Source organism: Spirochaetota bacterium, from assembly GCA_017999915.1.
Taxonomy (GTDB): Bacteria; Spirochaetota; UBA4802; order UBA4802; family UBA5550; genus RBG-16-49-21.
In genome coordinates this window covers 173,015-288,357 of record JAGNKX010000002.1, presented here as the reverse complement: position 1 = coordinate 288,357, position 115,343 = coordinate 173,015, and the positions used below count along the sequence as shown (strand labels likewise).

Here is a 115,343-nt window from a genome sequence, read left to right as displayed (position 1 = left end):
AATATCGTTGCGGCCTGCAAGGAGTGCAACAACAAGAAGAAATATCTGCTTCCCACCGAGTGGGATGAATACATGAAGACGTTGAAATCGTAATAGGATGATGATATGGCTGATAGCGCTCTAACATTTAAGGCCGGGGACGTGATCTTCGTCCAGGGTGAAAACCCGTCCGGACTGTTCATGCTGCAGAACGGCACCCTGGAGATACTCTCCGCTTCCGATGAATATGACGGCCTTGACCGGAGCATTATCATTTCCAAGAGCGTGCGTGTCGGCCTTATATCGGGCAAGGCCCTTCTTTCCGGCTTTTCGGACCATCTGAGCGGAGCCTATCGGAAAAGCCTGCGGGCCGTGACTGACGCCACGGTTGCCCGGTACCCGATCCCGCGCGGCGGGATCCAGGGCTTCGCCGATTCAGATCCGGGCCAGGCGCTCAATATCCTCAAGCACGTGAACAACAACATCAAAACGGTCGGCGTCATCGTCGCCAAATACACGAAGCTGTATCAGACCGTGTGCATGATGTCCGACAACATGGCCCTCATGTACCGCGAGATGTCGGAAACCAACGCCTCCGAGCGCCTTCACCGCAATGCCGAGGAGATACACAAGAAGTTCAAGTCGAAGGGCGGCTCCTTCCCGGCGGAATTTGACGCGCGATTCCTCATCGTCGACAACAGTCCCTCCCTGGATAAAAAATACCTCCTTCCCGAAGCGGTGCAGGAACATCCCGGCACCAAGTACGATGACTTCATACTGAGGACACTGCAGCTCGACCAGAACGTCGTCATCTCCATGTTCAGGTCTGACCCGACCATGGCGTCAAGCATGTATGACGGCCTCTCGGAGAGCTTGATATCATCCCTCGACCGCGTCCAGGAGATTTGTCATTTCGTGGACAATGAGCTGGCAATCCTCTTTGGCGATGACGACAGCTGGGCTTCGTACCTGGTCGACCGGGGAGGCTTGAGCGAATGGGAACGGAGCGGCAAGTGCTCCGCCGACTTCGTCAAGAACCTGCTCAGCCTGGTGGTCAAGCTGAACGCCCTGTACGAGGAGCTGTGCGGCAGAAAGATGACGGCCCTGTTCCCCGGGATCCGGAAGATCCATGGCTATTATTCCTCGGCGAGAACGGGCGGGGAGACCGCGACAAAGCGGGAAGCGCCGGCGGTCATTTCGACGGGGGCCCTCAACAAGTCGATCCACCAGATCTTCGAATTCGCCCTGATGCCGAAGGATTTCAGGACGAAGCTGCTGAAGAGCCTCAATGAATTCAAGAGCGCCAAGAATCCTTTCAATACCGAGCCGGAGGGAAGAAAGCTCAGGAGACAGATTACCGCCCTCTACTGGGACCTTTACAAGCAGGCGTACATCCGCAGCCGCAGCGAGAGCGCCGTGCCGCGGCCGGTGCAGATGATGCTGAGCTTCGGCTTCCTCGACGAGGGTCTCCTTGAAGAAAGCCAGGTGACGGAGCTGTCGGACCTTTCCCGGTCGCGGGAAAAGAGCAGGGACATACCCGTGCTCATGGAAACCGAGTTCCTGAACATGATATACGAAGGCAAGGTGGAGCCGAGCATCACCGAGATGGGCCTCACCTACCAGGGGCACCTCGAGGAGATGGAAAAGCATAAATCCAGGAAAGAGCGCGAGGAGGAGCAGAAGGTCGACGAGAATATCGGCAAAGTGATGTACGAAATAGGGCAGCGCCTGGCCACCACATCCGCCATCTGTTCCGGTTCCACGGCAACCGCCTTCCCGATCCTGACGGCGCTGATGGTACGGGGAAGCCTGAAGCAGATATACAACAACAAGCAGAAGATCGAGACCATCACCAAGGAGGTCCGTAACATTGATTTTTCAGTGTTCTACCGCGAAACGGTGCTCAAGATCGGCGAGGCCCGCGAGATCATACAGGAAGAGGTGGTCCCGTATTTTATTCTCCTTCCGATCTTCGGCTCGAGGACCCTTCTCTGGCAGGATATGACCGGCACCAACAAGAGGAGCCGCGGGCGGATCGTGGTCCCCATATTCTTCATGGGCGACCTGATGAAGAGCCTCGTCCACACATTCGCCAGCTTCCGGTGGGAGCTGAACCGGGACATCAAGGGCGCCATGTGGGCCGACCCGATAGAGGGAGGGGTGACGGGCGAGTATTTCGATTACGCCAACACGTTTAAAAAGATGTCGAAGCTTTCCCAGGAGGCGAAAGAGAAGATCGAGGAGAAGTTTCGCAGCATCCGCAACAACCGGGACCGCTTCGCCGACGACTATATACAGTGGGTCATGTACGAAAAGGACGGGATCATGAAGCTCAACAACGTGGTGCGCGAGATGTTCTTCCGCCACATCCCCTTCCGCAAGGAGCTCAGGGGAAGGCTCGAATCGATGCCCGCCTTCACCCAGCCGGCGACGCGCTACAAGAACATCCACAAGAAGGAAGTGGAGGCCTATGAGCGCCGTTTCAAGAAATACCAGGACGATAGCGGCCAGCTCCCGGAAGAATTGAAGAAATTTTTTGAATTTTTGGATCTGTAAGATGGTATGCCTTCTGCTAGCCCGGGGTTTAAACCCCAGGCTAAAGAATCAATACCAGAACGTCCACGCGGTCTTCCCGGTTCTTTTCGACACGGCCAGGAGACGGTATTCGGTCCATAACAGGTACAGATCGTTTGCGGGAGACTCGTAGAGTATCTCCGGTATGTGCTCCCGCATGGCCCCTTCAGTCCGGTCAAGCTGCCATATCATCCTGCCGTTGACCCTTCTCGTCACCCGGTAAGTTTCCCGGTCCGTGTCCAGGTATTTGAGCTCCACATCGCTTTTTACGGCGCCCCGCATGGCAGAGAGGGGCAACGGTACGCGGGATTCCGAAAAATCCTTGAAGGATAGCACCAGCGCCCCGTTGTGAAAAGCGAATCTGTGTACTTTCTTTTTGCCGTACATTCCGTTCTTAACAAGACGTGTCCTGGTCCGCAGCCTGTCATCGGCCAGGTAACATTCATCTTCCTCCCCGATAAGCAGAGAATCTTCATTGGCCCCCAGGATGGGGTCTTCGCTTTCGACGCTTTTCCTGGTTATCAATTTCCCCGTTTTTCGGTCCAATACCCATGCCCGCAGGAGCGGGGGCGTATCGGCCAGTTCCGATCCCCCCATTGCGTAGATATCGGTGAAAACAATGGCCTTGTTGAGTATCACGGCCTGGCGGATGGCTCCGGCGCGGCCGACGTTGAAGGGATTAACGGTCGCCTGAGCGATCAGAAAGACGCAGACACCGGCGGCCCCTCCGATGAGAATGCGGTAATATATTTTTTTTGTCGCGGGAAGATTTTTTGAATTATTAAAGGGATACACCTCTGTAATGAAGAAGATGATGCCCAGGATAAGAATCATTGTCGTGGCCAGTCCGACAATCTGGTTCGCGTAGAGATAATCGATTATGATCCGCATGGTTTACCTGCGATGGCGTGAATTGTGCGGCATACTGCTTTGTAACGACAGGCCCTTGACAGGTTACACGGTTTTTTCGTTTCCATGGCGCCGGCTTATCGGTTATGTAATTGACAGATTCGATAAAGGTGTTACCGTTCAATGTCAATTATTTTTCACATATCCGGTTAATATACGGTAAATGCGTGAGGGCGGGCCATGAATAAAAATATAGTGAAACGAATGATCCAGGTTCTTCTGACATTCATTCTTATCGGGGTGGTGCTTTTTTTATCCGCCTGGACCGTGCGATGGCAATGGGCGTGGATTTTCATAGGCGTGAGCATCGCGATCCTTATAGTCAACCTCTTCGTCCTTCCAGCGGAGGTGATCGAGGAGCGCGGCAGGAAAAAAGAGAACGTGAAAAAATGGGACAGGGCGCTGAGCGCCGCAGGCATCGTACCCTATTTCGGGCTCTATGTCATTGCCGGTCTTGATTACAGGCTCTGTTGGAGCGTTGAGATCAATGCCGGTATCCGTGTCATGGCCGTGCTGGCGTATTTCCTCGCTTCCATGGTGTCGACATGGGCCATGGTTTCGAACAGGTTCTTTTCGACCATGGTCCGGCTCCAGACAGAGCGCGGCCATCAGGTCGCGACGGGGGGGCCGTACCGATTCGTGAGGCACCCCGGCTATGTCGGCTTCATCCTCTCGAACCTTATGATCCCGATCATACTCGGATCCCTGTACGGGCTGATGGCGTCGGCGGTTTCGGTTGCCCTGCTGGTCATACGCACCGGTTTGGAGGATAAGACATTGCAGGCTGAACTGGAAGGGTATGCGAATTATTCGCAAAAAGTAAAGTATCGCCTACTGCCTTATATCTGGTGATTGCGGGGAGATATCATGAAATACTTCAATTATGATTCATACTGCGGGATCTATTGCGGGGCCTGCGATATAATGCATGCCTACCAGACCGGTCATAATACAGCTTTTGCCTCCTTCTGGAATGAATCCGCCGTGAAGGCGATCCACAAGGCCGTCGGCATCCCCTATGATGATTCAAAGCCCTTTGAGCTGGCCTGCCACGGCTGTAAATCCGATTCCCTATTTGTCAACTGCAGAGTCTGTAAAATACGCACCTGCGCCATCGAAAAGAAGATGGATCACTGCATTGACTGCGGCGATTATCCCTGTAAGCTGTTCTCTGATTGGCAGAAGATGAAAGCCCTGCTCCCCCATCTGGAGCAGGTGCCTGTTAATCTGGAGAGTATTAAAAAGAATGGCGTTAACCGGTGGTTGTCGGAACAGGACCAATACTGGAAATGCCCTGAATGTCATACCGGTTTTGCATGGTATTCATCAACATGCGCCAATTGCGGCCATGATTTGAAAAAGTCCGCGTGGCGCTTTAATTTCATCCGGTCAGGATTGATGAAACTCGGCCTGCGTCTTTCCTCGCTTATGCCCGGAAAAAAATAGAACATTTATCGCACCAATCATAGGGCGGCGATGGCAGCGGACTCAGTGTCTTTTCTACAGCCTGGATACCATGGCGCCCATCAGCGCGCCGAGGAGAATGCTTCCATAGGGGTTTGACGTGATGGGGCACGTTCCGGTGCTGCAGCCGATAAAGTAATAAAAGAGAAAACCGGCGATTCCGCCGATGCCGATGCCCAGCACAAGGCCCCAGGGGATCCTTCTCGGTTTATTCTTGCTTAATGTACTTTCATTTTCACGCATCATTCTTCAATCGCTCCCATCGGGCAGAAGGTTACGCAGGCGCTGCAATGCTGGCACTTGCTTTCGTTTATGGCAGGCAGTCCATGCCCTTTTTGTTCAATTGCCCCATGGGGGCAATACCGCACAGCCGGGCATGTATGGTTCTGTGGGCATCGTTTGGGGTTCACTGTCATGGTGTCATATCCTCAACTATTTGATTGTTAAGAATATAATAAAATACTTAAATAATGTCAAGTTTTTCTTTCAAGAAGTGCCATTGATTGATTATCATTCTTTTTCGAGCTCTTTCTTCACCATCCTGTCAACCATGGATGCGGGCAGGACCTTGACGATCCTGTATTTCAGCGTCGATGGCGCCACCAGGTACCGCAGGCGCGGCTGTTTTTTCGTCAGGGCCCTATGCACCATCCGGGCAATGGCTTCCGGCGGAAGGCCGGTGGTTCTGCCCTTCCTGACGGCCTGCTCTCCGATTTTCCGGGCCGTTTCAATGAAGGGGGAGGTGCCTTTCATGTTCAGGATTTCCTCGGTCTTGTCCCAGACGGGCGTGGCCACTCGGCCCGGCTCTATGATGACGACCTTCACGCCGCACAGGAGAAGCTCGCGGCGCAGGGAGTCTGAGTAGCCTTCTAGAGCGAACTTGCTCGCGCAGTAGGGTCCGGTGAAGGGAGTGGCGAAAAAGCCGGAATCGCTGGACATCATCACGATCCTTCCGGCTGATTCGATGAGAAGGGGCAGGAAGGTCCGCGTCACCCGGTGGACGCCTAAAATATTCGCGTCCAGCTGCCGCTCCATGTCGGCATCGGATATGTCTATCAGCGGTCCCGCAACGGCAATGCCGGCGTTGTTGATCAGGCCATAGAGGCCGGTCTTCCTTTTCATGACAAAGGCGAGGGCGGCAGATGTATCCTTCGGGCTTGTCACATCGAGCTTTACCGGCACGACACCGGCGATCTTCTCCAGGTCGTCGAGGTCCTTCTTTTTGCGCGCGCAGGCATACACGCCGAACCCCCGGGACGCGAGCTGTTCCGCGCAGGCCCTGCCGATTCCGGTACTCGCACCGGTGATAAGTACCCATTGTTTATCCATAATTGTATCCTGCATTTTTTGTTTCTCGCGGAGACGCAGGGGCGCAGAGATAAATTTGATAATCAATCTGCGTCTCTGTGACTCTGCGAGAGATTTAATTTCAGTAGAGCGTATATTTCCTTCTTTTTTTCCTGTATTCTTTGATCCCCGGCGCAGTTGCCTTAATGAATTCCTTCCAGGGCTTCCCGGCCTGAATGTACACCCTGAACTTGTCGGTGCCGGCCAGTCCATCGATGTCATAAAAAGGCCCGAACCGCACCCATTGGGCGAGGTAGGGATAGTTCTTCATGACGGCCCCGATGATGCGATAGGCCGTTTCAGTGGGACTGAATTTGCCGCCGGTGTAAAAGATCTGGGCGCCGCCGCAGCGCATGTTGGCGTACTTGCTGAAGGTAGGCTTGAAGTAGACCGGTTTGAACCTGAAGCTCTTCAGTTTGAGCTCTTCCAACTTTTTGCAGAAGGATACCGGCTCGATCCATGGCGCGCCGATATACTCGAAGGGCTTGGTGGTTCCCCGGCCGAGGGAAAGGTTTATCCCTTCCATGAGAACAATGGCGGTGTACACGATGGCCGATTCGTAGGTCGGCAGGTTCGGCGAGGGCGGTATCCAGGGGAGCCCCGTTTTGTTGAAGAGCCCGCGCCGGGAATACCCGCCCATGTTGATCACCCTGAGCTTAACCTTCGGCCTGAACTGGCCCCGGTAGTACCGGGCCGATTCGCCTATGGTCATGTCGTACAGGAACGGCGCGGGGAAGGCGCTCACGTACTTCGTGGCATAGCGCTTTTCCAGGAAGGAGCCGTCGATGCCCAGGAAGCCAACGGGGTTGGGGCGGTCGAGGACGATGAGCTCCCGGTCAAGGCCGTCCATGGCGTCCATGATATCCTTCAGGTTCGTGATATAGGTGTAGCAGCGCATGCCCATGTCCTGTATGTCGAAGATCACGATGTCCACCTGTTGTATCAGGTACCTGAGTGTGTTCCGGTTAATGCCGTAGAGGTTGTAGATATGGCAGTTGATGATCCGGTCGAACGACACGGGATGGAAGTCGAGGTCGTTTTTATATCCGTAAATGCCATGCTCCGGCGCCAGGACCATGGACACCGTGACGCCGCTGTCCCGCAGGAGCTGGATATTCTGCCTCAGGTCGAAGTCATAGCCGGAGTGGTTGGTCACCAGGGCTGCCTTGCGTCCCCTGTATTTCTTTACCGGGCCGCCGATGAAGCGTTCTATGCCGGTGCGGACGTGGCGGCCGCCGGGGTTGAGATTATAGCTGACACTGCTTCCGCAGCCCGAGAAAAGGATTAAGAGGATACAGGCTGCGGATATCCGTAGTGTGATTCTGTTCATGTGTCCGGTTCCAGAGAAATTAGTAAATATGCCGATAGTTATCGGTACAGAGCCCGATAGTTATCGGTACAGAGCCCGATAGTTATCGGTACAGAGCCCGATAGTTATCGGTACAGAGCCCGATAGTTATCGGTACAGAGCCCGATAGTTATCGGTACAGAGCCCGATAGTTATCGGTGCAGAGCCCGATAGTTATCGGTGCAGAGCCCGATAGTTATCGGTGCAGAGCCCGATAGTTATCGGTACAGAGCCCGATAGTTATCGGTACAGAGCCCGATAGTTATCGGTACAGAGCCGATAGTTATCGGTGCAGAGCCGATAGTTATCGGTGCAGAGCCGATAGTTATCGGTACAGAGCCGATAGTTATCGGTATAAATCCTTGCCCCACGGTCAACAATTATTCCTAAACCTGCTTGACATTGCATGCACCGGGAGGGTAAGGTGAAGCACATAACTGATATAATTGTCGTTAATCGGCGCCATAAAAGTTACATAAAACCGTGACGCCGGTGCGGCGTACTGACCCGTGGTTCCCACGGCAGACACAATCATAATAAGGAAGATGATATGAACAACGGAAAAAAATATATCGTTTTTTTAATGCTCCTGACGGTGCTATTCTTCGCGACCTGCGCCCTCACCACCGAGCGGGAGCAGAAGATACTGGACTACTATAACGACCAGAACAAGGAGAAGTACGCCGATCTCCTGGTGGATGTCCAGCGGTATACCACGTCGGCAACGGAGTATCATAACAAGTTCATCCGCTACCTCATCGGCATCGCCGGCGATATCGTTGAGAAGAAGAAGCTTGCCGTCGACAAGGGAAGCATCGGCTTTTACTTCGACAAGAAATCGGGGGACCGCAATAAGCTTTACCTGGGCGTTGATATCGACACCAAGGGAAATTACGACCAGCCCTTTGAGAATGTCGCCGTGACCCTGGTGCGGCGGAACCTCCGTGACGTGGTCCAGACCATCAACTCCTGCCGGAGCATCTTCAGCGAAGACCATATCGCCGGCATGGTTATCGGATGGAAATGGACCTCCAGGGGTGGCAGCGAGCACGTGAGCGTGTGGATCCTGAAGGAGGATTTCATCAAGTTCGAGGACAACATGATCACCTTTGATGAGCTGGTCCAGCGCAGCTTCGTTACCAACACCGCCGGGCGGGTCATAAAGCTCTCATTATAATAAAAAAGCTCCTCACCGTTTGTCTTTTTTTCCATCATCGTTATCGGCCTGAATGGTTGACGGTTGTCTTCCGCTTATGTCTTTTTCCCCAAATTGGGCGAGTTATTTAAGACTGTTCCATTTTTCTTGGTAATATTTATGTAAAAAATTGGTTGCATTGTGCAATAATTTGCTTGATTAATTTATGCTATATCTGTATATTGTATACTATATACAGATACTATTCACATAGGTTTTGGGATATACTTTTAGGTTAGATTGGGGATTAAGCATGGAATTAGCATCCAAGACGTTGTTACTTGTGGAAGATGATGTCATTAGCGGAATGTTGGAAGCGGATAGACTGGAGCATGAAGGCTACAATGTCGTTCATGTAATGACCGGTGAAGAAGCTATCGATCTGTGTAGAGTGGGTAAGCACGGGATCGATCTCATCCTGATGGATATTGACCTGGGTAGAGGGATTGACGGAACGCAGGCAGCCAGGGAGATATTGAGAGACCATGATATACCCGTGGTCTTCCTCACATCATATATGGAAAAGGAGATCGTTGAGCTGACCGATACGATAGCATCATACGGCTATGTCATTAAAAACAGCGGCGGCCCGGTTCTCGATGCATCGATCAAGATGGCCTTCAAGCTCTATGAGGCGAACAGGCTTCTCCGCCTCAACAGGGATAACTTCTCTACCATGTTTCACGCCAATCCTGATTCGACATCCATTACGCACATGGTCACCGGTCTTATCATGGAAATCAACAAGACCTTTACAAATTTCACCGGGTATGCTCGGGAGGAAGCCCTCGGCCGCTCCGCCGTAAGCGATCTTCGCCTGTGGTTTGATCCGGATGACCGGATACGAATGCTGGCGGAACTGGAGTCGAAGGGTCGCGTCGATGGCCTGGAAGTTCCCATACGCATCAAAAACGGCACCATCAAGACGCTTCAGATGTCGGCGAGCAGGATCACTTATAATGGCGAGCCCTGCGTCATTATTGTCACGCGCGATCTAACCGAACGCAAACTGGCCGAGGCGAAATTGAACACCGCCTTCCAGCAGATGCATGATATCATCGAATTCCTGCCGGATCCGACATTTGTCGTCGATCGTGATCGGAGGGTAATATTCTGGAATAAAGCCATGGAGGATTTGACCTCTATCAAGAAGGAGGATATAATCGGGCAGGGTGATTATGCCTACGCTCTTCCCTTTTACCGGGAGCGGCGGCCTATTCTAGTCGATCTCGTCGATCAGCCGTCTCAGGAACTGGAGTCGAGATATAATTACGTATTGCGAGTCGGGAATAGCGTATATGCGGAAACTCATGTGGCTCATCTGAATCAGGACGCAGGTGCGTATATATGGGGAGTGGCATCACCGCTCTTTGATTCCAGCGGCAGCAAGATCGGGGCTATCGAGGTCCTCCATGACATCACCGAGAGACTGAAGATCAAGCAAGCCCTCAGGGAAAGTGAATCATTGTACCGGCTCCTGGCCGAAAACACTGACGATGTTATCTGGCTCCTCAATTCTGATCTATGCTTTACATATATAAGCCCGTCTATCAGAAAATTACGCGGCTTTGAGCCGGACGAAGTCATAGGTCGAACACTGGAGGATATGTTCACCCCGGAATCACTGAAAGTGATTTATGAACTGTACGAACATAAGATGCCCGATGTCGAGCGGGGGTTGAACCCCAACACCCGCATCATTCTCGAGGAATACCACAAGAACGGCTCCACGGTATGGGTTGATAATACCGTCAACGTATTACGGGACCCGGAAGGACGGCTCATCGGGTTCATGGGCGTATCCAAGGACATATCGGAACTCAAAAGGATCGAAAATGAACTGGAAAAATCCCTCAGGCAAAAAGAAGTCCTGATGAAGGAGCTCCAGCACCGGGTGAAGAACAATATGAATGTCATCGCCAGTCTGCTCAATCTCGAGGTTGATAGATTACCCGATGAGGACAGCCGGCGGATTTTTCATGACGCGCGTTCCCGCATCGACGCGATGTCGGCCATATACGATAAGCTGGTCCAGTCGGATGACCTTGATAGAATTGATCTGTCCGACTACATCAGGGACCTGGTGAACATGATTGCCGAATCCTATGCCATGAATAAAGGGACTATTCGGCTTTCAATGAATCTCGATGAAGTCAAACTCGATATTAAGCGTGCGGTGCCCCTCGGGCTTATCCTGAATGAGCTCATTACCAATGCGGTCAAATATGCCTTTCCCGGCGGTATGAGCGGAGAAATAGGTATCAGGCTCAGGATGGAGGATGGCCGGATCAATCTCGGCGTATCCGACAATGGCGTCGGCTTGCCGGAGGGCGCCGCGCTGGATCAGGCAAAAAGCATGGGATTCAGGTTGATCAATGTGCTGGCCAAACAGATAAAAGGTACACTTCTTATCGAACAGAATCTGGGAACGAGCGTATTGTTGAAATTCAATCTCTGATCATTTGGGTTTGTTTGTTGAGATTGATTACTTTGTCATACCGGTAAGCGCGGATTTGATGTGAAGAGACGGTTTGTCAACCGGCCTATTGACCTGTTATAACCGAAAGCTCCTTTATCACCGCCTTGTTCTCCATCATGGTGCCCACACTGATGCGGATGTACTCTGACTGCACCGGGCCGGTGTAGTGCCTGACGAGGATCTTTTTGTCCTTCAGCTTCTGGTACAGGTCCGATGACTTGATCTTCGGGTGCCTGACAAAGATGAAGTTGGCCCGGGAGGGGATTATCTCGAAGCCCAACGCCGTCAGGCTCTCCTCTAGGTACTCCTTGTTGCTCACCACCATCTCGATGTTGTAGTTGAAGCCGCGCTTGTCCTTCAGGGCGGCCACTGCCCCGGCTGTGGCCAGCAGGTCCACGTTGTAGGAGTCCTTGATCTTCATGAGGCCCCGGATGATGTCCAGGGACGCCACCGCGAAGCCGATGCGGAGCCCCGCCAAAGAGTAGGATTTGGACATTGATTGCGTCACGATGAGGTTGTCGAATTCGTCCGTGAGGCCCGCGGCTGAGCCGCCGTAGAAGTCGACATAGGCCTCGTCCACCACCAGGAGCCCCTTGAATTTCTGGAGGAACGACGCGATCTCCTCCACCTCCACGTAGGTGCCGGTGGGGTTGTTCGGGTTGGCGATGATGACGAGATTGTATTTTTTCTTTAAAAAAGCCCCGAGGTTGTAGGAGAAGTCCTTGTTCAGCGGGACCGTTTCATACTTGATTCCGTTCATCTGCGCCAGGGTGGAATAGAGGGCGTAGGACGGATAGGCGAAGGCCGCCAGGCCCTCGGGGTCGATGAATCCCCGGAAGAGGAGGGTGAAGATCTCGTCGGAGCCGTTGCCCACGAAGACGTTTTCCGCGTCCACGCCCTTTGCCGACGCGAAGGCCTCGCGGATCGCCCGGGCCGTCGGGTCCGGGTAGCGCTTGAGGGAGTCGTTCGCAGCGGACCTGATCGCCTCCAGCACGGTCTTGGAGGGCGGGAAGGGGTTCTCGTTGGTGTTCAGCTTGATGAATTCGTCGAGGCCCTGGGGCTGCTCCCCCGGTATGTATTCCGCGGCGTTCTTCAGCCGGGTGTTCCAGTATCTCATTTCGTTTCCTTTGGCCATATGATCCTCGGTTTGATTCGTAAAGGCGCGGTTCAAGAACCGCGCTTATCATGAACAGCCAGGCGATTCACCGGTAGCATGGTGCGCCACGCCTATGATATCATGTATATCGGCAATTTTTTCTTTTTTCATGTATCCTTCCAGCTCGCCGATAAGGGAGACGGAAAGGGCCGGGTCCACCATGTTCATGGTGCCGACGGATACGGCCGCGGCGCCGGCCATGAGGAACTCCAGCATGTCCTCGAAACAGGCGATGCCGCCGAGGCCGATGACCGGGATCTTCACCTTTTCGAAGATCTGGTACACTACCCGCACCGCCAGGGGCCGTATGGCCGGACCGGACAGGCCCGCGACCCTGTTCTGGAAGTGGGGCCTCTTTTTTTTCGTGTCGATCTTCATACCCAGGAACGTGTTTACCGCGGACAGGGCGTCGGCCCCGATCCGCTCTGCCCGCACCGCGAACTCGGTTATGTCCGTGACGTTGGGCGAAAGCTTCACGATGAGGGGGCACGTCGTCGCCTTCCGCGCCTTCTCCACGAGGTCCGTGAAGCGCTTCAGGTCCGTGCCGAAGGCCATGCCGCCCTCCTTCACGTTGGGGCACGATACGTTAAGCTCCAGGGCCCCGACGCCCTCCGCCGCGGAAAGGGCGGCGCAGAGCTCCACGTTTTCCTCTACCGAATGGCCCGCCACGTTGGGGATCACCGCGGCCCCGGCCTTTATCAGGAAGGGGAGCTTTTCGCTCAAGAACCGCTCAAGTCCCACGTTTTCCAGGCCGATGGAGTTGAGGACCCCGGCCGGGGTCTCGATGATGCGGTTCCCCCTGTTTCCCGGCCGCGGCTTCACCGAGAGGCCCTTGGTGAAGATTGCCCCCAACTTCGAGATGTCGATGAACCCGGACAGCTCCTCGCCGTACCCGGCCGTGCCGGACGCCACGGTCACGGGATTTTTCAGGACCAGGTCCCTGATGTGGATCGCTGTATTCATTGATTTCCGGCGTATAATGCCTTCACCAGATAGAATCATCCCCCGGCCGAGTCAAGAAATAAAATATTCTGGAAACCGTTGGCCATCCACGGGTGCCCGAATTAAATTTCATGGCGGCGCCCTTCGGGAAATTATCTGTTTGACATTTCCCCTCGATACCTGTAGTATAATACCATAACCCGCAGACCAATTATCATGGTTGGCCCGCCGGGAGGCTTCAGAAATTATTATTCAAGAAGGACAGGTATGAGCAAACAGGATAGCTTCAACGAGTTCAAGGAAGGAAAAAGGGACCTGTTCTTCATCGTCACCCAGGATTTCAGCGAGGAGCTGCGGGAGCGCAACATGGTGTTCCGCAAGGTCGATGACACCTCGACCTCCATCATCGGCTTTGTCACGGAGGAGGAGGCCCGGGATTTCCTTGTCAGGGTGATGCCGGACAAGAATAACTGGAAAGTGGCCAGCATCAACGTCATGGTCTTCGATGATTTCCTGGACAGCCTTGACGAGAAATTTCGCGAGAACCTGCTTTTCGAAATGATTTAACCCGCCTCACCGGTCCCCGGTCGTCACTCGATAAGCGCCAGGGCCGCGTCAACATATTCATATGAGTCCGCGGGTATATGCCTGATCTTTTTATCGATCCGCTTGCTGCCCAGGCGCACCACCACTGCGTTCTTTTGTGGGATGATCAGTATATACTGGCCCTTGATGCCCCGGAAATGCGGGATCACCAGCCCCCGGTGGCGCATGATCCATATCTGGTAGCCGTAAAAATCGACAGGCTTTCCTTCCTCGTCCTTAAGCCACGAGGCCGCGGTCGTGGCCGCGTCGAGGTATTGTTTCGATATGATGCGGCGCCCGTTCCATGTGCCGCCGTTGAGGATCAACTGGCCGATCCGGGCGTAGTCCCTGGCGCCGGCGTAGAAGCAGCAGAAGGCCTTTTCCATCCCTCCCTCCCGGTCAAGGCTCCAGAGGGCGTCCTTCCCCGCGCCCAGGGGTTTCCAGAGCTTTTCCGACGCATACAGGGATATTCTCTCCCCGGCGGCCTTCTCGACGATCAGACCCAGTATCTGGGTGTTGCCGCTCAGGTACTTGAAGCTTTTCCCGGCCGGCTCCGCAGCGTCAAGGCCCCGGGTTAGCGAATCCAGGTCGTCGCCGAAATACGCCTTTGCCGTTATCGAGAAGGGATTTACGTAGCTCTCGTTCCAGTCAATGCCCGAGCTCATGGTGAGCACGTCTTTCACCGTTATGGCTCCCTTCATACCGGCCTTGAATTCAGGAATGAAGTCGCCCACCGGCTGATTGAGGCTTTTTATCTTCCCTTCGTCCAGCGCTATGCCGACGAGAAGGCCCACGATGCTTTTCGCGGCCGAGAACGAGTTCGTGACCGATTGGTCGGAGTAGCCGTCCCAGTATTTTTCGGTGAGGATGCGGTTATTTCTGACCACCAGGAAGGCGGCCGTTTTCAGGTCGCGCATCATGGACGCGTACTTCGCCGGTATCTCCTTTTTGTTATAGTCCGGATCCAGGGCCCAGGGCTGGCCGGCCCCCGCCGTTACGGTCCGGTTCGCGAACAGGCGATGATCGTCGATGGTGACCCCCAGGTATTTGAATGCCGTTTTAACGTGGGCGGGCGTAAGGGCGTAGGCGGCCGCGAGAACGGCGAGAACAACGGCTGTTATGATCAGGATTTTTTTCTTTATCATGGCCTTATTCCTCCAGGGGATTTTATTTATTTCCGCCCCGCCGGTCCGGACGCCGGAGAGGACGCTTCGCCGCCATGTGTTGTAATCGAGCGGCATAAAAATAATAGACCGTTAATGCGGTCCTGTCAATGAATTTACAGGACCGGGAGAGGCGAAGGATTAAAATGATCAGGAAACAGGATCAGGAATTTTTGACGTAATAGAGGGCTCCGTTTTTCAGGCGCGATGTTACGAGACCGTCCCTTTCGAGGACCTGGAGGTGGGTGTACACCTCTGAAACGGCTAGAAAAACCTCCAGGGGAAGCCGCTTTCCCCTGATATCGGGAAAGAGTTTGCGTCCTATCCGGTACACCGTGTTCTCGCCGGCCGCCAGTATGGAGAGTATGTTGTCCCGCCGGACGGAGAACTGCTCGCGGAACATGGCGATGATCTTCCCCGCGTCTTCGATGGGGTCGCCGTGGGCCGGGTACACGACGCGGGGTCCGATCTCCTCGATCCTCCGGAGGGAATCGTAAAACTCGACCTGGCTCATCCTCCGGGGAAGGACGAAATCGGCCTCCAGCATCACGAAGGCGTTCGGCGTGATATGGCCGAGGATGTGATCGCCGGGGAAGAGTATCCCTTCATTTTCTATATACAGGCTGATGGAGCCCCGTGTGTGCCCCGGCGTTTCGATGACGGTCGCCTCGTAGTCTCCCATCAGGATGGTATCGCCGTGGGATACGTACCGGTCTATGGAACAGGGCTCGGCCATGGAGGAAAAAAACATCCTCAGCAGCAGCAGGGAAAGCTGGAAGATGACGGGCACGCCCATGAGTTGGTAGTACCGGATGAACTGCATCTTCGCCACCTCGAGGCCGCGCTCTATGAGAATGCTGTCCTCCTCGTGGCCTATGATGGAGATGTCGCCGTCCGATCTCTCGATGATCCTCCGCGCGGCCCCGTAATGGTCGATATGGCCGTGGGAGAGGACGATCTGGTCGATATCACTGACCGACATGGAAAGCTCCGCCAGGGCCCGCTCCAGGACCGGAAAGGCCTTGACGGTCCCGGTGTCGAGGAGGGTCACGGCGGTCCCGGTGAAGAGATAGGCGTTAACCGGCCCCGGTTTTTTCCCGGGGAGGGGGAGCGTGATCATGTATATGCCGGGATGAATGAGCCGGCAAAGTTTCGTCGTAGGACCCTTCATGGCTTGATCCATCCCTTCTTCCGAAATGATTGTTCTTTTGCGGTGATTCATAGTCGGGCATTATCTGTTTTTGATCAAGCGTTTTATGTTAGACTCAATATGATTTTCCGAGGCGGCCTTTTTTTAAGCGGCCATTTCGGGGAATCACGGCTTTCCTGAATGACCGCCGTTCAAGTTCGTTCTTAAAAAATCGCCCATGACCTTCACTATTTTCCTGAACGGCTCTCCGACATAGGGATCGAAGTGGTTCATGGGCAGGCTTATGTACGCGGCTTTCTTCATCCGGTCTGCCATTTTCTTCGGCCCCGTGGGAGGGAACAGCGTATCGGTTTCAGCGCCGATGATCAGGACGGGGCAGGCGACCTTTTCCGCGTCGCCGATGGGCCGGTAAAGGCCCAGCGTGAAGACTATGTTTCCGGGACAGTAATTGTCCTTTTCAAAATCCTGTATGCCGGTTCCCACCAGCTTCTTCAATCCGTCCCAGGTGTCCGGCTGGTTCATCATGGCGAATCCCTCGCCCGGTTTTCCGGCAATGGGCACAACGTGGCGGTCTTTAGTGAAGAGAGAAGCGAACAGATCGGCCAGTCCGTGATAGGTGCCTTTAAGCGCGAAGATCGGGTCCGATGTGATGTAATACCACATTGTCGACATGCCGTCCGTGAAGGGAACCTGTGATACGACGGCCCGCACCTCCGGGTGCTTTGCCGCCTCAACGATGACATGGCCGCCGCTGAATGACGTGCCCCACAGGGCCATCCGTTTCGCGTCGACGGTGTCCAGCTTTTTCACGCAGGCGATGGCCGCGTCCCAGTCCTCCAGGTGGCGGGAGGGATTGATGTAGTTGCGGGGCTGGCCCTCGCTGTCGTTGAAGCCGCGGTAATCAAAAAGAAAGACCGCCATGCCCATGGCGGCGAAGTGTTCCGCATAGGCCGGCAGGCGCATCCATCGCTGGCCGCCGAAGCCGTGAGCCATGACCACCACGGGCGGCTTCGCTACGCCGGCGGGCAGATAAAGCCAGGCCCTTAGTTTGTCTCCCTTGCTGATAAAAGTCTTATCTATCCTTGTGAATTGTGAATTCGTGACTGATTGTTTGTCTGATATAAAATAAGTTCCCTTCGCCCATGAAATTGAAGCAGGGAGAAGGATCAGCAATAAAACGATCATATAACGATTTAAAAACATGTGCTATCCTCCTTAAATAAATCATCATCTATCAATATTACATTAAAATATGAAAAAAATTTCACATTGTCAAGTATAATATGAAAAATATTTCATATTTTGCTTGCTTTACCAGGCTTTTTATCTGAACCTGATTGTTGGAGGAATATGGTGTCAGAGCAAAAGCACAAAGCCAGGACCCCGGTTCAGAAACGGGCCATGGAAACAAAACAGAAGATCATTGAAGCGGCAGAGGCTCTCTTTGCCGAAAAAGGGTACCATAAAACCAATGCCCTGGAGATTGCGGCGCGGGCAGGAGTCGCAACCGGGAGTTTTTACGGATATTTTAACAACAAAAAGGAAGTTCTTGTTGAGGTTATCAGAAATTTTTATGCCCATGCCTCGGAGAAGGTGCTTAACGCCTACCGGGCGCACGTATACGATAACAATACCGATAACTATCGGGAAGGCAAAGCCCTGGTCCATTTCATGATCCAGGCGCTCCATGCTGCCCATGATATCAATCCGGCGCTCCACAGGGAGCTCATAGCCATGGTCCTGCTCGACAGGGAAATCGAGGAGATCAACCGGGAAGAAGAGCGGAAGGTTATCGCTTCCATGACGTCGCTGCTGGATAATTACCGGGACCATGTGAGGGTGAAGGACATCGAAGCCGCGGCGCTCCTCCTCTATCGGGTCAGCGAGGAGATCATTCACCGCATCAGGTTCATGGGATCGGAAATCGACGGCGCCAGGATCCTCGCGGAGCTGGAAGAGATGGTCTGCCGCTACCTGCTGATTAACGATGCCTGATCACGGCCGCGGGGCGAGGCCGTAAATAACAAAGACTGCTCCACTTATGGGCGCCCCGCGCTTCAATTTTGCTGGTATCCGTAATGCCCGAACATGACCGTCAGCTCTTCCGGCGACAGGGGATTTCCCGCCAGGCCGGATATCTCGTTCAGCAAGTTGGACATGTCGCGCCACACGACGGCGTTACTCCCGTACACGATCTCACTGTGTGAAAAATCGTGAAGATCCTTGAATACCTGCTCGCTCGAGTATCGGGTATTCATGTTGTCCACGATATAATAGAGAAGGCTGGATTCGTTCTGAAGAAGCCATAGTACGTTATCGATCAAGTTCAGATAATTCTTCCCGCTGCCGGCGTCCTGAAGATCGGCATGAAGATACGGGAGATAGGTGCATAATTTATACAGTGCGTCAAAATCGTCGGTTTGGCCGTGATAGATCCAGGTGTTGTCGGCGTATTTGCCGAACAATTTTCCCGCCACATAGACGAGCGATTCCGTCTCTGGATCTGTCAACTGGTTTGTCAGCACCGCGTTCATGATGTTGATGATGTTTCCGGTTATGTCTTTTTCCCCATCCATGAATTTTTTAAGAAGGTCAAAGGCGGAGTCGAAGTCATCCCAGCGCAGGTCGTCGGGCAGGACCGGTCCGTCGTAGGTCAGGAGGTCGTCAAGAAGGATATCCTCTTCGCGGGCCGTGAACATCCATTTGTAGGACGTGTTGTCGCTCAGGGAGATGCCCCTGGTCATGGTTTCGCTCTGGCCGGCCTTGACCGAGGAAGTAATCTGCTCGAGGCCTTTGAACAGCGTCTGTCTCTCTGCGGCCTTGCCGGCTCCTCCCAGGTTCTGCAGCAGGGCCAGCACCCGGGAAACGAGCCTGGTGTTGTCGGCGATGAGCGGTATCAATCCGTCGGATGTTTTAGGTCCATTTCCGGCAAGAATGCTTATCAGGGTGCGCAGCTCCTTTTTCGGGGCAAAATAATCGGTATCCGTTTCATTTTTTATATTGGGTGTAAAGCAGCTGAACGTGCCGTTGCTCTCGTTTTCCACCCTCTGGAGCCAGCGCGTGCCCCAGTAGGCGGTACTGCCGGATGAATGTGCGGTGTCCGTCAAATAGCGCATGTGCGGCTTTGCGAGGGGAAAGAGGACGCCTTCCAGCAGCTCGGCTATGGGGAGCTTGTGCTTTCCGGTGTAATTGTAGTTATGGCCGGTGGTTGACGCGTTATACCGGGTGACGTCCCTCAGGCTTCCGGTCAGCGCGACTATGAGGGGCAGCAGCTTGTTCCGGTTTTGCCACACGGCGCTCGACTCGTTGGCGATGTCTGTGGAATCGGCCGTGACCATGGCTTCCTGGAGAAATCCGAGGCGAAGCACCGTGGGAATGCTGCAGGCTATGGCGCCCGGAAAGGCATATCCTTTCCCTATAATTGCGCTGAAAAAGAGGCCGGGAGTGTCGAGGCCGGGCAATAGATTGCAAAAATTGTCACTGAGGAGCAGGGTCAATCTTCCGTCCCCCGGTATGTGCGATTCCATGTAGTCGGGGCTGTTTCCCGTGGTTTTGTCCCCTATGCCTATGCCTGAATTCGCGTACTCCGGGATGGGGAAGTCCGTCTCGTTCGAGAGCCAGTATCCGTTCTGGGGTCCCTTCCGTGAATTGACCAGGCCGAGGAATCCGTTCCCTTCGGCGAAGAGGTAACCGCCGAACTCGACGTTTGTCATAAGACCGACATGCAGGGGAATGACGAAGGCGAGCTTCTTGTCAAAGCAGAGCCACTGGTAGTTGCGGTAGATCGCCTCTTCCTGGCTCTTGCATTCCCTGCGCGGGTCGGTCTGCTTGTACTTTTCTTCAAGGTAGAATTTCTGCGAGGCCGGGTTGTCGGATGCCTTTATCAGCTTCATCCTGAATTTACTGTTCGGCGAGGCATAGCTTCCCCCGTCAGGATTGACCGGCGGCACTGCCACGTAATCCGTCGGCGTGAGATATTCATTTACAAATTTAAATTTTACCAGATAGTAATCGGATTCGATTTTTTCCAGGTACCTGTTCGACCTCTGTCCCGTTTCGTCTGCCAGATCGTTTCCCGATACCGGATAGTAATATTCCCACGCCGACGAGCTGGAAGAGGGCTTGTACACGTAGGCGTAGATCTCGCCGTTCGGTTTATAATAGACATGGACGGTGCGCGTTCCCTTGCCGGGCCAGCTGAAGCTTTTTGTTTCGGCGCCGGAAGGGGCGTAATAGAAGGGTCCGGCGCCGTCCCAGCAGGCCCTGGGGATCAGTGAAAGAAGGAATTCCGCCGTGTTCGTGGCTCCGAGGCCGTCGGCCACCTTCGGGTAATAGGTGCGGAAATCGTTTTGAGAGACGCTTGTCTTTGTGGACATGGTGGTCGTGTTGGATGTCGGGGTAACGGCGTTTTCACCGCCGTTGGGGAGCCCGGCGTCTCCGGCGCACGCGGACGGGACAAGGCTTGCTATCGGATAATCGCCCCCCATGTAGAATTTATGCAACCCCATCTGGGAGGTTGTAAAGCTGCCGGAGCTTCGTGATATGTATTCCGCCTGCTCGACCCTGTGGTCAAGGGCCATGTCGTACAGGTTCATGTTTTCAATGGCATTAACAATATCATCTCTTAGATAGAAACATAAATAATTCGGTATTGAATTCAATGTCGTTGTTAAGTCTCCAATGGTTCCGGAGGACATGTCAAGGGCGTAGATGACGTCGGTGACCGTAAGAACGCCGTTCGTGGAAAGGCCATGGCCGCGGCCGGAATTGGCCGAAGGCTCCCCGTCGCTGCCCTGGCGGGTAAGGAAGCCGAACTTGGCGGCCGACACTATGGCATACAGAAAGTGATCCAGGTACGATACGTTGGTGGTGCCCGAATCGGTCCTCCTTTTGCCGAAGGCGTTGTAGTCCATCATCCTGCGCAGTGAGGGCTCCAGGTCGACCGCGGTATAGTCGATGCCGCCCTCCTTTAATGTGCCCAGAGCGCAGGTGAAGGCTTCCAGGGGAGATTGTCCCCTGGTGTCATAGGCGATGGAATAATCCGGGTACTTTGTGCCCGTGGAATCGTTGCGAATGAAGAGCTTTACCAGCCCGGGGAATATCTCGCGGATTGTCTCTTTAAGCTCGGAGTTGACGTATATGCCGTTGCTGTCACTGTGATAGTCGCTCGTGTTATAGCCTGCCCCATCGGCTGAGTTGTAATATGCCAGATTGTTGACGGCATCCTTGATGACGCCCCTGGTGGCGTTGGTCTTGACGAGGGTACGGATGTCTTCCCTTAAGATGTCGTACACGATATCCCTTGAGGCGCTATCGTTCGAAAACAGCTTGTTAAAGGCATTGAGGACCTGTATGACGCCCTTGACCGAGTTCCCCATGTCGGTATTTGTATGAATGCCCGGGTCGATGGATTTTCGTCGGGTTACCACATTGCCGCTGCCGTCGACCCATATAGGGTAGTCGTTGACGATCAGGAGTTTCGCCAGCTTTGTGCTAAGGTCTATGGTGTCGTTTTTAAAATCAGGGTCGCTGAATGTGCCGATGTTGTCGCTGATGGTTTCTTCGATCTCGGATGGATCCTTTTCTTTGATGTGCTCCAGCGCGTATTTTGCAATGGTAATGACATCATAGCTTATATCGCTGTTGGCGCATATTTCATCCATGGCATTATAGAAATTCTTTTCATGGTCGGTCTTCGCGTTGGCGTAGAAGCCCTGGTCTGACGGATGGTTGTAATAGCGGGTGTCGGTATCCGTAACGATATCCATGAGCTCCGCTATCTCCTCCATAAAAGACGTTGATTTGTTTCCGATCAATGCGCTGGCATTTATGCAGAGGAGGTCCAGCTCGATGCCATTGAGTATAAAGTCGGCCAATTTTGTATTTATCGTTTGCGTATCCAGACGGTCCACGACATCATTCAATGAAGGATAGTAATCAAAAATATGGAAGAGGTTATAGGAAGATCGCTGCTCATTGGTTTGAAAATCTTTCAAATCTGTTTTTGAGCATGACATGATGATCAAACATGAACAAAGAATCGAGAACAATGGAACAGTATAATTGGAAATCTTCATATACCCTCCCACATCTGCGTGAGAAAAATTTTAGTCGCATTGATTGCGATCCAAAAAAACAAACCGTCCAGCTGGTAAAATTTAATATTCTCGTTTGTATTTCTTTGTTTATTTTAATTTTACTAAAAACTCTATGCATAAAGTAAAATTATTGCCTGAGAGAAAGTCTTGAGATGCAATGATTCAGGAAAAGAAACTGAGAAAATGAACGAAACTAGATAATGAAACAAGGGGAACTTAGAAAATTATTAGACATGATGTCATTATTCAAAGTACCATATTTATAGACAAAGTCAAGGAAATTAATAATAAATATTCAAAAACTTATAAAAAAATTCAAATAAACTGGACAATAATCAATAAATTAATATATACTAAAAGGGCAAAATTATTGATTCATTAAACAGTTCGTCATTTTTTAGTCGAGTTATATTACGGGCAGGCTTTAAAAAATATCTTTTTATTTTTGTAATACAATATAACAATCTTTTTTTTAACAGTCAAGAAAGTTTATAACTTGATCAGCAGATATATATAATGGAAAGTTCAACAGGAGCCATTGTCCTCTGTCGATGGGGTGCATGGAGGCAAAAGTGGCTGCTCAAGGGGCCTGACGCATATGGTGGGGCAGTGGAAAAGGAATTAATACAACAAATACCATCGGCGCAAAAAAAGGACATTCTGCTGGATGCGGCCATTGTTGAATTCAATCAAAATGGCTATTTCAACACGAGCGTTGATTCCATTACAAAAAGGGCCGGCGTCAGCCATGGGACCTTTTACCTGTATTATAAAAACAAGCAGAGCATTCTTTCAATTCTCATCGGCCAGATAGAAGAGAAGATTTCAGCGATCGTCAACGATAAAAACAATCACGCGTTCCTGAGCCCGAAAAATTATGAGTATTTTGACAGGGACCTGCGGCTCATCGTATCGGTCATCCTGGAATCTGCCGGCCTGTTCAAAGCCTTTGTGCAGGGAATGGTTCACAACAAGGATCTTTTCAATCTATTCGCCAGGATATCCTATACTATCAGGGACGTTTTTTCAGAGCGGATCAAGGAGAAGCGGGTTCATGGGATCGTTTCCCGCATGGATCCGATGATACTGGCGCAGATCCTGTCGATCCTGTTTTTCCTTTCAATATTCATATACTCCATAGGGATCATACATTGCGCACCGGATGCCCTTTCCAGGCATATATCGCTGATACTTTTCTCGGTATTGAATTTTGACGAAAAGGCCCTGCATGTGCGGAGAAGGAAATCGGAAATCAGGAAAGCGGCGCTGTTAAAGACAAAGCGGGATCTCATCAACATGGCGAAAGAGGAATTCTCACGGTACGGATACTTCGATACGAAAATAGCCGATATCGCCCAGAAGGCGGGATACAGCAGGGGCACCTTTTACCAGTATTTCACCGATAAGGACGATATCATCGAGGCCATCATGTTCGATATGTTTTACCAGAACCGCGACCAGACCAGTATCGTCGATTTTATCGCGGCAAACCTGGACGTGACCTCAATGGACGAGCTGATCCGCATCAGCTCGATCATCGTCAATATTTTCGACAAATACTCCTCCTTCAGCTGGACCCTGCTGCAGGGCGTTTTTTACAGCGAAAAGCTGAGCAAGTTCTATGAACAGATGTTTGTCCAGTTCAGCAAGCCCATACAGGAAAAGATAACGGAGCAGCAGCAGGATGACGCCTGCCAGGGCTTCGATCCCCTGATAACGGCGGAGATAATTCTCACCACGGTCAGTTATTCGATATTCATGCTCTTCGGCGGATTCATCAACTGTTCCAAGGATGTCTTCTCCGAGAATATGGGAATTTTCCTCCACAGCATGCTCAATTATATAAATGTGCAGGATTGACGGACTCCCCCTTCTTTTCGGCGGCTTTATGGGCCGGCGCGCCGTGGATTGCCGGATGGATCACTGGCCGACGCACAAGTACCATGAAAAAGTTCTTCAAAAAAAACCCGCAAACCCTGTGAACCGGATCTGCGGGACAGAAGCACGCTGCATCAGACCTTGATAAAAAATATTTATACTTTTATCATATCCTCCCGGGCATATTCATGGTTTCTTTTAATGCCGCCTCAATTCTTTCTGTACTTGAACTTGAGGTTCGATAAATTTTCATATGGACCGTCCACGCTACCCAGGTTGCATATCCAGGCGGGCAGCTTTCCCGAGGGATCCCCCTTGCTTGAATATACCACATGGGTCTTGCTTTTATCGGACCCGACGCCTGTCAGGGTCCAGGTGATCGTTACCCTCTTCATGCGTATGCATTCGGATTGAGGATATCCGTCCACTCCGACGCTGCTGCTTTCGAAAAATCCTTTTTTCTCGTCCAGGGTTTCCGTGGTCCGCACATACATGTCCCTGTCCCTGGCCGGCCATGGCAGGTCGAGCTTCATATAGACGACTTTCGACTGCGGCGATGTTTCGCTTACTGTTTTGGAGACCAGTAATTTATACATCCACTGCGTGTAATTCGGCACGTCTCTCAGGATCTCGACCGCCTTGTCAAAGGGCATGTCAAGTGTGGCGGATGCCTTGAACTCATCGACGTCATACCCATCCGCTTTCCTTGTCTCGACGGTTATGCCATTCCTGTTTTTTTTCACCTTCCACGGGCCGTCGGAAAATAGCGGAAGCGGCCCGAGGAATGCCAGAGCCATGGCTATGGCGATATAGTGTTTATTGTTCATTTAATATCCTCCATATGTTATACTCGATGAATTTTTTGGATGGGACAGCTCTATCCGTACTTGATGACGATGCCGGTGCCCCCCTTGGGGTACTTGAATCCGATCGCGTCCTGCTCGCACACGGCATAGCACGCGGCGCATTCGTAGCAGAGCTCCCGATACTTCGGCGAAAGCTTGGTCTTCTTGTCTTTCGGCACGGCCCATATGTTCGCAGCGCAGATCAGGTTGCACTGGCCGCAGCCGTTGCATTTGGACTCGTCGTATGTTATGAAATCCCCCGTGTCTGCGTTGGCGACCCGTGACACGTATTTCTGGGCGACAAAATTGGATACATCAAAATTGTTGGTACCGCTCATGGTAGTTCCTCCCTCATTAATTAGCGAGCCGATCGACGCCGGAGACCCGGTTCTTGCACAGTTTTTTTACAAGCATGTTCCGGATCATTTTCTCCGGCAGTATCTTTATCTTGCTGGCGATGGCCGGGGCGAGCATGCTCGCGATTTTTTCCATGTTCTCCCTGGTGATGCCCCTTCCCATGGGCGTCAGGTAATTACGCCCGAAGGCCCTGACCTGCGGGTCCGCGAGGGCGTCCAGGAAGTATCCCAGGTGCTCGTTGATCGTGGTCATGTGGTCGTCGCTCCAGTCGAACACGATGCTCGGCCCGTTGAGGGTCTGCAATTCGCCGAGAAGAACGACGATTTTTTTCATGAATTCCGGGTCGAAGGCGCTGTTCCGCCAGAAATTCACGAATTCATGGCCGTATTCGAATTCCCGGCCCACCGGGGAATCCTTCCATCTGCGCTCGTAATCGCCGAGGCCCTTTGCGGAAACGTCTCCCTTGCTGAGTGCGGTTGCGATCGTCTCGACCGCTATCTTGCCGGTCCAGCAGGCATGCCACACGCCTTCGCCTTCCAGGGGGCAGGGGAACCCGCCGGCATCGCCTATCAGGATTACGCCGTTCCCGTATGTCTTGGTGCCCGGCTGCGGCATCCAGGGAAGTAGGTGCACCTGGAACTCGCGCAGCTCGGCGTCGACGGAGCGGCACATCTTCTGGAACTGCGGTATCTTCAGGACTTTTTTAAGAAGCTCGACCGGCTTTTCATTGTATATGTCAAGCCATTGCCCCGCGCCGAGGTGGAAGCCGTCCCTGAAATTGACCTGGTAAGCCCCGCAGTAGGGCCCGAACCAGACCCACTCGGCGGCGCCGATGATATCGTCCATCTTCGATTCATTGCAGGAAAAATCGACCTGGGGCACCAGGGTCACCTCGTTCTTTTTCCACCGCTTGCGTATCCCGGATTTGATCGCCACCATCGAGTGGGCGCCGTCCGCCCCGATGACGACATCCGCCGTGATCTTCTCGCCCTTATCCGTGATCACTCCCTTGACCTGTCCGTTTTCCATGATCAGGTCCGTGACCAGAGTCGACGTTCGGAGCTCCGCCCCGGCGGCGCAGGCGGTATCGGCGAGAAACTTGTCCAGGTCCGACCGGTATATGCTCGCTCCGGTCCAGGCTCGCCCCTTGCCCTTGTACATGATACGCCCTTCCGGCCGTGCGTTTCGCCCCGTGACAATGGTGGTGATGTGCCGGTCATCGACATCGGTTATGACAAAGGCGCAATGGGTTATTTCCCGGAACGAAGGTAGTAAGGATATCTTATCCATCATGGCGGGGAAATCCCTCCACCACCTCTGTCCGAGGCCGCACCCTGAGGCGTTTTTATCTCCGGGGACCTTTCCCCTTTCAAAAAAAATCGCTTTCAACCCGTTCTCCGCCGCCGTTTTCGCGGCATAGGAGCCCCCGGGCCCTCCACCTACGATTGCAATGTTGTAGTGTGCCATAGTTGCGCATCCTTCCTGTTTTATTTTAAGACATGCTTTATAAGCGATCATGCAAGAACCGTCCGGCCGGACGCTCCTCCATAAATACAGTAAATCATGAGCGAAGCCTGCCGTCATGATTCACTTATAAAACATGTCTGATTCACTGATGATAATTCTACCGCTATATGTCACTGCTGCTGCGCTAAATGATCTTGTCCGCCTTGAGACGCTCCGCCAGTTTCTTGCCTGCCTCTTCCAGGGACTCGCCTTCGATAACGGAGCATCTTCTCTTTTTTACCTCCGGCTCGTATAGTTTTCGGATGACGACCCTGTTGGCCGCTTCGCCGTTAAAACCGATCTTCTCCGCGTTCCAGTGCGTGATAGGCTTTGACTTTGCCTCCCTTCTCTGGATCATGGTGGGATACCGCAGCTGGCCGATTTCATTGCTCACCATGACAACGGCAGGCATTGGCGATTGTACCACTTCGTAACCGCCGGGTATAAGCCGCTCGACCCGGACGCCGTTGTCGTTGATTATGATTTTTCGGGCCATGGTTATGACCGGAAGACCCAGGATGCAGGCGACTCCTATGCCGGTCTGGCCCGCGTTCCAGTCCGCCGCCTGCCGCCCAACGAGTATAAGATCATATTCACCGATGGATTTTATGGCCGCGGCAATGGCGTCAGCCGTGCGGAAGCTGTCGCAATCGGCGGGATCCAGCGACTCGTCTTCCACCTTGAAAAGCTCGTCGGCGCCGACCGCCAGGGCCTTCTGCATGACCGCGTCGGATATTTTCTTGCCCAGCGAGAGTACGGTAATTGTGCACTGACCCCCTGCCGCCTCCTTGATCCTCAGGGCGGCTTCAAGGGCGTTCTCGTCAAAAATGCTAAGTACGGGCGGTATCCCCTTCGGCTCCACCCTGTTAGTATCGGCATTGACGATGAAGGAGGAGGGCGGACCTTCCGGATCGGGAACCTGTTTGATACATACAATTATGCGCATGGCTCTACTCCGTCAGTTACTTGCTATTATTGCATGGCTGAAAGCCGGGATTATCTCCTCGTAGTTGCCGATGATCCCGTAATCGGCGATGTCGAAAATAGGCGCCTGGGCGTCCTTGTTGATGGCTATGATCGTCCTGGACCCCGACATGCCGACGATGTGCTGCGTCGATCCCGATATCCCCACCGCGAAATACACCGAGGGACGGACGATCTCGCCGGTCTGGCCGACCTGCGCGTTGGAATCCACCCATCCAAGATCGCAGGGCGGCCTGCTGGCGCCGACGACGGCGCCGATCGTCTTTGCCAGGTCCGATAGGATCCGGAAGCCTTCCTTGCTCCCGATGCCGCGGCCGCCGGCGACTATGATATCGGCGTCCTCAAGCTGGGGTCCTTCGTTCTCGGCCACGACCCTTTCGAGGACCTTGACGACGGTGTCGCTTTCGACGATCAGCTCCGGTACCGGCACTATTTTGGCGGCCGCAGATTCTCGGCGCTCCGCCGGATCCTGCGACCTGGCCCTGACGGTCACGATGGCCAGGTCAGACTCGATCCGGTACTCGGCCATGACATTGCCGCTGTATACCGGCTTGGTCGGCACCAGACGCCCGTTCTCGAACGCCAGGGCGATACAATCGGTGACCAGGCCCGCGCCCAGGTCGAAGGAAAGCCGCGGGGCGAGGTCGAGACCGGCCAGGGTGTTGCCGAAAATGATCGCCCGCGGTTTCATCTTTAAGAAAAGGTTTTTCATCACGTGCTGATACAGCTCCGGGATGTAGTGCTTCAAGGCCGGGGAATCGGCCGTGAAAATCTCGTCAACGGGATAGTGCGCCAGCTCGTCGGCGGCGGCTGATATTTCGCTGCCGATGAGCACTGCGGTGAGCCTGCAGCCCGTTTTATCGGCCAGGGTCCTTCCGATGCCCAGGCACTCGAGGGAAACCTGGTCTATCCCGGCCTTACCGGTTAATTCAGCATATACCAGAATGTCGTTTCCGCTGTTCATGACAAGCCCCTCTTTAATTTTTTAGACTCTCTCTGTCCCCCAGTATGACCGGAGGTTTATAACCCACCATATCCTTTTCGAGCTCCTTGATGGGCGGAACGTAATGTGACCCGTCGGAGGCGTTATTCGGATCAAAGGCCTCTTTGATGCGCGCCTGCCAGAGATGATAGTTGAACATCATAGGGCCGAGCCACTTGTACATCTGGTTTTCCATGGATGAAAGGCCGAAGCCCAGCGTATCCTTGATCGTCGCGTCCGTGGTGGCATAGAGAAATTCGTACCTCTGCTTTTCCGTCTGCGGCTTCCGGCGGTCAAACATGCCGATCTCCTCCAGGTGACCCCAGTTGCTTGTCCCCTCGTATATGCCGCCCCAGGTGCAGTCGGCCATGTCGTCGATGAATGTGCCGTTATCGATGAATCGCTGCTTTAACTGCTCGCCGATCTTGGCCTGTTTCACGCAGCACTCGTACATCTCGCTGCTCCCCATGCTGGTGATGAAGGCGCCGCCGGGCCGGAAGGCCATGGCCGGGTAGATGGACCGGTGCAGTCCCCACCAGAAGGAGCCGTGGAAGGGGAGATAGCTCGCGTCGACGAGGATGCCGTTGGTTTCATCCATGATTTTCTTGATGACCTTTTCCTGGTATTCGAATTCCCCGTCGGTCTGGGCCGCAATGGCGAAGAGGGTCATGTGCTGGAACGATTTTATGATCGTGCGGAATCCCGGCGTATCCAGGAGGATCCGCAGCGCCCTCGGCGCGAGGAGTCCGAACATGGCCCCCACCGAGCCCTTGCAGTGGATATAGCCTATCTCGCTGTCGCCGATGGCGTAAGCGACATTGGTGAAATCCTCGTAGCTTTTGGAAAACAGGAAGTAGACCTTGTGAGTCTTCGGCAGCTCGAAGTCAGGGGAAATGTCGCTGAGAATCCCTGTAAAACGCGGCTTCCGCGGACCGCTGGGCCAGGGGTAGAGCTTCACGGCGACTTTCGTGAAGACGCCCAGGCCGCCGGTGGTTCCGCCCCAGCCGCGCATGACGCCCCGCAGGCTCGGCCCGGGGCCGTCGCCGCAGAACCATCCCGCGCCGGAGCCGGGAGTGCCGACGTGGAGCAGATCGCCGCCGGGAAGGACCCACTCGACTCCGAGCGGGTTCCTGCCGCCGAACCCCGTATAGAGGCCCGTCCAGCCGTATCCCCACGCCGACGTGACGCTGGCAAGCTGCGACGTGTTGGGCCCGGCGCCGATGATATGGCAGTTAAGACCGTGCTTCATGGCCTCCGCCTGGAGCTGCGAGCAGCACACGTACGGCTCTACAACCGCGTACATGTTCTTTTCATTGATCTCGATTATGCGGTTCATACGCCTGAGATCTATCTGCACAACTCCCTGTTCGCCCGGCCCGCCCCACGCGGCCCAGCCGGTCGAATGGGCCTTGTATTTTATACCGTGTTTGTTGCAGATCCTGACTATGCTCTGCACTTCCTCTGTGGTCTGAGGAAGGACAACGGCCGCCGGTCTCGGGATCCACGGCTCGGTGCCGAGGTTGATCGCCGGCTGCCAGGCATAGGAATCCAGGAGGGACGGTTCCCGGGAAATATTCTCTTTCCCGATAACTATTTCCATTTCCTCATAGGCTTTGTCTGATAAAATTTTACATTCTAACATATCATAACACTCCTAATGATTGACCCAGTATATCGTTCACATCCAGTATCTTGATGTCGATGTTGTTTTCCGTCGCGGTGTCCCTGAACAGTCGCTCGCACCATGGACAGGCCGTCGCCAGGGCGTCGGCGCCGGTGGACAACGCCTCGTCCAGGCGGTCTTTCGCGGTCCATTTCGCGAAATCAGGGTCGTATTCCAGGACTCCGCCGCCGGCGCCGCAGCACCAGCTGTACTCTCGGATGCGCTCCATTTCAACGAGTTCCACTCCCGGGATCGCTTTCAGTATGTCCCTGGGCGGATCAAAGATCCCGTACCGGCCCGTCTGCTTGTATTTGACCGGCCTCATGAGCTTGTCGTCGCCGTGCCATTCCTTGTATATTTCGCCCCTTCTTCCCAGGTGGCAGGGATCATGGTACGTGACCTTGAGCGGGATTTTTTTCAGGGGATGTATGGCCCCTTTCTTGATAAGGGAATCGATGTATTCCGTTATATGAAGGACCTCGACCCCCAGCCGCTTGCCGTTTTTCGGATAAAGATACTTGAAGGCGTAATAACAATCGGAGCAGGGCGTCACCAGGTAACGCGCCCCGGACGCCTTGATCCGGCTGGCCATGTCGTCGGCGTAGTTCCTCATCTCGCCCTGGTATCCGATTTCATAGGCGCGTCCGCCGCAGCACGACTCGTCGCGGCCCGCGATCCCCATCTTGATGCCGTTCTGGAGCAGGAGCTTTGCGGTAAACCGCAGGGTGTCCCAGAGGTCCCTGTCGTACGAATACCGGCAGCCCGCGTGAAAGAGGACGTCCACCTTTGCGGTGTTGATGTCTGGAATATCCAGGCCGGCGGCCCAGTTGCCGCGGTCGGCCTTCAGCATGTTCATGGTGTTGTCTTCGCGCTTCATGCTTTCAATGATATCAAGGTGCTCCGGCTGGACGAAGCCGTTTTCGACGCAGTGGGACCTGAACTCGAGGAGCACGTCTGCGAGGTCGATGTCGTCGCGGTAGGCCTGGCATGAGACCTGGCAGGCGCCGCACAGCTGGCAGCGGTATACGATCTCCGAAACGCCGTCGGTCATCTCGGTCCTGTCCGACAGGATCGAGTTCGCCATGATCATCTTGCCGCCGCCGGAATAGGCGTGAAAATTATAGCGGTCGATGGACGGGCATACCTTGGCGTAACGCCAGCTCTTTATCTGGAGATGGGGGACCCATTTGCAGTTAGAGCATCTTGAACAACCTTCCATATCCCTTTTCAATTCTTGCAGGTTCATAGTGGCACCTATCAGTTTGATATAAATTTTAATTGAAGCAGAGTCTTCCGGGGTTCATCACGCCCCTCGGATCCAGTATCTTCTTGACCTTGTGCAGGGCCGCCACGGCGTCGGGGCATTTTTCATAGACCGCCTGAGCCGATTCCGCGTAGGGCCGGGAGAAAAATCCGCCCATGTCGAGGATCTTCCTCGTCGCGCTTTCGCAGAAGGCCTGCGTCTTTTTCGCTTCTTCCGGATTGCCGGGATCGTACATGACGGTGTATTCGTTGTGGCAGATCCTTCCCTGCTGGAGCGGCTGCAGGTATATGCCGATGGCGTCGCCGGCGATGCCGAAAGACTTCGACAGCTGCTGTATCTCGTTTATAAAATTGGAAGAGTGGTCCAGGGTGTTCAGGAACATGATATCCTGGAACCCATGGGATTTTTTCATCTTCCAGTAAGGATCGTCGCTCGGTTTGCCCATGAGCTTCAGCAGGGCGTCGGCCTTCAGCGATCCGACTTCCTGCGACGGGCGCACCTTTAATTTCGCCGCGATATCGTCAATGTCCTTTTCCAGGTACCGGACGCGGTCCTCGGGGAAGCGCTCGTATCCGGAAATGGTGTAAAAGAGGACCCAGGCGGGCATTGCCTTGTCCGGTTTGCCGCCGGTTATCGCCGCGCAATCGACATTATTTAAAATGAAGCAGTGATCGGCGTACCGTGTCCTTGTCAATGCGTAGGCGAAATCAACCAGGTCGTCCAGACGTGACGCGCCGACGATGAAGGCCTTTTCAACCTGCGGCTTGAGCTCGAGCTTGACCGAGGCCCAGGTTACGATGCCCATGGTGCCCTGCGAAGCCTGGATGATCTTCGCCCAGTCGGTCTGGGCGGGTCCCATGGGGCTTTTCTGCGCCTGCCCCGACGCCCATTGCTGCTCGATGGAGCCGGGACCGGCCGCGGCCCCCGTCCTGAACAGGTCGCCCGATCCGAATATGACCTCCACGCAGCAGAGGGGGTCCTGCATGTCCCAATGGTATTTCGGCAGTGTCGTCGGCTCCCGCTCGAGCATGCTGGCGACCACCGATTTCGTTTTCTTCGGGAGAAGGGGAGCCGCCACCCTGAGGCCCTTGGCGGCAGCCGCGTCGATCAGCTCACCGAAGGTGACGCCGGGCTCCACCAGGGCCGTCTTGCTTCTGCGGTCGATACGCACGATCGACTTCATGAGGCTCAGGTCGACCACGACGGCCCCCTTCTGTTTCGGCACCGTGTCTCCCCTGAATCTCGGACCGGTCGAAGAAACGGGGACGAGGGGGAACTTCTCGCTGTTGGCGAGCTTCACTATCTCCAGGACCTGCTCCGCAGTCCTGGGGGTCACCACGCATGATGCTTCCTCGCCGAATATAAAGCTGCCGTCGTGGGAGTAGGCCGTGCAGGCGTTCCGATTGGTATTGGTGTTTTCAGTTCCGACAATTCGGAGAAGATCTTTGTAGGTGCTCATTATCGTACCTCTCCTTGCGCTTTTATTATTTTTTTTCTCAGTCTCCGCAGGAGAAAGCGGACGCTAAACCTGGGCTTCTGGGCGAGCGCCAGGTCTATGACGGCAGGCGCCATCAGCAGGGCCAGCGGCTTGATTGAAAGCAGCAGTCGAACGACCACGCTCAGTCTTTCACTGAGCAAGGCGACGTCATAGTTGGCGTTTTGCACGATGCGCACCAGGGCAGGCTGAAGGATGTCCATCAGTATGCGGGTCCCTTCGATGAATTTTTCATCGGTTATCGTTTTCAGCATCGGCAGAGCCTTGTCCAGTATGAGCACGTTGATCTTTGCCCTGTCCGCTTCCGTGAGGCTGTCCTCCATTGATGCCAGCACAAGGCCCAGGTCCGTATGGGGATCCAGTACCCCGTTCAGCAGTTGAAGGTTTTTTTCCAGAAGCCCGTTCTTGTAGGCGAGAAACAGGAATGTCCAAACAATTGATGTGTTCTGATCCATAATTATATCCTCTTATATTTTGAGAATATCTCTCACGGCCAATACATTGAGCCGGGGAGTTGCATTCAAAAGATTCCTGCTTGAAATAGCTAGAGTAAATAAAAACCGTCCGGTCATCTTTTTTCTAATAAGCCAGAATCAAAATAACAAGAGAACTTCTAAAATGAATCATCGATCAGGATTATTGGCTAATATTCCAGTACATTGTGTTGTACATGGCGTCATTATTTATATCTCTAAAGTACCGCTATATAGAGAAAAGTCAATAAAAAAATAATATAAAATTCAAAAAAATAGAAATATTATAAATTAAAATAATCAATATTATTAAAATATATAAATATATAATTATACATGGCGTCATTATTTAATAATTGATCAAGGTTTTACATCTAATGTGACATAATATATGGGGAGGGCGGGCAGAGCAGAATTGTAAAGGGAGGAGGATTTTATGATGATATGCTGATTAATTTCGCGCTTTTCTATGTGTAAATACCTGGATCGATTCCTATCTGCCTTTAACTACATGAAAAGAAATAATGGGATGGGGCAAATAAAATGGGGCTTCTGAGACGGCCCCATTTTGCCGCATAATGTTTTACACGCTCTCATACCTGACGCAGAGAAGACACCTGCCGCATTTTCCCCCGTCGAGGGTGATCATCATCGGCGACGCGCCCTGTTACGCGTGCTGTATTTTGAAAAACTCGATCTCGCCTTTAAGGCGCCTGGCGTTTTCCGCGATGGTTTCCGATACGGCGGTCAACTCCTCGCTGGAGGCTGAATTGCTCTGCGTGGTGGCGTTGATCACCGTGATCGACTTGACGATCTCATCGACGGCGTATTTTTGCTCCTCCATCGCCTTCAGGATTTCATTGGCGCGATCCAGGAAATGCTCCGCGTCTTCCTTGAGGACGTTGTTGATCTCAAGGTCCTGGCGCGTCAGGTTGCCGATGGAATCGACCATGGTGCCGAAGGAGCGGAGACCTTCGAATATGCTCTCGATCTTCGATATGGCCTCGCTCAGGGCCTGGGAGGACTTCTCCATGCTGAAGTTGGTGGTTTTGACGATTTCCGAGATGCTCTTGGTGTTTTCGCCGGCCTGTTCCGCGAGCTTGCCGATCTCGTCGGCCACGACCGCGAACCCCTTGCCGTATTCGCCGGCTCGGGCGGCCTCGATGCTGGCGTTGAGGCTGAGGAGGTTGGTGCGGTCGGATATCTCGTTTATGAGGCCCGTGTAGTCAAGCATGCGGCCGGCGTCCTGGGTGGCCGTTTTCATCAGGGCCATCGTGTCATTGATCTTTTCCTTTACCTCTTCGATGTTCATGTCCAGGTCGGTCTTGACCTTCATCGCCTCTTCCATTTCCATTCCTTCATCCGTGATGATGGCGTGCATCCTGTTGACGTTATCGATGAGTATATGGGTCCGCTTGTTCTGGTACTCGATGCTGCTGAATATGGATTCTCCCCCGGCGGATATCTCCTCCAGGGACGATGATATTTCCTCGATGGTCGCCGCGGTCGACTGGCTCTGCTGCGACACGTTTTCCGCGGTATTGGCCATTTCCGCCGAAGATAGGGTGAGCTCGTGGGACATGGACTGGATGAGGGTTATCACGCCTTTGATCTTTACTTTCAGGGAGTTCATGTAGCCGCTCATGGCGCCTACCTCGTCGGTCGTGATCATCGGGACGAAATAATCGTTCAGCTCGCCGCGGGCGATGCCGTCCAGGGATTTCTCCATGGCGGATACGGTTTTTCTCAATGACCGGGCAAGGTAATACGCCGTGATCACCGACGCGGTTATCATCATTATCGTTATAAATACAAAGTGAACGACCAGGTTGTCCAGCTGGAGAAGCTTCAGGTTCATCAGGGAAATGAAGGAAATAAAAATCGCCAGGGGCGGCAGAAGGATAGAAATGAGGACCATGAGAATCTTGTTGAATATGGGGAGGGACCGGCATTCGTCTTTTTCCAGGATGACTCCCGCGAGGCGGCTGTCGGCAAGGTATTGTGAAAGGCTTATCTCAGACTGGAGCATGAAAAACACCATGTTGATCGGAATAGCCATGGCAAGTCCCACTGCCGTCATGATGTAGCGCATCTGGTTCATCTCGCCGGCAATGGCCAGGATCACAATGACACTTCCGATGCCGAAGAAATAACGCACCGGGAGTGATTTGGCTTCGTATCGCGGATGGTCAAGCAATGCGCGCTTGATTGCATGGAGATTCTCCTCGTCGGGCCTGTCAGGGTTCTTTAATATGTTAAAGCTTTTCCTGAGCTTCAGCCATCGGATGATCATTCCGGGAATCAGTGTAACAATTGAACCAAAAAGGGCCGCGGGAATGAATATGGCGAGAGAAGAGAAGAAATTACATGCAATGATCATAAAATACGCCAGGATGGATACCGGCAGCGTATAGGCGAAGGCTTCAAGAGAAAGAGACAGACTTATCACAGGATAGCGATACTTTTTCAACGTACACCTCACATAACCCCTAGTTTTTATGAACTCATACATGGATTATGTATTTTATCAACCTATTTTTTATCATTTGGTAAACATTATTTTACGATGAGTATCGAAAAGCGTTACCCGGTTAAATATTGGATATGTTGTTCCGTTGCAGGATATCCATTACTGTGCATTATTGATGCAGTAAAATTAATGAATTAGTCCATTATACGCAATGGAGCGGGAATTAATTATTCAGAAGGATGATAAATGCGTTGCAATAAATCCATCTGTCGTTAAAGTCTTTTCATGGGGTATTGGCATAAATTCCCAGGTAAATCATTTTTCGATAATTTAAACAGGCTTTTATTGCAAAAATCAAGTATGTTCTTTATTATGATGCCGTTAAATGAGTTTTCCGGATTTGTTAATGGAAGAAAAAAAAGAAGTTCATGCGAGGAGGCTTTATCCTATGAAAAGCGATACCTTTACCTTTAAGGCGGCTGACGGCACAAAGATATTCGCGTATCGATGGATGCCCGATTCGAAACAAGACATCAAGGCGGCTCTACAGATTGCCCACGGAATGGCTGAACATGGGGCGCGGTATGAACGATTTGCCGGGGAGCTGGTCAAGGCCGGCTACGCCGTGTATGCCAATGACCACCGCGGCCATGGAAAAACGGCGGGCTCCCTTGAGAATGTCGGATTCTTCGCGGACGTGGATGGATGGAACAAGGTCGTTGACGACATGCATGTGCTTACCACCCTTATTAAAAAAGAGAACCCGGCGTTACCGATTTTCCTTCTGGGCCATAGCATGGGATCGTTCCTTTCGAGAAACTACGCGATGCTCCATGGCAATGACATCAAGGGCCTTATCCTATCCGGAACCGCCGGCGATCCCGGCCTTCTTGGCAAAGTGGGACTGTTAGTGGCAAAAATAGATGCGGCCTGGAAAGGCAAAAAAACAAAAAGCCCTCTCCTGGACAAGCTTTCCTTCGGAGCTTACAACAACGCCTTCAAACCGAACAGGACCAAATTCGACTGGCTTTCGCGGGACAACGCCGAGGTTGATAAATACGTGGCGGACCCCTACTGCGGCGATGTTTTTACCGCCGGCTTTTTCTGCGACCTTGTCAGCGGCCTTGCCTTTATCAGCGATGACAGGAATGTCGCGAAGATTCCCAGGGAATTGCCCATATACCTTTTCTCCGGCTCCATGGATCCGGTCGGGGCCAATACCAGGGGTGTGCTCCAGGTGTATAACTCCCTGGTAAAGTCCGGTATCGGTGAGGTGACCTATAAGTTTTACGAAGGTGCCCGCCATGAGACTCTGAACGAGCTGAACCGAGATGAGGTGTTCAGTGATGTCATAGCCTGGCTCAATCAGCATAGACTGAAAAAGTAAATGGTTGTTTACCGATAACTATCGGTACACTCTGGGGGTCAGAGCAGCCCTTCACCGATAACTATCTGTCTAAAAGTCACTTTTACCTTTATCCTGATGCCGTAACAGCGATAGTTATCGGTGTTGATTTCACATCAATTGACATCATTCTGCCCTCCCACTCATTATTAGACAATTTTAGATTTATCCATTCCTGGCCAGACAATTGAAATAAAATATTTTACAATTGGTATAAACCGGATAGCCGGTTTATTATGTGTTTTTAACTCAATAAAGATACAATGAGCCATATAATAATTCATTGAGGAAGGGGGGATAAATGAGAAGAATTGCAAAGAGCCTGATTTACCTGTCGTTCCTGTTCGCGACCATGTTTTTTACTGGTTGTGAAGAAAAGAAGAACAGCATACCTTTCTTTCCATTCAGCTCAGCGTCCGACACCGATGCTCAGAACGGTACATCGGATTCGACAGTATCTGATATGACAGCCTCCGATGCCACCGGAACGGATCCCGCGATGGATTCCACCCCCGGCAATGAGTATCCCGTTGTGCTCCTCCACGGTTTTATCGGGTGGGGCAGGGATGAGCTCGCCGGTCCCGTGGGCCATTACTACTGGGGCGGATACAACGATCTGCAGGAGATTCTTAAAACAGCGGGATTTGATTGTTACACCGCCGTGGTGGGTCCCTTTTCAAGCAACTGGGACCGCGCCTGCGAGCTCTATGCCCAGCTCAGGGGTGTCAGAGTGGATTACGGCCTGGCCCATTCGAAAAAGCACAACCATGCCCGTTTTGGCCGCGACTTTACCGGAAAAGCCCTGCTCTACAACTGGGGCAAGGCCGGCCCGAACCGCAAGATCCACATCATAGCCCACAGCCAGGGAGCCATGACGGCGCGGGTCTTCTCCCAGCTCATGGAACAGGGATATGCCGATGAAAGAAACGCCGATTACACCGGCCAGGAGCCGATATCTCCCTTCTTCACCGGCGGGGTTGAAACGAAAAACATGGTCAGCAGCATCTCCACCATGGCCGGCGTTCACAACGGCACGACCCTGGCCAACGGCGTGGTCAAGCTCATTCCCTTCGTCCAGGAGCTACTCATCGGGGTGCTCGAGGTGATAGGCGTCGACTCGTCCCGGACCATTTTCAATATTTACGATTTCAAGCTCGACCAGTTCGGCGTCATCCCGCGGCAGAAGGGCGAATCGATCAAGGAATATTTCGCACGGGTGAACGAGGCCGCGGAAACATATTTCAGCGGGGACATGAAGGATATCTGCCTCTGGGACCTGAGCCCCGAAGGATGCATGGAGCAGAACGCCTGGGTCCACGCGCAGGGCAGCACCTATTATTTTTCCTTTGCCGGCATATCGAGCCATCCTTCGAAGTCGCCGCTGATGCGCGATAACGGTGAATATTATCACGAGTGCGACGCGGATAATTTCATCGCCTGGTTCATCACCGGCCCGATGATGGGGGCCTATACCTGCAATGACGAGCGGTATCGCGGTTACTGGCGCGCCCGCGACGGCGATTTTTATGACATGGATGTCAGTGATCGCGTTCCCATAGACAGCTCCTGGTGGCCCAATGATGGCGTGGTCAATACCAACTCGATGAACGGGCCCTGGCTCTATCCGGCGGGTTACAGCGGCGTCAGGGACAGCATCGTCGATTGGGACGGCGAAACCATTCCCGGGAAGGGCCAGTGGAACTATTACGGTGTTCTCAAGGGTTTCGACCATTTTGATATTACCGGTGTCGAGATATTCACCTGGGACAAGGATAATCATCCAAAGGACGTCATAGGCCATATCGAGGACTGGTACATTGAAAGGGTGGGTTTTTTACGTACCCTTCCGCAATAATCGATGTGCGTCATTGAAGATACTCGACAGCCCCGTTTTCCATGCGAAGCGGGGCTTTTTGTTTGTAGGGAGATTGATTTTCAATGCGATTGATTTTTGGGAGCTCCTTCAAAACGTAAATATATTCATCGGATTCCCTGTTTTATCCTTGAAAATGAAAAGGCTTTTCGATTATTTTATCCAGACGTAAATCTACCTTAATAGTATGGAGCGTCGGCCATGAATCGAATTGCCCTGCCGATATTACTGCTCATCCTCCTGTCCTGTCAGAAGCCGGTCAACCATGTGACCAGGCCCCTGATGGGGACCTCCGTGAATCTCACCATGGTGTGCGACACGGAACTGGCGGGCGCGGCGGCCGGGGCCGCCTTCGGCGAGATAGAGCGCATAGAGAAGCTCCTGAGCCCGGTAAGGCCCGAAAGCGACCTCTACCGGCTTAACCATGGAGGGTCAGCCGGCCCTGTGACGGTGACCGGGGAGACCAGGGATCTCATAAAGAGGTCGGTCGATCTATCCGCTGAGACCGGGGGGTGCTTTGATATAACATTCGCCGCCCTGGAGGGCCTCTGGAACTATAAGGATAAGAATTTTACGCCGCCGTCGCCCGGCGCTGTGGCCATCCTGCTTCCCCTGGTGGGGTCGAAGAACATCATTCTGAATCCTGATGGCAAGAGTATATCCTTCGCGCGGCCCGGCGTGAAGATCGGCCTGGGCGCCATAGCCAAGGGTTACGCGGTGATGAAGGGGGTCGAGGCTCTCAAAGGCAAGGGGGTGAAGGCAGGCATTGTCGACGCCGGCGGCGACCTGCAGGTCTTCGGCAAGAAATTCTTCGGATCATGGGTGACGGGACTCCGCCATCCCCGCAAGGACGCCATCCTTCTCACCATAGACCTGGAGGACATGGACGCCATAGCCACGAGCGGCGACTACGAGCGTTTTGTCATGCGCAATGGCGTGAGGTACCACCATATCATCGACCCCCGCTCCGGATATCCCACGAAGACCTTCACATCCGTATCGGTGATATCAAAGAGCGCGGCGCTATCGGACGCCTATGCCACCGCAATCTTCGTGATGGGCCTTGAAAAGGCGCGGGAATTTCTGAAGCAGCACGGCGAGATCGACGTGATCCTCGCGGACGACAAGGTAAACCTCTATATTTCAAAACGCCTCAAGGAAAGGATAACGGTTTTAGAAAAGCATGCGATTGAATGGTTATAGGTTCGGATTTCGGGAGACAGCAACATGAAAAAACGCCTCTTTATCATCGACGGCCACGCCCTCTGTTACCGGGCCTATTACGCCTTCATCCGCAGCCCCCTGCTGAACAGCGACGGCCAGAACACCTCGGCCATCTTCGGATTCGCCCGGATGCTCCTCAAGCTCATCGCAGACCAGAAGCCGGATTACCTGGCGGTGGCCTTCGATCCGCCGAAGAAATCCTTCCGTTTCGCCCTGTACCCGGAGTACAAGGCGAACCGCCAGAAGATGCCGGAGGACCTCCGCTCACAGATCGACGAGATCAAGAAGATGATCGAGACCCTGGGGATCCCCCGCATCGAGGAGGCCGATTTCGAGGCCGACGACGTGCTGGGCACCATGGCGAAAAAGTACGCCGCGAAAGACGTGGAGGTGATGCTGGTCACCGGCGACAAGGATGCCTACCAACTGGTGGGCGACGACGTGAGGATCTACGCCAACAAGAAGGGGATATCGGAGTACGAGGTGTACGGTCCGAAGGAGGTTGAGGAGATGCTCGGCGTGCGGCCCGACCAGGTGATCGACTACATGGCCCTGGTGGGCGACGCTTCGGACAACGTGCCCGGCGTGAAGGGGATCGGCGAGAAAACGGCGCAGAAGCTGATCGCGGAATACGGCAGCCTTGACGGCCTGTACGAGCGTATCGACGAGGTGAAGGGGAAGCAGAAGGAGACACTGGTCCGTGAAAAGGAGATGGCCTACCTGAGCCGCGATCTCGTCACGGTACGGACGGACCTTTCCATTCATCATGACATTTCGGAATTCGGATTCAGCGGCATCAGTCCCGACGCCGCCGTGCCCTATTTCAGGAAGCTCGAGATGACCTCCATCATAAAGGATTTCTTCGGGGAGAGCGCGGGCAGGGAACCGGCGGCCGAACCGAAGGCGCAGGAAAAAGAGGAGAAGCGGTATCGCGTGATCAGGACCGAAGAAGATATCGAGGAGATGATCGGTCTCATCCGCAGGGCCGGGGAGGTGTCCCTCGACACGGAAACGACGTCCCTCGCGCCAGTCGAGGCCAAGCTCGTGGGCATGTCCTTTTCCATACGGGAGAGGGAAGGGTGGTACCTGCCGCTTCTCTCCCGGGGGATGTTCAGCGAGGAGTACATGGACCCCTCGCGCTCCCTGTCCCAGCTGAAGCCCCTTCTCACCGACCCGAAGGTGCGGAAGATCGGCCAGAACATCAAGTACGACCTGCTGGTGCTCGCAAACTACGGCATCGGCCTGGCCGGCGTCGCCTTTGACACCATGGTGGCGTCGTATCTTCTCTCGCCCAACGACCGCCGCCACAACATGGACGACCTGGCGGGAAAATATCTCAATTACAAGACCATAACCTTCAAGGAGCTGGTGGGCACCGGCAAGAGCGCGATCCCTGTTGAAGAAGTCCCCCTGGATAAAATATCCGAATACGCCATCGAGGACGCCGATGTGACCTACCGGCTCTACAACATTTTTAAAAGAAAGATCGACGACGAGGACCTGTCCCCGCTCTTCAACGACATCGAGATGCCCCTGGTGCCGGTGCTGGCGGAAATGGAGCGCGCCGGAGTGAAGATCGACACCGCCTATTTCAAAAAGCTGGAGGTGAAGAACCGGGAGCTGCTGAAGAACGTAGAGGAGGAGATCTACGGAGCCGCCGGGCAGAGCTTTAACATAAATTCCACGCGGGAGCTCTCCCACGTGCTCTTCGAAAAGCTGGGCCTGAAGCCCCAGCGTAAAACGAAAACTGGCCTGAGCACCGACATCAAGGTGCTGGAGTCGCTGCAGGGGAGCCATCCCATCATCGACCGCCTGATATCGTACCGGACCCTTTCCAAGCTCAAGAACACCTACATCGACGCGCTGCCGAAGCTTGTCTCCCCGAAGACCGGCAGGATCCACACCTCCTACAACCAGACCGTGGTGGCCACGGGCAGGCTATCCTCGTCCGAACCGAACCTCCAGAACATCCCGGTCCGCGACGAAATGGGCAAGGAGATACGCCGCGGCTTCGTGCCGGAGAAGGGATGCCTCCTCCTGTCAGCCGACTATTCCCAGATCGAGCTCCGCGTGGCCGCCCACCTCTCCGGCGACGCGAACATGATCCGCGCCTTCAACGAGGGGATCGACATCCACGCCATGACCGCGTCGTCGGTCTTCGCCGTGCCCATCGGAGAGGTCACGGCCGACATGCGGCGCCAGGCCAAGGTCATCAACTTCGCCACGATCTACGGCGTGTCGCCCTTCGGCCTCTCCCAGCAGGCCGAGATCGGCATGAAGGAGGCGGCCGAGTTCATCCGCATCTACTTCGAGACCTATCCCGGCTTCAAGAAATACATCGACGAGACCATAGTGTTCGCCCGGGTCAACGGCTTTGTCGCGACCATGCTCGGCAGGAAGCGCGCCATCGACGAGATCGATTCGGACACTTCCTTCCGCCGCGAGGGCGCGGAGCGCATCGCCATCAACACTCCGATACAGGGGACCTCCGCCGACATGATCAAGATAGCCATGATCAACATCAGCGGTGATATCAGGAGCAGCAACATGAAGACGCGGATGATCATGCAGGTCCACGACGAGCTCGTCTTCGAGGTCCCGGAGGAGGAGCTGGAGGCGGCGAAAAAGATGGTCATAGACCGGATGGAGCACGCCCTGGACCTGGCGGTGCCTGTCAGGGTCGACGTGGGCGTCGGCAAGAGCTGGGAGGAGGCGCATTAGACCCCGCCCGCGCTCCACAATATCAATTTACCCTCATCCCCCGGCCCGAAATCATTTGATCTCACCCGCGCTCCGCGTACACTAAGCGACAGGATGTCGCGCATGCAGCAGCGTACACGGATGTACTAGCTGCTGCCTCCATAAAATGGAGAGGGTTTCCCTATTGATGATCTCAACACCTTCCCCCCTTCCCGCCATGTGTTAATGACGACCTAACCTCATGAGAAGGGATGAAGTTTTATTTTTCAACAATGCAGTTATTGTTGTTTTAATAACAAGCCTGTGCCGATGCAATGGCGCCCGCAATGAGAATCTTGATACGTCGATGTTTTTTTAAAGAAATTTATTGGACAGGCGCTGATTATTTTGTATATTACTATGGTTTGCCGTTATGAAATTCTTGAAAATAAACATTCTTCTGCTTTCATTGCTGCTGTCGGCGGCGATCGCTTTATCCGGCTGTTCGGAAAAAAATGACGGCGCCGGCGCTCTTCTGGCGCTCCTTTTCCTCCCGAATCCGGCGCCGGCGATCACCCTGCCGGCCGGTGCGACCCTGCTCGGAAGCGGCGTGGAGAGGATCGACAGCCGAAGCCAGCCGTATTATCTCCTCAGGCTGGATTACGACGGAAAAGAGCCTGCCTACGCCATGTGGATCCCGTCCCCGGAAGGGGGCCTAAAGCCCGCGGTGGTCATGACCAATCCCTATGACGGGATCACCTGGAACGGCGACACTCCTCCCACGGGCACGGCCCTATACTCTTATCGGACCTATATTGAAGGCGCCACGATATTCTCGATTAACGGTTTCGGCGTGCTCCACGCCTTCGGGCGTTTTTACACGAAGGGCAACCTGCAGAACGATGTGGACGACATGACCGCGGGGCTCAGATTTCTCGCGGATTCCGGGTTTGCCGACACGGCCCGGCTCGGCATCTACGGCGGCTCCTGGGGAGGCTTTGAGGCCCTCTATGGCGCGGCCAACGCTCCGGCCGGGGCGGTCCCTTCGGCTGGCGTGGCGCTCTATCCGCCCGTTGACTTCAAGGAGTTCGAGCGTTACGTGACCGTCGACATCCCCGTCATTGCCGACGCCACAAAGGAAAGCCAGTACGTTTCATTCTATCAGGCCTATCTCGAAAGGATGTACGCGACTCCCGGTTGGGACACCTGGACCACGGCCGCCCTTGCCGGGAAGCTTTCCACAAAATTCCTGGTCGTCCACGACGAATGGGACACCCTGGTGCCGGTGTGGCACTCGCAGGACCTTGTCACCCGGGCCGGAGGAATGGTCGAACCGGTCTGGTTCTGCCAGGATACTTCGCTGGACCTCAACGCGCTCCCCTTCGGCTGGGGCCATGGCGAACTGCGGCAAAGCCAGATGGACAGCAGCCCTCCGCCGGCCTTCACCTACGGCATCTTGCATACCTTTTCCACGGTCTTCCTGATCAGGAAGCTTGCCGATCCCGGCCAGCGGATATATGCCGGCTATGACCTCAACGCGATTAATGATTTCATCGTTTACATCCGCGATTATAAATGCAGTCACGGTAAGAACCTGTCCTGGGCCGCGGCGCGGCTCCGCGACCTTGCCGATGAGAGGGTGTTGCTGCTTGAAATGAACACGGGAGCCTGGGCGGCCGGGGCTGACGTCGTGGCAAAGGCCTTCAGCGACGCGGGCTGGGGCGGAGCGAGTTACGGGACCGCGTCAACCGTGGGCGCCGCACTGGAAAGCTGGCTGCCCTCCTGCCCCTGAGAGACATGAAGCCTACTGCATCGAATCAGCCTCGATCTCCGCTTCGAAACCGGCATTTTCAATGGTATGCTGAATGTCCTCCACGGTCAGCGACGACTCGTCGAATTCCACCGTCACCCTTTTCGTGAACGGGTTCGCCACTACCTTCTCAATGCCCCCGAGAGAGTTTATGGCGTTTTCGATGGTCGCCTTGCTGTGGCCGCCGCTCATGTTGGAAGATGTTAATTCTTTTGTTACGAGCATGGATGACTCCTTTTGTAAAATTATTATACTTACTTTTCCGGGAATTATCCAGCTGCGAGTGAAAAAATAATGATGAAAATGCCGCGGTTTGGCCCTCGGCGGGGTTGAATATTTATCTTATGTAAATATTTACCGCCTGAAAGAGCATCCAAGGCGGAGATCAATAGGGGCTGTGACAGGGAAAACTATTTCACTTCGTAACCGGCCTCTTCAATGGCGCGCTTGATGGCGTCAATGGTGACCAAGGTTTCATCGAAATCAATTTCAACTTTTTTCGTATCCGGATCGGCGTTGACATTGCTGACGCCCCGCAGCCCTTTGACCGCGTTTTCGATGGTCATCTTGCAGTGCTTGCAGCTCATGTCCGGTGTTAACAATACTTGTTTCATGGTTATGCTCCATTCTTCATGAATTCCGTGACCTTCTTTACTATATTTTCCTTTGTGAAGCCGTACTGTTCCGCCAGCACCTTGGCAGGGGCTGACTCGCCGAAGCGGTCCATGGTGATATAGAGGGCATGGGGCCCGGCGTATTTCTCCCATCCCATGCGGATGCCGGCTTCAACGACCGCCTTAGGCGTTCCGTGGGAGAGGACCTCCATCCGGTACGATTGTGGCTGGCGGTCGAAAAGCTCCCAGCTGGGGAAGGATAGGACCCGCGCCTTTATGCCCTGTGATTCCAGGGCCTCCGCGGCCGCGATGGAGATGTGCACTTCCGATCCGGAGGCGAGGATGACGATGTCCGGCTTGCCTGACGGCTCCTTTACGATGTAGGCGCCGCGGTGAAGGTTTTCCGCGCCGCGGCCCTGCTCCCGCGCGATCACCGGCAGGTCCTGGCGCGTGAGGGAGAGCATGGTGGGCCCCTCCGTTCGCCCTATGGCGGCAAGCCAGGCCTCCTTTGTCTCCTCTGCATCGGCGGGCCGTATCACGGTCAGGTTCGGAATCGCCCGGGCCGAGGCCACATGCTCCACCGGCTGGTGCGTGGGTCCGTCCTCGCCGACGAAGAGCGAGTCATGGGTGTAAACATATATCGTGTGAAGTTTGGCCAGGGCCGCAAGCCGCACCGACGGCCGCATGTAGTCGAGAAAGGCCAGGAACGTGGCGGTGTAGGGGATGACGCCGCCGTAGTAAGCCATGCCGTTCTGGATCGATCCCATGGCGTGCTCGCGGATCCCGAAGTGGATGTTGCGCCCGGTTTTACCTTTGCCCGATTCGCTGAAGCCCTTCACGAAGGACTTGTTGCTGGGTCCGAGGTCGGCGGAGCCTCCGGCCAGGTTCGGCAGCTCCCTGAACAGGGCCTCCAGGATCTTGCCGCTGGCGCTGCGTGTTGCCACCGCCTTGGCGGGATCAAAGGCGGGCAGTTTTTTCCTGAGAGCATCTATATCGGGAGCGGTAAAGAAGGTTTTCCACCGTGCGAGCTTTTCGCCGGTGACGGAGGTCTTGAACTGCTTCTTCCACGCGTTGTGGGCCCTTTTCATCTTTCTCTTCCGCTCGCCGAAGATATCGTACGCCCGCTGGGGCACGCAGAAGGAATCGCCCGGGGCGCAGCCGATGTTCTGTTTCGTCGCCGCCACCTCGTCGACACCCAGGGGCGCGCCGTGGGATTCCTCGGATCCTTCGAGCTTGGGGCTTCCCTTTGCGATCCTGGTCTTCGCGATTATGAGTGAGGGCCGGTCCAGGTTCTTCTGGGCCTTTTTTATCGCCTTCTCTATCTGTCCGTAATCGTGGCCGTCGATCTTCTGCACGTGCCAGCCATAGGCCGCGAAGCGCTTCGCGGCGTCCTCGGAGTAGGCCAGGTCCGTGGGGCCCTCGATGGAGATGTCGTTGGAATCGTAGATGTAGATCAGCTTTCCCAGGCCCCAGTGGCCGGCGAGGGACGCGGCCTCTGAGGAAATCCCCTCCATCAGGTCGCCGTCGCTCACGATGGCGTAGATGTAATGGTCGACCAGGGTGTTCCCGTCGCTGTTGAATTCGGCCGCGAGGAGGTCCCTGGCAACGGCCATGCCGATGCCGTTGGCGAAGCCCTGGCCCAGGGGGCCCGTGGTGGTCTCCACCCCGGCAGTAACCCTGTTCTCCGGGTGCCCCGGGGTCTTGCTGTGAAGCTGGCGGAAATTCCGTATGTCGTCCAGGGTGAGGTCATACCCGCTCATGTGCAGCATGGAGTAGAGGAGCATGGACCCGTGGCCGGCCGACAGGACGAAGCGGTCACGGTTTTGCCATGCCGGGTCTGCCGGGTCATGCTTCAGGAACTTGGTCCAGAGGACAGCGGCGATATCGGCGCACCCCATGGGCATGCCCGGGTGGCCGGAATTGGCCTTCTGCACCGCGTCCATGGAGAGCGTGCGTATGGATGTCGCAATCAGCTTGAGGTCGTCGTTGGTAATGGCCATAGGTCTGTCCTTCTATTGATATCGAGCCGGCAGATAATAAGGATTGTCGTCGGTTTGCAAGATAAATAATGGGGTATTAATATTTTTTTATGTCGCTAAATGCAAGTATTTTTATACCCCGGCAGGGCAATTAATTAAAATGCGGTCCCCGGGCATTGCTAAAACGGCATTATACGCATCTCTGAGTGCATCGAATCGATAAATCGTCACAGTATGGCGCAATGATAAAAGAAGATTCTAAGATGCCAGGGTGTCGTATATGCTGACCGAAGGGTTTTTCTCTGCAAAATACTGCATTGTCCAGGAATTCGGAAAGAACAATACGGGCCTTCCGCTGTTGTCTTTTCCATAATGACAGCCATGCGGGAGATACAATTGTGAAAAGTCATCTCCAGTAATAGTATCCAGCCAGCGCAAAGCGGTCCATTCTTTCATTTCAAGTCTTGTTTCCACGCCGTATTCATCCCTGAGCCTGTATTGCAGCACATCAAATTGAAGCGGTCCCACGGCTCCCAGAAGGGGAAGATTGGAAGAGGCGTTTTTCGGGTAAAACGTTTGAACGATATCTTCAGCCAGCAGGTGGTCAAGTCCCTTCCGGAAAGACTTATAGCTGGATATCGATGTATTATGAACATAGGCAAAGCATTCAGGCGCAAAGCGGGGAATTTCGTTGAAGCACAAAGCCGGATCGGAACTGATGGTGTCACCGATCTGAAAATCAGCATTAGTGATAAAACCGATGATGTCTCCGGCGTATGCCTCGTTGGCGGTTTCCCGTTCTCTTCCGAATATGTTATGCGCATTCGATATTCTTACGTTTTTCCCGTTTCTGGAATTATACGCGGTCATGTCCCTGCAAAATTTTCCGGAGCAGACCCTGGCGAAAACCATTCTGTCCCTGTGCTGGGGGTTCATGTTGGTCTGTATCTTGAATACAAAGGCTGAAAACGCGGGGCCCTCGATGGAAACGTCACGGTCGCCGGCTTTTCTCGGCAGCGGTTCTCCTGAATAATCAAGGAACCGGTTCAGGAAAAGTTCTATTCCGAAATTGTTGGCCGCGCTTCCGAAAAAAACAGGCGTTGTTTCACCGTTGTCCACTTTGCTGGTTTCGAGTTTTCCGTGCGCAGCATCAAGCAGTTCAATCTCTTCTGCAATTTCTTTATAGGAAGATTCGTTTAAAGCGTTCTTCACTACGGGGTCCGTGATGCCAAGGACTGAAACCGGCGCCAGGTAGACGCCGCCGGGGACTTTCTCGTAAAGGTGCACCGTGTTATCGATCCTATCGTATACCCCCTTGAAAGAACTGCCGCTTTCCAGGGGCCAGCACACCGGATACGCGTGAATATCGAGGACTTTTTCGATCTGGTCCAGCAATTCAAGGGGCGGCAGGGCAGGACGGTCCATTTTATTTATAAAAGTGAAAACCGGGATACGGCGTTTTCTGCAGGTTTCAAAAAGTTTGATGGTCTGGCTTTCGATACCCTTGCCGGCATCTATCACCATTACTACCGCGTCAACCGCCATTAGGACGCGGTATGTGTCTTCCGAAAAATCTTTATGCCCGGGAGTATCAAGCAGGTTCAGCTTGAATCCCCGGTAGGTGAATTGCAATACCGTAGAAGATATCGAAATCCCTCTTTTTTTCTCCAGTTCCATCCAGTCAGAAGATGTATCTTTTTGCTGTTTTTTCGCCGTCACTGATCCCGCGAGTTCGATTGCCCCGCCATAAAGAAGCAGTTTTTCGGTTAACGTGGTTTTGCCCGCGTCAGGGTGTGATATAATGGCGAATGTACGCCGTAATTTTATTTCGTTTTTTATCTTTTCCATGATGTGTCACTAAAATTTTTAAAAGCTGTATCATGTCAAGAATTTTATTGACAGTTCCACGAATACGGCGGCAGGTGGCGTTATACATATTTGGCCTTTATTCATCTCATATTCTACTTGCCTTTAATGCGTTTTGATGGTACGGATGGCCCATGATGCCTGAGAGTAAACGCTCCACCCTGCAGGAGATTTTTCCATGTATAGATTAACAGCCCTTATCATTCTCGTCATCGCCGCATTCGTTTCCGGTAAGACCCTTTACCTGGAAAAGAACCAGGCCGTCGATCCGGCGTCATGGTCCGGCAGCTCCATCGAAGACCTCATCCTCGCGCGGAACGCGGTCTTCGCCCGGTACGGCTACGTTTTTAAAAGCGGCGCCCTGAACAGGCACTTCCTATCCGTGGGGTGGTACAGACCGGACAGGAATTTTTCATACTCGATGCTGACGAAGATAGACCAGCGGAACGTGAACGCGATCCTGGCCGCGGAAAAAAAGAAGGTGGGCGAGCTGAAAAACAGGATCGCCGGCACCGCCGTAAAAACAAAGCGCTACTTCATGGCCGCCGGGGTAAAGGAGCGGGTCCCGGCTTCAGCCGAGGAAGAGATGAGGAAGTGGTGGAAGAAGAAGTCCGGGTCCCTGTACCCGCAGCTGCGCGTGCCGGTGCTGTTGGGCGTGTCCCTCTCCGACGAGAAGGACGCCGCTTATATCAGCGGCAGGACCGGGAACTGCCGTGATTCATTCTCCTACTGGGAGGCGGGCTATGACGACAGGGGCCGGCTCCGTGTCCTGAAAAACTATTTCTGCGAGCAGGGGGGCTCCGGCGAAAGCGGTGATATCTATTACTTCGATGAGAAGGAAAAGCTCCTGATGGTGCAGGGGAGGATACTTGGGACCACGGTCAATTACGAGTATTATTATCAGTACTGCCTGGGCAGCGTGGTCTGGATAGAGGTCACTCTGATAAACGGCAGCGCCGGAATCCCGGACGAGATGGAGAAATTCTTTTTTTAATAAAAGATATTTCCGGGTGAACATCCAACCTGTGCCTTGGGCGGATATACGCTGAAGGCGTATCTGTGCAAATGCATTCTTCGGGAAGTCCCCCTCCGGGGGATTTAGGGGGATCTACTATAAGAGCGGCATCACACGGTCCCTGCAGAACTCGAAGAGCGAATCCCTGGTATGCATGATGTTCTTGATTATGCTCCGGACGCTGCAGCCGGGGGTATCTGTGACTATCTTGTAAAGATGCACGGAAGCGTCCAGGGCGCGGCAGGCCTGGACCACGGCGGCTCCTTCCATGTCGACAAGATCCGCGTATTTCCCGGCCGCGGCGCGGTCTTCGTCCGTGAGAACGGGACGGTCCTGCGTCGCCAGGGAGGCGACGGCGAAGCCCTCCAGCGTATCGGCCCGGTGCTCCGCCGGAGAGCCGGAATCGTTGATGGGACGGTCAAGCTCGTATACCGCGTCGACATGGAGAATATCGCCGACCCGGTATTTCCCTCCCGTTGAACCGGCCGCTCCGAGGTTGAGGATCTTCCGGAGGTGGTAGCGGTCGATGAGATCCGTGGCGGCGATGGCCGCGCAGGTCTTGCCTATGCCGGAGACGGCGAGGACGACCGGACCGGCGCCGTAGATCGGCGCGGGTTTTTTCTCTATGAGGCTAAGGCCAAGGCCCTCTATGAAGGGCTTGGCTTCCATTGTGGTTGCTATGATGATGCCGATTGGTCCGCTCATGGTGTCATCCTGTGCCAGTAGGAACATCAGTATCCCGCGGCCTGGTCAATAACAAATTATTAATGAAGGACCGGAGTTGACGATTATAAAGAAATTCAGTATATTATAAAAAACTGAATAATATTTAATGATCTGCTGATCAAGCGGCAGGGAACAAGAGGCGATTGTCCATAGCCGGAGGGCTGTGGAATAAAAAATACAAAATAGCATTATTAAATTGCATTTTTTATCATTGCTTTTAAAGAGGGTTGTATCAGGAGAGCGGTTTCCTTTTCATAAAGAGAGAGGATGAGTCACTCTGATTCCTTACTATAGTGGAGCGCATAATGAAAAAAATTACCATACTCGTTGTCTCAATGGCCATATTCTGGATCTTCGCGTCGTGCTCGAAATCATCGGAGCAGGAAAACAGCGTCAAGGCGGCTCCGGTTTCGGGCGGCGCAGCCGTCACCTGGCATGATTTCAACGAAGGGTTGAAGCTCGCCTCGGCCAAGGGGAAGCCGGTCATCATGGATTTTTACGCGGACTGGTGCGGCTGGTGCAGGAAGATGGAGGTCGAGGTCTTCGCTGACCGGGAGGTCGCGGCCAAGCTCGGCGATAATTATATCTGCGTGCGCCTTCACACCGACAGGAATCCCGGGGAGACCATCAAGTACAAAAACCATACCCTCACCAAGCAGGAATTCGCCATGATGCTCGGCGTCCAGGGCCTTCCCACCCTGGTGTTCCTGGACCGTGACGGAAACCTGATAACCAAGATCCCCGGCTTTATCAATAAGGATATGATGCTACCGCTGCTGAGCTATATCAAGGATGAGTGCTACCTGAACAAGGTCCCGTTCAAGGAATACATGGACGGAAAGGCCCCGTGCGGTAAGAAGTGAGGGGATGTAGAATACCCCTCACCCCTTTGATCCCCTCTCCCATTACAAATTGAAGAAAGGAGAGGGGAAACATCTGATGAATATTCAATTCAAACAGAAACCCTCTCCTTTTTACCAAGCTTAATGGGAGGCAGCATCTAGTACATCCGTGTACGATGCTGCATGCGCGACATCCTGTCGCTTAGTGTGCCCCGGCTTGTCCCGAGCGTCGTCGAGGGGAGGGGCGGGTGAGGGCATTAAGTCAATGACTATAAAGCATCTGCCGTGAGATGATCCTCTCGAGGCGGTAGATCTTGTCCGTGTACTCCCCGAGCTTCGGGTCGCGCCCGATATTCTCCTTCATGTTCTGGATCATGTCCCTCAGGAGGGTCAGGTCGGACCGCCGGTCTATTTCACCGCTTTCGACGATCTGCGTCAGCAGGTCGAAATTGTACTTCCTTAAATTGATCCGGAAAAAGAATTCAACGCCGTATATCTGCAGCACCTTTGAAAGGGACTGTTTCGATTTGTCATTGGAGTATTTCTGATACTGGGCCGAGTCCACGGCCCGCTGGCTTGACGCCCCGCCGCCTTTCAGGTTCTTGCCTCCGGAGGAAGGGGCCGGGTCGTTGAGGAGCTTGTTTTCGTTCATCAGCAGGAGCTCCTTCAGCTTGCCCGCCTTCCACGCGTCGGTGAACTCGTTGAAGTTGCGCTCGATGTAGCCCTCGTATTCGTCGAGCATGATGGCCTTGTTGCCGATCTGGCCGATCAGGGTGTTCTTGTAGAATTGCGGCCTGGAATACATGTCCTTCACTATCTGGTGGAACAGCAAACGCTTGTTGAACTGCTTTTCGTATTCGTCCATGAGGAATTTCTGGAAAAAATTCTTCAGCTTGCGGATCGTCTGGAGGTCGGCCTCGACGTATCCGTCGATGCGCTTAACGTCGTTTTCGGGGTCCTCCTTTATGATCTCGATCGAAAATATCTTATGGGAATCCTTGAGTATCCGTATGATCCTCAGGAGCTCCGGCTGGTCTATGCCGAGAAGGGATTGGATCTCCTTTTCGAAGTTATCCGAATGGGGGATCGAATCCTGGTTGCCTTTCGCGTTATAGGCCGTTATTTTTTTTATGACTTCATCTATGATTTTATCAAGCATGGACGCGCTCTATCCCTGTCATATGCACGGGCGGTATGCTACCGCCGATTTGATTAATTTCAAGAAATTTTTTACTGGCTGCCAAAAAACGGAGCGCTGACCCTGGTAATTGCTTTTCTAGAAAAAAAATTGACAAATTTCGGCATCGGACAATATGTTAAACACTTTCTTTATTATAGTAGACTTATCGTAACCATGGGAGTTTCTTCGTGAAGATAAAAGGCGCGGACATCATCGTTGAATGCCTGAAAAAGGAGAATGTCGAGTGCATGTTCGGCTATCCGGGCGGCGTGGTCATTCCGATATTCCACGCCCTGCACAACGCGCCCTTCAAGTTCATTCTGACCAGGCATGAGCAGGGGGCGGTGCACGCGGCCGACGGGTACGCGCGGGCCTCCGGCAAGGTCGGCGTCGTCATCGCCACCTCCGGCCCCGGCGCGACCAACTGCGTGACCGGCATCGCAACGGCGCACCTTGACTCGGTCCCCCTGGTGGTGTTCACCGGCCAGGTGACCAGGCAGCAGATCGGCAACGATGCCTTCCAGGAAGTCGACAGTACCGGCATCACCCGTCCCATAACCAAGCATAATTACCTGGTCCAGGACATCAAGGACCTTGCGCGCGTTATTAAGGAAGCTTTCTACATAGCATCAACGGGCAGGCCCGGGCCTGTCCTTATCGACGTCCCGGTCGACATCTCCAAGGGGGAGCACAAGTTCGCCTATCCGGAGAGCGTGCATATACGGAGCTACAAGCCTGTGTACGAGGGCCATCCGAACCAGATCAGGAAGGCGTGCCAGCTCATCGAGAGCGCGAAGCGGCCCGTGATCTACGCCGGCGGGGGCGTGGTGATATCCAATGCCTCGAAGGAGCTCCGGGAGTTCGTCAAAAAGACACAGATCCCGATCACCACGACGCTCCTGGGCCTCGGGGTCTATCCGGAGACCGACCGCCTCGCCCTGGAGATGCTGGGCATGCACGGCACCTATTACGCCAACCACGCGGTGAACGAGTCCGACCTCCTGATCGCCGTGGGCGCCCGCTTCGACGACCGCGTCACCGGGAAGATCTCGGACTTCATTCCAAACGCGAAGGTCATACACATCGACATCGATCCGGCGTCGGTCAGCAAGACAGTGGCGGTTGACGTTCCCATCGTGGGCGACTGCAGGCAGGTCCTCGCCGCCATGATCGAGCAGGTCAAGGCCCCGAAGATCGACGAGTGGCTCGCGGAGATCGACAGGCTGAAGCGCGAGCACCCGCTGACCTATGAGCGGAACGGCGATGACCGGATCAAGCCGCAGTTCGTTGTCGAGGAGATCTACCGCCAGACAAAGGGCGACGCCATCATCTGCACCGAGGTGGGGCAGAACCAGATGTGGGCCGCGCAGTTCTACAAGTACACCCAGCCGAGGACCTTCATTTCCTCCGGCGGCCTGGGCACCATGGGATACGGCTTCCCCGCCGCCATCGGCGCTCAGCTGGCGCGGCCCGACAAGCGCGTCATCGACATCGCCGGCGACGGCTCGATACAGATGAACATCCAGGAGCTGATCGTCGCGGTGCAGCACCGGCTGCCGGTCATCATCGCCATCCTCAACAACGGTTTCCTCGGCATGGTGCGCCAGTGGCAGCAGCTTTTCTTCGATAAACGCTACAGCCACACCTGCATCGATTTCGCGCCTGATTTTGTAAAGCTTGCCGAGGCCTATGGCGCCGAGGGAATGCGGATCAGGACCTACGAGGAGGTGGCACCGGCCCTGCAGAGGGCCCTGTCCATCACCGACCGCCCCATCATCATGGATTTTGTCGTTTCCCGCGAGGAGAACGTCTACCCGATGGTGCCGGCGGGGCAGTCGTTCAAGGAGATCATCATGAGGGAGATGCTCGCGTAAGCCATGACAGCGCCAAACGATGAAACCATGAAGCAATACGTGATATCGGTCAAGGTGGAGAACCGCTTCGGCGTCCTGGCCCGCGTGGCCGGCCTTTTCTCCGCGCGCGGATACAACATCGATTCCCTGGCGGTGAGCGCCACTGAGCAGGAGGACGTATCGGTCATGACCATCGTGACGCGCGGCGACGACCGGGTCATCGAGCAGGTCAAGAAGCAGCTGAACAAGCTGATCGACGTCATCAAGGTGAGCGACCATACGGATCTTCCCACGGTGGAGCGTGAGCTGGTCCTGGTGAAGGTGAACGCCCCGCCGAACAAGCGACCCGAGATCTACCAGCTGGGCGAGATCTTCAAAGCGGATATCGCCGATATCTCGCCGAAGACCATCACCCTGGGCGTGAAGGGCGATCCGGTCCAGATCCATAATTTTATCGAGCTGTTGAAGCCCTACGGCATCAGGGAGCTGATGCGCACCGGACGGGTGTCGCTGTTGAAGGAGTAGGCTATTATCTGACCTCACCCCCCGGCCCCCTTTCCCATTAAGAATTGAAAAAAGGAGAGGGGGAGCGGATAGAATATCGTTTCTCGGAAACCCTCTCCTTTTTTCCGAGTTTAATGGGAGAGGGTGCGCGGAGCGCGGGTGAGGTTGAATTAGTAATAAAAATATTATAAATTGACCCATGCCCCCTCAGGGGGACAGGGGGGTCAACAAGGAGTTCATCATGGCAAAGATGTATTATGACAACGACGCCGACCTCGGCGTATTAAAGAATAAAACGATAGCCATCGTCGGGTACGGGAGCCAGGGACACGCCCAGGCCCAGAACCTCCGGGACAGCGGCCTTAACGTGATCGTCGCGGAGCTGCCCGGCACCGATAACTATCGGTTGGCGGAGTCGCACAACTTCAAACCGATGACGGCGAGGGAAGCGGCGGAGAAGGCTGACCTGATCCAGATACTGGCCCAGGACCACGTGCAGGCGAAGCTCTACAAGGCCGACGTGGAGCCCTTCATGAAGGCGGGGAAGACCCTGGTCTTCTCCCACGGCTTCAACATCCACTTCGGGCAGATCGTGCCGCCGAAGGAGATCGACGTGATCATGGTGGCGCCGAAGGGCCCCGGCCACCTGGTCAGGAGCGAGTACGAGAAGGGCGGCGGCGTTCCCTGCCTGATAGCCATCCACAACGACGCGTCCGGCACGGCGAAGCAGCAGTCCCTTGCCTACGCCAAGGGGCTTGGCGCGACCCGCGCCGGCGTCCTCGAGACGACATTCAAGGAAGAGACCGAGACGGACCTCTTCGGCGAGCAGTCGGTCCTGTGCGGCGGCGCCTCGGAGCTGGTCAAGGCCGGGTTCGACACCCTGGTCGAGGCCGGGTACCAGCCCGAGATCGCCTACTTCGAGTGCCTCCACGAGCTCAAGCTCATCGTGGACCTCTTCTACCAGGGCGGGATCAACTACATGCGCTACTCGGTCTCCGACACGGCCGAGTACGGCGATTACATGAGCGGGCCCCGCATCATCAACAAGGATACCCGGAAGGAGATGAAGAAGATCCTCAAGGAGATCCAGGACGGCACTTTTGCGAAAAAGTGGATCGCCGAGAACGAGAAGGGACGACCCGAGTTCAATAAAATCAAGGAAGCGCAGAAGAACCACCTCATCGAGAAGGTGGGCGCGGACCTTCGCAAGATGATGAAGTGGATCAACGCGAAGTGACCCCGCCCCCGGTTTTTCTCCAATAAAGAGAGAAGAGCCGAAGGAAAGTAGCAATTGTTGGTTACTCATAAAGGCGCGGATTAAACCGCGCCTTTTCCTTGTGCCCCCGGAAGGGATTTTTGTCTGGGCCATGGACCGGGGTCATGCAATTTTCCGCGTTGACAAAAAAATGGGCGGGGATTATTGCGAATATAGAGGTCTTTCGCACACCAGGAATCCAGAACGCCATGGAAGCATCTTTTATGGAGACCATTTTCGTCGGCTTCCTCTTCTTCTCCGGAAGCGTGGCGCTGCTCTATTCGATGATACACGCCATCATCCCTTCACAGCGCATCGAGAACATCAACCTCTCGGCGCTCCTGTTTATGCTGAGTCTCCTCATGTTCCAGATCAGCTTCATCGCCAACGGCATGGCGGCCGCATACCCCGCGCTGCTGTCATTTCACATGACGCTGATCAACGCCATTGTACCGGCCGCCTATTTCGCATATTACCTTGTCATTTTTCCGCCGGAATCGCTGCCCCGGCGGCGCTTCATTTTCTTCATTCCCGCATGTATCGCCGCCGCGGGCGATATCTATTTCATGCTCCTCCCGTCAGGGACACGGTCCGATGTCCTGAAAGGTATCTTCGGCGGCGGGCCCTCCCGCCCGGAGATAACGGGGATGCGGGTCCTTATCGGCATGGCCGCGGTTCAAAGCGCGGTCTGCTTCTCGATTCTCAAGATAAAGATCGTGTCGCTCTGGAGCGATAAGGCCCAGTCGGTCATGCTGGCCATCACGGGCGTTTCCTCGGTGGTCATCATGGCCTCCTGCGGCTTCATCTTTTACGGGTATCTCACGGGATCGATCATGCCGGTCCTGGGCGGCATCAGCGCCATCGGGCTGCTTTTCATACTATCCTACCTTGCGGGGCTCCGGTATCCCCGGCTTATCCACCTGGTGATCCTTCAAGCCCAGAACCGCTATGGCGGGAGCGGGCGCTGGCGCCTCAGCGGAATCGACGTGGACGCCCTTGTCTTTCAGCTTAACCGGATGATGGTCGAAGACGAGCTTTTCCTGGACGAGAACATCACCCTCAAGGACCTCGCGGACCGCGTGGAGCTGACCCAGCACCAGCTATCGCAGCTCCTGAACGAAAAGCTCAACACGAACTTCAACGGCTTCATCAACAGCTTCAGAATAGACCGTGCCAGGGAGCTCCTGGTTTCCGAGCCCGACGCGCCGGTCCTCAACATCGCCTTCGCCGTGGGATTCAATTCCAAGTCGGCCTTTTATGACGCCTTCACCCGCTTCACCGGCAAGTCTCCCGTGGCGTACCGACGGGAAAACCAGTCCCTCCGGCGGCCCCCGATTAATAGTCCGAAGTTATAACACCGGTCGATTTTAAAATACCTTTTTGAGTAAGCTCCGATCATGGGCATTGAGGCGCCCGGCGCCGATGTGCCGCAACGCATGCATGCATGGTTGCATCCAACAATCAGGAGTTGAGCATGAAGCAATTGAAAGGCAAAAACGTGCTGATCACCGGCGCGGCCAGCGGCATCGGCAGGCTCATGTCGATGAAGTTCGCCGGCGAAGGGGCCAACGTGGCCATGGTCGACATCAACAGGGACTCTCTTGCGAAGGTTGAGGCCGAGGTGAAGGCGGCGGGGCCGTCGGTGAAAACGGGGACCTATACGTGCGACATCTCGAAAAGCGCCGAGGTTTCGAAAACAGCCGCGGCGGTCCGGAAGGATTTCGGACAGGTCGACGTGCTGGTAAACAACGCGGGAGTCGTGGCGGGCAAGGCCTTCCTCGACATGTCCCTGGACGAGATGGAGCATTCGATGAGCGTCAATTACTGGGGCCATACCTATTTCACCAAGGAGTTCCTGGGCGAGATGACGAAGCGGAACAGCGGAAACATCGTCAACGTGGCGTCCTCGAGCGGTCTCCTCGGCATGCCCCTTCTCACGGACTACGCGGCGAGCAAGTTCGCGGAAGTCGGTTTTTCCGAGGCCCTCAGGAGGGAGCTGAAAAAATTCGGGTACAAAAATGTGCACATCACCTGCGTGTGCCCCTATTTCATAGACACGGGCATGTTCAAGGGGTGCAAGCCCATGGTTTTGAGCCCCTTCGTGAAACCCGAAACGGCAGCCGGTGCCATCGTGAAGGGCGTGAAAAAGGACAAGCCTTACGTGATGCTGCCAGCCATGAGCATACGCGGGTCCATGATACTCAAGCTCCTGCCCACAAGCCTCTTCGATTTTTTCCTGGCCAAGTCAGGCGGCGACCGGGCCATGGACAATTTTGTTGGAAGAAAATAATACACCGGAGAAATGACAGATGAAAACATTGAAAATAGCGTTGATAGCAATTGGCATAATAGTAGGGATCAATCTTGCGGTCACGGGCATCAATATCGCACAGAAGGGCGGCTCCTACAAGGGCAAGAGCCCGGCGGACATTCTCGGCAAGGACCCGGCGACGGCCACTGTGGAGGACTTGCTCAAGCTTTCCAAGGCTGATTTCGTCCAGCTCTTCTACGCGGTTTCCGCTCCCGGGATCGACGATCTCCAGGGCGAATATATCGCACAGAACCATCCGGGCGGCATCATGGCGCCGGCTGTTCAGGCGTACACGGACAATTTCTTCGGACCGGGAAAATGGACCGGCAAGGCTTTCAGGGCCGTGGACAAGACAAGGGGCGAAGGCTATAATATTTTCGCGGCTGAAAAGGACGGGCAGAAGACCCTTGTGCGAACAAGGAAGATTGCCACCTCGATCGGTCCGTCTGAATATGACGGGAAGAATTCATACAAGCTGAATTACAGTCTTTATAACGGCGGGGTCGTCCATTCCATGCGCGATGAGCTGCGCAAGCTCAATGACTCGGTCTATATCGGTCTCGGCTGCATGGGCCTGGGCGGCGGCGCCATCAATCCCTCTCTATTCATCATAAGCGGGAAACCGGAGCCCTGGGTCGGGGCGGATAAATAGCGGATCTGGATGCCGGCGGGGTGATCCCGCCGGCCCCCGTCGCGGGCCAGGCTCTCACCGTATGATAATCCACTTCCCGTCGATCTTGCCCGCATACACGCCTACGACTCAGGCCCCTATCTGACAGGCAGTATCAGCTCTCCGCGCTCGAGGGCCGTAAAGAAAACAATCTTAACCGAAGAGGCCCCATCGAGGTAGCGCACCGGCACCATGAGCTCCACGTCGGTGATGGAAATGCCCCGCAGGTCGCGGTAGCCGTCCGGTTCCTGTGCCCGGACGTTATTGTTCTGGCCGATCCCGTTGCCATCAACCACAAGGTCGAAGCCCTTGACGCGGCCTCGGCCTCCCTCGATGCCAAACCATATATAATTGTCCTTCCGTTTGCACTTGCGGATATCATTGTGAAAGGTGACGTGCACATAGACATTGTCCCCCAGGCGCGCGGCGGACATGGTGTTTATCTCCGGCACGTCCTCGCGGGGGCTGACTGCGCGTTTCACGGTGACGGTGGTCATTTTCCTTTCACCGGAGAATGCGCCGCCGAGGCCGTCCATGGGGGGGGAATCCAGGGAGCCCTGCGTGATGGGAGTACCCGGATCGTAGCCGTGGTTCAGTTTCCATAGATCCGATACGCCGTCACCCGCGCTATCAGGCCGTGACGGGTCGGTGCCGAGGATTTTTTCCTCGAAATCGGGGATGCCGTCGCCGTCCCTGTCCCTGGGATCGTCGGGAAGCATGGCCCGGCTGAAAAGCGTATCGTTCCATGACGGGCGGTTTGTCATGAACACTTTTTCAATCAGCCCGTTGGGAATGCCGAAATCAAGCACTTTGAAAAAACGATTGGCCGGGGCCTTCTCCGTGACCTTGACCTGGAGGTCCTTGACGCGGTGGTGCCAGACCGGTTTGTGGATTACGAGCTCGGTCAGCAGGGGCTTGTCCCATGAGCGTATCATCTCGAGATTCTTCCATTTTTTCAGGAAGGGGTCGTAATACATGGCAAATACATGGCCGGGAAAGGGCCGTTCCTTGGGCGGAAAGCGGACCATGAGCCCGGCGGGGATTCCCATCCCCTTGAAGGCGGCCATCTCAATGAGCGATGAGACTTCGCACAGGCCCACCGAGTGCCCTGTCCGCTCGAGGAGCTGTCTTTGGTAATTGGTCCAGATGAAATCGCATATGTTGCGCTGGATTCCCATGTACCGGAGCTGGAACCATTCGAGGCCGGTGCGCGGTCCCGGGTCTTGCGGCATGCGGCCGATGATTTTCCCGGCTGTTTTTTCATCCGGATTGTACAAGTGCTGGCTGAGGCCGTCAGCTGCTTTGCTTTTATGAACGAATTGGGCGACATTACGCCCTATTTTTGTGACGGACTCACCCAGGTAAAGCTTCCTCTCGACTGCGGTGTTATGGAAAAATTCCAGCGTCTCTATCGAGTCGACATACTCATGGTAGTCGGAGAGAGTGCGAACCGGGTACGTGATGTCCTCGGGCGGATAGGCCCTCCGGTCCGCCCAGTATATCTGGGCGACGAGGGGAACCCGGGACAGATCATAGGGAAGCTCCAGTGACTTTTTCTGCCACGCAATGATCTTACGGTAGAACCTGTAGTGTTTAACGATATCTTTCTTTATCTCCTCGCGGATCGCCGGGGTTACCAGCGCGTAGAGGTGGTTGTTCGCAAGCGCCAGGGCGGCCGTCATGGTTTCACCGCGTTCATAGCAGTCTCTGTCGAGGAGATGAAGCAGGAGAGCCAGGGCGTGGTTCGTTTCCCCCTCGCCGGCGAGGACCATCTCCATCCCGCGGACGAGCTCGCTGTTGCCCCCGTCGTACCACGAGCCAAGCAGTTCCCGGGCCCTGGCCGCGTCCATGCCCTGGGGCAGGTTTGCCGCGGCCTGAGCCTCAAGGGCAGGGAACAGCTCGAAAGGACCGCCGCCGGAAATTTTTCCTGGAGAAAGGGCTGGTACGGTCAGGATGAGCATAATATAAAGAATCAGGGGAATCGTTTTTTTCATTGAGTCACCTTCGGTATCAATACTCTATCTTCCACCACTGCGGCGCTGTGTCTTCAACCACGCCAAGGGTGATGCCATATTTGTCTTGTAAATCGGGCTGCAGGGCAAGGCCTGATCCTGTATGTATCAGCCTGATTGTTCCATCCTTTCCCCTGTCGATGCGCCACAGTTGATCGGCTTTCCGGGTCAATTCGCGGCTCTGGATTGAGTAAGCCCCGTCTTTCTCAATGGCAGTAAGGCACTTCCCGGACAGGGCCGACAGGAGTATGAGGCTTCCGTCTGTTCCGACGGGGATGATCTTCCATTGGAAATGGGCGCCGTTCTCCCGCGTCCATTGAATGACCGGCGCGCCGTTTGACCGGTCGCCGCCCTTTATGGCCACCGCCATGCCGCTTGATACGGAAACGAACCAGGCCGGGGCCATGCTATCGGCAATCCCGATCAGGGGATCAAAGGTCTCCACCGCCCATGCCTGGTGTTTGCTCTCGCCTGCCTTCTGCAGGGAAAGAATTGGACCCTGTTTTCCTGACGCGGGAAGAATGGCAAGGGTGAGGCCGGAGGATTTAGATATGAACCTACGCTGACCGTCGGGGAGCGTCGCCATTTTCCACTCCTGCGACAGATTCTCATTTATCGGGTCCAGGACGATCCTGTCGCCGCGAGCGTCAAGGCACCTCCAGTGCAGGTTGGATACGATACGGACATGGACGCCGTCCCTGGCCGGCACCAGGCGCCAGCGCGCCCGGTCCGGTATCGGCCGCCACAGCTTGGACAGCCACATAGAGTCTTCCGCATCGGGGCTTGACCCCGTTGTGAGAAGAGTGAGATCAAGGGTGCGCGACTCTATCACCGCCAGGGGCGCCTTCATGATCGGATGATCGGATATACGCGCTGTTTCGGCTGACGCGCCTTTTGCGTCGCCTGACGCGGCCAGGGCCCGCGCCAGCCACACTGTATATCCGGGCAGGGCATCTGCTCTGCCCGCGGCAATTCTGAAATATGGAATGGCGCGGGCAGGCTGGTTTCGTTCAAAGAAAACCGCGCCGGCGCCAAAGCATTTTTTCGGGTCAGGGAACACCCTGGCCATCTCGGTGTAATACCTGTCCGCGCGGATAAAGTCATTGTTGCGGGAGGCAATGGCCAGCCACCCGAGCTGATCCAATGCCGCGTGATGGTATGGATTGTGTTTCAGCGCCTGCTCAAATTTTTCCTCTGCCTCCCTGTTTTTGCCAGACCACGTGAGCCTGAATCCCTCGTCAACCAGGTCTGCCGCCTTCTGGCGGTCCAGCATGGAGACTTTCTCCATTATGGCGCTATAAGACCTGAACAGCCTCTCGTCGGTGGTGTCGGGGAACCGGTTGACATAGCTCATGTTGCGCCATGGTGGTTTGATGCCGGTCTCGCGGGACAGTTGTTCCATCCGCGCCGGTGCGGTTTCCCGGATGTGGTATTTGTACCAGCTGTATTCAAGGGTGGCCCCGGACTTGTGTGTTTCGGGTATCCATTGGGGAAAATTTTTCCGCGCCTTCGGGAATTCTTCGGGAAGATGGGCATGCTGGGGCGCGATGTTGCCGCACAGGTACTCGATATGGTGAAAATATTCGTGAAAGGCTATCCAGTGATGGCCTATGTTAGAAATATGATCTATCTGCGTTCCCCCTTCTCCTGAGTGCAACACGATTCGACCCCTCATCGCACTGCTTCTCCAGGCGTAGGGAACCAGGATTACACCTCCATCCCAGGTTGCATGTATAGTACACGGCAGCTTTCCGCTGTACCAATAAAAAAGGATCGTATCGTAGGTATTGCGTCCCGCGAAGTACAGCGGGGACAAGGACGGTTGAATGCTGTCAAAGTCGGGACTGTAACCATATAATTCCAGCACCCTCGTGACCGTTGCATCCACCTTTTGTGTGTCAAAGGATATACTCAGGCGGCCGCGGCTCAGGGTCTCGAGATAGATTCTCAGCATCTCGTGATAGCGGACCATGTTGTCCGGGAGTACTTTCGGGATCGAGCCTTTACAGGTAATGGACTGGTTCTTTTTATCAAAGGTATTCTTGACATCGGTATTCATGATGTAGAGCACCTGTATTTTGTACGTGTATTCCGGTTTGACCGGATAATATTTCTGATGCTCCTCAGTCAGGTCGATAAACCTTTTTATGGTAATAAACTCAAAATCCTCCTCTTTGGTTATTTCACGCTTTACACTCAAAGCACCATTGAAAAGCTCCAGGGCTTTCGCATGGTTCCCTTTAAAGAGCGCCTGCTGGCCCATGTAGGAAGAGATAACCATAAATCGCCATTTGTAATCCCAATTTCCCTTATCGAGTTGCCAGGCGTTTCTAAAGGAATCATAGGCCTCCTGGAATTTGCTGGCCTCGACCTGCTCCAGGCCCTGTTTATAGCTGGCCTGAGCCTTGTCGCGGTCTGCCTGGGTCTGGGCCGGCGCCTGCTGCGTTAAAAAGAAAATCGTTGATGCAAGGATCAGCATCACAGAACTGATTTTTCCTCTCATTATTGTCTATCTCCTGGTCGTTAGATGTTTCATGGTTGCTGAATCAGTTCCCCTGGCGCTGCTGAGGCTCTCACCGCACGATTATCCACTTCCCATCGATATTGCCCGCGAACACGCCGAAGGTGTAGGCGCCGCCGTCCCTGGTTTCCTTTGTCCGTATCGGCTCATTGCCCGATTGATCGGTGACCTGGATGACCTTGCCGTCCGCCACCGGCTTCATGGCGAGTTTCCCGGCGTCCAGGGGCAGCAGCTTGAAATTCCTGTCAGCCATCATTCCCTTGAAGACCTTGGTGAACTGCGCTTTCAGCTCGTCGGCCGGCTGGTGGCGGATGCGCGCCGAGTCCATCGAGGCGAATTGCAGGATCGTCCAGACCGCGTCCGCGTCTTTCCTGCTCAGGGCCGCGTGATAGTCTTTTGCAAGCCTGGTTATTTCCGCGCGGGCGGCGTCGTCGATCTTGACTGTTTTGATCTTGCCCCAGAGTTCCGACGGAGGCGCATAGGCCGGGGTGAAGGTTTTCGTGACCGTAAAGGGCTTTGTTACGTTGTCCAGCCTGGTATCGTTGTCTTTTTCGGGTATCTTTAGTTCGAAGAATTTTTTCCCCTCGTTGGTCATCTGGCCCTCGGTAACCGTGGAGAGGCTGATCTCGACGGAGGGCCTGTCACCGGAGTCGGCGGGCTTTTCCATGGGGCGCACCCGCAGCGATATGGTATTTTTACCCGGCATTATCCAGAGACCGGCCCCTGTGGAGAATCCCGTAGTTGAGTAGGCGGAATTTTTATCGGTTTTTGTCATTTGCACGCCATTGAGTTCGATATCGATATTGCAGTGATGGACCGAGTAATTGATGACCAGGAACAGCTTTTCCCTGGTATCTGCGGCGCTGACTGTAACTGACAGTGCGGTTAAAACCAGTATTGCCTGTAATGATCGCGTTATCGTTTTCATTTTTATCCATCCCCCTGAAGCGTAATGATAGATGATATTTTTTATTGGTATCGGTAAAAAATCAATCCTCTTTTTTATGGGCCAATCCGGTAAGATGGTTGCAATCAGTGATTAGCGGTAACATAATGATAACCTGTATTTCAGATAAACAAAGGGGCCGCCATGGAAACAGAAAAGAAGCTCCGAATAACCGGCATGTCCTGTGCCGCCTGCTCCGCCCGGATCGAAAAGTCCCTCAAGAAAATAGAGGGCGTCACCGGCGCGACGGTCAACCTGGCCCTGGAAACGGCCAGGATAACCTACGATGACGCCGCGGTCGGGGAGAAGGAAATCGTCGCTGCCGTCGAGAAGGCCGGATACGGCGCGGAAATCGACGGGGAAAAAGATGAGACCGCGGTCGATCTTCTCATAACCGGCATGTCCTGCGCCGCCTGCGCTGCCCGCATAGAGAAGGCCCTTGGGAAAAAGGACGGTGTCATAGAAGCCTCCGTGAACCTGAGCACCGGGAAGGGCCGCGTGCGCTACGATCCCCTCAGGATCAAGTCATACGAAATAGTCGGCGAGATACGCAGGGCCGGATACGACGCGGAGAAGATCGAGGAGGACCGCCCGGACCGGGCCGCGGAGCTCCGGCGCGCGGAGATGCGGAAGCTCGGGACCCTCGTGGCTGTCTCCGCCGCGTTGAGCGCTCCGCTTATCCTTTCCATGATCCTCATGATGCTTGATATCCATGCGCCGATCCTTCATCACCCCCTGCTGCAGCTGGCCCTGGCGACGCCGGTGCAGTTCATCGTGGGATGGCGCTTTTACCGCAACGCCTACCTGGGCCTGCGCGGCGGCAGCCCCGGCATGGACCTCCTGGTGGCCCTCGGCACAAGCGCCGCCTATTTCTACAGCGTCTACAACGGCTTCATCCTTGCCGCGGTGTCGGGCGCGGCGGGGGACCTCTATTTCGAGGCTTCGGCCGTGGTCATAACCCTGGTCCTGCTGGGGAAATTCTTCGAGGCCCGCGCCAAGGGGATGACCTCCGATGCCATCAAGAAGCTGATGGGGCTCCAGCCCGCCGAAGCGGTGATCCTGAGGGACGGGCGGGAGATCGCTGTCCCTGCCGCGGAGGTCGCCCCGGGGGACACGGTGGTGGTAAAGCCTGGGGAGAAGATCCCGGTGGACGGGAAGGTCATCGGGGGCGCGTCCTCAGTGGACGAGAGCATGATAACCGGCGAAAGCGTTCCCGTGGACAAGGGCCCAGGCGACGCCGTCACCGGGGCCACCATCAACCGCTTCGGGACCATCACCTTCCGGGCGGAGCGCGTCGGCAGGGACACGGTCCTTGCCCAGATCATCCGCACCGTGGAGGAGGCCCAGGCGGGAAAGCCGCCGATCCAGCGCTTCGCGGACCGGGTCGCGGCCGTATTCGTGCCGTCGGTGCTGGCGGTGGCGGCCGTGACCTTTGCGGCATGGATGATCGCCACGGGGGACGCGCGGATGGCCATCGTGAGCGCCGTGGCGGTGCTGGTGATCGCCTGCCCCTGCGCCCTGGGGCTCGCCACGCCCACGGCGGTCATGGTGGGGACCGGCCGTGGCGCTGACCTGGGTATCCTCTTCAAGAGCGGCCCGGCCCTGGAGGCTGCCTGCCGCACCAGGGCCGTGGTGCTGGACAAGACCGGGACCATCACCACCGGCGTGCTGTCGGTATCCGATATCGTGCCGGCCGGGACCGTGACACAAGAGGACCTACTGCGTTACGCCGGCATCGTGGAAAAGAGATCGGAGCATCCCGTGGGCAGGGCCATATACGGCCGCGCCCTCGAGTCAGGGGAAGTGCCGGACCCGGAAGAGTTCATAGCCGAGCCGGGAAGGGGGGTCAGAGCACGTTTCCAGGGGAAAGACTTATTGGCGGGCACGCCGAACTACCTCGCCGGGAGCGGCATTGACACGTCCTGCTGCGGCGATATAATCGCGGGCCTGGAGGGCATGGGGAAGACCGCGGTCCTCATCGCGGTCGACGGAGCCGCCGCCGGCGTGGTTGCCGTGTCCGATACCATCAGGGATTCGTCGCGGCGCGCCATCGGGGACCTTGCGGGGATGGGGATCGACGTCTACATGGTCACCGGGGACAACCGGCGCACGGCCGAGTACATAGCGGCGCAGGCGGGCATCGACGCTGGCCGTGTCATAGCGGGAGTGCTCCCCGCTGCCAAGGCCGATGCCGTGCGGGAGCTCCAGGGCAGGGCCGGGGCAGTGGCCATGGTGGGGGACGGCATCAACGACGCGCCGGCCCTGGCCGCGGCCGATACCGGCATCGCCATCGGCACCGGAACGGACATCGCCATGGAGTCGGCGGACATCACCCTCATGAGCGGAGACCTCTGGGGAATCGTCACCGCCATCCGGCTTTCACGCCGCACCATCAGGAAGATCAGGCAGAATTTTTTCTGGGCCTTCGTTTACAACTGCGTCGGCATCCCCTTTGCGGCATCGGGGATGCTCTCTCCCGTCATAGCGGGCGCCGCCATGGCGATGAGCTCGGTCTCGGTGGTGATGAACTCGCTGCTGCTGAGGAGATTCAGGTAGCTACTGCACCATCTCGCCGATAACGCGGTCCAGTTCGGCGGTCAGCTCGTTTATTATCGAGGTCGAGCGGGACAGCTTCAGGGCTATGTTGACGATTTCCTGCGAGTTCTGGGCGATATCGAAGGCCGTCTTGGTCGATTCGTCCGTGGCGATCTTCTGCTCCGATGTCGAATTCTCGATGGTCTTGCTCGATTCGTGGATCTTGGTGCTGAAGTTTTTGATCGTCTTGATGGTGACGCCGATGTCTGAGATGAGGTTGCCCACCTCGGTGACCTCGACCTTGATGGCCAGGATTGCGTCGTTGAGCTTGGCCATGGTGTCCACGGACATGATGATGAGCTTGCCGCTCTCGTCAATGAGCTTCAGGTTCTCGCTGATGATGTTGCCGATCTCCTTGGCGTTCTGGGTCGTCGCGTCGGCAAGCTTCGATATCTCGTCCGCCACGACCGCGAAGCCCCTGCCGTAATCCCCTGCCCGGGCCGCCTCGATGGCCGCGTTGAGGGAGAGGAGGTTGACCTTGTCGGCGATGTCGTTGATGATCTGCACGAAGCTGGCCATCTCGTCCGATTTAACCTTGACTGTGTTGAATTTCTGCTCGGTGAGCCTGATCTGGTCAGCGGTGGCCCCGGAGTATTCGGTGACCTCGTTCAGCGACCGGTTCATCTCCTGGGAGCTCTCCTGGACCTTGTCGTTCACGGACTTCAGGTCGTTCACCGAATCGACGGTGATGGCCAGCTCCTCGTAGAGGGACCGGGCGATATCGCTGATGGTGCTGGAATTCGACGCCAGCTCCTCCAGGGACGTGGTGATCTCCTCGAGGGCCGCGGCCTGGTGCTGGGAAATATCGTTCATGGTCTTGGTGATATGGTCGTGCTCCACGGTCTCTTTTTTCATGATGTCCATGGACTGGGTGACGGCCACCGCCATGCCGCGGAGTCCGGTGAGGCTCTTCTTCGCCTCGTCATGCTGGTAGATGGCGAAGTTCAGGAGCCTCCGGGTGGCACGGGAGCCGTAGAAGGCGCCGACGCCCGTCATGCCGTACAGGATATAGCGCACCGCCGTGTCCGAATAGGGCGGCGGCAGGCGCAGCTCCGGGCTGATGATGAATATTACGGTCTGGGAAATGAATACCAGCACAGTGGTATAGATGGTCACCGGGGTGTTGAAATAAAAAATGCTCAGGGCCAGGGGGATGTACCGTGTGGCGAAGAGCTGTTTCGCGCCGTGAAAAGTGTATTCGAATACGGTGATGCAGAAAAGGATGCCCGTGATCATGATGTAGCCGGAAGCTATTTTGCCTTTGAACCGGTTGGATATGAGCACGCTCGCGGTCAGGGTCACGGCGACGATGATTAGCTCGATGACGATATGCTCGTATTCCAGGTATTTCGAACCTATGCCCGCGGCCTTGATGGCAGTAACGGCCACGTTGGCGAAGCACATGATGAAAAGGAACGCGTATAACAGTCGCTTGTTGTTTTCTATGATAACGTCGGAGAAGATTTTGGATTTGCTGGTATCGTCATGTTTTTTCTCATTTTTTGTATCGTTTTTTGTCATTACGCTACTCCGGGCTTATTGTACAGCTCCTAACACGTCCGATTTGCTGAACATATTGTATGTATATAATTATTAATTTGTCATCAAAATTTTATATTATTATCCAAAAAACACTGTCTGATTGTATGTTGTCAACCTGGCTGAGCCTTTGATAATAATTTCTTGACAGTGGTTCAATTTGCGTCATTAGTATCACCTCAACCGGCAAAAACAGGATAGAGGCGGATTGTGTAATGGCTGATAAAAAACTTCCCTTTTCAAGGGAGCAGATAGAACGTATCCTCGGGGAATACCCGACACCCTTTCATATTTATGATGAAAAAGGGATGAGGGAGAACGCCCGGCGCCTCGTGAAGGCCTTTTCCTGGGCGCCCGGCTTCAAGGAATACTACGCGGTCAAGGCCTGTCCCAATCCCCATATCATGAAGCTCCTCAAGGAAGAGGGGTTCGGCTCGGACTGCAGCTCCCTGGCGGAGCTGGTGCTGGCCGAACGGACCGGTGTAACCGGGGAGAATATTTTCTTCAGCTCCAACGATACGCCGGCCGCGGAATATGTCAAGGCCCGGGGGCTGGGTGCCATCATCAACCTCGACGATATCACCCATATTCCCTTTCTGGAAAAGCATGTCGGGATTCCCGAGGTCATATCCTTCAGGTACAATCCCGGGCCCCTGCGCGGCGGCAATCATATCATCGGCCACCCGGAGGACGCGAAGTACGGCTTCACGCGGCCGCAGCTTTTCGAGGGCTACCATGCCATGCGCGACAAGGGGGTGAAGAGGTTCGGCCTCCACACCATGGTCGCCTCCAACGAGCTCGATCCCGATTATTTCGTGGACACGGCGGACATGCTCTTCAATCTCGTCCTGGAGATCCACCTCCAGGAGGGGATACGCTTCGAGTTCGTGAACCTCGGCGGCGGCTTCGGCATACCCTACCGGCCTGAGGACACCGCCATCGATCTGGAATACGTGGCGGAAAAGATCCGCGAGCGCTATGAGAAGACGATCGCGGCCGCGGGGCTCCATCCCCTCAAGATATTCATGGAGAGCGGCAGGATGATAACGGGGCCCTTCGGCTACCTGGTGGCCAGGGCTATCCACCGGAAGAACATCTACAAGAACTATATCGGCCTGGACGCGTCCATGGCCAACCTCATGCGGCCCGCACTGTACGGCGCCTATCATCACATCACCGTGATCGGCAAGGAGGATCGGACGCGGGACCGCGTGTACGACGTGACCGGTTCGCTCTGCGAGAACAACGACAAGTTCGCCATTGACCGCCGCCTGCCGGAGATCGAGATCGGCGATATCGTGGTCATCCATGACGCGGGCGCCCACGGCCATGCCATGGGCTTCAACTACAACGGCAAGCTCAGGTCGGCTGAGCTGCTGCTGAAGGAGGACGGCTCCGTGGAGATGATACGCCGCGCCGAAACGCTGGACGATTATTTCGCCACGCTCGATTTTTCCCGCCTGTAGGACCTACCGCGAGGCAGTCGCCGCGGGACGGAACTCGTCGGAGATGTAGTCGAGGAAGAGCTCGGTCAGGACGCGGCCGCCGAAGGGCGTGTGATGGATCGGGTCGTTCGGATACTTCACCGGCCCCTCGAGCCCTTTCATATCCTTCATGACCGCGACGAAAACTCCCTTCCTGCTGGTCATTTCCCATGCCGGTACATACCGGACACCGCGGTGCTTCCGGCACCGCTCGCGGAACACTTCGTTCAGGACCGGGTAGCGTGATTCAAAATAGGGATGGTTGGTCGAAGGCTGTCCCACCAGGTATACCCGCCTGACCAGTGGCGTGATTTCGTCAAGGTAGCGGTCAAGGCGCGCTCCGTATTCCGCGCGCCAGGCGGGATCGGTGAAGAGCAGCAGCGAACCGTCAGGCCTTCGCAGGGCGTAACAGTCGTTGCCGCCGAAGAGGACGATCAGCACGTCGGGCCTGTACCACCTGATATAGTTCATCGTCTTCCCGGGCCAGTCAAAGCGGATGAATTCGCTGAGGCCCGTTGACTTGACCGCGACGCGGAGGGCCTGCACGCCGGGGGTCTCCCTGAGGCGGTGCTCCAGCATGTACCCGAAATATCCCGCCATGATGGAATCGCCCAGGAGAAGGAACTTGAGGGGCGGATCGAGCTTCACCCTCGTATAGGTGGCGCATCCCGGGGCGAGAAGCCCCGCCATAATGATGGCGGCAATGATTCTGCGGTTCATTCATTTACTCCTTGAGATGTGACTTGGATTGTCCCTTTCCTGGCGATGATCATCCAGAGGGGCATCCCCGGCATGGTATAGGTCCTGATGGCGGCGGCGGTGCCTTTGAACAGCTCAACACCCTCATCCATCGTGAGGGACCGCGCCGCGACCTTCCATTTGAATCCGGCCAGGGCAAAGGGCTTTAAAAAGAACGGCACACGCTGCCGCGCGACAAAGGCCCGCTCGTCGTCGCCGCCGCGGTTTCGGTCCACTTCCAGTATCGCCAGGGTCCCGCCGGGACGGAGCACCCGCAGGCACTCTGCCAGGCCCCGCGCAGGCTCAGGCCAGTGCTTGATGGCGCATACGCTGATCAAACCGTCAAAGGAGCCTGACCTGAAGGGCAGCGCAAGGGCGGATCCGGCGACGAACCGGGTTTGTTCGTCCAATACCCCGCAGCGCTTCAGGGCGCGCCGCACCTGATGAACAGAAAGGTCCACCCCGGTGATCCGCCAACCGGGATGCCGGCCGGCCAGGGAGGCGGCAAGGTGGCCGCCGCCGCATCCGACATCCAGAATTCTTGCCGTTTCCGGCATTGATCGCATGAACTGGAATTGCAGATCGTTGTTCATGTCGATTGATTCGGATATGACCGGCGCTACGGCCGAATCATAAAACCACGATTCAAGGGGGTGATAGGGGGCGTATATATCGCTAAACATGAAGGGTATCCGGATTCATAGATAGTTATCGGTGAAACATATTTTACCAGTTGAGATTATCCCTGTTGGTCACCTGCAGGTACTCCCGTATTTTATCCCGTATCGATTCGGGAAGCTTGATCCCGATCGATTTCAGCCGCGACTCGTACTTGTCAAAGGACCGCATGTGCTGGGACGTGGTGGCGAAGATCCGGAAATATGACCGGATGCTTCCCTCCATTTCCCGGCGGAATTCAATGTCTTCGTTCAGGATGTCTTCGATGGGCGCGATGGCCTTGTAGTTCACCGGGCGGCAGATGGACCGGTACGCAACGAAGCGCTGGGTCACCTCGCATTCGTAGTTTTTCGTGATGATGCTGCGCTCGACGACGTTCAGGTCGATGCAGTCGATGATCTCGAACCTGTACTTGTCGCCGATGATCGTTTCGAGCAGGGCCTTGGCGCTCTTGTAATAATCGCACTGCTCGTACATGTCCTGGCAGTTCCTTCCGCACCGTACATACAGGACGATGTCGATGTCCGAGCTTTCCTGGGATATGCCCATGTTGACCGAGCCGACAATATCCATGGCGATATCATCGAACCTGTCCTTGAGCATCTCCACGGCATGGTCAAGCTCGTCAAGACGCTCCTCCGTCTCCTGGGTGCGGAACATGCGGAAGAAGTTCTTGATCTCCTTGAAGAGCTCTATCTCGGGGATGTGATGGTATTTCTGTATTTCCATGTCGTAATTCCGTCCCAGCCGCCGCGCCTGGTAGCGCTCCACGTCGATGATATCCTCGAGCCACTTCCCGTCAATGTGGTAATGCTCGACGATATCGTGAATGCGGTGATCGCCGACCATCTTTTTCAGGGATATCTTTTCGAGATCGGTTTCGTTGAACTCGATCTGGTAAAAGAACCCCCCCTCGGAGACTTCGCCCTGCACCGTGGTAACCTCGCCGAAGTTGGAGGGATTGAGATACACGCATCCATCCACCTCCTTGAAGCCCCAGTCGTTGTGGATGTGGCCGGTAAGGCAGAGCTTCACCGAATTGTTCTCGCAGAAATTCCTGAGGGCAGGGGACCCGGACGGACCTATGCGGGCGATCCGGTCGTGTATGCCGTGGGCCGGCTGGTGGGCGACGATGATGTCCGGTTTCACCGCCTTGAAGAAATTCCACATCTCGTTGTTGCGGTCGTTCAGGCCTATGCCGCCGTTGTATTGTACAATATAGCGCTCGGGGATTCCCGCGGTCCATACATCGGCGCCCCCGTATCCGGCGACCTTGAGGCCGCCGATGTTGTGCCAGTGCAGGTGAAGGTCCCGCTCGTGGAGTGACGTGAATTTCAGGTCCATATCGTAGTTGCCGGGCAGCGCGAATACCGTTGCCGACTTGAACGAGATCATGTTTTCCAGGACCTTGTACTTTTGCTGCATGACGCGCCGGGACCTGATGGTCATCTGCTGGTATTCGCTTCCCTTCTCGATGATATCTTCGGGGACATTGGGGGAATCGAGCAGCTCGTTGACGAAATCCTCCAGCACCAGCTCTTCCCTTTTCATTTTTTTCCTGAGGGTGTGAAGATAGGTCTGTATGTCATGGTACTGGATCGCGGTATTGATGCTATAGAAGGGGATGTCGATCAGGTCGCCGGCGATGATATACAAATCGGCTACTGATTCGTAGAGTAGGGATGCTGTCTGGCCGAAGGAGCCGTGTATATCGGTTAAGAAGATTATTTTCATGTATTGATTCGGGATAATTGATATAATTTGTAATAATATTTAGAAAGTGCAAATATTTCAAGAGATAATATTATTTTTTACTCTATTGAAAAATCGTTACACCCAAAAAATGGTTTCTGGATCTCTGGAAGGATTACTAAATGAAATTACTCTGCTCCCTGTGCATATTATTTCATTGCAAATAATTACTCTGACGGCCAAAAATATAAATTTTAAAAAATAATAAAAAAACTTGACTTCAAACAGTATTTACATTACTATATCAATATATCTTGATATAGTAATGTAAATGGAAATAGTTCAGTATTATAAAGCCCTGGCTGACGAAACGCGTTTGCGTCTGCTGAATCTTCTTCTTCGTCATGAACTAAATGTCAATGAAATTGTCTCGGTCATGGGGATGGGGCAGCCGCGAATTTCACGGCATTTAAAAATATTGACCGATTGCGGCCTTCTTAAATTTCGCCGGGATGGACTGTGGGTTTTCTATAGTGCGGCACAGGAAGGACGTGGAGGCGACTTTAACGACCTATTTCGCGATTTTGTCGGCAATAATCAGGATTTGAAACAAGATTATATGGCGATGAAAGCCATCCTGGAGGAAGGATTAAAAGAAAAGACCAGGTTTTTCGATTCAATTGCTTCGGAATGGGACGACATAAAGCTCGGGATATTCGGCACTGTAAATATTTCTGATGAAATCGTGGAGCGAATAGCTGATTGCGATGTCGCCGCGGACCTGGGCTGCGGAACCGGTGAATTGCTCATTCCTATCAGGAAAAAGGCCAGGAAGGTCATTGGCGTGGATAAGTCGCCAAGGATGCTGGAAGAAGCGGAGCGTCGACTCGCATCAAACGGAAAGGGCATCGAGCTCAGGATCGGCGAAATGGAACATCTTCCCATGCGTGACCAGGAGGCTGACGCGGCGATTATCAACATGGTCCTTCATCACCTGCCGTCTCCGGACACAAGCATACTGGAAGCGGGAAGGGTCCTTAAAACGGGCGGCTCGCTGATAATCGTTGATCTGGATAAGCACCAGAATGAAGAAATGAGAAAAAAATATGAACACCGGTGGCTTGGATTTACAAAAAAGAATATTGAAAAATGGCTTTCGGCCGGCGGATTTTTGCCCCGGGAATTTGTTCAGTTTGACGCGCGGGACGGTTTGAAAATCGACCTGTTTGTTTCTATAAAAAAATAGAGGGATAAAATCATATAATCGAGATGTTTCATTCCATATCCGGAAAAATCCTGCAATAAATTATTATCAGAAAAACAGCGGGATTTTTTGACGGGATGTAATGATATCAATACATTATAAATTATTAAAAAGGAGAATTGCGATGAATGTTACAGTAAAAAGAGATATCACGCCGCTTGATAAAGATCTCCGCTACAAGGTGGCGGATATTTCTCTCGCTGAATGGGGAAGAAAAGAGATTCAGCTCGCGGAAGATGAGATGCCCGGCCTCATGGCGGTACGCAAGAAATATGGCGCACAGAAGCCGTTGAAGGGCCTCAAGATCATGGGAAGTCTTCACATGACGATCCAGACGGCGGTGCTCATTGAAACGCTCCAGGCGCTTGGCGCCGATGTGAGATGGGCTTCATGCAATATTTTTTCCACCCAGGACCATGCGGCGGCGGCGATAGCCAAGGCCGATACGGCAGCGGTCTTTGCCTGGAAGGGCGAGACACTTGAGGAGTACTGGTGGTGCACGGAGCAGGCCCTGACCTGGCCTGACGGATCCGGTCCGGACCAGATCGTTGATGACGGCGGTGACGCGACTCTCATGATCCACCAGGGCGTCAAGGCGGAAAAGGATCCATCGATTCTTGAAAAGAAATATGACAACAAGGAATTCAAGATCATCATAGATAGGTTGATCGCAAGCGTTCAACTTAATCCGCAGAAATGGACCAAGATCGCCGCCAAGGTTAAAGGCGTTTCCGAGGAAACCACTACCGGCGTGCACCGCCTGTATCAAATGGAAAAGAACAAGGAGCTCCTGTTCCCGGCCATCAACGTCAATGACTCGGTCACCAAGTCGAAGTTTGATAACCTCTACGGATGCCGGGAGTCCCTGGCGGACGGCATCAAGAGAGCAACCGATATCATGGTTGCCGGTAAAGTTGTTGTCGTATGCGGATACGGTGACGTCGGCAAAGGCTGCGCCCAGTCGATGCGCGGTTTCGGCGCCAGGGTCCTCATCACTGAAATCGACCCGATCTGCGCCCTCCAGGCCGCCATGGAGGGCTACGAAGTGACCACCATGGATGACGCGGCTTCCGAAGGCGATATCTTCGTTACCTCCACCGGTAACCTGGATGTTATTACCGGGAAGCATATGGAGCAGATGAAAGAAGGGGCCATTGTATGCAATATCGGCCATTTTGACAGCGAGATAGCCATGCATTATCTTGAGAACAATCCGAAATGTAAAAAGGATACCATCAAACCCCAGGTGGACAAATGGACACTGGAATCCGGCCGCTCCATCATCGTGCTTGCGGAAGGTCGTCTTGTAAATCTCGGCTGCGCGACGGGCCATCCCAGCTTTGTCATGAGCAACAGCTTCACCAACCAGACCCTGGCGCAGATCGAGCTGGCCCAGGGCAAACATGAGATCGGTGTATACACTCTTTCCAAGAAGCTTGATGAGGAAGTTGCCCGGCTGCACCTGGACAAGCTGGGCGTCAAGCTGACAAAAATGACCAAGGAGCAGGCGGATTATATCGGTGTATCGATTGAAGGGCCCTATAAACCGGACCATTATCGGTACTAAAAAAAAGAATAATCAGGAATCTAAATAGCGCATTATAGGGGCGGCCAATGGGCCGCCCTTTTTTCGGTCCCGGTGTCAGAGTAAAAAAAAGACCAGTTGAAATTCGATGGTTCCCCTGTTTTTTCAAAAAGGGGTCAGAGCAGCTCATAAAAAAACCCCATGTCCCGCAGCCTTCACCTGCCTCCCGCCTTTTTCACCATCTTTTCAAATCTTTCTTTATACCATTTTTTTGCGGACAACCCCCCATCCATTGCCTGTTCCATCATATCCATGCCCTTCGAGGGATAACCCTGCCTGTAAATGATTTCACCCTTGAGATACAGGCATTCCAGTTTTTCATCACAGTTGTCCGCAGTCAGGCCTTTTTCAAAATAGGTAAGGGCCTTGTCGTTATTACCCTTCTTGAAAAAGCGCCATCCCGCGTCCAGGGAAATGCGCGCGATCGTCCTGCCGGCGCCAAGGCGATAGGCTTCGGCATAATAGCGTTCCGCGTCGCCGGCACGGTCGAGCTTTTCAATGAGGAGATTGCCCAGCCACCGGGCATCGCCGGAACTGTCCGCATGGGATAGATAGGTTTCCATGGAGCGCGCCGCCTCATCATTGCGTCCCGCCGCGGCGGAGCGCCTTGCCGATAGTTTATAAAATTCCACAAAAGAAGGATTTATGCCGAAGGCCTTTTCGTAAAGGGCAAAGGCTTCATCCTTGCGGCCGGCTTTATCCTTGGCCCGCGCTTTTTCCTGTATCATGCGCGATTCTTTGCGCCGATCCAGGGGTATATCAAGGGCGAGCTTTGTCAGTCGCTTGAGTTTGACACCTTGCATTCTGAAGGGACTCCGCGATGAGAATGAAAAGGCCCGCCATCCTCCTTCAAGCTTTTTTGCGTCATGGCCTCCGACCATGGCGGCGAGCTTCGTGGTGAACATGTAATCGTAATATCCCAGCGCGCTCCTGGTCTTCGCGTATTCGGGATAATATGAAATGATGTTTTCCTCGTCGTCCTGTGTCTTGAAGCCGCCGACGCGCTCCACCGTGTGAAAATACTCATGGAACACCAGGCCGAGCCCCGTGGAGCGCCCGATATGATTTTCCATGAAGCCCCGCCGGGGGATGCTCAGCGTGTAGGGTATGACGGGGTAGCCGGTCGTGCTGCCGCCGAAGCAGATATACTCGCCGCGGGGAAGACCGGTCTTGTCCCAGTAGATTTCATAAACATCGGTATCGGCGACAGTTGATCCCATGATGTCAATGATTTCATCTTCCGGCGTGAAGCTGTTCATCTGGGGAGAGCATACCATCCCGCGCTTTTTGCTTTTCCATTCGTAGAAATCGGTGAGGGTCGATTTTTTCAGGAAATGGCGGTCATACCGTATCGAGAGCCTGCCGCCGGTAAAGGCCTCCACCATCCTGGCCATCAGGTCCTGGTTTATGATGGTTTTTTTCACCCGGGGGTCCTGTTCCGTATAGGAATTGTATATGGATACGATATTCTCCTTTCCCTTGAACTGCGCGCTGAATGTAAGCACGAAAAGCGCCGTGTGCTTCTGGATATAGTCGGGCATTATGGTTCCAAGGGCCCTGCGCCGCTCCAGGATCGATAGTATACGGTCGAGGTCATAGCGCTTGATGATCTTCCCCGGCTCGCCAGACACTCCATCCAAAGCCATGACTACATCGTAACGGGCAGCGGCTGCTTTATAGTCGCCACTGGCAAAGGCTTCGTTCCCGGCCCAGAAGGCGCTTTCAGCGCATGATCGCTGGAATCGCCGATGGTTCAGGCTGATACCGCGCTTCGAAAGATCATTGTATATCTCCGGTCCCCTGGTGAAGCTGTTTAGCTTTCCGGCGTGAAAGTCTATCAGGGCCGCGGCTGTCTCAAGGAGCGCCTTTCTCTTCTTTTCGTAATCGCGGGATGCACGGGAGCCGGTCCCTGAGGGAGCGCTCACCAGGATTGATAGCCTTTCGCGGTATCCATCATCGAGACAGGCCGCCCCCTGGGGGCTCTTTTTTGAACCGTGGTAGGCATCGGCAAGGGATTCAAACAGGTTCGGCTCATCGTAGCCTGCTTTCCGCGCCTCAAGATATACCGGCACGGCCGCATCGGGTTTGTGGTAGCTTGTATGGATAAACCTGGCTGTCTGAAAGAGCAGGGCGCCCTGCTCTGACCCCGCAGCAGAGCCTATAATTTGCTTGTATTCATTTGAATTGCCGCGTATCCAGGCCTCGGCGGCTTTCATGGCGGCCGTCTCACGTTCATTGAGGGCCGGCGACAGTATCCAGGTTTTTCCCGGGAGAGCGCTCCGGGTCACTATCACGATGTCGTTGTTTTTTTTCGGAGCCTTTCCCGTTGCCATGGCGCCGCCGTTTTTCGTTATGAACCGGTAACCGTCCCCCGCCGCGGTGACGCGCCATAGCTGGGTATCATAGTTGTGCGATAATGACCGCTGCACCACGTTGTCATTTGCCACGGTGAGATATTTTCCGGAACCGCGGCCCTGGATAAGATGCCAGCCCTCATTGCCATAAAGAATAAAACGGAACTGCTGGTTAGAGCCGCCGTTTTTGCGGTACATGATCGCCGGAACGTCATTCGCCGTGCCTCCGCCTTCTATATCGATGACCGTTCCTCCGGGAGCTGCCTCAATGGTATAGAACATCAAGGTGTCGGGATCACTGTTGCCGAAGGCCGTGGCATATGCTGCAAATAACGCAGCTGACAGGAGAAGGAGATGTTTTATCATCAAGCATCCTCTTTTAAAAAAATATCGAAGCATAACTAGATAATCAACAAACAAAGGGATTATTTGAATATACATAAATTTGAGACAGGTATCAACTGGAGCTAAAAGGTTTGACAGGGGAATCCGGTTATACTTCATAATTGCATCATGGCTATTCCATCCAGCATTATCGATTTCCATGTTCACCTGTTTCCGGACAGGATGTTCGATGCCATCTGGGATTTTTTCTCGAAAGGATATAAATGGGACGTCCTATACAGGATGTATTACCGTCAGTGCGTCGAATACCTGCGGGAACAGGGAGTGGAAAAAATCGTCTATTCCAACTATGCCCACCGCGAGGGCATTGCCGGGGCCCTGAATGAATGGAACCTGCAGGTCCTCGACGAATATCCGGACCTGTACTGCTTCGCGGCTTTTCATCCGGGCGACGATAAGGGCCTGGCCATGGCTGAAAAAGTGCTGGCCCATCCCCGCGTCCTCGGCTTCAAGCTGCAGCTCCTGGTGCAGCGCTTCTATCCCCACGACAGGCGCCTCTTCCCGATGTACGAAATGGTGATGGAGCGCGGCAAGCGCATCCTCTTCCACGTGGGCACCGGCCCGGTGGGCAACGAATTCGTGGGCCTTGCAGAGTTTAACAGGCTCCTTGAATACTACCCGGAGATTCCCGCCAACATCGCCCACATGGGCGCCCTGGAGTACCGCGGCTTCATGGATCTCCTGGAAGACCATCCGGCCCTCTATCTGGACACGGCCTTTTCCTTTTTCAGGGAGTTTCAGGGGAAGGGCGGATTCGACCTCGGGAACGAGGCCCTTGAAGAACACAGGGACCGGATCCTGTACGGGTCCGATTTCCCGAACCTTATCATGGCCCGTGAATCGGAGATAGGGACCCTTGCCGATTATGGACTGTCACAGGAATTTTATGACAGGGTATTCTATCAAAATGGCCGGGATTTGATTGATTCTATTGTCAACCGATAACTATCGGGCCACTGGATAGTCGTTGACAAATTGTTATTGATGCACTACCGCTGTCGCAGCCTTTGATGCCGATGGCGCGGCGAAATCATATTATGCAGATTAACATCGAAACATACCAGAACCGGCCCACCAGGGCGGAAGTCTCCCTCGGAAGGATCCGGAATAATTTCGAGATTGTGCGGTCCCTTGTCGGCAAGGACGTGAAGATCATGGCCATGGTGAAATCCAACGCCTATGGCCACGGCATCAGGACCATATCTGAAACGCTCCTGGCCGCGGGCGTCCATTACCTCGGCGTGGCCTATCTTGAAGAGGCGGTCTATCTCAGGAAGAGCGGCATCACCGCGCCGATCCTGGTGTGCGGCGCCATCAACACCGACCAGATCGGAGAGTTTCTCGAACACGATATAGAGATAACAAGCTCGTCCTATGACAAGTCAGCTGCCATATCGGAAGCCGCCGGACGCCTCGGTAAAACCGCGAAGGTCCATCTCAAGATAGATACCGGCATGGAGAGGATAGGGGTTCACTGGTACAACGCGGAGCGTTTCATCGGGCGCACCCTGGAGCTGCCCGGTATCGCCGTGAAGGGCGTCTTTTCCCATCTCGCCAGGGCCGAGTCGGACAGGGATTTCACCGATACGCAGATACGGCGCTTCAGCGAAGTCGTTGATTTCATGGCTCGAAAGAATGCCCTGCCGGAGCTGGTGCACCTGGCCAATTCGGCCGGAATAATCGGAACCCCGGCGTCCCATTTTACCATGGTCCGTCCAGGTATCATGCTGTACGGATACGATCCCTTTGGGTACGATCCGGGACGTGATTTCAATGGAAGGAAAATTCTTCCGGCCATGACCCTCAAGACCAAGGTTTCCTATTTCAAGGTAGTGCCGGCCGGAGTCGGAGTAAGCTACAATCATTCATATACCACGAAGTGTCAGACCCGCATCGTGACACTTCCCGTGGGGTACGGCGACGGCTACAGTAGGTTCCTGTCAAACCGGGGGGAGGTGGCCATCCGCGGAAGGGTCTATCCCGTGGTCGGGACCGTGTGCATGGACCAGGTCATGGTGGACATTGGCATGGAAGGAACAGCGTACAATGGCGATGATGTGCTCCTTTTCGGCGAGATGAACGGCTCCGTAATACCTCTTGAGGTTCTGTGTGATAGGATCGGCACTATCACCTATGAATTCCTTTGCAATATCAGCTTGAGGGTGCCCCGGATCTACGTGGAGTGAACCAGGGGGTCAACCAGGGGGTCAGAGCACCCCCTTGGGACCGATAGTTATCGGTAAACGGCTGTTAAGTTTTACCCTTTTCATGAATGAGGCTGGGGTCAGAGCGCCTTTTCCTCTCCCCGCAGGGCCGCGAACTTCGAAAAAACAAAAGGTGCACCGAAGGAGCACCAGAAGCCGATGCACCAGTACCGGAAAAATCCCGCAGCCAGACCTTCGGGCACTATATATTTCAATCCGAACCGGAGCGCCCCCAACACACTGATACCGATAACTATCTTCACCAGCTGAATGGGGAGCCTGTTCCATGGATTAAAGCGAATCTTCTCTTCAGCAAGAATGACCCCGACCATGAATCCCGACAGCGCCCCCATGGTGGTGTTCATATAATCTCCGGCTACGAAAATGAAGATAGTTATCGGTATGATGATCAACAGGGTGATGAGTATAATCTGGCTAATGGAGCGATAATATTTTTCAGCGATGATCGCAGCGGGTATGATCACGGCGAGGCAGAGTATTCCAAGGACCAGCCCCCCGAGGACATCTCCCAGGTAGTGCACTGCCAGGTAGAGGCGGGAGTAGGATACCAGGATTATCATCAGGGCGCAGAGCGCCTTCATTGTCCCGCCCCGGGTCATAACCGCGAGGGTCCCCCAGAAGGCGACAGATCCCTGGGCATGGCCGCTGGGAAAACCGGGGCCCCGGGGCCTGTACCGTGATGCCATTTCCTGTATGCCGGGAAGCAGATGCGCCGGATCCGGCCGCGGATTATTGAACAGGCATTTCATGGAATCGTTGACCGCCATGGCCGTGAGATAGGCGGCGCAGATATAGGCGGCGCGCCGCCGGTCCCAGCACCAGTAGAGCACCGGGATCACGGCCATGTAGAAGATCTCGCTTCCCAGCGACGTCACACCCACCATGGCCGCGTCCAGCCACGGTCCCGCGAATATGTGAACACGGTTCAGGATATCTTCCCCGAACAGAACGGTATTTGCAAAAAAAGATCCCATGTCGTTCCTCCGGCCCATGCGGGGCTTGGATTATTGTGGTTTGAAGCCGCCGGGCCGCTGGCCGGTGATGCCCATGTTGAACAGGATGGAGCCGATCTTGGCGTGTCCCAGGCCGAATTCGGAGTCGCCGGTGTCGATGCTGCCGTAAGCCCGAATGATGCCTCATGTGCGATCCATGGTATGACATCGGGAATAATGATGAACATGATAAGGCAGAAAGTCAAGAGGTATTAATCATTTCGGGACTGGCTGGACGGTAAATGGAAAAAAATTAAAATTCTATTGACACTGTTGACCATTTCGAAAATTGTGCTATATTATTTGTAAGCGATTCCGATTTTAATTATAGGATATAACGCCGGTTGTAACGATGAAACAAATGATGGCATCACTTCTAAACCTGCTTCTCGGTCTGTTATTAAGCTTGGAGGAAAGTCTCCCTGGCCATATTTTGTGATGCCTTCTTGAGAACTGAAACAATAAAAGCCGTCACAGAATGTGGCGGCTTTTTTTATGTTATGATGTGATTGTAAAACGGATAGCACAGGCAGGTATATGAATGGATTATAATGGTGATGTTCTGAATCCGGGGAGGTGGCGGGGTCTATGCCCCTTGTTGCTTGGGGAGGATCGTATCCTATATAATACCATACTACCCGAAAAGGAGAAAAACCATGACTGAAATAAATAAAGATAAAGTCGTAATATTCGATACAACCCTCCGTGACGGGGAACAATCCCCCGGTTTCACCATGAATATGAAGGAAAAGATGATCTTCGCCGACCAGCTCATCAAGCTCGGCGTTGACGTGATCGAGGCGGGATTTCCCATCGCCTCAGAGGGCGATTTCGATGCGGTGAAGATGATCGCCGACAGGGTCAAGGGCGTTCAGGTGGCAGGCCTGGCCCGGGCGAACCAGAAGGATATCGACACCGCCTGGAAGGCCATCCAGGGGGCGGAGAATCCCCGTATCCACACTTTCATTTCCAGCTCCGACATCCATATCCAGCACCAGTTCAAGAAGACCCGCGAGGAGGTGCTGAAGCTGGCCGTCGAGGCGGTGAAGCAGGCTAAAAGCTATACGAAAAACGTCGAGTTCTCCCCCATGGACGCAACGCGGAGCGACCCGGTGTTCCTCGCGGAAATGGTCCAGGCCGTGATCGAGGCAGGGGCGGTGACGGTCAACATTCCCGACACGGTGGGATACGCGATCCCGTCCGACTTCCACCGTCTCATCAGGTATCTTTTTGACCATGTGGCCAACATAGCGAATGCCATCATATCGGTCCACTGCCACAATGACCTCGGCCTGGCCGTGGCCAATTCCCTCGCGGCAATCGAGGCCGGGGCGCGCCAGGTGGAGTGTACGGTCAACGGCATCGGCGAGCGGGCCGGCAACACCTCGATGGAGGAGATCGTCATGGCCATCAGGACCAGGAGCGATCTTTTCAAGGTGCATACCGGCATCAACACGAAGCAGATCATTCCCACGAGCCGGCTCCTGACGAACATCACCGGCGTGTCGGTGCAGCCCAACAAGGCCGTCGTCGGCAGCAACGCCTTCGCCCATGAGTCGGGCATCCACCAGGACGGCCTACTCAAAAATGCCATGACCTACGAGATCATGAGGCCCGAGGACGTGGGCATCTCCAAGTCTTCCCTGGTCCTGGGCAAGCACTCGGGCCGCCACGCGGTCCTGGACCGTCTCGCCTCCCTCGGCTACAACCTCGACACGGATGAGACCGAGCGGTTCTTCCGTCTCTTCAAGGCCCTGGCGGACAGCAAGAAGGAGGTCTTCGACGAGGACCTCACGGTCCTGGTGGGCGAGTCCCTGTTCAAGGGCGAGGAGCACCGGCGCTACAAGGTGGAGAACGTGCAGATATCGACCGGTATGTTCTCGCCCCCCATGGCGCTGGTGACGATCAAGGATCACAAGAAGGAAAACCGCGAGTCCTTTGAAGTGTCCCACGGCAACGGCGGCGTCGACGCCGGGGTGAAGGCCGTCAAGAGGATCACCGGCACCACGGCAAAGATCACCTCTTTCAACCTGGTGGCCATCACCGGCGGATCCGACGCCGTCGCAGAGGTTCACTGCACCGTGTCGGAGGAGTATGAGGGGAGGGAGCTCAAGGCCTTCGGCAGCTCCGCCAATATCGACGTGTCCATCGCCGGGATCCACTCCTTCGTGGACGCCCTGAACAAGCTGGAATACATGAAGATCGCCGGCCAGCGCCGCCGTGACCTCATGAACGGCGGCAACGGGAACGGGAACGGGAACATCGGCGAAGGAGTCTGACGCATTCACGGAGATCCGGTTATGAAAAAAGGCTTACTATTGATTATTCTTCAGCTGGCTATCCCGGCTATCATCCTCTACAGCGGCATAGCCTATGCAGCCGGGAGGGTGCCTCTCGGCATGATATCCATTGAGGCTCCTCAGGGATGGGACCTTTCAGCCGAAGAGAAACGGATCATCGGGAAACCGGCTGCCGCTGGAAACGCGTCGTCCAGGGATTGGTATGCCCTGGATTCGGAGCTGTTTGTCATGCTGGGTCCTGAGCCGGATTCCGGCCGGGAACTGTCCGTGACACTTAAAAAGTTCATGGAAGATACATTTGTCGGTTATGCCGAGATCGAATTGAAGCGTATCAAACTGAAGCTCCCCTCCGGCATTGAGAACCTTGGTTACAGTGGAGGCATACGCAACAGAAGCAGCGGGGATATCATGTACGCAGCGGTAATGGTTCTTCGTTTCAAGGGTTCGCATTACTTTTTTGTCTACAATATAAATAAAGAAGAACCCTATAAAAAATTTTCAAGCGGTCCCTTTATCTTTATCATGAATAGCATAAGGACTACCGATGGCTCCGAGAAGAATAATGAAGATTGGTAACAATGGTGAATGACACTGTCAATGAAGAGCGAATATAAGGGCGAGGATGAGTATCCCCGCTTTTTTTTATTCTTCATTTTCCCGGTGCTCCTGTGTATTTTGCCGGGCTTAGGCGTTTCTATCATTTTTTAACATATATTACTTGATCTTTTCATGAACTGTTTTGAATATTTCACATAAGGGCTAATTGTGTATCTAATAATTAATCTATTTCTATCGATGCACACGATTTAAAATCCCCGCACAGTACTGTTTGTACTGAAGAGCCCTAAAACAGGAATGAATGAATACCATTAAAGCCGGTATATTGTATAAACTTTATCCGGTCATGGGATCAAGCTATATTATATTTGAATGATTTAATAAAGAGTTTTACCGTTAACGTTCAGGATATGATACATGAATTTTAGTTCCTATATCTTTATATTCTTTTTTTTGCCCCTTTTCCTGATTCTGTACTATATTATTCCACGAAACAAAAACCTCCTGAGGAATCTATACATTCTGGTCTTCAGTTATTTATTCTACCTCTGGAGTACGCCTGTTGGTCTGGCGGTATTGATCATAAGCACTGTCATTGATTATATACTGGGAGAATTGATATGCAAAACCGGTAGAAAGAGATTGTTATTAATAATCGGGATTATCGAAAATTTAGGCTTGCTGATATACTTCAAGTACCTGAATTTTTTCATAGCCCAGATCAACAGCATGGCACAGATCATTCATCAACCAGCCATTACATGGTCATCCAGTGCGTATATACTCGGCATATCTTTCATCGTCTTCCACAAGTTGAGCTATCTCGTTGACCTGTACAGGGGCAAGGCGCAATCGGCCGGCTTTCTGAATTTCTCCCTGTATGTCGCCTTGTTCCCGAAGCTTGTACAGGGCCCCATCATTCTGTACCATGAGCTATCGGATCAGCTGATAAGCCGCTCACGATCCTTGCAGGACAGTTTCAATGGCGTCTTTCGATTCATCATCGGGCTTTCAAAAAAAGTATTGATTGCAAATACACTTGGCGATGTTGCCGATAAGGTTTTTGCCCTGGATTACAACCATATGACCCCGGCATACGCCTGGCTCGGCATACTGTGCTATACCTTCCAGATCTACTTCGATTTTGCCGGATATTCGGACATGGCCATAGGCATCGCCCGGATGCTCGGATTTCAATTCAAGGAAAACTTCAACAGGCCGTATATCGCAAAAAACTTCACGGAATTCTGGCGAAGATGGCACATGTCACTTTCGCAGTGGTTCAAGGAGTATGTCTATATTCCTCTCGGCGGTAACAGGGTGTCAGTATTACGGAATTATTTCAATCTCTGGGTCGTTTTCCTGATATCCGGCATCTGGCATGGCGCCAACTGGACCTTCATCATATGGGGTGTCTATCATGGATTATTTCTTGTGGCGGATAAGAAATTCTGGCTGGAGAAGTCAAAAAGTCTGGGCGGCGCGGTAAACGCAGGCATAACATTTTTCTTCATAATGATCGGATGGGTTTTATTCCGGTCCGAAAACATGACCAATGCGGTAAAATATCTGGGGCGGATGTTCGATGTCACGTCGATCAACGAGGTATCATCAAAGATACTATTCTCAGACCTGATAGACAACAGGGGTGTTTTTATCCTGATCCTTGCCGTTGTCATCAGCTTCATTCCCGATGGCATCCTTGAATATGCGAAAAGTATTAAAGATAAATTGTCCGCAAACCAATTCGCTTTCCTGAAGGTCTGCGTAATGTATTCCCTGTTCGTTCTTTCGTATTTTTCACTGGTTAACAATAGCTTTAAACCCTTTATCTATTTCAGGTTTTAACATATGAGACGACTTGCTTTGATATCATTGTTGCTTGGCGTTGTTATTATAGGGATTGCTCCCTTCAAGAAGCTATTGCCGGATTTGCCGTTGAACGGCTCTGAAATAAAGACAATGAAGCCCGCCTTCAACGTTAAGGATTTTATTTCGGGAAAATTTCAGCAGGATCTGGAAAAATTTCTTTCGGAAAATATCGGATTGAGGGGCAGGGCTATTATCTATGACAACCAGATGAATTATTCGGTTTTCGGGGATCTGTCGTCAAAGTATTCATCTAAAATAGTTCTCGGCAAGGACAGCTGGCTCTTTGAGAAAGTGTACATCGATTCCTATAACGGCCTGGACGCCATATCCGGCGAGCAGCTGGAAACCAAGGTGAAGAATCTGGGCATTCTGCAGAAAAAACTCGCGTCATATGGGAAATACTGCCTCTTTGTCATAACCCCCAGCAAGGTCAGCGTGTATCCGGAATATGTAAAAGAAAAATACTTGGCTAATAAACATGTCAGGGAAATGACCAATTATGAAAAAATACTCCCATTGTTGAGTAAATATAATATCAATTATATCGATGGGCATGTTTTTATGGTTAAATTAAAAAAGAACAAGATAAAGAATATCTATACGAAAAGCGGCACTCACTGGAGTTATTATGCCGCGTATTATTTCACCCGGGATCTCCTGTCAAAAATCGAGAAGGATGTGAACCGCAGGATGGCGGATATTACATGCAATGCGGTCACGGAGAAAGCGGTTCCCTTCAGGCATGATTGCGACCTGGCTGCGCTGTCAAATATCAAATATAAGCGGAGCTTTTACGATGATTTGTATTATTATCCCCAGACCACGGCGGACAGCGGAAAATTCTTCAGGCCAAGGGTGCTTGTTATAGGGGGGAGTTACCTGAAGATGGTTTTATACTATTTAGACAAGCACAATGTGTATCTCAACCGTGATTTTTTCTATTATTATGAAAAGAACAGCAAATACCCTGAGGGAACCCTCGGCCCGATCGACAAGTCCCCGGATAATCTCAAGCAATTGGTGATGAAAAAGGATATTGTGCTAATAGAAGCGAATGAACAAACACTTTTTGTTCTTGGCTATGGATTTATTGAGGATGCCATAAAATTCTTGAATTGATTGCTGGATGGATGGGGTATCTTGTCACGGTTGTTTCCTATTTCGGTCATAACCGACAACTATATATCTGGCAGACTGTTCTTAAACCTGTGGCAGGTTTATTCATGATAAGGCCGCTACAAATTATGCATGTTATCGGCGTAGAGGCGATGGTGGCTTTGTTGCAGTACCTTGGAATAAGCGATAACTATCGAAATTACAGGTCACTCTGACGCACAATAGCTGGTTAATCCTTTTCTGACAGGCGGATAGAACCATAGGACTTGCTCTGACCCCGGAAATACCGATAACAATCGCTATGGTCAACGCGGAGCGGTGAAAAAGAGGCTGAAAGCTGAAAGGGCCGCGGGGATCGAAACTAAGGAGAAGAGCAGGCTCCCCAGGAAGAACTGGTTCACCGCGGCGCTGTTCCCGTTCTCCTGTTCGATCAGGGTCGGAAGGGTGGTGATGGGGGGCACGGCGCTTTCAAGGAGGATGATGAAAGCCACGGGGAAATCGGGCCTCAGCAGTACAAGCGCCCCCAGCGTCACCGCGGGGAAAACGATATTTTTTATGATAATGAACTTGGTGATCTCGGCCCAGCGGATCGTTCCCCGCCTCATGAAATCGATATAGATGGTGCCCCCCAGGCTGATCATGATCAGCGGTATGGTGATGTTGCCCACCTGGGAGATGATCGAGAGGGCGAACCGCGGTATGTAATCCTGCAGGTGGAAAAGCCGGACGAGGAGGGCCAGCACCGTTGCCGCCAGGACCGGGTTCAGCATCTTTTCCCAGTTTATCCTGAAAAGATCGGACCTGTTTCCATAGAGAAAATGATGGTAGGTGTTGAAGAAGAATGCCGGATACAGGATCATGAAAAGGAACAGCGTCGAGAGCTGGACCGGGCTTTCGCCGAAGAGGCCCGTGATTATCGCAGTCGGGATGAAGAGCCCGTTCTGGTAGAAGAGGCTCAGGGAGAACTCACCGCGAATGTCGCTCTTAACCGCGAACCTGAAGATGAGGCTCAGGGCCGCGAGGCCGGCAGTGAAGGCGCACCAGTAGAGGGGCAGCTTCCACCACCCGGGCGATTCCGCCGGGTTGAACTGCCGGACGATATTATGAAACACCATGCAGGGAAGGGCGATATTGATCACCAGCGGGGTTATGACCGATAGCACGCTTTCGGGCAGTATCTTCCTTCTTACGACGAAAAAGCCGAGAAGCCCCAGCCCCAGTATGACCGTGACGGCGTTGAAGGTGTTAATGAAAGCGTCCATTATCATTTACTCTCGCGCTTCATGATAATTAGGGTGAGGTCGTCCGTTAACCTGTCCTCTCCTGTGAAGGAATAAAGGTCCCTGAGCAGGCGGTCAAGAATCTCCCGGGCGCTGCCGTCCGGCGCCGACTCCAGTGAAGCCATGAGCCGCTTCATGCCGTACGTCTCCAGTTCTATTTTATGCGCCTCGATGAGACCGTCGGTGAAGATGGCGATGACCTCGCCGGGCGCAACCGTAAAAGGGATCATCGGGTACTGATGCTCGTCGGGCATAATCCCGAGGAGAAAGCCGTTGTTTTCTTCGCCGTTATCGTGCCGTACCGGATGAACGCCGCCATTGCCCTTCACCAGTATATCGATATGGGCCGCGTTGAGGTATTCGACGTCGCCGCCGCTGATTTTCAGGAGCACGCCGGTCAGATAATAATAGGCCTGCCCGATTTCCCGATGGAGCTCCATGTTGAACCGGGTGAAGGTCTGGGAGAAATTCTTATCGTGGTATTCCCTGAAAAGCCTGAAGAGGATCGTCTTGGCCGTCATGGTTATGAGTCCCGAGGAGATGCCATGTCCCGAAACGTCAAAGAGCCCCACGCCCGTGAGACTGTCGCCGAACTTGTAAAAATCGTAAAAATCGCCGGAAACGCCTGCCATGGGGATGTACCTGCAGGCGATGTCCCACCCGTCGATCCGGGGCGGGTCCTTGAGGATAACCGCGGTCTGCACGTTGGCGGCCATCTTCATGTCCGCCTCTGCCGCCTTATGGGCCTCCTTGAGGGACCTGTTGGTTGTGATGAGCTGATCGTTCATCTGTTCCATTTCCGCCAGGGCCGAATGAAGTTCATCTGTCCGTTCTTCGACGATTTTCTCCAGGCCGTTTTTAAGCTCCTCCAGCTCGCGGTTGGCGGAAATGAGGGAAATATTCTTGTTCTCTATCTCTTTGAATGAGCGCTGCAGGTCGTCGGTGAGTTTCTCAATGCGGTCAAAGGAGTTTGAAAACCGCGCCAGGAGCAGGTAGCCCTGTGAAAAGATAAATACAAAGAGGCCAATGTGCGAAAGGTAGGCCGTCTGTATGATGCTTCTGTCGTACAGAATGTCATTGATGGCGCTCAAGGCCAGGAGCATGAATCCCGTGAGAATAATGGCAGATCCTTCCCGGTGCCTTCGGGCGGCGCCTATGAGCATGACGATGCCATAGACCATCATGGCGATGGTGAAGACCTGGAAAAAAAGAGCCGTGCGCGAATACACGGTGGACGGGGTCGCCAGCACGATCAGTGAAATAACTCCGCTCACGGCGGCGGACAGTATGATGACCCGCCGGTGGAATCGATCAGGGAAGAGCGATTGAAGATACATCATAAAAACCGGTATAAGAGCGGTGAAGGACAGGACTTCGATTTTGTGAAGCAACTCCCACGACGCCAGGGGAAGCAGGTGTGTGAGATAGTGCTCGCCCGAGGAAAGGGATCGCAACGCGATGAGCAGGCAGGATATCCCGAAATAGAGCGGTGACCGGTCTTTTCTTCTGAGGGCCGCAAGGCCCAGGTTGTACAAACCCATGATGCACAGGCTGCCGAATATGAAAAAATCGATCCATGAAGACATTTCATGGGCCGATTTGATTTCGTCGGCGGTGCCGAGCTTGACTGATTTAAAGAGACCGCCCCTGATGTAATGATAATTCGACACGTGAACTACAATGTCAACGGTGTCGGCCGCTGATTTGAAATAGGCGGTATCGCCCAGCCACCGGGGCACCGCGCTTTCCCGGTCCTCGCCGGGTCGGCCGCAGGCATAGATCTCAGCCCCGTTTACGTAAAGCCTGAAGGCGGTGCTGGTCTCGGAAAATTTAATGCCCGCCACGCCGCGGTATGAGCAGTTTTTTATCGTGAGCCGGTACGTGGCAAATCCCGTTGCGCCGATGGTTCTGCTTCCCACGCGGTGGCCGTCCCAGAATCGCGGCACCCCAATGAAATTATCGGGCAGGGGAGGTTCCGGTCCCTGGAATGACAGGGGATCAATGAACCTTTTCCAGTAAAACTCCCACTCTCCATCGAGGGCCACCGGACCATTCCTTTCGAGGGAGTAGCCGGCCAGGTCAAGGACGCCGTCAGCCGCTCCTGGCCGATGATGCCGGGTGGGAGCGCATGCCAAAACAAGGAGGACCATTAACAGAACAATCGGCACTGTTTTTATTGATGATGGCACGGGCGGCTCCTTTCACGGATTTTTCTATACACAGATGCAGCGCCATGGGGAAGGCCGCGTCCATGGCTGTTATGCGGGCCTTTTTTGAAGATCCTATGCTCGAAGACCGAATTAATCAAGTAAAAAAAAGCTCCAGGGGTGATATGATGTCGATGATGCCTTTAGGGATTCTGATTTTTCCTGACAATCGGTCCCTGCAAAAATAATTGACTCTTACATACGGATAGTGCAGGGTGATGCATGAGATAGGAGCTGCCTTTGAACAGAATCGGTTTTATCACCGCCGGTATCGTTTGCCTGGTCATTCTGGGGGTCCTCTTTGCCGTGGCCCCGGGGATCATGGGCAGGAATATCACCCTGCTGGCGATAATGGTGCTGGCGGTCGCGGTCCTTGTGGCCATCGGCTTCACCATCGGCTCCTCCATCAAGAAAAAGCATGACTCCTCCTTCAGGGAAACCCTGGGCGGCCTTGACCTGGAGTTCGCTTCGTTCTATAATATTCTCTATGCCTTTGGGATGCATAGGGACCTCCCCATAAGCTTCAAGTATTCCAGGGTCGCGAAGAGCGATTTCGCGCCGATGCTTCCCGGCGCCAGCTCCCTCATGGTTCTCTGCCGCGTCAAGGTTCCTGAAACCGAAAACCTCAAGCTTCACCTGGCGGTATTTCCCGGGAACCGGTCCGGTGCGGCGCGGAGCCTTCTCGGTTGGCTCAATCCCGGGCCGGGCCTGTACCTGCATACCGTTAAGGACCAAAGCGAGGAGGAGGCCCGGTCGATCTTCAGCCGCCTTTCCATCGGCACCCTCGATAAAATGAAAAAGCTGGCGGATCGCGCCGCAAGCTGCGGAGTTTCCACTGACTGGGAGACCGTTATGATCGGCAGGGATAACGCCCTCAAGCTCCTGGGCGGCGATGAAAAGGCCCTCTCATGCCTCGATCTGCAGGTCAAGATTCCCCTGGGAACTACGCGGGAAGGGCTCGTTCCGTTCCTCGATGAGATCGCCGAAGCGGCCCTTTCCATCTCAAAGGATCTTCGCCGGTGAAATACTGTTATTAGTAACAATTTTTACCAGGGGTCGTGGCTATCCCAGCGAGGCCGCTCACGGGCATCCGTGCCCTTCGCGGCATTCCTGCCATCCTGGCAGTAATATGCGACCAGTATTTTGGATGATGTCGCCGATTCTACCGGGTCAACTGGTGCGCTGGACAGGAGGTCCGAGTGCAGAGCCGCGACAGGAGGTCGCATTTGGCTCTGCTTATACGAGGCGGACGAGCGGGATAGCCCGACCCCAAAAATTGTGCGGTTATCATGATACTTAACAAAAATATAGTATTTTTTACTTGACATAATCCCGGCGATATCGTATCTCCCCATTGATGCCGGTGAAATTTTTTTTCTACTTTACAAAAATATGAGACATAAGCTTTAATATGGCCACGGCATATTCGTATACTCATTAGACCCGTTGCGAAACCTGAAATTATTGAGGGCCGCCCCGGCGGCGTGCGGTAATTATCAATGGTCATGCAACCGGTCCCTATCATATATTATAATTGAATTCGAGGTAATCATATGGCTGAACCGAAAGAAATGAATCAGAAAGAAAACACGCAGAAGGCCCAGGCCCTTGAATCGGCGATCATGCAGATAGAAAAGCAGTTCGGCAAGGGATCCATCATGCGCCTCGGCGACGAGGACAAGGTCGTCCAGATAGAGGCGATCTCGAGCGGCTCCCTCGAGCTGGACATCGCCCTCGGCATCGGCGGCGTTCCCCGGGGAAGGGTCGTGGAGATATACGGACCGGAATCGTCGGGCAAGACCACGCTCACCCTTCATATCGTGGCCGAGGCCCAGAAGATCGGCGGCGTCGCTGCCTTCATCGACGCGGAGCACGCCCTTGACCCGACCTACGCGTCGAAGCTCGGCGTGAAGACCGAGGAGCTCCTGGTCTCCCAGCCGGACACCGGCGAGGAGGCCCTGGAGATCGTGGAGGCCCTGGTGCGCTCCGGCGCGGTGGACATCATAGTCATTGACTCCGTGGCGGCCCTGGTGCCGAAAGCGGAAATCGACGGCGACATGGGCGATTCCCACATGGGCCTGCAGGCGCGCCTCATGAGCCAGGCCCTGCGCAAGCTCACCGCCGTAATAGCCAAGTCCAAGACCTGCGTCATCTTCATCAACCAGATCCGCATGAAGATCGGCGTCATGTTCGGCTCTCCCGAAACGACCACCGGCGGCAACGCCCTCAAGTTCTACTCCTCCGTGCGCCTCGACATCCGCAAGATCGAGACCCTGAAGTCCGGCGAGGAGGCCATCGGGAACAGGGTCCGCGTCAAGGTTGTGAAGAACAAGGTGGCCCCTCCCTTCCGGCAGGCGGAGTTCGATATCATGTACGATTCCGGCATCTCCCGGGTGGGCGACATCCTGGACCTCGGCGTCCGCTACGAAATCGTTAAGAAATCGGGGACCTGGTTCTCCTACGGAGAAGAGCGCATCGGCCAGGGCCGCGAGAATGCGAAGAAATACTTCCTGGACAATCCCGCCGTGGCGCAGGATATCGAGAATAAGATAAAGGTCGCGGCCGGCCTCACCGAAAGGACGAAGGAAAAAGGCAAGCCCGAAGCGCCACAGGCGGCCGAGGCGTAACCCGATGGAATGCCGGCGCCTGTCCCGGCCCTTGCCGGGCGCCAGAAGCTGATCGAGGATCATGAGGAACAAGCGCATACGGATCAAGTCTCCTGACGATATCAAACGAATACGGGACGCCGGCGTCATCATCGCCGAAATATTCGCAAAGCTGTCAAGCTCCTCCCTGGCAGGCCTGTCCACCTGGGAAACCGACCTGATGATCGATTCCATGATCGTCAAGCGCAAGGGCAGGGCCGCCTTCAAAACGGTGCCGGGCTATAGCGCGGCATCCTGCATATCCATAAATGACGAGGTCGTCCACGGCATTCCCTCAAAGAAAAAAAAGATCCGGAGCGGCGACCTTGTTAAAATCGACATCGGCGTTGTACTGAACGGCTACTTTGGAGACGCCTGCCGTACCTTTGCCGTGGGACGGGTTCCCGACGGCGCGAAGAATCTCGCCGAAGCCACGCGGCAGGCCCTGGAGAAGGCCATCGCCGTCATGGTCCCCGGCGGCCGGATCGGCGATATCGGCCACGCGATCCAGGTCCATGCCGAGACGCGCGGGTACAGCGTTGTGCGGAATTATACGGGCCACGGGGTCGGTTTCGCACTTCACGAGTCCCCGGTGGTGCCCCATTACGGGAAAAAAGGCACCGGCATGATACTGGAACCTGGAATGGTCCTCGCGGTGGAGCCGATGATCAACGAAGGCGGCCACGGGGTCCGCCTCCTTGATGACGGGTGGACCGCGGTAACAGCTGATGGCAGTTTGTCGGCCCATTGGGAACACACTATCGCGGTTACCGTGTCCGGGCCCGAGATTCTGACGATATAGCCTCCCATTTCCAGTTATTCGTTGACAAAATGGACTTACATCGGTATTTTATATAAGTCCTTTGAGCCCGGTACCTCTTCGTGCCATGTATTATTATGAAATTCTTGCACAATCTGCCGACAATAGAGGTATCAATAGAGGTATATAAAACTCGGGATAATCTATGAAGCGCATAGCACTTATAATCCTCATGGTCGGCCTGTTCTCCTGCCTCTCGATGCAATCGGCCTATTCATGGATACTCGTCGACAATACCATGGCGCCCATGATTCCCATCCAGGGGATGGCCTCCACTATCGTCGAGCTTGATAACACGATATACAAGAACTTCAGGAATTATCCCTCGGCCTTTTCCCTCGCCAATGTTGGCGGGTACCCTATAGGGGACGCCTGTATCGGCGATTTTCCTCACATGTTTTTCGGCGTGTCCTTCGCCATCGGCTGCGCCAACATGAAGCATTACGACAAGGATATCGCCCGCGAGAAGAACATTTATCCCGCCTACGCTCCCAATCCGGTCCTCAATTTCGGCTTTGGCCTGAAAAGCGGCTTTGACCTCCTCGTAAAGGTCATGATCTTCACCGACGCCATTTACCGGATCCCCCTGAACCAGAAATCGGCGAAGCTGGGAAAGTCCAACTATTATTCGGGAGGCGCCAGGATTCGAAAGAATTTGATAAAAAAGATAGAAATACTTCCGCACCTGTTAAGCTTCGGAGGCCTCACCATTGCCGTCGGAGCGGATTACATGGAAGGGATCATGGGGATCGGCGGCAACTACGAATACAAGCTGAGCAATATCGTCGTCAGCGGCGGCGTCTATGACCTGACCTTTAACGCGTACTATAACTTCAATATCAAGTGGTGGATGATGGGCGTCAACGGACAGGCCGTGGTGTACATGAGCTTCCTCTGGATATTCGACATATACGCCGGGTTCGGCGCAGCCCTGAACTTTGGCAAGATCGATCTCGACGGCAGCGGCGTCGGCACCCTGTACAATTCGCTCCTCGGGTTCATAGGCATTCTCAATGCCCGCGCAGAGTATCACAGGCGCCCGGATCCGTTCATGGGACTTTTCATCGCCGGCCTTGAGATCAACCTCTGGGTACTGAAGCTGAATTTCGAAACCAACGTCAATATTACAAACGGCAGGGATATCAACCTCCAGTTGGGCACGCGGCTCCAGTTCTAACGGCCTCCCCGGCCGGAACCAAGTTTATAAGTCCCTAACACGGCAAAAACGCACCCCGCCATGAAATTCAATTGACATTTTGTAACACCGATCCTTTGCTATGTCCTTATTCCACAACGTTATTTATTCTTGGAGTTGATACATGAAAAGGAGCATTGTCGCTGTATCCGTTTTGGCCATGATGGTGGCCGCTGCCGGTTGTAAAAGGTCTGGTGATGTCCTTGCCACGTATAATGGCGGCCAGATCACCAGGGGGGAGTTCCATGAATGGCTGGATGCCCGTAAGATGGCAAAAGACGCTATAATAAAGAAAAAGTCCGAGCAGAAGAACCACCTCGAACGCCTTGCTGTTGAAAAAATGGTGGTCCAGGAGGCGAAGAAAGCCGGTTTTGATAAAAAAGAAGATTTCGTGTTCATAAAGAATCTCGCCACCCGGGGATTTTATTCGCAGTACCTGGGCAAGGTGATCAGCACCGAAGGGAGTTTCAGCGAGGATGCAGCCAAGGCGAAGATAATAAAGCTGACCGTTAAAAACTACAGGATCGAGAAGAATAACCGCCAGAAGCTGACCGATGCCGAAATGGAGGAGGCATTTAAAGAAAGGACCGAAAAAGCGAAGGCCGTCATCGAGGAGCTCAAAAAGGGAGCCTCCTTCAAGGAGCTCGCCGAGAAGCATTCCGACGATTTTTCCAAGAGAAAGGGCGGCGATATCGGGTATATCATCGGAGGGATGCGCGGCGAGGACTTTTCCAAGGCCGTTTTCGCTGTCAAGGAAGGGGAATACACAAAAGAGCCGGTGAGGATCGGCAACGCCGTGTATATCATCCAGGTGGATGAAAAGAAAAAAGTCACCGCGGACAATATCGAGGACGTCGTGGAGGACAAAAACCAGCAGATGGGACTGAAGCGGCGCCTCATGTACAATTCCTCGGTGCGCCTGCAGGAGAGGCTGATGAAGGCCAAGGACGTGGTGAACAACATAGACACGGTCAATCTCGCCGATCCCAACGCCGTTGTTTACAAGGTGGCCGCTACCGAGTTCAAGGTCGCCGATCTCAATAAGATCATCGATTTCATCCTGGGCAAAAGAAGGAAGATGGGCCGCATGGACATGCCGGTCGATGAAAAAATGAAGCGGGAGCTCTCCAAGCGCTTTTTGCGCGAGGAAGTGTTCATGCAGGAGGCGAAGCGTCGCGGCATCGACAAGGACGAGAAGTTCAAGAACGAGCTTAAGTATTTCATCGATTACAATCTTGCCGGCACCTATGAGTCCGAGGTCGTTCTGGCGAACATTACCGTCACTCCGCAGGACATACGGGATTATTACAATAAAAATGTCGACCGCATGTTCACCAGGAACGTGAACGAGGGGGGCAAGAGCGTCAAGAAGATCATATCCTTCGGGGAAGCCCGTCCGAACATTGAGCGCCGGATGCAGGACATCAAAAGGTCGGAAAAACGCAAAGCCTGGGTCGCCGAGCTTCTCGCCGGGAACAAGTACAAGGTCGACGAATCCGAACTGGAAGGAAAATAAGCGGCAGAACAAGCATCAGGGCCTCGCGAGAGGCCCTGGCCGCTTAATTGATGGTAGGGTGGTGATGGCACGCGGCGATATCGACCAGGGACTGGTCTTTTTCTCCATCTACCGATATCTCGTCAAGCGATTCAACGTCAAGGCCGAGCTCCTTCGCAGAATCCACGTAGAACGTAATCACATTTTTTATTCTTCGTATGGCTTCTTCTTTATCCGATCCGTAGCAATTAATATCCAGCTCGGGGCAATTGGCTATAATCTCTTTGTGATTATGAATAAGTTTTATAGAGAGTTTCATGCGATATCCTTCCATGGATAAATGTCCAGGGGGGGAATCAAGGGATTACCCGCCTGCTATGAACATTGCCGATTATCGTGACCGCACGGCTGCGATTGCCACCGATGTATGATCTGACTTTTTTATTATCGACAGGTGATGAGAGTTGCTTAAATTTTCCCTCGTTCAATAATGCGATTATAAGGGCTTGACCGTATACCATGTGCGCCTGCCCATGACGCGTCATCCATGCTACGTGTTTATGGAAAATTCACCGAACTCCGGGGGAATACCATCCCCATTAATTGTTATTTTATTAAAACGACATAAAAAACAAAGCGGCGATGATGAAAAACCCTTGACAATTGCCTGATAAAAAAAATGCTGACAAGTGTAAGTTGAATGTAAATATTTCTAACAGGAATAAATTAGTTTGAAGAAAAGAAAAACGGATTATGGGTTTCTTCAATATTCAACTATAGGAATTCAACTTGCAGCGACTGTAACGTTGTTTGTTATTGGGGGCTATAAGCTCGATGAGCATCTGAATAGAGCCCCGGTCTTTACAACCATAGGAGCTTTTGTTGGCATGGTGGCCGGTTTCTATAATTTGATCAAGGAGCTTAGAGATCTCGGTATTAGAGAAAAAAACAAGAAAAATCAGGAAAGAAATAACGGGCTTTTTTGAATTAATCTTGATTTTTAAGACTTATTTTTTTAAATGGTCACCATTATAGATTATATTGGTGACAGGGAAAGAGAATAAAACAGTTAGTCAAGGGCATCCGGTTTCATTGCGGAGATGCGCTTTGAGTTAGGATAGAGTATTAATAAAAGTTGCAGGAGATTCCCGTGAAACGGATAATTCCAATTTCAATCGCATTAATAGCATATATTCTTTTCCTTGTTTTTTTATTGGCTCCCGGCGGAGGACATCATGAAGTAAGCGGTGTCGGGGAGCTCGTTACCAGCCACCTTACCGATCATGTCATTGAACCAGTCCATACCAGTTTGCATGATTTTATCCTCGTCAAGTTTCTCAGGGGTATCAATAACTCAATAGCCCATGTCAATGAAGGGCCCCTCAAGAATAAGCTCTTCGGCATTTTCGACATGAGAATCACCAAGTGGGTCATCATGATGTGGCTCGCGACATTTATGATACTCTGCATCTTCATACCACTGGCGTTTCAGATCAAGAAAGCGGAGAAGGGTTCCGAATCAAGATGGGTCAACTGGTGGGAATCCCTTATCCAGTGGGTCATGGAAGAAATGGTCGAGCCGAATTTCGAAGGCAAATATGCCAAGAAGTTCGCCCCTTATTTTCTAAGTCTCTTCTTCTTTATTTTGTTCTGCAATTATGTCGGCATGCTTCCGGGCATGGCCACCGCGACCGGCAACCTGGCGGTCACCGGCGGTCTGGCGAGCCTTACCCTTGTTCTGATCCTGGGAGTCGGTTTCGTCAAGCAGGGTCCTCTCTGGATTTACAAGGGCACCGTTCCCCATGGTGTGCCGTTCATACTCGGGCTCTGTCTCCTGTGGCCGATCGAGCTTATCGGTCTTCTCATTAAGCCTTTTGCGCTGACTGTCCGTCTTTTCGCGAACATGACCGCGGGACACGTCGTTATCCTGATATTCATATTCCTGGTCATGATGTTCCAGTCTTACTTTGTCGGTATCGGCTCGATTGTGGGTTCACTGATGATCTACGCTCTTGAAATGCTTCTTGTGGCGTGGCTGCAGGCCTTTATTTTCACGGTCCTGTCGGCAATGTTTATCGGCTCATCGATGCATGCCCACTGATGCCGGTGATTGAGTTGCATATAAATTAATTCATTAAGAATTAATTTAAAATAATAAAGGGTAAAATATTAAGTATCAAATACCTAGGAGGAAATGATGGAATATTTAGGTTTGTCGTATCTGGGAGCTGGTTTAGGAGCTGGTCTGGTTGTTATCGGCGCTGCAATGGGTATCGGCCGCTTGGCCTCCGGCGCTATCGAAGGTATGGCCCGTCAGCCTGAATTGAGCGGTGACCTGAGAACGGCGATGATTATCGCAGCGGCTCTTATCGAAGGTTTCACGTTCTTTGCTCTCGTTATTACCTTCATGCTCGCCATTCAAAAGCAGCAAACGCCGGTTAGCGTAGAAGAGAAGAAACCCGCGGCAGCTGAAGAAGTGAAGAAGTAAGCCTAAGCCGTTGCCTATTTTAGCATAAGCTTAGTAGAATTTAGCTTTTTTAAAAGGTATTTATATGGAATTCTTGAAAGAAGGATTGCTCCGGGTCGATCCAGGTCTATTATTGTGGACTATAGTAACTTTTCTCATCATGGTACTGGTCCTCTGGAAAGCGGCATGGAAACCAATCGTTGATTCGATGGACGCCAGAGCAGAAAAGATTCGATTTGACATTGACAATGCCGAACGGACACGTCAGGAAGCCGAAAAGCTGCTTACCCAGCACAAGACGATGATGGACAACGCCAGGAACGAGGCGTCCCAGATAATCGCCAAGGGCAGGGAAGAGGCCGAAAAGATCAAGGCCGATATCGTGGAAAAGGCGACGACGGAATCGAGAACGATCGCCGATCGCGCCAAAAAAGAGATCGACCTTGCCAAGGATAAAGCGCTTTTGGATATCAAGACGGAAGTTGTTCTGCTGTCGACGGAAATCGCGTCTAAAATTATCAACAAGAACATTAAGCCGGAAGATCAGAAAGCTCTTGTCGAAGAAGCTTTGAATAAAATAGGGACAGTTCAGTAATTTACTGAACTGTCCTAATATTAAAATGATAACAGGGTAATAACGTGGCTGCGAAGGATATAGCTCGTGTATATGCATCCTCTCTCGTAGAACTCGCGCAGGATAAAAAGATCCTTCCCGAAGTCGAAGAGGAAATCGGTTTTCTTGCCGACCTGGTGAAATCAGATAAGGACTTCAGAAACTTTCTTGTTTCGCCGGGAATTACCAAGGAAAGCAAAAAAGATTTTATCGATAAGATCTTCAAAGGGAAGCTTTCCGATTACATCGTTTATTTTTTAAAAGTGCTCATAGACAATGATCGGCAGTCATGCATCGTGGAAATCAATGATGCCCTGGTGGCCTTTATTGACAATCTCAATAACCGCCAGAAGGTTACCGTTATCACCTCTGCTGAACTGGATTCATCAGTCAAAAGCAAGCTGGCCACCAAGCTCAAAGATGTAATGAAGAAAGATGTTATCATGAGCGAACAGATCGATGCAAGCATTTTGGGTGGTATAATAATTAAAGTAGGTGACACTGTAATTGACGGATCTTTGGCAAAAGATCTTAAAAATATAAAGAATAATCTGTTAAATAGCAAAGTCAGGAGTGAAGTGGCCTATGAAGATTAAAACTGAAGAAATTAAATCTATCATAAAGAAAGAGATTGAAGGATATAAATCCACTCTGGACGTCAGCGAAGTCGGTACTGTTATTCAGGTCGGCGACGGTATCGCCCGGATCCATGGTCTCGAAAACGCGATGTCGGGCGAGATGCTCGAGTTCAGCAACGGCATCCAGGCGATGGTTCTCAACCTCGAAGAGGATTCCATCGGCGCCGCCATCCTCGGCGACTACCTTGAAATCCAGGAAGGTCAGAGCGTCAAGAGGCTCAATCGGGTTCTCGCTGTTCCGGTCGGCGAGGAAATGCTCGGCCGGGTCGTGACCCCGCTGGGAGTTCCCGTTGACAACAAGGGACCCGTCAACACCAAAAAGTACAGACCTCTCGAATTCACCGCTCCCGGTATTGCCTCAAGGCAGCCGGTTAAAGAGCCGCTCCAGACCGGTCTGAAGTCTGTTGACTCCATGACCCCGATCGGAAGGGGCCAGCGCGAGTTGATCATCGGCGACCGGAAGACCGGAAAAACCGCCATCGCCATCGATGCCATCATCAACCAGAAAGGCAAGGGCGTTATCTGCGTGTATGTCGCAGTCGGACAGAAAGCCTCGACCGTTGCCGCAGTCGTTGAAAAGCTCGAGCAATACGGCGCAATGGAATATACCATCGTCGTTACGGCAAACGCCTCCGATCCCGCGCCGATGCAGTACATCGCACCGTATGCGGGAACAGCCATGGCTGAATTTTTCATGTATGAAAAGAAAGGGCACACCCTGTGCATATATGACGACCTTACCAAGCAGGCCAACGCGTACCGCGAAATGTCATTGCTCCTCCGGAGGCCTCCCGGACGGGAAGCGTATCCGGGCGACATTTTCTATTGCCACTCCCGGCTTCTCGAGCGGTCCGCCAAGCTTTCCGACGAGCTCGGCGGGGGCAGTCTGACCGCCCTCCCGATCATCGAAACGCAGGAAGGTGAGGTTTCCGCGTATATTCCGACGAACGTCATCTCCATTACCGACGGTCAGATATACCTCCTGCCGAACCTGTTCGCTTCTGGTGTCCGTCCGGCCGTTGACGTCGGTATATCGGTATCACGGGTCGGCGGCAACGCCCAGATCAAGGCCATGAAAAAGTACGCCGGTTCCCTGCGTCTCGACCTGGCCCAGTTCCGTGAACTTGAGGCATTCGCCCAGATGGGTACCGAGCTCGACGCCGCGACCCAGAGACAGCTCGACCGTGGTATCAGGCTTGTCGAGGTTCTGAAACAGGGCCAGTATGTTCCGATGGCTGTTGAAGAGCAGGTATCAATTCTCTTCGCGGCTACCCAGGGATATATGGATAAGGTTCCTGTTGATAAAGTTAAGGATTTTGAAAGTAAATTCCTGGCTTATATGAAGAGTTCCCAGAAAGATCTGCTTTCGGAAATTTCTTCGACTGGCGTGCTCCAGAGCGAAGATAAGTTTAAAAACGCGACACAGGAATTTGTTGATCGCTACATGGCAGAAGTAAGCAAATAACATACGAAGGGAATAGACTGTGGCTACTCAAAGGGATATAAAAAAGAGGATAAAATCCGTCACCAATACCCGGAAGATCACCAGCACGATGGAAATGGTGTCGACCGCCAAGATGAAAAAGATGCAGGGACGGCTTGAGATGACCAAACCTTACGAGCTTAAGGTCAATGAAATACTGGCCAATCTGGTCAACTCAGGCGTCACCGTATCGGAAGACCCCCATTTCAGGGAAGTTGACGATCCGGCGCGTGTCCTGGTGCTTCAAATTACGGGTAACCGCGGACTCTGCGGCAGCTTCAACACGAATATCATCGAGAACACGATGAACTTCAAGAAAAAGAACGCCGACGAGCAAAAGGATACCCAGATTTACTGCGTGGGCAAAAAGGCCATCGGTTTCTACAATTTTGCGCAGATACCGTTGTTCAAATCGATGATCAACCCGGAAGACAAGCTGTCGTTTGAAGACGCCGCGGCGATCGGAAATGAATTGAGAAATCTGTTCCTCAGCGGCGAGTTCCATGAGATATGGATATCATATACCAAGGTGAAAACGTCATCTTCTCAAAAACCGGCGTTGACCAGGCTTCTGCCCATTCTTCTCGAAGAGGAAGAAATCAAGGATATGTATCCCGGAGCTCAGCTCGAGTTTTACTTTGAGCCCAATCCGACGAGGATCTTCGCGTATCTGATACAACTATATCTCAAGGTTAAATTATATACCTGCTTCCTGGAATCGTCCTTCTCCGAGCAATTTGCCCGGCGGGTTGCAATGAAGAACGCGAGCGACGCCTCTTCGGATATGATCAGGGAGCTTACCATTACCTATAACCGCGCACGGCAGGCGAAGATCACCAAGGAAATTTCGGAGATCGTCGGCGGAGCCGCGGCTCTCAAATAGAAGTGTATATTCGTTGATTGATACTATATGATAGCAAGGAGTTTGTCATGAGTGATAACATCGGGAAAGTAGTTCAGGTAATTGGATCAACCCTGGATGCCGAATTTGCGGAAGGGAAGTTACCCGAAATTTATAATGCGTTGAATCTTGAATTTGAAGTCATGGGCGAAAAGCGGAAACTCGTGTGTGAAGTACAGCAGCACCTGGGCGGAAACAGGATCCGGGCGGTTGCCATGGCTTCCACCGACGGTATTCCCCGCGGCGCCAAGATAGTAGATACCGGTGCCCCCATTTCCGTTCCGGTCGGCGAAGAGACCCTCGGAAGGATTTTTAACCTCCTCGGCGAAACCGTTGACCTCAAAGGGCCATCGAACGCCAAGGAAAAAAGAGCGATCCACCAGACGCCTCCCCGGTTCGACCAACTCGAGCCGAAGGCCGAGATTTTTGAAACCGGCATCAAGGTTATCGACCTTCTCGCTCCCTACATCAAGGGCGGGAAAACCGGTCTGTTCGGCGGCGCCGGTGTCGGCAAAACGGTCGTTATCATGGAACTGATCAACAACGTCGCCCAGCAGCACGGCGGCTACTCGGTATTCGCCGGTGTCGGTGAGCGTACCCGTGAAGGAAACGACCTCTGGCTTGAAATGCAGCAATCGGGCGTTATCAGCAAGGCCTGCCTCGTGTACGGCCAGATGAACGAGCCTCCCGGAGCGCGTCTCCGCGTCGGCCTGACCGCTCTGACGATGTGCGAATATTTCAGGGATCTGTCCGGTCGCGACGTTCTCCTGTTCATTGACAATATATTCCGTTTCAGCCAGGCCGGTTCTGAAGTATCGGCTCTCCTCGGCCGGATGCCTTCCGCCGTCGGTTACCAGCCGACTCTGGCCACTGAGATGGGCCAGCTCCAGGAGCGGATTACCTCAACAAGGAACGGCTCCATCACTTCCGTGCAGGCCATATACGTTCCCGCTGACGACTTGACAGACCCGGCGCCGGCGACCGCGTTCATTCACCTTGACGCGCAGACGGTTCTTTCCCGTCAGATCGCCGAGAAAGGAATTTATCCGGCCGTGGATCCCCTCGATTCCACATCCCGTCTCCTCGCTCCCGAGCTTGTCGGAGAGGAGCATTACAATGTGGCCATGGAAGTAAAACGGATCCTTCAGCGCTATAAAGACCTTCAGGACATCATCGCCATTCTCGGTATGGATGAGCTCGCAGAGGAAGACAAACTCCTTGTGCAGCGCGCCAGGAAGATGGAGCGTTTCCTGTCACAGCCCTTCTTCGTAGCCGAGCAGTTTACCGGTTACAAAGGCAAGTATGTCAAGCTTGAAGAGTCGATCAAGAGCTTCAAGGGATTGCTGAACGGCGAATATGACAGCCTTCCCGAGCAGGCGTTCTACATGGTAGGCCCGATCGAAGAAGCAGTTGAAAAGGCGAAAAAATTACAAGGTTAATATAAGATGAAGAAGATAAAATGCAGCATCTTAACGCCGGACCGTTATATTTACGAAGGTGAGATCGCATTTGCCGTGGTTCAGGCACACAACGGCGAAATGGGTTTCCTCGTTGACCACGCACCCCTGATTTCTGAACTGGGTGTGGGGGAAATTCGGCTGCAGGACGGAAAAACAACCGAATATTTCGTAGTTGAAGGCGGCGTTGTCGAGATACGCGATAACAAGCTCATCATACTTGCTGAAACGGCAAGCAAGAAGAGCGAGCTGGATAAACATGCTCTCGAGGAGAAGCTGAAAGAACTGAAAGAGCAGAAGGAAAGAGAGATAAAGGCTTTCTCTCCGGAATGGGTAAGGTTCCAGGGCGAAGAAAGGCGTATCAAGGCTCGGATCAAGGTTGCCAGCAGATAAAAGACGATTTCAAATTATTCTATATAACAGGAAAGGATGGCAGAAATGTCATCCTTTCCTGCGTAATAAGGCCCTTTGAGCCGCCATGCAGGGCTGGAATGCAAAAATATGCATCACCTTTCTGAAACCTGCATTATTTAAAAATTTCATATTAATTGCAGCCCGATGCAAATAAAAGACCGATGTCCATGAATTGACGGAACATTGTTAGAAAATCACAAGATCTTAAAAGGCGGACAAAAGTATCATTATTGATCTAACTGTTACCTGAAAAATTCCCTCCGTGGAGTTTTTGCCGACGCTTTTTGGCGCATCCTGCGCTGCGCCGGCATTCGGACATCCTGTCCAGCACATGTCGGTTTTACGAAGTGAATTCGTAAAACCTCATATTTTTCTCGGCTAATGCCTCGAAAAATGGCGATACATCCATGTATCGTTTAGCAGTTTGCTGTTTTTCAGCAAACTGCTAATAATTAAAAATCTTGATTTATTTTACAGAATAATCGATATTATATATAGGAAAATACGTAAAAAATGAAAGTATAATATACATTTTTTCACTATTTATCCAGGAAGTCTTTGCTTTTAATAATGTAGCAAACATGGCAAAAGATATTATACAACATACTGGTTCCAAGGCTGGGGAAGCTATCATCGTCATTCCCGATAGCGTACGGAAGAATCTTCCAAGCGACTTTGATATAGGTAATATAGGGAACATTGACCTGAACGAAGCCGAAAAAATAGCCAGCGAGGATATTTTATTAATTAAAGAAAATGATCTGGTAGGTGAGCTTGAGGACTTCAATATCATACCCCTTGAAGATGATGTAAAAGCGAGAACTTCCGATAAAGCACGGGAACATGCCGTTGAAGAGAAGGAAATCGAAACTGAAATTCCCTTGAAGACCGGAGCTCCGGAAGATGAGCATATTGCTTTGGAAGAACACGAAGCTCCGCGGGAAGATGCGGTACCGGATCATGAAATAGCGGAAGAAGCCGCCCCTGTTCAAGAAATAGTAAAAGAAGAAGTTGAATATGATGACGGCAGAACATGGATTACCCTCGAAGAACTCGAAAAATATGACGAGCATGGACGCAAATGGACACCCCTCGAAGAGCTTGTCGCGGATGATGAAAACCATGGCGTGGCTGATAAAATAATTGTAAAGGACCACAGGGAGATCGGCCCGGGGATAGCTGCCGCGCGAGAGGCTCTGGCCGAAGAGCGGGGAAGACTAGCGCATCCCGCGAAAGCTCCTGCCATGGTCGAGGGATATGTCGAGAGCGACGACGAATATGTCATATGGGACCTGCCCGTTTCCGAAAAATCGGAAGAGATAAAGCAAAAATCGGCCGCAGAACGTGGTGAGACCAGGAAAGGCGGTGATGGCGCGATGGCCGCAGCGGCTGAAGAAAAGCCGCCGGTCGGGAAGGAGCCGGGAATAAAAGTTGGGCCCGGTTCGGAAGACGATGTGGTCATTTCCATGGAAGACCTCAACATGGGGGCCAAGCCCGGAGGGAGAGACGGGGACTGGCTGAAACCGATTGAATACGGGGATACGCAGCAGAAGGCGGCTATCAGCGTAGAAATCGGCGCTGGAGCAGAGAAATCAAGAAAAGAGCGCGCCCCTATGCAATACCGGGACCTGATTTCAGCCGGAATCCTTGGCGGGAACGGTGACCTGGGAAAACCATGTTTCATTGATGAAGGGGCTAAGGACGGCGGATCGGATGATAAGAGCATCTTCAACGAGAGTGACCTTGACAAGATCATATCAGGCATGGTGCAGGTTGAGGAAGGCGCGGCATTCGTAATGCGTGAGGCCAATGTCGATGAGGACCGCGAGCGAATCGCTGTCATGACCGAAGAATTCGACCCGTCCCATGAAGATCTCTTTGTTGATCTTGAATATAAATACAGCGATCAGGAGCTCGACTACATCCATACGGCTATCGTCGAGGAAGACTATAGCAGTTATATCAGGGAGATCGACGATTTTTTCGGCATTCCCGGAGGGAGGACGATCCCTGCCGCGATAGAGCTCCTGGGACTCACGGCGGACGAGTTTGATACCATAGAAGACATTCTTTATAAGGACGAGTTCAAGGATATTCATATCTTTGACCGGTACCGTTTGTATGAGTTCGATCGGGCGGCGAAAGAAGGACTTGCCCGTGACAGGAAGAGCTGCCGTTACCTTCTTCCGGAAGAAAACAGCCTCATGGACTATGAGAGGGATTCCATCGAGAGCGACGTTTCATCCGGCAGCGCGTTGATTTTCGAGGAAGACATCCGGGATATCACGGAACAGCTCATACGGCGAACGGGGAAGACTGAGGATGAGATACGGCAGCTTGTAGAAAGGACCTTCGGCATCGAAAGCCTGAAGCTGGAACCGAAGAAAGATGCCGGGGAAGCGGCCGCCATCGATCAAGCCGGGCCGGTAACCGAAGCCGCGAGGGCCAAGACCGAGGATGAGATTTACGATATAACCGATCGCGTTGTCATTCTGGATAACGAGGCCGATGTGGACCGTTTTGTCAAAGAGTTCCCGCCGGGGAAACAGATGAACATCAAAATGCTGCTTAAGTACCTCGACGGGCTCTTTGAAACGCTTCCGGAGGAAATAATAAAGAAATTCGCCAGCTCGGAGTATTTCGAATTGTATCTGAAAGTGCTGAATGAATTGGGTGTATAACATGGGCCTGCTGGAAAAAGCGCTGCAGTATAAAAACAAGATAGGCGGAGACGGCAAGAAGTCCATCATGGACCGGATCGCCGGGCCCGCCGATACCGGTCTGCCCGATGAAAGCCGCCCCGAGGCCGCCAACGCGACGGACACGGAACCTGATATAGTGTACCTTGACAGGGAGGACCTGGTCATGGTCGATAACGCCGACGGAGAAGGCGGAGCGGCCGTTGAGGCTGAACAGGGTGCCGGCGACGCCAAGGCCGATGCCGGGCCGAGATTCACCATGAGCGGCGTGGAGGAGGCTGGCGCCGCTCCTTCGACACATGCATGGGAAGATACCGGCGTGTTGCTCGACAACCTGGCGCTGTACGAGCTGAGCAGGGACTTGCTGAAAGCGACGACAACGCAGGAGCTCTTCGACGTGATTCTTTTTTCGGTCATGGGCCAGGTCGGCGCATCATCGTCATCGGTCATGAGGCCGAGCAGGGAGATTCCGGACGAATGGGAGATCGAGGAGTCCCGCGGCGTCACCATCAGCAAAGACGAGGTTGTTTTCCGTCCCCATGCAGGCATCTTGAAGCAGCTCATATCCAGGAGGGAGATCCTCGATATGGATGAGTTCAAGGATGATCCGGCCTTCAGCGATGATTATTACAACTATATATCCATCGACGCGAAACTGCTGGTGCCGATCGTTTACAACGAAGAAGTGCTGGGCGCCATCGTCCTGGGGAACAAGCTCAATTCAGAGGATTACACCGGCGAGGAAAAGGGATTCTTCAATATCATAGCCGAATATTCGGCGTTTTCCTACAGGGCCATACGGTTCAAGGAGATCAACGACGCCGGGAGCGGGCCGAGCTCGCATATTTCGGCCGTCGACAAGATTCGGGGCAGGATAGCCTCCGAGCTGGGCCTCGGCAAGGTCCGCGCTATCATACAGGATGAATTCAAGGAGCTTGGCATAACCGGCTTCTCCATATATGTCAAGGATGAAGGGAGCAGGGACTTTGTTCTTTTCACTGCGGAGGAGGAAAACAGGCTGAAGCTGGATGAGCCGGACTTCCGCATCTCGTCTCACGCGAGCCTGATACGCGACATCGCCCATGCGGAAAGTCCAATCATGTTCAACGAACCGCGGCGGTCCAAGTCGTTGACGGAAGTATTTACCGATTCGCAGCTGAAAAGCATGTCCATACTGGACCTGTTCACGTTCAAGCTGGGCGGCGATCTTCTCGGCTTTATCATGGTATACGAAATATCTGAAACGGCGCCCCTCGACTACGTTCACGCGCGGATCATGAAATGCGTGGATTTCATTTTCCCCTATATAGCCATCACGAGGACGATAGAGAGCAGCCGCGGAGGCTATGCCGACACCATCGAGGGGGTCTTTAACCGCATCAATGACGAGATAAAGAACGCGAGGGATCTTTCCATTCCGATCACGCTGATTCTGCTGTCCATCAAAAATTACAAGAGGTATCAGGGGCTGTTCGGCAATGAAAAAGTGAAGAACCTGTTCGGTCATTTTGAAAAATTCACCCGAACCCGCCTCGGTGACAGGGATTTTTCAGTCCGGTTCGACCGCAACAAGATTCTCATTGTCCTGCCCGGCAAGGACAAGAAATACGCGGTGCCGCTGGCCAACGCGATCAGCAATGAGCTGGTCCAGTCTTTCAGCACCAGGGATGTGCAGCTTCTCGTCACGTTCCTTACCGCGGAATATCCGTTGGACGGCAAGGACGCATACAGCCTGATGGACGCCGTTAATTAATAGTATCCATGGTCTTGCGCCAGTCTGAATTCATCAGGATCCCCGGCGGTCATTACATGATCGGCATCTCGGCCGATACCATGGAAAAAGCGTTTCATGCCCTGAAAGATCCTGCAGTTAAAAAAGAGTATATCGCCGGCTCGTTTCCACAATACGGCACAAGCCTCGAAACAGTCTATATCAGAAAATTTCTCACATCATGCGGCGAATTTGCCCTGTTCATAAAAGATACCGGTTACCTGACCGAGGGAGAACGGGAAGGGTGGGGCTGGGTATGGCGCGAAGAGCGGTGGCAGAAAGAATCGAAAGTAACATGGCTTTGCCCTTTCGGAACAATAGATGATGAGCAATATCGCCATGACGACGGGCCTGTCATGCAGGTGAGCTGGAATGACGACGCAGCGTACTGTTCATGGCTCACCGCAAAAGCCGGTTTTACCGTGCGATTGCCCCATGAAGCCGAATGGGAGGTCTTCGCGCGGATGGGCGGTGTTCCCGGCATGGAGGAGTGGGCAGATGGCCTGGTGCGTGTTGACGGGCAGGTGTATGTTTCTGAATACATAAAACGCGGCGAGAAACCGGTAGACGGCGATCCTGCCGGCCTCATATGGGAGTGGACTGAGGATTGGTATAAAGCCTATCCCGGCGGGAAAGAACTAAGGGACTATGGGACCGTATACAAGGTCTTACGGGGCGGTTCGCATATGAGCCTCCCGGTGCAGAGGACGCGGGAATTCAGGTTGCGAAAGTGCCCGACGGCCAGGAGCCCCTATTATGGATTCCGTATTGCCTGTGTCGCCCCCTGGTAAAGATTTTTTTATTGTCATCCCCCGCCTGTTTTGATAATATTACTCCATGACATCGATTGATCCCGAAAACTTTACGATCAACGGCATCTGTGAATCGCTTTTCAGCCTGAATGATATGGCGGTTTACATGCTCGATCGTGAACGACGCTTTATCCAGATCAGCCCGATAATTGAAAAGCTGACCGGCCACGGCCAGGATGAACTCAGGGGAATGCCGATACAATCAATTGTTGTTCCTGATAACAAAGAAACCATCGATGGGCTTTTTAAAGGCGAATACGGAGTTTGCGTCAAGCAGGAGATTCGTCTCGTCAGGAAAGATTCCTCAGAGTGCAATTGCATTATAATCAATATGGTCAGCGCCGATGGGAATAACGATTACTCGGTTGGAGTCATCAAAGCCAAACAGCCCCATGATCCTAAAGTGGAATCCATACTCAAGACCTTTACCATGGCCGTTGAGCAGAGCCCGGCGACCGTTGTCATAACCGACAGGAACGGCTCCATAGAGTACGTAAATCCGAAATTTACGAGCCTCACGGGGTATAGCTTCAATGAGGCGATGGGCAATAATCCAAGGATCTTAAAATCAGGGGACCAGAGGCCCGAGTTTTATAAAGATCTCTGGACGACCATATCATCGGGAAAGGAATGGCGGGGCGATTTTCATAATTCCAAAAAGAACGGTGAATTATACTGGGAGTCGGCATCGATATCCCCGATCAAGAACGATGAAGGCGATATAACGCATTATGTCGCGGTCAAGGAGGATATTACCGAGCGCAAAAGGGCGGAAGAGGAATTGCGGATAACCGGCGAGAAGCTGAAGGAAAAGAACAGCGAATTGGAGTGGCAGTTGATGAACGCCCAGGCGGTAACGCGCCTGCTTCTCCCCGAGGCGCCGCCGCGGTATGAACGCGTGCTGGTCGATTTTCGGTTCAAGCCGCTTGAGGCCATAGGGGGAGATTTTTTTTCATTTAATACTTTACATGAGCATGGTCTTGGTGTTTTCATAGGCGATGTGGCCGGACATGGCGTTTCAGCAGCGCTCTTTCTAACGCTGCTCAGGTCAATAACGGACAGGCTCAATGCCGGGAGGGGAGCTGAACCGTCCCGCTATATAAAGGACTTGAACGGCGATCTTGCCGGAGGCGGGGTACTGTTTTTTATAACCGCGTTGTATGGCTATTTTGATTTTTCAATGAGCGGGGCGACGTTTCGATTCGCCAAGGGAGGCCACACCCCGCCGATTCTATACCGTTCCACGGACGGGTCTGCCCGGATGCTGGCATCGGAAGGCATGCCGGTGGGTCTTTCTGGGGCAGCGCAGTTTCAGGAGATCACCGTTGACATTCAGCCGGGTGACAGGATATATCTATATACCGACGGCATCATCGAGACGAGGAATGAGCAGGGCGGCATGATAGAGGTGGAAGGGCTGAGGGACAGTATCATCCAGAGCGGATCGATGACCCTGGAAGGGTCGCTTGATCATATAATGCGTGAAATCGAACGGTTCCGCGGCCCTGTCCCCTTGCAGGATGACATGGTCCTTATCGGTTTTGAAATAAAAAACTGACGGAAGGTACAAATGATGGGTGCTGATGGACAGTGGGGCGGATTTGCGTCGTTGGTTGAGATGGCCCTGGAGCAGGCCGGCATAGGCGTTTGCGTATGCGGATTGGATGGGGCCGTGGCGTTTGTTAATCGCGGATTCCTCCGGATGGTCGATAAAAATGAAACGGACGGCATTGTTCCCTCAAAGGCAGCCGATCTGGCCGATACGTTCATGGAAATTATTGCCGCGGCAAAGAATGCCAATGCCATTATCAGGAAGACCGTGACCATACAAACAAAATCATCAGCGGAGAGACATCTGTCGTGTATCGCCGGCATACAGGGGAATAACGGCGACAATCGAGTGGTCATCGTCGCCAATGATGTAACGGATTTCATGATGGGAAATAACGACGACAAGTGGCATACCATCATTGACTCCCTCGAAGACGGTTACTACGAATGCGATGTTGAAGGGAATTTTCTGGCGGTCAATAACGCCATGTGCCGCATAACGGAATATGATTATGGCGAGATGATAGGCATGAATTACAGCAAATGCTTTATCCGCGAAGATGCGGAGGAAGTTTTCAAGCGCTATAATGAAGTGTTTAAAACCGGAAAGCCGACACGTATCATAAATTTCACGGCGATTACGAAAAGCGGCAGGAAGAGGAAGATAGAAGGATCCATAGCGATTATCAAGAATGGCGAAGGTAGGATATCGGGGTTCCGGGGCATCATCAGGGACATCACCGAGAAGAACAAGATTGAAATGGAGCTTCTGCGCGCGCGGAAGATGGAGGCCATCGGCATACTCGCCGGCGGCATAGCCCATGATTATAACAATGTGCTCACCGCGATACTGGGTAACATCTCCCTCGCCAAAATGGAAGTGAAACCGGAGAACAGGAGCCTGATCGAGGTCCTGAACGACGCCGAGATCGCTTCAATGAAGGCCGTTGATCTTACCCGCCGGCTCAGCACCTTCGCCCGCGGTGGAAAGCCCGAACGGCAGGTAATCGATTACAGCGAGTCTCTCGCGACGGTCGTTGATTCCGTATTACGCAATTATGGCGGCCCTCATACGCTCGCAATACAGGAAAGCCTGTGGCGCGTCGAGGTGGATGAGTTCCAGATCGGCCAGGTCATTACCTATATTCTCAACAACGCCATCGAGTCGATGCCCCGACCGGGTATGATACGGATCAATGCGGATAACGCCAGGGTCGAGAAGGAAGCGTCCCACCACGAGATATCACTGCAGCCGGGTAACTATGTTCGGATCTCGGTCAGCGACGAGGGCCCGGGCATCCCGGCTGAGTCGCTTCACAATATTTTTGACCCTTACTACACGACCAAGGAAATGGCGAGCGGCCTGGGACTGGCCACCAGTTACGCCATTATCAAGCGTCATCACGGCTACATCGACGTGGAGTCGGCCGAAGGTAAGGGGTCGACCTTCTTTGTCTATCTGCCCGTGGCACATTGAATGGGGTCGAGCCGCAGTCGGATCGCATGGTGAATATGAAACGACGGCGCGCCGCCGCTCCACAGGCATGGTAGCATACAACACATGACAGAAAGAACCGCGAGGTAATGATGGCAATAGTAAAAAAATTCAAAGTCGTTCCGAATCTACCCCCTAAGCTGGAGCCGCTGCTCGCCATTGCCAATAATATGTGGTGGGTATGGAATTTCGAGGCGATCGAGCTTTTCCGGCGCCTTGACGTGGACCTGTGGCGCGCCGTTTCGCACAATCCAGTAAAGATGCTCGGATCGATATCCCAGAACCTTCTTGACGAGGCCGCGTCATCGGAAAGCTTTTTGGCACACATGGAGAAAGTCCAGCAGGAGCTGGAATGGCACATGACGCGGAAGACGTGGTACGATGAGCACCAGAAGGGTTTCGAAGAAGCCGG

At 53.5% G+C, this 115,343-nt stretch carries 92 protein-coding genes (2 of these 92 running past the window's edge); 52 read left to right on the top strand and 40 right to left on the bottom strand.

Annotated features, from left to right (window positions below; genetic code table 11):
* Both KA369_05320 and KA369_05315 read left to right on the top strand, forming a co-directional pair.
* Window positions 1-93 carry the 3' portion of an HNH endonuclease gene (locus KA369_05320; GenBank protein MBP7735377.1) on the top strand. It extends 201 nt beyond the left edge of the window, so only the last 93 of its 294 coding nucleotides appear in the window; the start codon falls outside the window, past its left edge; its stop codon occupies window positions 91-93.
* Window positions 94-105: 12 nt separating this feature from the next.
* Window positions 106-2,535, top strand: coding sequence for a cyclic nucleotide-binding domain-containing protein (locus KA369_05315; protein ID MBP7735376.1), 2,430 nt, complete (start codon window positions 106-108; stop codon window positions 2,533-2,535).
* A 48-nt stretch (window positions 2,536-2,583) separates the two neighbouring features.
* Here the strand turns inward: KA369_05315 and KA369_05310 are convergent, their stop codons facing one another.
* Window positions 2,584-3,444, bottom strand: a complete 861-nt coding sequence (locus KA369_05310) for a hypothetical protein (GenBank protein MBP7735375.1) — start codon at window positions 3,442-3,444, stop codon at window positions 2,584-2,586.
* A gap of 198 nt (window positions 3,445-3,642) precedes the next feature.
* Here KA369_05310 and KA369_05305 point away from each other — a divergent pair, with 198 nt between their 5' ends.
* Window positions 3,643-4,314 (top strand): isoprenylcysteine carboxylmethyltransferase family protein, encoded by a 672-nt coding sequence (locus KA369_05305; protein ID MBP7735374.1) that lies wholly within the window; start codon window positions 3,643-3,645, stop codon window positions 4,312-4,314.
* Window positions 4,315-4,329: 15 nt separating this feature from the next.
* The gene (locus KA369_05300) at window positions 4,330-4,908 is read left to right on the top strand and encodes a DUF3795 domain-containing protein (GenBank protein MBP7735373.1); all 579 of its coding nucleotides are present in this window, start codon (window positions 4,330-4,332) and stop codon (window positions 4,906-4,908) included.
* A 54-nt stretch (window positions 4,909-4,962) separates the two neighbouring features.
* Here the strand turns inward: KA369_05300 and KA369_05295 are convergent, their stop codons facing one another.
* The 4 genes from KA369_05295 to KA369_05280 form a co-directional block, all read right to left on the bottom strand.
* Window positions 4,963-5,169, bottom strand: a complete 207-nt coding sequence (locus tag KA369_05295) for a hypothetical protein (protein MBP7735372.1) — start codon at window positions 5,167-5,169, stop codon at window positions 4,963-4,965.
* On the bottom strand, window positions 5,169-5,342 hold the full coding sequence (locus tag KA369_05290) for a 4Fe-4S binding protein (GenBank protein MBP7735371.1): 174 nt from the start codon (window positions 5,340-5,342) through the stop codon (window positions 5,169-5,171). The genes KA369_05295 and KA369_05290 overlap by 1 nt, the downstream gene beginning before the upstream one ends.
* 94 nt (window positions 5,343-5,436) lie before the next feature.
* Entirely contained in the window at window positions 5,437-6,255 is an 819-nt protein-coding gene (locus tag KA369_05285) for an SDR family oxidoreductase (GenBank protein MBP7735370.1), read from the bottom strand.
* Window positions 6,256-6,355: 100 nt separating this feature from the next.
* A complete protein-coding gene (locus KA369_05280) occupies window positions 6,356-7,603 on the bottom strand; it encodes a DUF1343 domain-containing protein (GenBank protein MBP7735369.1) in 1,248 nt (415 codons plus the stop codon).
* Window positions 7,604-8,171: 568 nt separating this feature from the next.
* Between KA369_05280 and KA369_05275 the strand changes: the two genes are divergently transcribed.
* Entirely contained in the window at window positions 8,172-8,798 is a 627-nt protein-coding gene (locus KA369_05275; protein MBP7735368.1) for a hypothetical protein, read from the top strand.
* Between the two features lie 271 nt (window positions 8,799-9,069).
* Window positions 9,070-11,274 carry a PAS domain S-box protein gene (locus KA369_05270; GenBank protein MBP7735367.1) on the top strand — a complete coding sequence of 735 codons (2,205 nt, stop codon included), beginning with the start codon at window positions 9,070-9,072 and terminating at the stop codon, window positions 11,272-11,274.
* An 85-nt stretch (window positions 11,275-11,359) separates the two neighbouring features.
* Here KA369_05270 and KA369_05265 read toward each other — a convergent pair whose 3' ends face one another.
* Window positions 11,360-12,430 carry a histidinol-phosphate transaminase gene (locus tag KA369_05265; protein ID MBP7735366.1) on the bottom strand — a complete coding sequence of 357 codons (1,071 nt, stop codon included), beginning with the start codon at window positions 12,428-12,430 and terminating at the stop codon, window positions 11,360-11,362.
* Window positions 12,431-12,478: 48 nt separating this feature from the next.
* Window positions 12,479-13,414 carry a dihydroorotate dehydrogenase gene (locus KA369_05260; GenBank protein ID MBP7735365.1) on the bottom strand — a complete coding sequence of 312 codons (936 nt, stop codon included), beginning with the start codon at window positions 13,412-13,414 and terminating at the stop codon, window positions 12,479-12,481.
* A 246-nt stretch (window positions 13,415-13,660) separates the two neighbouring features.
* On the opposite strand from KA369_05260, the gene KA369_05255 reads away from it, so the two are divergent.
* Window positions 13,661-13,960: a hypothetical protein gene (locus KA369_05255; protein ID MBP7735364.1), complete on the top strand. Its 300-nt coding sequence runs from the start codon at window positions 13,661-13,663 to the stop codon at window positions 13,958-13,960.
* 23 nt (window positions 13,961-13,983) lie between these two features.
* On the opposite strand, the gene KA369_05250 is transcribed toward KA369_05255, so the two are convergent.
* From KA369_05250 to KA369_05240, 3 genes are all read right to left on the bottom strand, one after another.
* Window positions 13,984-15,123 (bottom strand): serine hydrolase, encoded by a 1,140-nt coding sequence (locus tag KA369_05250; protein MBP7735363.1) that lies wholly within the window; start codon window positions 15,121-15,123, stop codon window positions 13,984-13,986.
* A gap of 181 nt (window positions 15,124-15,304) precedes the next feature.
* The gene (locus tag KA369_05245; protein MBP7735362.1) at window positions 15,305-16,312 is read right to left on the bottom strand and encodes an MBL fold metallo-hydrolase; all 1,008 of its coding nucleotides are present in this window, start codon (window positions 16,310-16,312) and stop codon (window positions 15,305-15,307) included.
* 144 nt (window positions 16,313-16,456) lie between these two features.
* Window positions 16,457-17,494, bottom strand: a complete 1,038-nt coding sequence (locus KA369_05240; protein MBP7735361.1) for an alpha/beta fold hydrolase — start codon at window positions 17,492-17,494, stop codon at window positions 16,457-16,459.
* A gap of 147 nt (window positions 17,495-17,641) precedes the next feature.
* On the opposite strand from KA369_05240, the gene KA369_05235 reads away from it, so the two are divergent.
* The gene (locus KA369_05235; protein ID MBP7735360.1) at window positions 17,642-18,286 is read left to right on the top strand and encodes a TetR/AcrR family transcriptional regulator; all 645 of its coding nucleotides are present in this window, start codon (window positions 17,642-17,644) and stop codon (window positions 18,284-18,286) included.
* Between the two features lie 62 nt (window positions 18,287-18,348).
* Here the strand turns inward: KA369_05235 and KA369_05230 are convergent, their stop codons facing one another.
* Window positions 18,349-22,167, bottom strand: coding sequence for a hypothetical protein (locus KA369_05230; protein ID MBP7735359.1), 3,819 nt, complete (start codon window positions 22,165-22,167; stop codon window positions 18,349-18,351).
* A gap of 831 nt (window positions 22,168-22,998) precedes the next feature.
* Between KA369_05230 and KA369_05225 the strand changes: the two genes are divergently transcribed.
* Window positions 22,999-24,249 carry a TetR/AcrR family transcriptional regulator gene (locus tag KA369_05225; GenBank protein ID MBP7735358.1) on the top strand — a complete coding sequence of 417 codons (1,251 nt, stop codon included), beginning with the start codon at window positions 22,999-23,001 and terminating at the stop codon, window positions 24,247-24,249.
* Between the two features lie 227 nt (window positions 24,250-24,476).
* Here KA369_05225 and KA369_05220 read toward each other — a convergent pair whose 3' ends face one another.
* The 10 genes from KA369_05220 to KA369_05175 form a co-directional block, all read right to left on the bottom strand.
* Complete coding sequence (locus KA369_05220; GenBank protein MBP7735357.1) at window positions 24,477-25,094, bottom strand: hypothetical protein; 618 nt, start codon at window positions 25,092-25,094, stop codon at window positions 24,477-24,479.
* Window positions 25,095-25,144: 50 nt separating this feature from the next.
* Window positions 25,145-25,450: a hypothetical protein gene (locus KA369_05215; protein MBP7735356.1), complete on the bottom strand. Its 306-nt coding sequence runs from the start codon at window positions 25,448-25,450 to the stop codon at window positions 25,145-25,147.
* Between the two features lie 16 nt (window positions 25,451-25,466).
* Window positions 25,467-26,936: an NAD(P)/FAD-dependent oxidoreductase gene (locus KA369_05210; GenBank protein MBP7735355.1), complete on the bottom strand. Its 1,470-nt coding sequence runs from the start codon at window positions 26,934-26,936 to the stop codon at window positions 25,467-25,469.
* A gap of 184 nt (window positions 26,937-27,120) precedes the next feature.
* Entirely contained in the window at window positions 27,121-27,921 is an 801-nt protein-coding gene (locus KA369_05205; protein MBP7735354.1) for an electron transfer flavoprotein subunit beta/FixA family protein, read from the bottom strand.
* A 12-nt stretch (window positions 27,922-27,933) separates the two neighbouring features.
* Complete coding sequence (locus KA369_05200) at window positions 27,934-28,923, bottom strand: electron transfer flavoprotein subunit alpha/FixB family protein (GenBank protein MBP7735353.1); 990 nt, start codon at window positions 28,921-28,923, stop codon at window positions 27,934-27,936.
* 13 nt (window positions 28,924-28,936) lie between these two features.
* Entirely contained in the window at window positions 28,937-30,583 is a 1,647-nt protein-coding gene (locus KA369_05195; protein ID MBP7735352.1) for an FAD-binding oxidoreductase, read from the bottom strand.
* 1 nt (window position 30,584) lies between these two features.
* Complete coding sequence (locus KA369_05190) at window positions 30,585-31,850, bottom strand: (Fe-S)-binding protein (GenBank protein ID MBP7735351.1); 1,266 nt, start codon at window positions 31,848-31,850, stop codon at window positions 30,585-30,587.
* Window positions 31,851-31,878: 28 nt separating this feature from the next.
* Window positions 31,879-33,327, bottom strand: a complete 1,449-nt coding sequence (locus KA369_05185) for an FAD-binding oxidoreductase (GenBank protein ID MBP7735350.1) — start codon at window positions 33,325-33,327, stop codon at window positions 31,879-31,881.
* Window positions 33,327-33,818, bottom strand: a complete 492-nt coding sequence (locus KA369_05180; GenBank protein ID MBP7735349.1) for a hypothetical protein — start codon at window positions 33,816-33,818, stop codon at window positions 33,327-33,329. Before KA369_05180 ends, KA369_05185 begins: the two co-directional genes overlap by 1 nt.
* 685 nt (window positions 33,819-34,503) lie before the next feature.
* Window positions 34,504-36,306, bottom strand: a complete 1,803-nt coding sequence (locus tag KA369_05175; protein MBP7735348.1) for a hypothetical protein — start codon at window positions 36,304-36,306, stop codon at window positions 34,504-34,506.
* Between the two features lie 448 nt (window positions 36,307-36,754).
* On the opposite strand from KA369_05175, the gene KA369_05170 reads away from it, so the two are divergent.
* The 5 genes from KA369_05170 to KA369_05150 all read left to right on the top strand — a co-directional run bounded on the left by KA369_05170 (window position 36,755) and on the right by KA369_05150 (window position 45,279).
* Window positions 36,755-37,693, top strand: a complete 939-nt coding sequence (locus KA369_05170; protein ID MBP7735347.1) for a lysophospholipase — start codon at window positions 36,755-36,757, stop codon at window positions 37,691-37,693.
* 319 nt (window positions 37,694-38,012) lie between these two features.
* The gene (locus KA369_05165; GenBank protein MBP7735346.1) at window positions 38,013-39,566 is read left to right on the top strand and encodes a lipase; all 1,554 of its coding nucleotides are present in this window, start codon (window positions 38,013-38,015) and stop codon (window positions 39,564-39,566) included.
* Between the two features lie 219 nt (window positions 39,567-39,785).
* Complete coding sequence (locus KA369_05160) at window positions 39,786-40,787, top strand: FAD:protein FMN transferase (GenBank protein ID MBP7735345.1); 1,002 nt, start codon at window positions 39,786-39,788, stop codon at window positions 40,785-40,787.
* Between the two features lie 24 nt (window positions 40,788-40,811).
* On the top strand, window positions 40,812-43,529 hold the full coding sequence (gene polA, locus KA369_05155) for a DNA polymerase I (protein MBP7735344.1): 2,718 nt from the start codon (window positions 40,812-40,814) through the stop codon (window positions 43,527-43,529).
* A gap of 391 nt (window positions 43,530-43,920) precedes the next feature.
* Complete coding sequence (locus KA369_05150) at window positions 43,921-45,279, top strand: prolyl oligopeptidase family serine peptidase (GenBank protein ID MBP7735343.1); 1,359 nt, start codon at window positions 43,921-43,923, stop codon at window positions 45,277-45,279.
* 12 nt (window positions 45,280-45,291) lie between these two features.
* Here the strand turns inward: KA369_05150 and KA369_05145 are convergent, their stop codons facing one another.
* From KA369_05145 to KA369_05130, 4 genes are all read right to left on the bottom strand, one after another.
* Window positions 45,292-45,522 carry a heavy-metal-associated domain-containing protein gene (locus tag KA369_05145; protein MBP7735342.1) on the bottom strand — a complete coding sequence of 77 codons (231 nt, stop codon included), beginning with the start codon at window positions 45,520-45,522 and terminating at the stop codon, window positions 45,292-45,294.
* 185 nt (window positions 45,523-45,707) lie between these two features.
* On the bottom strand, window positions 45,708-45,911 hold the full coding sequence (locus KA369_05140; protein MBP7735341.1) for a heavy-metal-associated domain-containing protein: 204 nt from the start codon (window positions 45,909-45,911) through the stop codon (window positions 45,708-45,710).
* Between the two features lie 2 nt (window positions 45,912-45,913).
* Window positions 45,914-47,911 carry a transketolase gene (gene tkt, locus KA369_05135; protein ID MBP7735340.1) on the bottom strand — a complete coding sequence of 666 codons (1,998 nt, stop codon included), beginning with the start codon at window positions 47,909-47,911 and terminating at the stop codon, window positions 45,914-45,916.
* A gap of 237 nt (window positions 47,912-48,148) precedes the next feature.
* On the bottom strand, window positions 48,149-49,738 hold the full coding sequence (locus KA369_05130) for a peptide chain release factor 3 (protein MBP7735339.1): 1,590 nt from the start codon (window positions 49,736-49,738) through the stop codon (window positions 48,149-48,151).
* A 196-nt stretch (window positions 49,739-49,934) separates the two neighbouring features.
* Between KA369_05130 and KA369_05125 the strand changes: the two genes are divergently transcribed.
* Entirely contained in the window at window positions 49,935-50,750 is an 816-nt protein-coding gene (locus KA369_05125; GenBank protein ID MBP7735338.1) for a YARHG domain-containing protein, read from the top strand.
* 117 nt (window positions 50,751-50,867) lie between these two features.
* Here KA369_05125 and KA369_05120 read toward each other — a convergent pair whose 3' ends face one another.
* Complete coding sequence (locus KA369_05120) at window positions 50,868-51,476, bottom strand: hypothetical protein (protein MBP7735337.1); 609 nt, start codon at window positions 51,474-51,476, stop codon at window positions 50,868-50,870.
* A gap of 326 nt (window positions 51,477-51,802) precedes the next feature.
* On the opposite strand from KA369_05120, the gene KA369_05115 reads away from it, so the two are divergent.
* On the top strand, window positions 51,803-52,360 hold the full coding sequence (locus KA369_05115; protein ID MBP7735336.1) for a thioredoxin fold domain-containing protein: 558 nt from the start codon (window positions 51,803-51,805) through the stop codon (window positions 52,358-52,360).
* A 241-nt stretch (window positions 52,361-52,601) separates the two neighbouring features.
* Here KA369_05115 and KA369_05110 read toward each other — a convergent pair whose 3' ends face one another.
* Entirely contained in the window at window positions 52,602-53,498 is an 897-nt protein-coding gene (locus KA369_05110; GenBank protein MBP7735335.1) for a hypothetical protein, read from the bottom strand.
* 209 nt (window positions 53,499-53,707) lie between these two features.
* Here KA369_05110 and ilvB point away from each other — a divergent pair, with 209 nt between their 5' ends.
* The 6 genes from ilvB to KA369_05080 all read left to right on the top strand — a co-directional run bounded on the left by ilvB (window position 53,708) and on the right by KA369_05080 (window position 60,094).
* Window positions 53,708-55,393 carry a biosynthetic-type acetolactate synthase large subunit gene (gene ilvB, locus KA369_05105; protein ID MBP7735334.1) on the top strand — a complete coding sequence of 562 codons (1,686 nt, stop codon included), beginning with the start codon at window positions 53,708-53,710 and terminating at the stop codon, window positions 55,391-55,393.
* A gap of 27 nt (window positions 55,394-55,420) precedes the next feature.
* Complete coding sequence (gene ilvN, locus KA369_05100; protein ID MBP7735333.1) at window positions 55,421-55,897, top strand: acetolactate synthase small subunit; 477 nt, start codon at window positions 55,421-55,423, stop codon at window positions 55,895-55,897.
* Window positions 55,898-56,117: 220 nt separating this feature from the next.
* Window positions 56,118-57,113: a ketol-acid reductoisomerase gene (gene ilvC, locus KA369_05095; protein ID MBP7735332.1), complete on the top strand. Its 996-nt coding sequence runs from the start codon at window positions 56,118-56,120 to the stop codon at window positions 57,111-57,113.
* A 227-nt stretch (window positions 57,114-57,340) separates the two neighbouring features.
* A complete protein-coding gene (locus KA369_05090) occupies window positions 57,341-58,486 on the top strand; it encodes an AraC family transcriptional regulator (protein MBP7735331.1) in 1,146 nt (381 codons plus the stop codon).
* Window positions 58,487-58,605: 119 nt separating this feature from the next.
* Window positions 58,606-59,421, top strand: a complete 816-nt coding sequence (locus tag KA369_05085) for an SDR family oxidoreductase (protein ID MBP7735330.1) — start codon at window positions 58,606-58,608, stop codon at window positions 59,419-59,421.
* 19 nt (window positions 59,422-59,440) lie between these two features.
* Window positions 59,441-60,094 (top strand): hypothetical protein, encoded by a 654-nt coding sequence (locus KA369_05080; GenBank protein ID MBP7735329.1) that lies wholly within the window; start codon window positions 59,441-59,443, stop codon window positions 60,092-60,094.
* A gap of 116 nt (window positions 60,095-60,210) precedes the next feature.
* Here the strand turns inward: KA369_05080 and KA369_05075 are convergent, their stop codons facing one another.
* The 3 genes from KA369_05075 to KA369_05065 all read right to left on the bottom strand — a co-directional run bounded on the left by KA369_05075 (window position 60,211) and on the right by KA369_05065 (window position 65,573).
* A complete protein-coding gene (locus KA369_05075) occupies window positions 60,211-62,106 on the bottom strand; it encodes a hypothetical protein (GenBank protein ID MBP7735328.1) in 1,896 nt (631 codons plus the stop codon).
* A 16-nt stretch (window positions 62,107-62,122) separates the two neighbouring features.
* Window positions 62,123-64,627 (bottom strand): RICIN domain-containing protein, encoded by a 2,505-nt coding sequence (locus KA369_05070; GenBank protein ID MBP7735327.1) that lies wholly within the window; start codon window positions 64,625-64,627, stop codon window positions 62,123-62,125.
* A 70-nt stretch (window positions 64,628-64,697) separates the two neighbouring features.
* Window positions 64,698-65,573: a hypothetical protein gene (locus tag KA369_05065; GenBank protein MBP7735326.1), complete on the bottom strand. Its 876-nt coding sequence runs from the start codon at window positions 65,571-65,573 to the stop codon at window positions 64,698-64,700.
* Between the two features lie 162 nt (window positions 65,574-65,735).
* Between KA369_05065 and KA369_05060 the strand changes: the two genes are divergently transcribed.
* A complete protein-coding gene (locus KA369_05060; protein ID MBP7735325.1) occupies window positions 65,736-68,147 on the top strand; it encodes a copper-translocating P-type ATPase in 2,412 nt (803 codons plus the stop codon).
* On the opposite strand, the gene KA369_05055 is transcribed toward KA369_05060, so the two are convergent.
* A complete protein-coding gene (locus tag KA369_05055; protein ID MBP7735324.1) occupies window positions 68,148-69,707 on the bottom strand; it encodes a chemotaxis protein in 1,560 nt (519 codons plus the stop codon). It lies immediately after the preceding gene.
* Between the two features lie 233 nt (window positions 69,708-69,940).
* Between KA369_05055 and KA369_05050 the strand changes: the two genes are divergently transcribed.
* On the top strand, window positions 69,941-71,191 hold the full coding sequence (locus KA369_05050; protein MBP7735323.1) for a diaminopimelate decarboxylase: 1,251 nt from the start codon (window positions 69,941-69,943) through the stop codon (window positions 71,189-71,191).
* Between the two features lie 3 nt (window positions 71,192-71,194).
* On the opposite strand, the gene KA369_05045 is transcribed toward KA369_05050, so the two are convergent.
* The 3 genes from KA369_05045 to KA369_05035 are packed head-to-tail and all read right to left on the bottom strand — an operon-like array spanning window position 71,195 to window position 74,359.
* Window positions 71,195-71,929 (bottom strand): DUF459 domain-containing protein, encoded by a 735-nt coding sequence (locus KA369_05045; protein ID MBP7735322.1) that lies wholly within the window; start codon window positions 71,927-71,929, stop codon window positions 71,195-71,197.
* Window positions 71,926-72,630 (bottom strand): class I SAM-dependent methyltransferase, encoded by a 705-nt coding sequence (locus KA369_05040; GenBank protein ID MBP7735321.1) that lies wholly within the window; start codon window positions 72,628-72,630, stop codon window positions 71,926-71,928. Before KA369_05040 ends, KA369_05045 begins: the two co-directional genes overlap by 4 nt.
* Before the next feature lie 43 nt (window positions 72,631-72,673).
* Complete coding sequence (locus KA369_05035) at window positions 72,674-74,359, bottom strand: metallophosphoesterase (GenBank protein MBP7735320.1); 1,686 nt, start codon at window positions 74,357-74,359, stop codon at window positions 72,674-72,676.
* Window positions 74,360-74,648: 289 nt separating this feature from the next.
* Here KA369_05035 and KA369_05030 point away from each other — a divergent pair, with 289 nt between their 5' ends.
* Together KA369_05030 and KA369_05025 are read left to right on the top strand one after the other, a co-directional pair.
* Complete coding sequence (locus KA369_05030) at window positions 74,649-75,563, top strand: metalloregulator ArsR/SmtB family transcription factor (protein ID MBP7735319.1); 915 nt, start codon at window positions 74,649-74,651, stop codon at window positions 75,561-75,563.
* A 142-nt stretch (window positions 75,564-75,705) separates the two neighbouring features.
* Window positions 75,706-77,148, top strand: coding sequence for an adenosylhomocysteinase (locus tag KA369_05025; protein MBP7735318.1), 1,443 nt, complete (start codon window positions 75,706-75,708; stop codon window positions 77,146-77,148).
* Window positions 77,149-77,321: 173 nt separating this feature from the next.
* Here KA369_05025 and KA369_05020 read toward each other — a convergent pair whose 3' ends face one another.
* Complete coding sequence (locus tag KA369_05020) at window positions 77,322-79,886, bottom strand: RICIN domain-containing protein (protein MBP7735317.1); 2,565 nt, start codon at window positions 79,884-79,886, stop codon at window positions 77,322-77,324.
* 147 nt (window positions 79,887-80,033) lie between these two features.
* Between KA369_05020 and KA369_05015 the strand changes: the two genes are divergently transcribed.
* Complete coding sequence (locus KA369_05015; GenBank protein ID MBP7735316.1) at window positions 80,034-80,870, top strand: amidohydrolase family protein; 837 nt, start codon at window positions 80,034-80,036, stop codon at window positions 80,868-80,870.
* Window positions 80,871-80,962: 92 nt separating this feature from the next.
* Window positions 80,963-82,111 carry an alanine racemase gene (gene alr / locus KA369_05010; protein MBP7735315.1) on the top strand — a complete coding sequence of 383 codons (1,149 nt, stop codon included), beginning with the start codon at window positions 80,963-80,965 and terminating at the stop codon, window positions 82,109-82,111.
* A 98-nt stretch (window positions 82,112-82,209) separates the two neighbouring features.
* Here the strand turns inward: alr and KA369_05005 are convergent, their stop codons facing one another.
* Window positions 82,210-83,124, bottom strand: coding sequence for a phosphatase PAP2 family protein (locus KA369_05005; GenBank protein MBP7735314.1), 915 nt, complete (start codon window positions 83,122-83,124; stop codon window positions 82,210-82,212).
* A gap of 674 nt (window positions 83,125-83,798) precedes the next feature.
* Here KA369_05005 and KA369_05000 point away from each other — a divergent pair.
* The 4 genes from KA369_05000 (at window position 83,799) to KA369_04985 (ending at window position 88,991) form a co-directional block, all read left to right on the top strand.
* Window positions 83,799-85,421 (top strand): 2-isopropylmalate synthase, encoded by a 1,623-nt coding sequence (locus tag KA369_05000; protein MBP7735313.1) that lies wholly within the window; start codon window positions 83,799-83,801, stop codon window positions 85,419-85,421.
* Between the two features lie 21 nt (window positions 85,422-85,442).
* Window positions 85,443-86,018: a hypothetical protein gene (locus tag KA369_04995; GenBank protein MBP7735312.1), complete on the top strand. Its 576-nt coding sequence runs from the start codon at window positions 85,443-85,445 to the stop codon at window positions 86,016-86,018.
* A gap of 660 nt (window positions 86,019-86,678) precedes the next feature.
* Window positions 86,679-87,848, top strand: a complete 1,170-nt coding sequence (locus tag KA369_04990) for an MBOAT family protein (protein ID MBP7735311.1) — start codon at window positions 86,679-86,681, stop codon at window positions 87,846-87,848.
* 3 nt (window positions 87,849-87,851) lie between these two features.
* A complete protein-coding gene (locus KA369_04985) occupies window positions 87,852-88,991 on the top strand; it encodes a hypothetical protein (GenBank protein MBP7735310.1) in 1,140 nt (379 codons plus the stop codon).
* 302 nt (window positions 88,992-89,293) lie between these two features.
* Here KA369_04985 and KA369_04980 read toward each other — a convergent pair whose 3' ends face one another.
* Window positions 89,294-90,250, bottom strand: coding sequence for an AEC family transporter (locus KA369_04980; protein ID MBP7735309.1), 957 nt, complete (start codon window positions 90,248-90,250; stop codon window positions 89,294-89,296).
* 2 nt (window positions 90,251-90,252) lie between these two features.
* A complete protein-coding gene (locus KA369_04975) occupies window positions 90,253-92,457 on the bottom strand; it encodes a SpoIIE family protein phosphatase (protein MBP7735308.1) in 2,205 nt (734 codons plus the stop codon).
* A gap of 258 nt (window positions 92,458-92,715) precedes the next feature.
* On the opposite strand from KA369_04975, the gene KA369_04970 reads away from it, so the two are divergent.
* From KA369_04970 to KA369_04950, 5 genes are all read left to right on the top strand, one after another.
* Window positions 92,716-93,498 (top strand): hypothetical protein, encoded by a 783-nt coding sequence (locus KA369_04970; protein MBP7735307.1) that lies wholly within the window; start codon window positions 92,716-92,718, stop codon window positions 93,496-93,498.
* Between the two features lie 530 nt (window positions 93,499-94,028).
* Window positions 94,029-95,102, top strand: a complete 1,074-nt coding sequence (gene recA / locus KA369_04965; protein MBP7735306.1) for a recombinase RecA — start codon at window positions 94,029-94,031, stop codon at window positions 95,100-95,102.
* Between the two features lie 61 nt (window positions 95,103-95,163).
* The gene (gene map / locus KA369_04960; protein ID MBP7735305.1) at window positions 95,164-95,922 is read left to right on the top strand and encodes a type I methionyl aminopeptidase; all 759 of its coding nucleotides are present in this window, start codon (window positions 95,164-95,166) and stop codon (window positions 95,920-95,922) included.
* A 163-nt stretch (window positions 95,923-96,085) separates the two neighbouring features.
* Window positions 96,086-97,117, top strand: a complete 1,032-nt coding sequence (locus tag KA369_04955; protein MBP7735304.1) for a hypothetical protein — start codon at window positions 96,086-96,088, stop codon at window positions 97,115-97,117.
* A 142-nt stretch (window positions 97,118-97,259) separates the two neighbouring features.
* Window positions 97,260-98,651, top strand: a complete 1,392-nt coding sequence (locus KA369_04950; protein MBP7735303.1) for a peptidylprolyl isomerase — start codon at window positions 97,260-97,262, stop codon at window positions 98,649-98,651.
* A gap of 43 nt (window positions 98,652-98,694) precedes the next feature.
* Here the strand turns inward: KA369_04950 and KA369_04945 are convergent, their stop codons facing one another.
* Window positions 98,695-98,949 carry a hypothetical protein gene (locus tag KA369_04945; protein ID MBP7735302.1) on the bottom strand — a complete coding sequence of 85 codons (255 nt, stop codon included), beginning with the start codon at window positions 98,947-98,949 and terminating at the stop codon, window positions 98,695-98,697.
* Between the two features lie 412 nt (window positions 98,950-99,361).
* On the opposite strand from KA369_04945, the gene KA369_04940 reads away from it, so the two are divergent.
* The 9 genes from KA369_04940 to atpC all read left to right on the top strand — a co-directional run bounded on the left by KA369_04940 (window position 99,362) and on the right by atpC (window position 106,582).
* Window positions 99,362-99,616: an AtpZ/AtpI family protein gene (locus KA369_04940; GenBank protein ID MBP7735301.1), complete on the top strand. Its 255-nt coding sequence runs from the start codon at window positions 99,362-99,364 to the stop codon at window positions 99,614-99,616.
* Between the two features lie 164 nt (window positions 99,617-99,780).
* Window positions 99,781-100,731 carry a F0F1 ATP synthase subunit A gene (gene atpB, locus KA369_04935; protein MBP7735300.1) on the top strand — a complete coding sequence of 317 codons (951 nt, stop codon included), beginning with the start codon at window positions 99,781-99,783 and terminating at the stop codon, window positions 100,729-100,731.
* A 96-nt stretch (window positions 100,732-100,827) separates the two neighbouring features.
* Window positions 100,828-101,118 carry an ATP synthase F0 subunit C gene (atpE, locus tag KA369_04930; GenBank protein MBP7735299.1) on the top strand — a complete coding sequence of 97 codons (291 nt, stop codon included), beginning with the start codon at window positions 100,828-100,830 and terminating at the stop codon, window positions 101,116-101,118.
* Window positions 101,119-101,182: 64 nt separating this feature from the next.
* Window positions 101,183-101,692 (top strand): F0F1 ATP synthase subunit B, encoded by a 510-nt coding sequence (atpF, locus tag KA369_04925; protein MBP7735298.1) that lies wholly within the window; start codon window positions 101,183-101,185, stop codon window positions 101,690-101,692.
* Between the two features lie 44 nt (window positions 101,693-101,736).
* A complete protein-coding gene (atpH, locus tag KA369_04920; protein ID MBP7735297.1) occupies window positions 101,737-102,306 on the top strand; it encodes an ATP synthase F1 subunit delta in 570 nt (189 codons plus the stop codon).
* Window positions 102,296-103,813 carry a F0F1 ATP synthase subunit alpha gene (gene atpA, locus KA369_04915; protein ID MBP7735296.1) on the top strand — a complete coding sequence of 506 codons (1,518 nt, stop codon included), beginning with the start codon at window positions 102,296-102,298 and terminating at the stop codon, window positions 103,811-103,813. The genes atpH and atpA overlap by 11 nt, the downstream gene beginning before the upstream one ends.
* 19 nt (window positions 103,814-103,832) lie before the next feature.
* Window positions 103,833-104,714: an ATP synthase F1 subunit gamma gene (atpG, locus tag KA369_04910; GenBank protein ID MBP7735295.1), complete on the top strand. Its 882-nt coding sequence runs from the start codon at window positions 103,833-103,835 to the stop codon at window positions 104,712-104,714.
* 47 nt (window positions 104,715-104,761) lie between these two features.
* Window positions 104,762-106,171, top strand: coding sequence for a F0F1 ATP synthase subunit beta (gene atpD / locus KA369_04905; protein ID MBP7735294.1), 1,410 nt, complete (start codon window positions 104,762-104,764; stop codon window positions 106,169-106,171).
* Window positions 106,172-106,177: 6 nt separating this feature from the next.
* Window positions 106,178-106,582, top strand: coding sequence for an ATP synthase F1 subunit epsilon (atpC, locus tag KA369_04900; GenBank protein ID MBP7735293.1), 405 nt, complete (start codon window positions 106,178-106,180; stop codon window positions 106,580-106,582).
* Between the two features lie 764 nt (window positions 106,583-107,346).
* On the opposite strand, the gene KA369_04895 is transcribed toward atpC, so the two are convergent.
* Window positions 107,347-107,727, bottom strand: coding sequence for a hypothetical protein (locus KA369_04895; GenBank protein MBP7735292.1), 381 nt, complete (start codon window positions 107,725-107,727; stop codon window positions 107,347-107,349).
* A 3-nt stretch (window positions 107,728-107,730) separates the two neighbouring features.
* Between KA369_04895 and KA369_04890 the strand changes: the two genes are divergently transcribed.
* The 6 genes from KA369_04890 to glgP form a co-directional block, all read left to right on the top strand.
* The gene (locus tag KA369_04890; GenBank protein ID MBP7735291.1) at window positions 107,731-109,284 is read left to right on the top strand and encodes a hypothetical protein; all 1,554 of its coding nucleotides are present in this window, start codon (window positions 107,731-107,733) and stop codon (window positions 109,282-109,284) included.
* On the top strand, window positions 109,268-111,055 hold the full coding sequence (locus KA369_04885) for a diguanylate cyclase (protein ID MBP7735290.1): 1,788 nt from the start codon (window positions 109,268-109,270) through the stop codon (window positions 111,053-111,055). Before KA369_04890 ends, KA369_04885 begins: the two co-directional genes overlap by 17 nt.
* 56 nt (window positions 111,056-111,111) lie before the next feature.
* Entirely contained in the window at window positions 111,112-111,864 is a 753-nt protein-coding gene (locus KA369_04880; GenBank protein ID MBP7735289.1) for an SUMF1/EgtB/PvdO family nonheme iron enzyme, read from the top strand.
* Window positions 111,865-111,910: 46 nt separating this feature from the next.
* Window positions 111,911-113,443: a SpoIIE family protein phosphatase gene (locus tag KA369_04875; GenBank protein MBP7735288.1), complete on the top strand. Its 1,533-nt coding sequence runs from the start codon at window positions 111,911-111,913 to the stop codon at window positions 113,441-113,443.
* Window positions 113,444-113,455: 12 nt separating this feature from the next.
* Window positions 113,456-114,913, top strand: a complete 1,458-nt coding sequence (locus KA369_04870; protein MBP7735287.1) for a PAS domain S-box protein — start codon at window positions 113,456-113,458, stop codon at window positions 114,911-114,913.
* A 110-nt stretch (window positions 114,914-115,023) separates the two neighbouring features.
* Window positions 115,024-115,343, top strand: the 5' portion of a protein-coding gene (glgP, locus tag KA369_04865; GenBank protein MBP7735286.1) for an alpha-glucan family phosphorylase. It continues 2,239 nt past the right edge of the window; the window shows 320 of its 2,559 coding nt (coding positions 1-320); the start codon lies at window positions 115,024-115,026; its stop codon lies beyond the right edge, outside the window.

Bases quoted from the DNA above. Each gene is read 5' to 3' on its own strand.
- KA369_05205 (MBP7735354.1), bottom strand. From the start codon at position 27,921: ATGCGCATAATTGTATGTATCAAACAGGTTCCCGATCCGGAAGGTCCG.
- KA369_05080 (MBP7735329.1), top strand. From the start codon at position 59,441: ATGAAAACATTGAAAATAGCGTTGATAGCAATTGGCATAATAGTAGGG.
- KA369_05255 (MBP7735364.1), top strand. From the start codon at position 13,661: ATGAGCAAACAGGATAGCTTCAACGAGTTCAAGGAAGGAAAAAGGGAC.
- KA369_04895 (MBP7735292.1), bottom strand. From the start codon at position 107,727: ATGGTTTTCATCATCCGCGACAAGCTCTTCGAGGGGTGTCCATTTGCG.
- map (MBP7735305.1), top strand. From the start codon at position 95,164: ATGAGGAACAAGCGCATACGGATCAAGTCTCCTGACGATATCAAACGA.
- KA369_05170 (MBP7735347.1), top strand. From the start codon at position 36,755: ATGAAAAGCGATACCTTTACCTTTAAGGCGGCTGACGGCACAAAGATA.
- KA369_05130 (MBP7735339.1), bottom strand. From the start codon at position 49,738: ATGGAAAAGATAAAAAACGAAATAAAATTACGGCGTACATTCGCCATT.
- KA369_05000 (MBP7735313.1), top strand. From the start codon at position 83,799: ATGACTGAAATAAATAAAGATAAAGTCGTAATATTCGATACAACCCTC.
- KA369_05020 (MBP7735317.1), bottom strand. From the start codon at position 79,886: ATGATAAAACATCTCCTTCTCCTGTCAGCTGCGTTATTTGCAGCATAT.
- KA369_04880 (MBP7735289.1), top strand. From the start codon at position 111,112: ATGATCGGCATCTCGGCCGATACCATGGAAAAAGCGTTTCATGCCCTG.
- KA369_05145 (MBP7735342.1), bottom strand. From the start codon at position 45,522: ATGCTCGTAACAAAAGAATTAACATCTTCCAACATGAGCGGCGGCCAC.
- KA369_04980 (MBP7735309.1), bottom strand. From the start codon at position 90,250: ATGGACGCTTTCATTAACACCTTCAACGCCGTCACGGTCATACTGGGG.
- KA369_05035 (MBP7735320.1), bottom strand. From the start codon at position 74,359: ATGAAAATAATCTTCTTAACCGATATACACGGCTCCTTCGGCCAGACA.
- atpA (MBP7735296.1), top strand. From the start codon at position 102,296: ATGAAGATTAAAACTGAAGAAATTAAATCTATCATAAAGAAAGAGATT.
- KA369_05240 (MBP7735361.1), bottom strand. From the start codon at position 17,494: ATGTTTTTAAATCGTTATATGATCGTTTTATTGCTGATCCTTCTCCCT.
- alr (MBP7735315.1), top strand. From the start codon at position 80,963: ATGCAGATTAACATCGAAACATACCAGAACCGGCCCACCAGGGCGGAA.
- KA369_05150 (MBP7735343.1), top strand. From the start codon at position 43,921: ATGAAATTCTTGAAAATAAACATTCTTCTGCTTTCATTGCTGCTGTCG.
- KA369_05060 (MBP7735325.1), top strand. From the start codon at position 65,736: ATGGAAACAGAAAAGAAGCTCCGAATAACCGGCATGTCCTGTGCCGCC.
- KA369_05085 (MBP7735330.1), top strand. From the start codon at position 58,606: ATGAAGCAATTGAAAGGCAAAAACGTGCTGATCACCGGCGCGGCCAGC.
- KA369_05140 (MBP7735341.1), bottom strand. From the start codon at position 45,911: ATGAAACAAGTATTGTTAACACCGGACATGAGCTGCAAGCACTGCAAG.
- KA369_05160 (MBP7735345.1), top strand. From the start codon at position 39,786: ATGAATCGAATTGCCCTGCCGATATTACTGCTCATCCTCCTGTCCTGT.
- tkt (MBP7735340.1), bottom strand. From the start codon at position 47,911: ATGGCCATTACCAACGACGACCTCAAGCTGATTGCGACATCCATACGC.
- KA369_05055 (MBP7735324.1), bottom strand. From the start codon at position 69,707: ATGACAAAAAACGATACAAAAAATGAGAAAAAACATGACGATACCAGC.
- KA369_05195 (MBP7735352.1), bottom strand. From the start codon at position 30,583: ATGTTAGAATGTAAAATTTTATCAGACAAAGCCTATGAGGAAATGGAA.
- ilvC (MBP7735332.1), top strand. From the start codon at position 56,118: ATGGCAAAGATGTATTATGACAACGACGCCGACCTCGGCGTATTAAAG.
- KA369_05245 (MBP7735362.1), bottom strand. From the start codon at position 16,312: ATGAAGGGTCCTACGACGAAACTTTGCCGGCTCATTCATCCCGGCATA.
- KA369_04955 (MBP7735304.1), top strand. From the start codon at position 96,086: ATGAAGCGCATAGCACTTATAATCCTCATGGTCGGCCTGTTCTCCTGC.
- KA369_05125 (MBP7735338.1), top strand. From the start codon at position 49,935: ATGTATAGATTAACAGCCCTTATCATTCTCGTCATCGCCGCATTCGTT.
- KA369_05280 (MBP7735369.1), bottom strand. From the start codon at position 7,603: ATGAACAGAATCACACTACGGATATCCGCAGCCTGTATCCTCTTAATC.
- KA369_05265 (MBP7735366.1), bottom strand. From the start codon at position 12,430: ATGGCCAAAGGAAACGAAATGAGATACTGGAACACCCGGCTGAAGAAC.
- KA369_04985 (MBP7735310.1), top strand. From the start codon at position 87,852: ATGAGACGACTTGCTTTGATATCATTGTTGCTTGGCGTTGTTATTATA.
- KA369_05120 (MBP7735337.1), bottom strand. From the start codon at position 51,476: ATGAGCGGACCAATCGGCATCATCATAGCAACCACAATGGAAGCCAAG.
- KA369_05200 (MBP7735353.1), bottom strand. From the start codon at position 28,923: ATGAACAGCGGAAACGACATTCTGGTATATGCTGAATTAACCGGTAAG.
- KA369_05040 (MBP7735321.1), bottom strand. From the start codon at position 72,630: ATGTTTAGCGATATATACGCCCCCTATCACCCCCTTGAATCGTGGTTT.
- KA369_05070 (MBP7735327.1), bottom strand. From the start codon at position 64,627: ATGAGAGGAAAAATCAGTTCTGTGATGCTGATCCTTGCATCAACGATT.
- KA369_04950 (MBP7735303.1), top strand. From the start codon at position 97,260: ATGAAAAGGAGCATTGTCGCTGTATCCGTTTTGGCCATGATGGTGGCC.
- polA (MBP7735344.1), top strand. From the start codon at position 40,812: ATGAAAAAACGCCTCTTTATCATCGACGGCCACGCCCTCTGTTACCGG.
- KA369_05305 (MBP7735374.1), top strand. From the start codon at position 3,643: ATGAATAAAAATATAGTGAAACGAATGATCCAGGTTCTTCTGACATTC.
- KA369_05185 (MBP7735350.1), bottom strand. From the start codon at position 33,327: ATGAGCACCTACAAAGATCTTCTCCGAATTGTCGGAACTGAAAACACC.
- KA369_05215 (MBP7735356.1), bottom strand. From the start codon at position 25,450: ATGAGCGGTACCAACAATTTTGATGTATCCAATTTTGTCGCCCAGAAA.
- KA369_05005 (MBP7735314.1), bottom strand. From the start codon at position 83,124: ATGGGATCTTTTTTTGCAAATACCGTTCTGTTCGGGGAAGATATCCTG.
- KA369_05210 (MBP7735355.1), bottom strand. From the start codon at position 26,936: ATGGCACACTACAACATTGCAATCGTAGGTGGAGGGCCCGGGGGCTCC.
- KA369_05270 (MBP7735367.1), top strand. From the start codon at position 9,070: ATGGAATTAGCATCCAAGACGTTGTTACTTGTGGAAGATGATGTCATT.
- atpF (MBP7735298.1), top strand. From the start codon at position 101,183: ATGGAATTCTTGAAAGAAGGATTGCTCCGGGTCGATCCAGGTCTATTA.
- KA369_05315 (MBP7735376.1), top strand. From the start codon at position 106: ATGGCTGATAGCGCTCTAACATTTAAGGCCGGGGACGTGATCTTCGTC.
- atpC (MBP7735293.1), top strand. From the start codon at position 106,178: ATGAAGAAGATAAAATGCAGCATCTTAACGCCGGACCGTTATATTTAC.
- KA369_05030 (MBP7735319.1), top strand. From the start codon at position 74,649: ATGGAAATAGTTCAGTATTATAAAGCCCTGGCTGACGAAACGCGTTTG.
- KA369_05295 (MBP7735372.1), bottom strand. From the start codon at position 5,169: ATGCGTGAAAATGAAAGTACATTAAGCAAGAATAAACCGAGAAGGATC.
- KA369_05260 (MBP7735365.1), bottom strand. From the start codon at position 13,414: ATGAATACAGCGATCCACATCAGGGACCTGGTCCTGAAAAATCCCGTG.
- KA369_05065 (MBP7735326.1), bottom strand. From the start codon at position 65,573: ATGAAAACGATAACGCGATCATTACAGGCAATACTGGTTTTAACCGCA.
- KA369_05310 (MBP7735375.1), bottom strand. From the start codon at position 3,444: ATGCGGATCATAATCGATTATCTCTACGCGAACCAGATTGTCGGACTG.
- KA369_05275 (MBP7735368.1), top strand. From the start codon at position 8,172: ATGAACAACGGAAAAAAATATATCGTTTTTTTAATGCTCCTGACGGTG.
- KA369_05090 (MBP7735331.1), top strand. From the start codon at position 57,341: ATGGAAGCATCTTTTATGGAGACCATTTTCGTCGGCTTCCTCTTCTTC.
- KA369_05180 (MBP7735349.1), bottom strand. From the start codon at position 33,818: ATGGATCAGAACACATCAATTGTTTGGACATTCCTGTTTCTCGCCTAC.
- atpD (MBP7735294.1), top strand. From the start codon at position 104,762: ATGAGTGATAACATCGGGAAAGTAGTTCAGGTAATTGGATCAACCCTG.
- KA369_05250 (MBP7735363.1), bottom strand. From the start codon at position 15,123: ATGATAAAGAAAAAAATCCTGATCATAACAGCCGTTGTTCTCGCCGTT.
- ilvN (MBP7735333.1), top strand. From the start codon at position 55,421: ATGAAGCAATACGTGATATCGGTCAAGGTGGAGAACCGCTTCGGCGTC.
- KA369_05300 (MBP7735373.1), top strand. From the start codon at position 4,330: ATGAAATACTTCAATTATGATTCATACTGCGGGATCTATTGCGGGGCC.
- KA369_04945 (MBP7735302.1), bottom strand. From the start codon at position 98,949: ATGAAACTCTCTATAAAACTTATTCATAATCACAAAGAGATTATAGCC.
- KA369_05075 (MBP7735328.1), bottom strand. From the start codon at position 62,106: ATGAAAAAAACGATTCCCCTGATTCTTTATATTATGCTCATCCTGACC.
- KA369_05285 (MBP7735370.1), bottom strand. From the start codon at position 6,255: ATGGATAAACAATGGGTACTTATCACCGGTGCGAGTACCGGAATCGGC.
- KA369_04875 (MBP7735288.1), top strand. From the start codon at position 111,911: ATGACATCGATTGATCCCGAAAACTTTACGATCAACGGCATCTGTGAA.
- atpE (MBP7735299.1), top strand. From the start codon at position 100,828: ATGGAATATTTAGGTTTGTCGTATCTGGGAGCTGGTTTAGGAGCTGGT.
- KA369_05235 (MBP7735360.1), top strand. From the start codon at position 17,642: ATGGTGTCAGAGCAAAAGCACAAAGCCAGGACCCCGGTTCAGAAACGG.
- KA369_05015 (MBP7735316.1), top strand. From the start codon at position 80,034: ATGGCTATTCCATCCAGCATTATCGATTTCCATGTTCACCTGTTTCCG.
- KA369_05045 (MBP7735322.1), bottom strand. From the start codon at position 71,929: ATGAACCGCAGAATCATTGCCGCCATCATTATGGCGGGGCTTCTCGCC.
- KA369_04870 (MBP7735287.1), top strand. From the start codon at position 113,456: ATGATGGGTGCTGATGGACAGTGGGGCGGATTTGCGTCGTTGGTTGAG.
- KA369_05115 (MBP7735336.1), top strand. From the start codon at position 51,803: ATGAAAAAAATTACCATACTCGTTGTCTCAATGGCCATATTCTGGATC.
- KA369_05220 (MBP7735357.1), bottom strand. From the start codon at position 25,094: ATGAACAATAAACACTATATCGCCATAGCCATGGCTCTGGCATTCCTC.
- KA369_04885 (MBP7735290.1), top strand. From the start codon at position 109,268: ATGAATTGGGTGTATAACATGGGCCTGCTGGAAAAAGCGCTGCAGTAT.
- KA369_05290 (MBP7735371.1), bottom strand. From the start codon at position 5,342: ATGACAGTGAACCCCAAACGATGCCCACAGAACCATACATGCCCGGCT.
- KA369_05190 (MBP7735351.1), bottom strand. From the start codon at position 31,850: ATGAACCTGCAAGAATTGAAAAGGGATATGGAAGGTTGTTCAAGATGC.
- KA369_05165 (MBP7735346.1), top strand. From the start codon at position 38,013: ATGAGAAGAATTGCAAAGAGCCTGATTTACCTGTCGTTCCTGTTCGCG.
- KA369_05050 (MBP7735323.1), top strand. From the start codon at position 69,941: ATGGCTGATAAAAAACTTCCCTTTTCAAGGGAGCAGATAGAACGTATC.
- recA (MBP7735306.1), top strand. From the start codon at position 94,029: ATGGCTGAACCGAAAGAAATGAATCAGAAAGAAAACACGCAGAAGGCC.
- KA369_05110 (MBP7735335.1), bottom strand. From the start codon at position 53,498: ATGCTTGATAAAATCATAGATGAAGTCATAAAAAAAATAACGGCCTAT.
- KA369_05025 (MBP7735318.1), top strand. From the start codon at position 75,706: ATGAATGTTACAGTAAAAAGAGATATCACGCCGCTTGATAAAGATCTC.
- KA369_04995 (MBP7735312.1), top strand. From the start codon at position 85,443: ATGAAAAAAGGCTTACTATTGATTATTCTTCAGCTGGCTATCCCGGCT.